Source organism: Bacillus sp. Au-Bac7, assembly GCF_021341655.1.
Classification (GTDB): Bacteria; Bacillota; Bacilli; order Bacillales; family Cytobacillaceae; genus Niallia.
The window spans coordinates 288,358-403,700 of record NZ_JAJTTG010000003.1 but is presented as its reverse complement, the minus strand read 5'-3'; the positions used below and the strand labels follow the sequence as shown (position 1 = coordinate 403,700).

General features: G+C 40.0%; 116 protein-coding genes, 1 pseudogene and 1 riboswitch (2 of these 118 only partly in view). Of the genes and pseudogenes, 83 read left to right on the top strand and 34 right to left on the bottom strand.

Translation table 11 applies throughout. The annotated features are described in order from the left end of the window. The 10 genes from LXM54_RS15080 to LXM54_RS15035 form a co-directional block, all read left to right on the top strand. Positions 1–158, top strand: the final stretch of a protein-coding gene (locus tag LXM54_RS15080; protein WP_233316024.1) for an AroM family protein. It extends 514 nt beyond the left edge of the window; the window shows 158 of its 672 coding nt (coding positions 515–672); the start codon falls outside the window, past its left edge; it ends in the stop codon at positions 156–158. Positions 159–174: 16 nt separating this feature from the next. Then, positions 175–1,125: an aminopeptidase gene (locus tag LXM54_RS15075; RefSeq protein WP_233316023.1), complete on the top strand. Its 951-nt coding sequence runs from the start codon at positions 175–177 to the stop codon at positions 1,123–1,125. 243 nt (positions 1,126–1,368) lie between these two features. Beyond that, positions 1,369–2,736 (top strand): FAD-dependent oxidoreductase, encoded by a 1,368-nt coding sequence (locus LXM54_RS15070; protein ID WP_233316022.1) that lies wholly within the window; start codon positions 1,369–1,371, stop codon positions 2,734–2,736. Between the two features lie 86 nt (positions 2,737–2,822). Next, entirely contained in the window at positions 2,823–3,431 is a 609-nt protein-coding gene (locus LXM54_RS15065; RefSeq protein ID WP_233316157.1) for a DNA-3-methyladenine glycosylase, read from the top strand. Positions 3,432–3,575: 144 nt separating this feature from the next. Further along, positions 3,576–5,489, top strand: coding sequence for a BglG family transcription antiterminator (locus tag LXM54_RS15060; protein WP_233316021.1), 1,914 nt, complete (start codon positions 3,576–3,578; stop codon positions 5,487–5,489). A gap of 205 nt (positions 5,490–5,694) precedes the next feature. Next, on the top strand, positions 5,695–7,026 hold the full coding sequence (locus LXM54_RS15055; protein ID WP_233316020.1) for a PTS sugar transporter subunit IIC: 1,332 nt from the start codon (positions 5,695–5,697) through the stop codon (positions 7,024–7,026). A gap of 2 nt (positions 7,027–7,028) precedes the next feature. Continuing rightward, on the top strand, positions 7,029–8,078 hold the full coding sequence (gene uxuA / locus LXM54_RS15050) for a mannonate dehydratase (protein ID WP_233316019.1): 1,050 nt from the start codon (positions 7,029–7,031) through the stop codon (positions 8,076–8,078). Then, a complete protein-coding gene (locus LXM54_RS15045; RefSeq protein WP_233316018.1) occupies positions 8,078–9,520 on the top strand; it encodes a glycoside hydrolase family 1 protein in 1,443 nt (480 codons plus the stop codon). Before uxuA ends, LXM54_RS15045 begins: the two co-directional genes overlap by 1 nt. 22 nt (positions 9,521–9,542) lie before the next feature. After that, complete coding sequence (locus LXM54_RS15040; protein WP_233316017.1) at positions 9,543–9,863, top strand: PTS sugar transporter subunit IIB; 321 nt, start codon at positions 9,543–9,545, stop codon at positions 9,861–9,863. A gap of 18 nt (positions 9,864–9,881) precedes the next feature. Then, positions 9,882–10,220: a PTS lactose/cellobiose transporter subunit IIA gene (locus LXM54_RS15035; RefSeq protein ID WP_233316016.1), complete on the top strand. Its 339-nt coding sequence runs from the start codon at positions 9,882–9,884 to the stop codon at positions 10,218–10,220. A 37-nt stretch (positions 10,221–10,257) separates the two neighbouring features. On the opposite strand, the gene LXM54_RS15030 is transcribed toward LXM54_RS15035, so the two are convergent. From LXM54_RS15030 to LXM54_RS15020, 3 genes are read right to left on the bottom strand one after another with little or no spacing between them, the layout of a single operon-like run. Then, a complete protein-coding gene (locus LXM54_RS15030) occupies positions 10,258–11,232 on the bottom strand; it encodes a bile acid:sodium symporter family protein (RefSeq protein WP_233316015.1) in 975 nt (324 codons plus the stop codon). 38 nt (positions 11,233–11,270) lie between these two features. Beyond that, entirely contained in the window at positions 11,271–11,426 is a 156-nt protein-coding gene (locus LXM54_RS15025) for a hypothetical protein (protein ID WP_233316014.1), read from the bottom strand. A gap of 8 nt (positions 11,427–11,434) precedes the next feature. Next, positions 11,435–11,926 (bottom strand): NAD-dependent epimerase/dehydratase family protein, encoded by a 492-nt coding sequence (locus tag LXM54_RS15020; protein ID WP_233316013.1) that lies wholly within the window; start codon positions 11,924–11,926, stop codon positions 11,435–11,437. Positions 11,927–12,110: 184 nt separating this feature from the next. Between LXM54_RS15020 and LXM54_RS15015 the strand changes: the two genes are divergently transcribed. From LXM54_RS15015 to LXM54_RS14980, 8 genes are all read left to right on the top strand, one after another. Continuing rightward, positions 12,111–12,869, top strand: a complete 759-nt coding sequence (locus tag LXM54_RS15015; protein ID WP_233316012.1) for an ABC transporter ATP-binding protein — start codon at positions 12,111–12,113, stop codon at positions 12,867–12,869. A 19-nt stretch (positions 12,870–12,888) separates the two neighbouring features. After that, a complete protein-coding gene (locus LXM54_RS15010; RefSeq protein ID WP_233316011.1) occupies positions 12,889–13,707 on the top strand; it encodes an ABC transporter permease in 819 nt (272 codons plus the stop codon). Between the two features lie 157 nt (positions 13,708–13,864). Next, entirely contained in the window at positions 13,865–14,887 is a 1,023-nt protein-coding gene (locus tag LXM54_RS15005) for an ABC transporter substrate-binding protein (RefSeq protein ID WP_233316010.1), read from the top strand. Between the two features lie 147 nt (positions 14,888–15,034). Continuing rightward, positions 15,035–15,739 carry a chitin disaccharide deacetylase gene (gene chbG, locus LXM54_RS15000; RefSeq protein ID WP_233316009.1) on the top strand — a complete coding sequence of 235 codons (705 nt, stop codon included), beginning with the start codon at positions 15,035–15,037 and terminating at the stop codon, positions 15,737–15,739. Positions 15,740–15,913: 174 nt separating this feature from the next. Beyond that, a complete protein-coding gene (locus LXM54_RS14995) occupies positions 15,914–17,152 on the top strand; it encodes a helix-turn-helix domain-containing protein (RefSeq protein WP_233316008.1) in 1,239 nt (412 codons plus the stop codon). Between the two features lie 148 nt (positions 17,153–17,300). Then, positions 17,301–18,437 (top strand): alanine dehydrogenase, encoded by a 1,137-nt coding sequence (ald, locus tag LXM54_RS14990; protein ID WP_233316007.1) that lies wholly within the window; start codon positions 17,301–17,303, stop codon positions 18,435–18,437. 177 nt (positions 18,438–18,614) lie between these two features. After that, positions 18,615–19,556, top strand: a complete 942-nt coding sequence (locus LXM54_RS14985; RefSeq protein WP_233316006.1) for an ABC transporter ATP-binding protein — start codon at positions 18,615–18,617, stop codon at positions 19,554–19,556. Then, positions 19,553–20,536: an ABC transporter permease gene (locus tag LXM54_RS14980; protein ID WP_233316005.1), complete on the top strand. Its 984-nt coding sequence runs from the start codon at positions 19,553–19,555 to the stop codon at positions 20,534–20,536. The genes LXM54_RS14985 and LXM54_RS14980 overlap by 4 nt, the downstream gene beginning before the upstream one ends. A 34-nt stretch (positions 20,537–20,570) precedes the next feature. Here LXM54_RS14980 and LXM54_RS14975 read toward each other — a convergent pair whose 3' ends face one another. The 5 genes from LXM54_RS14975 to LXM54_RS14955 form a co-directional block, all read right to left on the bottom strand. Next, positions 20,571–21,758, bottom strand: a complete 1,188-nt coding sequence (locus tag LXM54_RS14975; protein WP_233316004.1) for a MalY/PatB family protein — start codon at positions 21,756–21,758, stop codon at positions 20,571–20,573. Between the two features lie 8 nt (positions 21,759–21,766). Beyond that, positions 21,767–23,323: a maltose/glucose-specific PTS transporter subunit IIBC gene (gene malX / locus LXM54_RS14970; protein ID WP_233316003.1), complete on the bottom strand. Its 1,557-nt coding sequence runs from the start codon at positions 23,321–23,323 to the stop codon at positions 21,767–21,769. 139 nt (positions 23,324–23,462) lie between these two features. Continuing rightward, positions 23,463–24,254: a MurR/RpiR family transcriptional regulator gene (locus LXM54_RS14965; protein WP_233316002.1), complete on the bottom strand. Its 792-nt coding sequence runs from the start codon at positions 24,252–24,254 to the stop codon at positions 23,463–23,465. Between the two features lie 148 nt (positions 24,255–24,402). Continuing rightward, a complete protein-coding gene (locus LXM54_RS14960) occupies positions 24,403–25,812 on the bottom strand; it encodes a M20 family metallopeptidase (protein ID WP_233316001.1) in 1,410 nt (469 codons plus the stop codon). Positions 25,813–25,998: 186 nt separating this feature from the next. Further along, positions 25,999–26,136 carry a hypothetical protein gene (locus LXM54_RS14955; protein ID WP_233316000.1) on the bottom strand — a complete coding sequence of 46 codons (138 nt, stop codon included), beginning with the start codon at positions 26,134–26,136 and terminating at the stop codon, positions 25,999–26,001. A gap of 229 nt (positions 26,137–26,365) precedes the next feature. Here LXM54_RS14955 and LXM54_RS14950 point away from each other — a divergent pair, with 229 nt between their 5' ends. The 3 genes from LXM54_RS14950 (at position 26,366) to LXM54_RS14940 (ending at position 28,137) form a co-directional block, all read left to right on the top strand. Next, positions 26,366–26,692 carry a MerR family transcriptional regulator gene (locus LXM54_RS14950; protein WP_144455070.1) on the top strand — a complete coding sequence of 109 codons (327 nt, stop codon included), beginning with the start codon at positions 26,366–26,368 and terminating at the stop codon, positions 26,690–26,692. Between the two features lie 209 nt (positions 26,693–26,901). Beyond that, positions 26,902–27,666 carry a threonine/serine exporter family protein gene (locus LXM54_RS14945; protein ID WP_233315999.1) on the top strand — a complete coding sequence of 255 codons (765 nt, stop codon included), beginning with the start codon at positions 26,902–26,904 and terminating at the stop codon, positions 27,664–27,666. A gap of 15 nt (positions 27,667–27,681) precedes the next feature. Then, a complete protein-coding gene (locus tag LXM54_RS14940) occupies positions 27,682–28,137 on the top strand; it encodes a threonine/serine exporter family protein (RefSeq protein WP_233315998.1) in 456 nt (151 codons plus the stop codon). Between the two features lie 152 nt (positions 28,138–28,289). On the opposite strand, the gene LXM54_RS14935 is transcribed toward LXM54_RS14940, so the two are convergent. Further along, entirely contained in the window at positions 28,290–29,045 is a 756-nt protein-coding gene (locus LXM54_RS14935) for a MurR/RpiR family transcriptional regulator (protein WP_233316156.1), read from the bottom strand. Between the two features lie 111 nt (positions 29,046–29,156). Here LXM54_RS14935 and LXM54_RS14930 point away from each other — a divergent pair, with 111 nt between their 5' ends. The 12 genes from LXM54_RS14930 to LXM54_RS14875 all read left to right on the top strand — a co-directional run bounded on the left by LXM54_RS14930 (position 29,157) and on the right by LXM54_RS14875 (position 44,781). Then, positions 29,157–30,494 (top strand): 6-phospho-beta-glucosidase, encoded by a 1,338-nt coding sequence (locus LXM54_RS14930; protein ID WP_233315997.1) that lies wholly within the window; start codon positions 29,157–29,159, stop codon positions 30,492–30,494. Between the two features lie 284 nt (positions 30,495–30,778). After that, positions 30,779–31,072 (top strand): WXG100 family type VII secretion target, encoded by a 294-nt coding sequence (locus tag LXM54_RS14925; RefSeq protein WP_233315996.1) that lies wholly within the window; start codon positions 30,779–30,781, stop codon positions 31,070–31,072. A gap of 168 nt (positions 31,073–31,240) precedes the next feature. Beyond that, the gene (locus LXM54_RS14920) at positions 31,241–31,480 is read left to right on the top strand and encodes an EsaB/YukD family protein (protein ID WP_233315995.1); all 240 of its coding nucleotides are present in this window, start codon (positions 31,241–31,243) and stop codon (positions 31,478–31,480) included. A 14-nt stretch (positions 31,481–31,494) separates the two neighbouring features. Then, entirely contained in the window at positions 31,495–32,658 is a 1,164-nt protein-coding gene (essB, locus tag LXM54_RS14915; protein WP_233315994.1) for a type VII secretion protein EssB, read from the top strand. A 44-nt stretch (positions 32,659–32,702) separates the two neighbouring features. Next, positions 32,703–37,169: a type VII secretion protein EssC gene (gene essC, locus LXM54_RS14910; protein WP_233315993.1), complete on the top strand. Its 4,467-nt coding sequence runs from the start codon at positions 32,703–32,705 to the stop codon at positions 37,167–37,169. Then, entirely contained in the window at positions 37,169–40,276 is a 3,108-nt protein-coding gene (gene esaA / locus LXM54_RS14905; RefSeq protein ID WP_233315992.1) for a type VII secretion protein EsaA, read from the top strand. Before essC ends, esaA begins: the two co-directional genes overlap by 1 nt. Further along, positions 40,263–40,772 (top strand): type VII secretion protein EssA, encoded by a 510-nt coding sequence (gene essA, locus LXM54_RS14900; RefSeq protein WP_233315991.1) that lies wholly within the window; start codon positions 40,263–40,265, stop codon positions 40,770–40,772. Before esaA ends, essA begins: the two co-directional genes overlap by 14 nt. A 2-nt stretch (positions 40,773–40,774) precedes the next feature. Next, positions 40,775–41,200, top strand: coding sequence for a YwqH-like family protein (locus LXM54_RS14895; RefSeq protein WP_233315990.1), 426 nt, complete (start codon positions 40,775–40,777; stop codon positions 41,198–41,200). Between the two features lies 1 nt (position 41,201). Further along, positions 41,202–41,465 carry a YwqI/YxiC family protein gene (locus LXM54_RS14890; protein WP_233315989.1) on the top strand — a complete coding sequence of 88 codons (264 nt, stop codon included), beginning with the start codon at positions 41,202–41,204 and terminating at the stop codon, positions 41,463–41,465. A 12-nt stretch (positions 41,466–41,477) separates the two neighbouring features. Beyond that, positions 41,478–43,508 (top strand): ribonuclease YeeF family protein, encoded by a 2,031-nt coding sequence (locus tag LXM54_RS14885; protein ID WP_233315988.1) that lies wholly within the window; start codon positions 41,478–41,480, stop codon positions 43,506–43,508. Positions 43,509–43,523: 15 nt separating this feature from the next. Beyond that, complete coding sequence (locus LXM54_RS14880; RefSeq protein ID WP_233315987.1) at positions 43,524–43,997, top strand: hypothetical protein; 474 nt, start codon at positions 43,524–43,526, stop codon at positions 43,995–43,997. A 571-nt stretch (positions 43,998–44,568) separates the two neighbouring features. Further along, the gene (locus tag LXM54_RS14875) at positions 44,569–44,781 is read left to right on the top strand and encodes a hypothetical protein (RefSeq protein ID WP_233315986.1); all 213 of its coding nucleotides are present in this window, start codon (positions 44,569–44,571) and stop codon (positions 44,779–44,781) included. A gap of 394 nt (positions 44,782–45,175) precedes the next feature. After that, a riboswitch (cyclic di-GMP riboswitch) is annotated at positions 45,176–45,263 on the bottom strand. A gap of 10 nt (positions 45,264–45,273) precedes the next feature. Here LXM54_RS14875 and LXM54_RS14870 read toward each other — a convergent pair. Then, positions 45,274–45,435 (bottom strand): hypothetical protein, encoded by a 162-nt coding sequence (locus tag LXM54_RS14870; RefSeq protein WP_233315985.1) that lies wholly within the window; start codon positions 45,433–45,435, stop codon positions 45,274–45,276. Positions 45,436–45,620: 185 nt separating this feature from the next. Here LXM54_RS14870 and LXM54_RS14865 point away from each other — a divergent pair, with 185 nt between their 5' ends. Further along, positions 45,621–46,523 (top strand): NAD(P)/FAD-dependent oxidoreductase, encoded by a 903-nt coding sequence (locus LXM54_RS14865; protein ID WP_233315984.1) that lies wholly within the window; start codon positions 45,621–45,623, stop codon positions 46,521–46,523. Between the two features lie 30 nt (positions 46,524–46,553). Here LXM54_RS14865 and LXM54_RS14860 read toward each other — a convergent pair whose 3' ends face one another. Continuing rightward, positions 46,554–47,279 (bottom strand): class I SAM-dependent methyltransferase, encoded by a 726-nt coding sequence (locus LXM54_RS14860; protein ID WP_233315983.1) that lies wholly within the window; start codon positions 47,277–47,279, stop codon positions 46,554–46,556. 162 nt (positions 47,280–47,441) lie between these two features. Here LXM54_RS14860 and ybaK point away from each other — a divergent pair, with 162 nt between their 5' ends. After that, complete coding sequence (ybaK, locus tag LXM54_RS14855; protein ID WP_233315982.1) at positions 47,442–47,918, top strand: Cys-tRNA(Pro) deacylase; 477 nt, start codon at positions 47,442–47,444, stop codon at positions 47,916–47,918. Positions 47,919–47,983: 65 nt separating this feature from the next. Then, positions 47,984–48,883 carry an SDR family oxidoreductase gene (locus tag LXM54_RS14850; protein ID WP_233315981.1) on the top strand — a complete coding sequence of 300 codons (900 nt, stop codon included), beginning with the start codon at positions 47,984–47,986 and terminating at the stop codon, positions 48,881–48,883. A 24-nt stretch (positions 48,884–48,907) separates the two neighbouring features. On the opposite strand, the gene cydC is transcribed toward LXM54_RS14850, so the two are convergent. Genes cydC through LXM54_RS14830 form a run of 4 tightly spaced genes read right to left on the bottom strand, consistent with a single transcriptional unit; the run spans position 48,908 to position 54,779 of the window. Further along, the gene (cydC, locus tag LXM54_RS14845) at positions 48,908–50,653 is read right to left on the bottom strand and encodes a thiol reductant ABC exporter subunit CydC (protein WP_233315980.1); all 1,746 of its coding nucleotides are present in this window, start codon (positions 50,651–50,653) and stop codon (positions 48,908–48,910) included. Positions 50,654–50,666: 13 nt separating this feature from the next. Further along, positions 50,667–52,367 (bottom strand): thiol reductant ABC exporter subunit CydD, encoded by a 1,701-nt coding sequence (gene cydD, locus LXM54_RS14840; RefSeq protein WP_233315979.1) that lies wholly within the window; start codon positions 52,365–52,367, stop codon positions 50,667–50,669. Next, positions 52,367–53,383 carry a cytochrome d ubiquinol oxidase subunit II gene (gene cydB / locus LXM54_RS14835; protein ID WP_233315978.1) on the bottom strand — a complete coding sequence of 339 codons (1,017 nt, stop codon included), beginning with the start codon at positions 53,381–53,383 and terminating at the stop codon, positions 52,367–52,369. The genes cydD and cydB overlap by 1 nt, the downstream gene beginning before the upstream one ends. Next, complete coding sequence (locus LXM54_RS14830) at positions 53,376–54,779, bottom strand: cytochrome ubiquinol oxidase subunit I (RefSeq protein WP_233315977.1); 1,404 nt, start codon at positions 54,777–54,779, stop codon at positions 53,376–53,378. Before LXM54_RS14830 ends, cydB begins: the two co-directional genes overlap by 8 nt. A 481-nt stretch (positions 54,780–55,260) precedes the next feature. Between LXM54_RS14830 and LXM54_RS14825 the strand changes: the two genes are divergently transcribed. Further along, entirely contained in the window at positions 55,261–56,115 is an 855-nt protein-coding gene (locus LXM54_RS14825; protein WP_233315976.1) for a Cof-type HAD-IIB family hydrolase, read from the top strand. A 71-nt stretch (positions 56,116–56,186) separates the two neighbouring features. Here LXM54_RS14825 and LXM54_RS14820 read toward each other — a convergent pair whose 3' ends face one another. The 3 genes from LXM54_RS14820 to LXM54_RS14810 all read right to left on the bottom strand — a co-directional run bounded on the left by LXM54_RS14820 (position 56,187) and on the right by LXM54_RS14810 (position 58,653). Beyond that, on the bottom strand, positions 56,187–56,831 hold the full coding sequence (locus tag LXM54_RS14820) for a TetR/AcrR family transcriptional regulator (protein ID WP_233315975.1): 645 nt from the start codon (positions 56,829–56,831) through the stop codon (positions 56,187–56,189). 87 nt (positions 56,832–56,918) lie between these two features. Then, positions 56,919–57,929 carry an ABC transporter permease gene (locus tag LXM54_RS14815; protein ID WP_233315974.1) on the bottom strand — a complete coding sequence of 337 codons (1,011 nt, stop codon included), beginning with the start codon at positions 57,927–57,929 and terminating at the stop codon, positions 56,919–56,921. Beyond that, entirely contained in the window at positions 57,919–58,653 is a 735-nt protein-coding gene (locus LXM54_RS14810; protein WP_233315973.1) for an ABC transporter ATP-binding protein, read from the bottom strand. The genes LXM54_RS14815 and LXM54_RS14810 overlap by 11 nt, the downstream gene beginning before the upstream one ends. Positions 58,654–58,880: 227 nt before the next feature. Here LXM54_RS14810 and LXM54_RS14805 point away from each other — a divergent pair, with 227 nt between their 5' ends. Then, positions 58,881–59,348, top strand: coding sequence for an SRPBCC family protein (locus tag LXM54_RS14805; RefSeq protein ID WP_233315972.1), 468 nt, complete (start codon positions 58,881–58,883; stop codon positions 59,346–59,348). 26 nt (positions 59,349–59,374) lie between these two features. On the opposite strand, the gene bshB2 is transcribed toward LXM54_RS14805, so the two are convergent. Genes bshB2 through pdxK form a run of 3 tightly spaced genes read right to left on the bottom strand, consistent with a single transcriptional unit; the run spans position 59,375 to position 61,261 of the window. After that, entirely contained in the window at positions 59,375–60,043 is a 669-nt protein-coding gene (bshB2, locus tag LXM54_RS14800; RefSeq protein WP_233315971.1) for a bacillithiol biosynthesis deacetylase BshB2, read from the bottom strand. 30 nt (positions 60,044–60,073) lie between these two features. After that, positions 60,074–60,421: a YojF family protein gene (locus LXM54_RS14795; protein WP_233315970.1), complete on the bottom strand. Its 348-nt coding sequence runs from the start codon at positions 60,419–60,421 to the stop codon at positions 60,074–60,076. An 18-nt stretch (positions 60,422–60,439) separates the two neighbouring features. Then, positions 60,440–61,261, bottom strand: a complete 822-nt coding sequence (gene pdxK, locus LXM54_RS14790; protein WP_233315969.1) for a pyridoxine/pyridoxal/pyridoxamine kinase — start codon at positions 61,259–61,261, stop codon at positions 60,440–60,442. Between the two features lie 268 nt (positions 61,262–61,529). Between pdxK and LXM54_RS14785 the strand changes: the two genes are divergently transcribed. Genes LXM54_RS14785 through LXM54_RS14775 form a run of 3 tightly spaced genes read left to right on the top strand, consistent with a single transcriptional unit; the run spans position 61,530 to position 63,248 of the window. Then, the gene (locus LXM54_RS14785; RefSeq protein ID WP_233315968.1) at positions 61,530–61,994 is read left to right on the top strand and encodes a molybdenum cofactor biosynthesis protein MoaE; all 465 of its coding nucleotides are present in this window, start codon (positions 61,530–61,532) and stop codon (positions 61,992–61,994) included. Further along, positions 61,987–62,220 carry a molybdopterin converting factor subunit 1 gene (gene moaD / locus LXM54_RS14780; RefSeq protein WP_233315967.1) on the top strand — a complete coding sequence of 78 codons (234 nt, stop codon included), beginning with the start codon at positions 61,987–61,989 and terminating at the stop codon, positions 62,218–62,220. Before LXM54_RS14785 ends, moaD begins: the two co-directional genes overlap by 8 nt. 5 nt (positions 62,221–62,225) lie before the next feature. Next, positions 62,226–63,248 (top strand): ThiF family adenylyltransferase, encoded by a 1,023-nt coding sequence (locus tag LXM54_RS14775; RefSeq protein WP_233315966.1) that lies wholly within the window; start codon positions 62,226–62,228, stop codon positions 63,246–63,248. Positions 63,249–63,287: 39 nt separating this feature from the next. On the opposite strand, the gene LXM54_RS14770 is transcribed toward LXM54_RS14775, so the two are convergent. Next, complete coding sequence (locus LXM54_RS14770) at positions 63,288–63,611, bottom strand: general stress protein (RefSeq protein WP_233315965.1); 324 nt, start codon at positions 63,609–63,611, stop codon at positions 63,288–63,290. Between the two features lie 197 nt (positions 63,612–63,808). On the opposite strand from LXM54_RS14770, the gene LXM54_RS14765 reads away from it, so the two are divergent. The 4 genes from LXM54_RS14765 to LXM54_RS14750 all read left to right on the top strand — a co-directional run bounded on the left by LXM54_RS14765 (position 63,809) and on the right by LXM54_RS14750 (position 66,177). Continuing rightward, the gene (locus LXM54_RS14765; protein WP_233315964.1) at positions 63,809–64,525 is read left to right on the top strand and encodes a DUF4230 domain-containing protein; all 717 of its coding nucleotides are present in this window, start codon (positions 63,809–63,811) and stop codon (positions 64,523–64,525) included. Positions 64,526–64,537: 12 nt separating this feature from the next. Further along, a complete protein-coding gene (locus LXM54_RS14760) occupies positions 64,538–65,227 on the top strand; it encodes a uracil-DNA glycosylase (RefSeq protein WP_233316154.1) in 690 nt (229 codons plus the stop codon). Positions 65,228–65,487: 260 nt separating this feature from the next. Continuing rightward, on the top strand, positions 65,488–65,787 hold the full coding sequence (locus LXM54_RS14755; RefSeq protein WP_233315963.1) for a YwdI family protein: 300 nt from the start codon (positions 65,488–65,490) through the stop codon (positions 65,785–65,787). Positions 65,788–65,805: 18 nt separating this feature from the next. After that, a complete protein-coding gene (locus LXM54_RS14750) occupies positions 65,806–66,177 on the top strand; it encodes a DUF423 domain-containing protein (RefSeq protein ID WP_233315962.1) in 372 nt (123 codons plus the stop codon). 43 nt (positions 66,178–66,220) lie between these two features. On the opposite strand, the gene gerQ is transcribed toward LXM54_RS14750, so the two are convergent. After that, entirely contained in the window at positions 66,221–66,733 is a 513-nt protein-coding gene (gene gerQ, locus LXM54_RS14745; RefSeq protein ID WP_233315961.1) for a spore coat protein GerQ, read from the bottom strand. A 190-nt stretch (positions 66,734–66,923) separates the two neighbouring features. Continuing rightward, positions 66,924–67,667, bottom strand: a complete 744-nt coding sequence (hemQ, locus tag LXM54_RS14740; protein ID WP_233315960.1) for a hydrogen peroxide-dependent heme synthase — start codon at positions 67,665–67,667, stop codon at positions 66,924–66,926. A 319-nt stretch (positions 67,668–67,986) separates the two neighbouring features. On the opposite strand from hemQ, the gene pta reads away from it, so the two are divergent. Together pta and LXM54_RS14730 are read left to right on the top strand one after the other, a co-directional pair. Continuing rightward, positions 67,987–68,964, top strand: coding sequence for a phosphate acetyltransferase (gene pta / locus LXM54_RS14735; RefSeq protein WP_233315959.1), 978 nt, complete (start codon positions 67,987–67,989; stop codon positions 68,962–68,964). Positions 68,965–69,113: 149 nt separating this feature from the next. Next, positions 69,114–69,959: a lipoate--protein ligase family protein gene (locus LXM54_RS14730; RefSeq protein WP_233316153.1), complete on the top strand. Its 846-nt coding sequence runs from the start codon at positions 69,114–69,116 to the stop codon at positions 69,957–69,959. A 133-nt stretch (positions 69,960–70,092) separates the two neighbouring features. Here the strand turns inward: LXM54_RS14730 and LXM54_RS14725 are convergent, their stop codons facing one another. Both LXM54_RS14725 and LXM54_RS14720 read right to left on the bottom strand, forming a co-directional pair. Continuing rightward, positions 70,093–70,872: an RsfA family transcriptional regulator gene (locus LXM54_RS14725; protein WP_233315958.1), complete on the bottom strand. Its 780-nt coding sequence runs from the start codon at positions 70,870–70,872 to the stop codon at positions 70,093–70,095. Between the two features lie 125 nt (positions 70,873–70,997). Continuing rightward, positions 70,998–72,338 (bottom strand): MFS transporter, encoded by a 1,341-nt coding sequence (locus tag LXM54_RS14720; RefSeq protein ID WP_233315957.1) that lies wholly within the window; start codon positions 72,336–72,338, stop codon positions 70,998–71,000. Positions 72,339–72,614: 276 nt separating this feature from the next. On the opposite strand from LXM54_RS14720, the gene LXM54_RS14715 reads away from it, so the two are divergent. The 3 genes from LXM54_RS14715 (at position 72,615) to LXM54_RS14705 (ending at position 74,849) form a co-directional block, all read left to right on the top strand. After that, positions 72,615–72,839 (top strand): DUF1450 domain-containing protein, encoded by a 225-nt coding sequence (locus tag LXM54_RS14715; RefSeq protein WP_233316152.1) that lies wholly within the window; start codon positions 72,615–72,617, stop codon positions 72,837–72,839. A 160-nt stretch (positions 72,840–72,999) separates the two neighbouring features. Beyond that, positions 73,000–74,298: an HD domain-containing protein gene (locus LXM54_RS14710; protein ID WP_233315956.1), complete on the top strand. Its 1,299-nt coding sequence runs from the start codon at positions 73,000–73,002 to the stop codon at positions 74,296–74,298. 44 nt (positions 74,299–74,342) lie between these two features. Continuing rightward, entirely contained in the window at positions 74,343–74,849 is a 507-nt protein-coding gene (locus LXM54_RS14705) for a YwgA family protein (RefSeq protein ID WP_233315955.1), read from the top strand. Positions 74,850–74,904: 55 nt separating this feature from the next. On the opposite strand, the gene LXM54_RS14700 is transcribed toward LXM54_RS14705, so the two are convergent. Then, positions 74,905–75,090, bottom strand: a complete 186-nt coding sequence (locus LXM54_RS14700; RefSeq protein ID WP_233315954.1) for a 2-hydroxymuconate tautomerase — start codon at positions 75,088–75,090, stop codon at positions 74,905–74,907. Positions 75,091–75,292: 202 nt separating this feature from the next. Between LXM54_RS14700 and LXM54_RS14695 the strand changes: the two genes are divergently transcribed. Beyond that, the gene (locus tag LXM54_RS14695) at positions 75,293–75,931 is read left to right on the top strand and encodes a site-2 protease family protein (RefSeq protein WP_233315953.1); all 639 of its coding nucleotides are present in this window, start codon (positions 75,293–75,295) and stop codon (positions 75,929–75,931) included. A 27-nt stretch (positions 75,932–75,958) separates the two neighbouring features. After that, entirely contained in the window at positions 75,959–76,468 is a 510-nt protein-coding gene (locus LXM54_RS14690; RefSeq protein ID WP_233315952.1) for a YwhD family protein, read from the top strand. A 37-nt stretch (positions 76,469–76,505) separates the two neighbouring features. Here LXM54_RS14690 and LXM54_RS14685 read toward each other — a convergent pair whose 3' ends face one another. Then, positions 76,506–78,581, bottom strand: coding sequence for a transglycosylase domain-containing protein (locus tag LXM54_RS14685; protein ID WP_233315951.1), 2,076 nt, complete (start codon positions 78,579–78,581; stop codon positions 76,506–76,508). Between the two features lie 380 nt (positions 78,582–78,961). Between LXM54_RS14685 and speE the strand changes: the two genes are divergently transcribed. From speE to argS, 4 genes are all read left to right on the top strand, one after another. Beyond that, positions 78,962–79,789 (top strand): spermidine synthase, encoded by an 828-nt coding sequence (speE, locus tag LXM54_RS14680; RefSeq protein ID WP_233315950.1) that lies wholly within the window; start codon positions 78,962–78,964, stop codon positions 79,787–79,789. 86 nt (positions 79,790–79,875) lie between these two features. Continuing rightward, positions 79,876–80,748 carry an agmatinase gene (gene speB, locus LXM54_RS14675; protein ID WP_233315949.1) on the top strand — a complete coding sequence of 291 codons (873 nt, stop codon included), beginning with the start codon at positions 79,876–79,878 and terminating at the stop codon, positions 80,746–80,748. A gap of 502 nt (positions 80,749–81,250) precedes the next feature. Continuing rightward, on the top strand, positions 81,251–81,700 hold the full coding sequence (locus LXM54_RS14670; RefSeq protein ID WP_233315948.1) for a DUF1934 domain-containing protein: 450 nt from the start codon (positions 81,251–81,253) through the stop codon (positions 81,698–81,700). Continuing rightward, complete coding sequence (gene argS, locus LXM54_RS14665; RefSeq protein WP_233315947.1) at positions 81,697–83,367, top strand: arginine--tRNA ligase; 1,671 nt, start codon at positions 81,697–81,699, stop codon at positions 83,365–83,367. Before LXM54_RS14670 ends, argS begins: the two co-directional genes overlap by 4 nt. A 36-nt stretch (positions 83,368–83,403) precedes the next feature. On the opposite strand, the gene LXM54_RS14660 is transcribed toward argS, so the two are convergent. Continuing rightward, positions 83,404–84,561 (bottom strand): ABC transporter permease, encoded by a 1,158-nt coding sequence (locus tag LXM54_RS14660; RefSeq protein WP_233315946.1) that lies wholly within the window; start codon positions 84,559–84,561, stop codon positions 83,404–83,406. Continuing rightward, positions 84,551–85,303, bottom strand: a complete 753-nt coding sequence (locus tag LXM54_RS14655; protein ID WP_233315945.1) for an ABC transporter ATP-binding protein — start codon at positions 85,301–85,303, stop codon at positions 84,551–84,553. Before LXM54_RS14655 ends, LXM54_RS14660 begins: the two co-directional genes overlap by 11 nt. Positions 85,304–85,531: 228 nt before the next feature. Here LXM54_RS14655 and LXM54_RS14650 point away from each other — a divergent pair, with 228 nt between their 5' ends. The 3 genes from LXM54_RS14650 (at position 85,532) to LXM54_RS14640 (ending at position 87,483) form a co-directional block, all read left to right on the top strand. Next, positions 85,532–86,230 carry a LytR/AlgR family response regulator transcription factor gene (locus LXM54_RS14650; protein WP_233315944.1) on the top strand — a complete coding sequence of 233 codons (699 nt, stop codon included), beginning with the start codon at positions 85,532–85,534 and terminating at the stop codon, positions 86,228–86,230. 13 nt (positions 86,231–86,243) lie between these two features. Continuing rightward, positions 86,244–87,224, top strand: coding sequence for a sensor histidine kinase (locus tag LXM54_RS28295; protein WP_233315943.1), 981 nt, complete (start codon positions 86,244–86,246; stop codon positions 87,222–87,224). 73 nt (positions 87,225–87,297) lie between these two features. Continuing rightward, a complete protein-coding gene (locus LXM54_RS14640) occupies positions 87,298–87,483 on the top strand; it encodes a XapX domain-containing protein (protein ID WP_233315942.1) in 186 nt (61 codons plus the stop codon). Between the two features lie 39 nt (positions 87,484–87,522). Here the strand turns inward: LXM54_RS14640 and uvsE are convergent, their stop codons facing one another. Both uvsE and cls read right to left on the bottom strand, forming a co-directional pair. Then, complete coding sequence (uvsE, locus tag LXM54_RS14635) at positions 87,523–88,479, bottom strand: UV DNA damage repair endonuclease UvsE (protein WP_233315941.1); 957 nt, start codon at positions 88,477–88,479, stop codon at positions 87,523–87,525. 31 nt (positions 88,480–88,510) lie between these two features. Then, complete coding sequence (cls, locus tag LXM54_RS14630; protein WP_233315940.1) at positions 88,511–89,710, bottom strand: cardiolipin synthase; 1,200 nt, start codon at positions 89,708–89,710, stop codon at positions 88,511–88,513. A gap of 323 nt (positions 89,711–90,033) precedes the next feature. Between cls and rpoE the strand changes: the two genes are divergently transcribed. Together rpoE and LXM54_RS14620 are read left to right on the top strand one after the other, a co-directional pair. Then, positions 90,034–90,621, top strand: coding sequence for a DNA-directed RNA polymerase subunit delta (gene rpoE / locus LXM54_RS14625; protein WP_233315939.1), 588 nt, complete (start codon positions 90,034–90,036; stop codon positions 90,619–90,621). A 303-nt stretch (positions 90,622–90,924) separates the two neighbouring features. Continuing rightward, entirely contained in the window at positions 90,925–92,529 is a 1,605-nt protein-coding gene (locus LXM54_RS14620) for a CTP synthase (RefSeq protein WP_233315938.1), read from the top strand. A 41-nt stretch (positions 92,530–92,570) separates the two neighbouring features. Here the strand turns inward: LXM54_RS14620 and LXM54_RS14615 are convergent, their stop codons facing one another. Then, positions 92,571–93,104 carry a DUF2529 domain-containing protein gene (locus LXM54_RS14615; protein ID WP_233315937.1) on the bottom strand — a complete coding sequence of 178 codons (534 nt, stop codon included), beginning with the start codon at positions 93,102–93,104 and terminating at the stop codon, positions 92,571–92,573. 292 nt (positions 93,105–93,396) lie between these two features. Between LXM54_RS14615 and LXM54_RS14610 the strand changes: the two genes are divergently transcribed. The 6 genes from LXM54_RS14610 (at position 93,397) to LXM54_RS14585 (ending at position 99,796) form a co-directional block, all read left to right on the top strand. Beyond that, complete coding sequence (locus LXM54_RS14610; protein ID WP_127738990.1) at positions 93,397–93,759, top strand: response regulator; 363 nt, start codon at positions 93,397–93,399, stop codon at positions 93,757–93,759. 329 nt (positions 93,760–94,088) lie between these two features. Continuing rightward, positions 94,089–94,946: a class II fructose-bisphosphate aldolase gene (locus LXM54_RS14605; protein ID WP_233315936.1), complete on the top strand. Its 858-nt coding sequence runs from the start codon at positions 94,089–94,091 to the stop codon at positions 94,944–94,946. Between the two features lie 603 nt (positions 94,947–95,549). Then, positions 95,550–96,836, top strand: coding sequence for a UDP-N-acetylglucosamine 1-carboxyvinyltransferase (locus tag LXM54_RS14600; RefSeq protein ID WP_233315935.1), 1,287 nt, complete (start codon positions 95,550–95,552; stop codon positions 96,834–96,836). Between the two features lie 448 nt (positions 96,837–97,284). Further along, positions 97,285–98,562: a transcription termination factor Rho gene (rho, locus tag LXM54_RS14595; protein ID WP_233316151.1), complete on the top strand. Its 1,278-nt coding sequence runs from the start codon at positions 97,285–97,287 to the stop codon at positions 98,560–98,562. 184 nt (positions 98,563–98,746) lie between these two features. Then, on the top strand, positions 98,747–98,959 hold the full coding sequence (gene rpmE / locus LXM54_RS14590; RefSeq protein WP_233315934.1) for a 50S ribosomal protein L31: 213 nt from the start codon (positions 98,747–98,749) through the stop codon (positions 98,957–98,959). Between the two features lie 222 nt (positions 98,960–99,181). Then, a complete protein-coding gene (locus tag LXM54_RS14585; protein WP_233315933.1) occupies positions 99,182–99,796 on the top strand; it encodes a thymidine kinase in 615 nt (204 codons plus the stop codon). A gap of 48 nt (positions 99,797–99,844) precedes the next feature. Here LXM54_RS14585 and LXM54_RS14580 read toward each other — a convergent pair whose 3' ends face one another. After that, the gene (locus tag LXM54_RS14580; RefSeq protein WP_233315932.1) at positions 99,845–100,693 is read right to left on the bottom strand and encodes an STAS domain-containing protein; all 849 of its coding nucleotides are present in this window, start codon (positions 100,691–100,693) and stop codon (positions 99,845–99,847) included. Positions 100,694–100,861: 168 nt separating this feature from the next. Between LXM54_RS14580 and prfA the strand changes: the two genes are divergently transcribed. From prfA to atpB, 16 genes and pseudogenes are all read left to right on the top strand, one after another. Further along, positions 100,862–101,935 carry a peptide chain release factor 1 gene (gene prfA, locus LXM54_RS14575; protein WP_233315931.1) on the top strand — a complete coding sequence of 358 codons (1,074 nt, stop codon included), beginning with the start codon at positions 100,862–100,864 and terminating at the stop codon, positions 101,933–101,935. 10 nt (positions 101,936–101,945) lie between these two features. Next, positions 101,946–102,803: a peptide chain release factor N(5)-glutamine methyltransferase gene (gene prmC / locus LXM54_RS14570; RefSeq protein ID WP_233316150.1), complete on the top strand. Its 858-nt coding sequence runs from the start codon at positions 101,946–101,948 to the stop codon at positions 102,801–102,803. A 101-nt stretch (positions 102,804–102,904) separates the two neighbouring features. After that, entirely contained in the window at positions 102,905–103,651 is a 747-nt protein-coding gene (spoIIR, locus tag LXM54_RS14565) for a stage II sporulation protein R (RefSeq protein WP_233315930.1), read from the top strand. 216 nt (positions 103,652–103,867) lie between these two features. Further along, positions 103,868–104,326: a hypothetical protein gene (locus LXM54_RS14560; protein WP_233315929.1), complete on the top strand. Its 459-nt coding sequence runs from the start codon at positions 103,868–103,870 to the stop codon at positions 104,324–104,326. Positions 104,327–104,489: 163 nt separating this feature from the next. Further along, complete coding sequence (locus tag LXM54_RS14555) at positions 104,490–105,530, top strand: L-threonylcarbamoyladenylate synthase (protein WP_233315928.1); 1,041 nt, start codon at positions 104,490–104,492, stop codon at positions 105,528–105,530. Positions 105,531–105,639: 109 nt separating this feature from the next. Continuing rightward, positions 105,640–106,194 (top strand): manganese efflux pump MntP, encoded by a 555-nt coding sequence (locus tag LXM54_RS14550; protein ID WP_233315927.1) that lies wholly within the window; start codon positions 105,640–105,642, stop codon positions 106,192–106,194. 199 nt (positions 106,195–106,393) lie between these two features. Continuing rightward, positions 106,394–106,837 (top strand): low molecular weight protein arginine phosphatase, encoded by a 444-nt coding sequence (locus LXM54_RS14545; protein ID WP_233315926.1) that lies wholly within the window; start codon positions 106,394–106,396, stop codon positions 106,835–106,837. 11 nt (positions 106,838–106,848) lie between these two features. Further along, positions 106,849–107,205, top strand: a pseudogene (locus LXM54_RS28530) (HAMP domain-containing protein); the annotation flags it as partial. Next, positions 107,197–108,144 carry a methyl-accepting chemotaxis protein gene (locus tag LXM54_RS14540; protein WP_442780492.1) on the top strand — a complete coding sequence of 316 codons (948 nt, stop codon included), beginning with the start codon at positions 107,197–107,199 and terminating at the stop codon, positions 108,142–108,144. The pseudogene LXM54_RS28530 and the gene LXM54_RS14540, both read left to right, overlap by 9 nt. Positions 108,145–108,272: 128 nt before the next feature. After that, positions 108,273–108,722, top strand: coding sequence for a ribose 5-phosphate isomerase B (gene rpiB, locus LXM54_RS14535; protein ID WP_233315924.1), 450 nt, complete (start codon positions 108,273–108,275; stop codon positions 108,720–108,722). Positions 108,723–108,754: 32 nt separating this feature from the next. After that, positions 108,755–109,327, top strand: a complete 573-nt coding sequence (locus tag LXM54_RS14530; RefSeq protein WP_233315923.1) for a TIGR01440 family protein — start codon at positions 108,755–108,757, stop codon at positions 109,325–109,327. 310 nt (positions 109,328–109,637) lie between these two features. After that, positions 109,638–110,879: a serine hydroxymethyltransferase gene (gene glyA / locus LXM54_RS14525; protein ID WP_233315922.1), complete on the top strand. Its 1,242-nt coding sequence runs from the start codon at positions 109,638–109,640 to the stop codon at positions 110,877–110,879. A 153-nt stretch (positions 110,880–111,032) separates the two neighbouring features. After that, positions 111,033–111,662 (top strand): uracil phosphoribosyltransferase, encoded by a 630-nt coding sequence (gene upp / locus LXM54_RS14520; protein WP_127739133.1) that lies wholly within the window; start codon positions 111,033–111,035, stop codon positions 111,660–111,662. Positions 111,663–111,800: 138 nt separating this feature from the next. Continuing rightward, positions 111,801–114,029, top strand: a complete 2,229-nt coding sequence (locus LXM54_RS14515; RefSeq protein WP_325169578.1) for a S8 family serine peptidase — start codon at positions 111,801–111,803, stop codon at positions 114,027–114,029. A gap of 403 nt (positions 114,030–114,432) precedes the next feature. After that, positions 114,433–114,822: an ATP synthase subunit I gene (locus LXM54_RS14510; protein ID WP_233315921.1), complete on the top strand. Its 390-nt coding sequence runs from the start codon at positions 114,433–114,435 to the stop codon at positions 114,820–114,822. Between the two features lie 25 nt (positions 114,823–114,847). Beyond that, a protein-coding gene (gene atpB, locus LXM54_RS14505) for a F0F1 ATP synthase subunit A (RefSeq protein WP_396953816.1) crosses the window boundary here: on the top strand, positions 114,848–115,343 show its 5' portion. 209 nt of this gene lie beyond the right edge of the window; the window shows 496 of its 705 coding nt (coding positions 1–496); its start codon is at positions 114,848–114,850; its stop codon lies off the right edge, out of view.

Genomic DNA, 115,343 nt, shown 5'->3' with positions numbered 1-115,343 from the left:
ACAAAGCAGCTGCAATGCTGAAGGAAGAAGCAGATCTTATTTTACTTGACTGCATGGGCTACACAGAAAATTTAAGACGAGAAGCAGAAAAGATTACCGGCAAGCCTGTCATACTGTCTAATGCATTGATCGCCAAGCTTGTTTCCGAAATGATATAAGGAAAGAGGGAGGAAAATGAAAGAAAAAATTATCGAAGTTAGTAAAGGACTGCTCGTTAATTGTTTGGATTTGAAAGAGCAGGAGTCATTTCTTGTTATAGCTGATGATGAGAAGAAGGAGATAGGAGAATGCTTGTATCTTGCAGGTAAAGAGCTTGGCGCAGAAGCGATGCTGATGATAATGGGAGAAAGAAATCATTCTGGTGAAGAGCCGCCTTTAGCTGTAGCAGCAGCAATGCTACAGGCAGATGCAGTCATATGTGCTACAAAGCATTCCTTAACACATACCCAAGCAAGAAAAGCTGCAGCAGCAGCGGGATCAAGAATTGCTACAATGCCTGGCATAACAGAGGACATGTTTTTGGAAGGTGCCATTTCTGCAGACTATAGCAAAATTAAGACAATAACAGAAAAAATAACAAAATTACTGACAGACAAAAGCACTGTGACAATAGTCAAGGCTGGCTGCTCCTTAACTTTTGATATAAAAGGAAGAAGTGGAATACCGAGCACAGGAATGTATGTGAATAAAGGAGAATCAGGCAATTTGCCTTCAGGTGAAGCTTATATTGCACCTGTTGAAGGATCAGCACATGGTAAAATCACAGTAGACGGCTCTATTGCAGGTATTGGTCTTCTGACATCACCACTTATTCTCACTATTCACGAGGGAAGGCTCGTGGAAGCAGAGGGAGATCAGGGACAAGAGCTGCTGGAAATGCTGGGGACCGGCGAGGGAAGATTGCTCGGTGAATTTGGCATTGGCACAAACGAGAAAGCAAGAGTTACTGGTGTCGTGTTAGAAGATGAAAAAGTTTATGGCACTATACATATAGCCTTTGGCAGCAATATGACATTCGGAGGAACTGTCTTTGCAGGAGTACATATAGATTGTGTTGTCATGCAGCCGCAGGTATTTTTGGATGATCTTTTGTTAATGGAAAATGGAGAATTACTAGCTGAATAATGATATAGGCATAAAGCTTGGGAAAAGCACTGCATGTTCCCAAGCTTTTTTGGCAAAAATAACACGTGAAATAATTATTTGTGAAATTAATCACAAAACCCTTGCATGCGAAAAAAATGTATGTATAATAAAGGTATGAACAAATTGTGAATGACATCACATAATTTGTGATTTTTTTCACTAACATTGTGAAATAGTTCACAACTTTTACAAAAAATTCTCTTACAAAGGAGCTTCAAAATTATGAAAGTTATTGTAATTGGATGTACACACGCTGGTACAGCGGCAGTTAAAACGTTAGCTAATGTAAATAAAAATATAGATATTACTGTTTATGAAAAAAATAATAACGTATCATTTTTATCTTGTGGAATCGCCTTATATGTCGGCGGTGTTGCGAAGGACGCAAATCAATTATTCTATTCTTCTCCAGAGGAGCTTAAAGCATTAGGTGCGAATATGCATATGGAGCATGAAGTGCTGGAGATTAATAAAGATAATAAAACAGTACTTGTGAAGGACTTGAACAGTGGCGAAACTCGCACAGATTCTTATGATAAATTAGTAATGACAACAGGTTCTTGGCCAATTATTCCACCTATTGAAGGTATTAAACTTGGAAATATTCTTTTGTCTAAAAACTTCAACCAAGCAAATGAAATTATTGCGAAAACAAAAGATGTTAACCATGTTACTGTAATCGGCGCCGGCTATATCGGAGTAGAGCTTGTAGAAGCTTTTGAACAAAACGGCAAAAAGGTAACGCTTATTGATAGTGAAGACCGTATCCTGAATAAATATTTGGATAAAGAGTATACAGATATTATCGAAGCCGAGCTTCAAGGAAAAGATATTGAGCTTGCATTGCAGCAAACTGTTATTAAATTTGAAGGAAATGAAGCAGGAAATGTAACAAAGGTCATCACAACAAAAGGAGAATATGAAACAGATCTCGTTATTCTGTGCGTAGGCTTCAGACCGAATACAGGCTTGCTGAAAGATAAGGTTGACCTTCTGCCAAATGGCGCAATTAAAATTAATGAGTATATGCAAACAAGCAATCCTGACATCTATGCTGCAGGCGACAGCTGTGCGGTAAATTACAACCCAACAGGTGATAAAGTGTATATCCCGCTAGCAACAAACGCTGTGCGCATGGGAACATTAGCAGGTTATAATATCGCCGGGCAAAAAGTGAAATATTTAGGAACACAAGGAACTTCTGGCTTGCATCTGTTCGGATTGAGCATGGCATCAACAGGTCTTACAGAGCTGACAGCAACAGCAAATAAAATTCCTTATGAGGAAGTAACGGTTATTGAAAATGACCGTCCAGAATTCATGCCGACATTTGAACAAGTACGTTTGAAAGTTCTTTACCATCAAGAGACTAGAGAAATTATCGGCGCACAAATTATCTCTAAAGCAGATATGACACAAATGATGAATACTTTATCTGTCTGCATCCAAACAAAAATGACAATAGATGAATTAGCATTTGTCGACTTCTTCTTCCAGCCGCATTTCAACAAGCCTTGGAATACATTGAACCAGGCAGGCTTGGCAGCAGTTGCAAAACAAGCTGAGAATAGTGTGCCGGCACATGTATAAATAAATGCAGGAAAGCTTAGGTATCCCCTAAGCTTTTTTTGTGTTTTATGAGAAAATAAAAATAAAAAGCGCAGGTGACCTAAATGATTGATTATATAAACACAACTACAGAGGAAATTGCCAGACAGCTGTTAGGTAAGCTGCTCGTTCACCAAACACCAGATGGTATTTATTCAGGCTATATAGTGGAAACGGAAGCTTATATTGGAGTTGAAGATATGGCATGTCATACTTATGACGGCAAGCGGACTCAAAAAGTTGAATCGATGTATCAAACAGGTGGGACAATCTATATTTATACGATGCATACACATGCCATGCTCAATATCGTCACAAAGGAAGAAGGAGACCCGCAGGCAGTCCTTATTCGTGCGTTGGAGCCTGCAGATGGAATGGAGAGAATGGAAAATAACAGAAAGGTTACTGGAGTTTCCATAAGCAACGGACCTGGAAAACTGACGAAGGCAATGGAAATTACTAAGGAGCTAAATGGAAAGATGCTTAATGAATCTGCTCTTTCGATTGATGCTCGCCTAGGAAAGACGCCGGCTAGCATTGCAGTATCAGCAAGGGTTGGCATCCCGAATAAAGGAGAATGGACGTCTAAACCATTGCGGTTTTATGTAAAAGGGCATCCTTATGTGTCAGGTATGAGAAAAAAGGATTATCAAGAATTAGTTGATTGCTGGCTTTAAAATGGGAGGGCTGCTTGCACATAAAATACAAAAGGAAATCAGATAGCGCTTTCACAACAGTCCTTCTTCGGCTATGATGTTATTAAGGAAACATATAGCTGATAAATAATTGGAAATGCAGTTGATGAAGGGGTGTAATTTGAAATGCTTTCATTACGTCAACAGAAACTGTTGCATTTATTGATGCAGGCAGAAGAGGCACTAACGGGTGCGGAGCTTGCTTCAGCATTGCAGGTCACATCACGGACGATAAGAAGTGATGTGAAGATACTTACAGATAAGCTGCAGGCAAATGGTGCGTATATTGCTTTAAAAAGAGGAAAAGGCTATGAGCTCATCATTGATGATTATAAATATTTCCGGTCTTTTTTGCAGCGTGCCGTTGCAGGAAATGAGGATGATACAATCCCGGCAGATCCGTCAGAAAGAATGGAATATATGCTGAGACGCCTGCTTCTTTCAGAGGATTACATTAAGATTGAACATTTTGTAAAAGAGCTGTATATAAGTGAAACGTCTATTAAAAACGGGCTGAAGGAAGTAAAAAAAATTCTTCGCCGTTTCAATTTGGACTTGGAAAAACGTCCGAATTACGGGCTGAAAATAGTCGGATCCGAAGCGAAAATGCGCATATGCATGGCAGAGTTTGTTTTCCATTCAGATCATCAACCATATCAAGTTTTGCCAGCACATGAACTTGAAAAGATAGAGGAGATTCTGCTCAAGCATACGAAAGAAGCTTCGATTTTACTTTCCGATATCGGAAAATCTAATTTAATCACACATATTGCTATCGCCTGCAAACGAATACTCGATGATAATTATGTTTCTATGCCCGAAAAGGAATTGGAAGCTATCATGGCGGAAAAGGAATATAGTGTTGCCAAGTTGATTGTGAAGGATCTGCAGACATCATTAGGTACAGCATTTCCAGAGGCTGAAGTTGCTTATATAGCTGTTCATTTATTAGGAACGAAGATTATTTCTTATCAGCCAGCAGCAGAGATTAATATATTGGACATGATTGAAAAGGATATACTAGAACTTTCCAAAAAACTGCTTAACGAGGCAGAACAGGTTATGCAGCTAGGAATATCCACCGATGAAGAATTGATATACGGGCTGTGTCTTCATTTAAAGCCGGCTATTAACCGCTATAAATTTGGCCTTAGCATCCGCAATCCGATGTTGAAGGAAATCATCAAAAACTATCCAGTTGCCTTTGATGCAGCCATTTCCATGGCAGAGAAGCTTAAGCAGGAAACTGGCATGGAGATAAATCAGGATGAGATTGGCTATATCGCCTTGCATATAGGAGCTGCGATGGAACGGAAAAAAGCAAAGGGGAAGGCGAAGCGTTGCCTGATTGTTTGTGCTACTGGGGTTGCAAGCGCTCAGCTTTTATACCATAAGCTGCAGGCTACCTTTGGCAGCAAGCTGCAAATAGTTGGAACAGCTAATGTTTTCGACATGCATAAGTATGATCTAGGGTCCCTTGATTTTATTATCAGCACCATCCCAATTCAGAAGAGATTAACCGTTCCTATTATTGATGTAAATACTATTTTAAGAGATGAGGATATTGCCAGATTGGAAAACTTAGTAATTGAGAATATCGGCAGTGTCTTGAAATATATAAGACCAGAGCTTACCTTTTTTCAGCAAGATTTAAAATCAAAGGAGGAAGTGCTTCGCTTTCTTTGTACGAATATGGAAAGACTGGAGGATATCCCTGATAACTTTCAGGAACTGGTAGAGGAACGGGAACAAATAGCTCCGACAGGATTTGGAACAATGGTTGCCATTCCCCATCCAATCAGACCTGTCACTAAAAAGACAATTTGGGCTGTGTGTACATTAAAAAGGCCAGTGCAGTGGGGCGACAGCCGTGTTCAGTTCATTTGCTTGCTGAGCGTCCAAAAAGAGTATAAAAAGGATTTACAGAAGATGTACCAGCTTTTAGTGAAAATATCAGGAAATGCAGCTCTCGTAGAAAGGCTTGTAAAGGTTAGTTCTTATGAAGAGTTTGTGAGTATCCTGCTTTCGGTGGAGGAATAAACGGTTATGAAAAAGGACAGCGTTATGCTGTTCTTTTTTGTTATACAATCTTGAGGCACTCTTTTCCTCGTAAAGTTGGAAAAAGAATGCATGTAAATGAAAGCGCTTTTTATATAAACTGATAAACAAGAGCACAAGAAGCATTTCACTCTATGAAATTATTGATGTAATTCCATTTTTTTATAAAAGAAACGGAGGTTTTAAGATGAGCTTTAAAGATAAGGCGGCAGATGTATTAGGCAATGTCGCCTACAAAATCACCAATCAGAAATATATTATGGCAATCAAAAAAGCATTTGTTACGTTAATGCCAGTCATTATCACAGGAGCTTTTGCTGTGCTTGTAGCAAATATGATTCTCGGAACAGAAAGCGGCTTGGCGCATTTTGAAATGTTTGCCTTCCTCGCAGACTATAAGCCGATTATGACAGCCATTCAATATGCTACGCTTAACTTCCTGACAATCGGAGCTGTCTTTTTAATTGGGATTGAGCTTGGACGGATAAATGGTCATAAATCACTGTTTCCAGGGATTCTCGCTCTTATGTCTTATATTTCAGTTGTGCCGACAACGATAGAACTGCTTGTAAATGAACAAAACCAGCTAGTCACAGATGTATTGGCAAGGCAATTCTCCGATCCGAAAAGCTTATTCTTAGGAATGATTATTGCTATTGTTTCTGTTGAGATCTACAGCAAGCTTGCGAATGTAGAGAAATTGAAAATCAAGATGCCAGACAGTGTACCTTACAATGTAGCCACCTCTTTTTCAGCATTGATTCCATCGATCTTGACGGTGACAATTGTCGCAACATTCGGATTCATCTTCTATAAAGTAACTGGCATATATTTATATGAAGCCATCTACAATGTTGTACAGAGACCGCTTGAAAGTGTTATGCAGGGCTTACCGGGAATTTTGATTCTTATGTTTGTCGCGCAGTTCTTCTGGGTGATTGGAATTCATGGTAACCAAATGATTAAGCCGATTCGGGAGCCGCTCTTGCTTGCGTCCATAACAGTCAATATGACTGCCTTCCAAGAAGGAAAGGAAATTCCAAATATTATTACAATGCCATTCTGGGATGTATATATGAGCATTGGTGGTTCAGGAGTAACAATTGGTCTCTTAATAGCAATCTTTATTGTTTCAAAAAGAGAAGAAATGCGAAGTATTGCTAAATTGTCTTTCGGTCCAGGGATTTTTAATATTAACGAACCTGTTATCTTCGGACTTCCGGTCATGCTCAATCCAATTATGGCGATTCCATTCGTTATCACACCATTAGTAACAGGAACAATCGGGTATATCGCAACTGCAACAGGCTTTGCAGGAAAAGCAGTCGTTATGGTTCCTTGGACGACACCGCCGATTATTAATGCTTGGCTGTCTACTGCCGGGAGTATGGGAGCAGTCATCACACAGCTGATATGTATTGCTGCTTCTATATTCATCTACCTGCCGTTCGTCTTAATGGCTAATAAAGTGTCCCAGCAAACTGGAGAAGAAAGTGATGATACAAGGAAGGTGATTTAAAGATGAAGATGTCTTTCAGATGGTATGGAAAACAAGACTCTATTCCCCTTGAATATATTAAGCAAATCCCTAACATGAATGGGATAGTCAGCGCTGTTTATGATGTTCCCCCAGGTGAAGCTTGGCCGGAGGAAAGCATTCAGGAGCTCTATAGAGAGATAAGCGCAGCAGGTCTAGAGTTCAAGGTAGTGGAAAGCGTGCCTGTTCATGAAGATATTAAATTAGGTCTTCTAAACAGAGATACGTATATTGATAATTATATCCTCACAATGGAGAGGCTGGCGAAAATTGGTATTGAAGTGATCTGTTATAACTTTATGCCTGTCTTCGACTGGACGAGAACACAGCTTGATAAGGAGCTGGAGGATGGGTCTACTGCATTAGTTTATTATCAAGAACAGCTAAAGAGGATGGATCCTGTGCACAACGATCTGTCCCTCCCAGGCTGGGATACTTCTTATACGAGAGAAGAACTGCAAGAGTTAATCAGGCAATATCAGGAGTTGGGAGAAGAAGGCTTGTGGAATAATCTGGAGTACTTTTTAGCTAGAGTGATTCCGGCTGCAGAGAAGCATGGAATCAAGATGGCCATCCATCCAGATGATCCGCCGTGGAGTATATTTGGACTGCCCCGCATTATTACAAATGAACATAATCTTGATCGCTTTTTAAACTTATATGAAAGTGAAGCAAATGGGATCACTTTATGCTCAGGCTCGTTAGGTTGTACAAAAGATAATGACATCGTTAAGCTGGCAGCAAAATATACGCAGCTTAACCGAGTTCCTTTTGTTCATTTGCGCAATATTAAGATACTCGCAAACGGTGATTTTGAGGAATCAGCACATTTCTCAACATGCGGAAGTCTCGATATGGCTGCTATTATGAAGGCGCTCCATGACAATGGCTTTACAGGTTATGTAAGACCTGATCACGGCCGGATGATTTGGGGGGAAACCGGAAAACCTGGCTACGGACTTTATGACAGGGCTTTAGGAAGTATGTATCTTTCAGGCATATGGGAAACGCTTGAAAAATCGGGAGGTAAATAATGTCGGATAAATTAATGGTGAAAATACCTGATGATTTTATCATCGGTGCTGCAGCATCTGCCTGGCAGACAGAGGGCTGGTCAGGAAAAAAGGAATCTCAAGACTCGTATTTAGATCTTTGGTACAAAAATAACAAGAACGTCTGGCATAACGGGTACGGACCAGGAGTAGCAACTGATTTTTATAACAGATACAAGGAAGACATCGGGATAATGGCAGAAATCGGGCTAACCCATTATCGCACCTCCATTAATTGGTCCCGCTTCTTACTAGATTATGAGGAAGCAATAGTGGATGAAGAGTATGCAGCCTATATCGATAAGGTGATTGATGAGCTCTTAGAAAAACAAGTGGAGCCGATGATATGCTTGGAGCATTATGAAGTGCCTGCCTACTTGTTTGAGAAATATGGAGGCTGGGACTCCAAGCATGTGGTCGAGCTTTTTGTAAAGTATGCTGATAAAGTGCTGGACCGTTATGGACATAAGGTGAAGCACTGGTTCACCTTCAATGAGCCGATTGTTGTTCAGACAAGGGTTTACTTAGATGCCATTCGTTATCCTTTTGAGCAGAATACAAAAAAATGGATGCAGTGGAACTTTCATAAGGCTTTGGCAACAGCTAAAGTAGTGGAGCTTTTTAAACAGAAAGGGCTCAAGGAAAAGACAGGAGCGAAGATGGGGGTTATTTTAAACCCAGAAGTGACATATGCGCGCTCATCTGCTCCACATGACCAAGAAGCAGCTAACATCTATGATTTGTTCTTTAACCGAATATTTTTGGATCCTTCCATTAAAGGCGAATATCCGCAAGAGCTTTTTGACTTGATGGCCAGACATAGCATCGCCTTTGAGTATACACAGGCAGACTTAGAAACTATCAAGCAGAACACAGTTGATTATGTAGGCATTAATTTGTATTACCCTCATCGTGTTAAGGCAAGAACGACAGCTTGGAATGAAAGCACGCCATTTCATCCTTCTTATTATTATGAGATGTTTGATATGCCTGGCAAGAAGATGAATCCTTTCCGCGGTTGGGAGATCTATCCGAAAATTATGTACGATATGGCTATGAGGATGAAAGAGGAGTATGGCAACATAGAATGGTTTATCGCTGAAAATGGCATGGGTGTTGAGCAGGAGTGGCGCTATAAGAATGACGAAGGCAGTATTCAAGACGACTACAGAATTGAATTTATTGCCGAGCATATGAAATGGCTGTTGAAGGCGGTGGACGAAGGCTCTAATTGCAAAGGGTATATGCTTTGGGCGTTTACTGATAATGTTTCACCGATGAATGCCTTCAAAAACCGCTATGGATTAGTAGAAATTAATCTGGATGATAACAGGAACAGACAGATGAAAAAGTCTGCTAGATGGTATCAATCCATTATAGCCAATCGGACTTTAGAAGCCGCAGATGATGATTTGGTGAAATAAAATAGAAGGGCAGGAATTGAATATGAAGAAAATTATCTTAGCATGTGCAGCAGGCATGTCCACTTCCATTGTTGTCTCTAAAATGAAAGCAGCAATTCAAGCAAGAGGAGAGGACATCGATGTTTATGCCATACCAGAGGGAGCTATTGAGGATGAATTAGCCACTTCAAGTGAGGGGATTATTGCTATTGTCCTTGGACCACAAGTACGCTTTATGAAACAGGCGGCAGTCAATACTGCCAAGCCGTATGGAATACCAGTTGATGTTATTGATGTCAGACTGTATGGAACAGCAGACGGGGAAAAGATTCTCGATCATGCATTGCAATTAAACCAAAAATAAAGCTGTCGGAGGGAAAAAATGAAGTTACTAGAGGAAATGCAGGCGGCGGCTTTTCAAATTATAACGTATTCAGGTGAGGCACGGAGCAGCTATGTGGAGGCAATCCGCACTGCGAGGGAGGGGAAAATAGACGAAGCGAAAGAGATTATTAAGGCAGGGGAACGCTCCTACAACAAGATACATAAAGTTCACGCCTCCTTTGTTCAAAGAGAAGCAAGTGGGGAGGAGCTGCCTTTTTCGTTAATCTTGATGCATGCGGAGGATCAAATGCTGACAACAGAAACCTTGAAGATTATGGCCTGTGAAATGGTGGAAATGTGTGCTGTTTTTTTGAAAGACAGCAGGCAAAATACGTGACCTAACAAAAAACACGAGATATGCTCGTGTTTTTTTGTTAGGAGATTTTCTTGCCAGCAACTTTTATCAATGAAGGCTTCTGATAAACCGTTCGAATCGCTTGGCCATAAGTGGCAGCGAGTATTTGCTGGAAAAGCATGCCGATGACAACAGGCACAGCTGTTTGGGGCGGGAAAAAGCTGACCGCAATAACAGCACCAGCGCTGATGTTCCTCATTCCTCCTGTATAAATCATCGCAATCGTCTCATCCTTATGACGCTTTGTGAGAACACCAAGCATCCATGAAAAAAAGTATCCAGATAACGCCACAAAAAACATCGTTAGAGCAATGTAGATGAATTTCATGTCAATATTGCGGAGATAAGGAGCAACAACGGAGCTGTTTATTGCTACAACAGCTGCCAAACCAAGCTTTGAAAAAGGAGCAAGTGTCTTATTCCAAGTTAACGCTTTTTCCTTGGAATAAAACTGGTTAACAGCCATCCCTGCGATGGATGGAAGTACAATCATTCCAAGAAGTCCCCTCATCATGCCCCAAATATCTAACTGAACCGATTCTCCGACAAAAATGCTCATGCTCAATGGCACTAAGAATGGAGACAGCAAGGTGTCTGCCAAAATAATTGCCAACGTGAGGGGGACATTTCCTTTATAGATGGAAACCCATATAACGCTCGTAATACCTGTTGGAATTACTGTGGCAAGTATAAGGCCGGTAATGGTGTACGGGTCATTATGAAAGAATAGGTGACCAATTGCAAACGCCCAAATGGGGGTGATAATATGCAGGGCGCCCAATGTCAGTAATAAGGATAATGGATGAGTGACAGTATGCTTCATTGATTTAAAGTTGGAGTTAAGGCTCCCTGTGAATGTCATGGCAGCAAAAATCCATGGAACGAGAAAGGATAAATGATGCAAAAAAGAGGCTAAAAGCACCCCTATTACCACACTAACTGGTGTAAGCAAAGGCATCCATTTACTAAGAAAAGCATTCATGCTTTGAAGCATATAACAGGACTCCAATCAAAGTTAATATATAAGTAGCATTAAGCGCGTCTTTCAATTTCATCTGATTCAAGTATATGCACACCGCTTTTGTTTTCTGCAGCAAGCTTGCTCATTGCAGCTGCAACAGTTTGCGCTTTAATGCCCCGATACTTCCTCAAACGGCCAACGAACATAAAGTGCAGAGGCGGCAGCAAGTAAGAGCTCAGCTTTTCTCCAAGACGAAAAACTCACCTCTTGCACCAAGGAGAAGGGAAGGTCTTACAATTGTCAGAGATGGAAAACCGATTTCTTGAAGATGCTCTTCGAATTCTCCCTTGAGTCTGCTATAGAATATTTTAGAGCTTGAATCAGCTCCAATTGCACTGATTGCAAGCAGCTGTTTTGCTCCCATCCCAAATGCGAGCTTAGCAATTTCCACAGGATATTCCAAATCAATTTTTGTCATTTCTGCCTGGCTACCTGCCTTTTTTATTGTTGTTCCTATACAGCAAAAAATATCATCAACTGCAAACTCTTGTTTGTATGCGGACAGCTTGCTGAAATCTGCGACTACTTCCTTTATTAAAGGATGATCAAAGCTTTTCCTTCTTGTCAGTACGGTTATTGTGCTGTACTTGTTCTCTCTTGCAAGCAGCTGTACAAGCTCCCTTCCGACAAGCCCTGTTGCGCCGACCACTAAAGCATTTTTTTCCATTTCGACGTTCCTCTCTAATAAATATTTACATATAGTATAGCAAATAAATGCAGTCAGCTTGTTGTCAGTCTTGTGATAAATAAAATGCCCATTGATTTTTGCGCACATAATGATATCGCCTAGAATAATTATACATTAAGGCCAGGAGTTGGATGAAAAGTGTTTTAAGACAGGAGGTTTAAAAGTGTATAAGTTAGAGGTTAAAAACAGCAGCAAGATTTTCAGGAAGGACAGTAAAGACTTCTATGCTTTAAAAGATGCAAGCTTGCAAGTTCCAGAAGGAAGATTTGTCAGCATCATAGGTCCAAGCGGCTGTGGAAAATCAACTCTATTTAATATCATTGCTGGGTTAATCAAACCTTCCACAGGGGAGGTGCTGCTTGACGGTAAAGATATTGTCGGCAAGAACGGCTATGTAGGCTATATGCTGCAGAAGGATTTGCTGCTGCCTTGGAGGTCGATCATGCATAATGTCATTTTAGGATTGGAGATAAAAGGTGTTTCTAAAAAAGAAGCAATCAGCCAGGCGGCTCCCCTATTAGAAAAGTACGGATTAGGCGGTTTCGAAAATCACTTTCCCGATGAACTCTCCGGGGGAATGAGGCAAAGAGCGGCTTTGCTCAGGACACTGCTGTATGACCAGGACATCATTTTATTAGATGAACCGTTTGGTGCTCTTGATGCGCAAACAAGACTATTAATGCAGGAATGGCTTTTGCAAATATGGACGGATTTTAAAAAGACCATTCTTTTCATTACACATGACATTGATGAAGCGATTTTCCTGTCTGATGATATTTATATCATGTCTTCTAGGCCAGGAACAATTAAGGAGAAGGTCACTGTCCCTCTAGCAAGACCGAGAAGTGCCCAAACCTTATTAAGCACTGAATTTATTGATTTAAAAGAGCATGTACTGCAAACGCTGAAAACAGAAAAATAAAGGAAAGGAGGAGTCTTCGTTGGCGCAGCAGAATCAAAATCCCCTTCCGTATATAGAAGATGAAGAGAAAGCAGCAAAAAGAAGATCACGCATTACCTTATACGGACAATGGGCTTTAGGAGTTTTACTGATTGTGTTTTGGGAACTGTTTGCTAGATGGCAGATTATTGACTCTTATTATTGGAGCAGTCCGTCAACTATATGGAGTACGGCATATACAGCATTTACAGAAGGAACATTGCTCGATGATTTAATTTATACAAGCGGATCGACTGTACTCGGCTTTATTCTTGGAACCTTTATTGGTGCACTGCTTGGTTTATCCTTTTGGTGGTCCTACTATTACTCGCGCATTTCAGAGCCATATTTAATTGCATTTAACGCGGTTCCAAAGCTTGCTCTTGCACCAGTGCTAGTTATTCTCTTTGGGATTGGCTTCAGCTCTAAAGTGGTGCTTGCCTTCATGATGACGGTTATCGTCACAGCACTAGCTGCATACAGCGGTGTGAAAGCAGTTGATAAGGATTTAGAGAAGCTCATGTATTCGCTTGGCGCAAAGCGGTGGCACGTATTCACAAAGGTTGTTATTCCAACAAGCATGCCATGGATTGTGAGCTCATTAAAAATAAATATTGCCCTTGCCTTGGCAGGAACAATTGTCGGAGAATTTATCAGCTCCAGACAAGGAATTGGCAGAATGATTCTTTATGCAGGACAAATTATGAATATCAATCTCGTCTGGGTAGGAGTTGTTGTCTTGTCCTTACTGTCGATTCTAATGTATTTCGCGACGGTCTGGGTGGAGAAAATACTGTTAAAGGGCAGGAATGCTCCGTAATAATTGGAGCCAGGAGGTAAGATTCATGAATATAGACAATGCTGCCTCCCATATATTTTACCGATGACCATCCTTTATTAGAACAATTATCAGCAACTTTAATAAGATGTGTTTTCCCGGGAGATGGCTAATCGCAACTTAGAAAAAAGGGGGATTTATGGTGCGGAAAGGCAAACTGCTGCTGATTGCTTTATTAGGCCTTATGATGCTGCTTGCAGGCTGTGCTTCAAAAGATTCTGGTGGCGGGACAGAGGAAGGCTTGAAGAAGATTGTCATAGCCGAACCTGTTCATTTAATTGGTTATCTGCCTCTTTATTTAGCCATACAGGAGGGGTATTTTGAGGAAGAGGGACTGGAAGTGGAAGTCATTACTGCTACAGGAGGAGCCCACGTCACATCCCTTGTGAGTGGAGATGCTTGGGGCAATATTGCCGGACCTGATTCAAACCAAATGGCGAATCCAGGCAGCTCTGATCCGATTCAAGGAGTCGTGAATGTCGTCAATCGAGCTAATGTGTATTTAATGGGCAGCTCTGATGAACCAATAGACAGTACAAATGAAGCGGAACTGGCAAGTTATTTGGAAGGAAAAACAATTGCCGCCGGCCGGTATGGCGGCAGCCCAAATCTTTTGACAAGATGGCTGCTGCTCGAGCTTGGTTTAGACCCGGATAAAGATGTGAAGCTTGAGGAGCCTGCTGATGCAAGCGCAGTTGTCTCCCTTGTTGAATCTGGGCAGGCCGATATTGCCAATGGCGGAGAACCGCAAATAACAGAAGGCATTAATAAAGGAGTCTGGAATGAACCGTTCTATAGCTTTCCTAGTTTAGGAGACTATCCTTATTCTGTAATCAGTGTCAAAAAATCAACGATTGAGAATGAGCCGGAAGTGGTCGAAAGCTTTGTCAAAGCAATGCTTAAAGGACTGAAGACGGTTGATGAAGACCATGATTTGGCTATGGAAGCTTTGAAAAAAGAATTTCCGACTACATCTGACGAAAGCTTAAAGGCTTCTCTTGACCGGGCCTATGCAGATCAGCTATGGAGCAAGGATGGCTTCATTTCTGAAGAAGCATTGGCAAAGCCGATGGATGTTGTGGAGAAAACCGGTGTATATAAAGAAGGCTATAAATACGAAGAGCTAATTGATATGCAATTTGTGGAGAAGTTGTCAAAGTAGTATTAATAAGCAAAGCCAGGTCTGTAATGGGCCTGGCTTATTATGTGAGTAAGTTACCAAATAAAAGCGCTTTCATTCTAGTGGGTTTTATGCCAAAATATATAAAGTAGATGATTAAAAAATAAATGAGAGCAAAGGGGAACTAGCATGATTAAATTGCTTGTAAATGCGGATGATTTCGGTTTTTCCAGAGGTGTTAACTACGGGATTCTTGATACTCACTTAAACGGGATTGTCAATTCCGCAACAATGATGATGAATGCAGCAGGAACGGAGCATGCCCTTGAAATTGCTAAAGCTACACCTTCTTTAAAGGTGGGAGTCCATCTTGTCCTCACATTGGGAAAGCCGCTGACTAGTGCTTCAAGCCTTATTGGTGATGATGGTTTTTTTAAGAAGCAAAAGGAGGTATATGAGCATCCAGAGGAAATTTCACATGAGGACTTGGAGCGGGAATGGACGGCGCAAATAGAAAGGTTTTTGGCTGCAGACCTGAAACCGTCGCATTTTGACAGCCATCATCATGTCCATGGTATCAAAGAGTTTTATCCTGTTATTAAAAGGCTGTCAGAAAAATATGATGTTCCAGTCCGGATTGCTGGTCCCCATTTTACAGATATAAAAACAGTTACAGATATTTTAATTGCTGATTTTTACGGTGAGGGAGTTACAGAGGATTATTTTGAAAAGCTCCAAGATAGAGTGGCAGATGGCAAAACAGTGGAAGTGATGACACATCCTGCCTATTTAGACTCTAGACTGAAAAACGGCAGCTCCTATTATGAGGAAAGACAGGAGGAGACGAGAATTCTGTCTGAAGTAAAATTGCCAGAAAATATGGAGTTGCTTTGAGATAGTATACAGAAAATGAGCCAGGATCTCGGCTCATTTTTTCATGCAGCAGGCTCCAGTTGGTACGCTCGATTTGAAGCTAACTATAATTATAGTGTTGTTGTACATAACCTAATCCATATAGAATAGTAGAAAAGCTAAATAACCATTCCAAAGGAAGAAGGGAGCAAATCAATGCCTAATCAGCCAATAAATCCTTTCCGGCGGGAGATGTACGATTCTCTTGAAAGTTTTGTAGACCATGTCAGTGAATTGCTCGGATGCTCGATAACGCTTGAAGATACACATCATCGTGTGCTTGTATACAGCAGTCATGGGGAGGAAACCGATCCTGTCAGAATTTCTACCATTATAAGCAGACGGGTTCCTGAGAAAGTAATAAACCGCTTATGGAAAGACGGAGTTATCCCAAGTCTCCTCCAAAGCAAAAAGCCAATCAGAATCGAAGGAAAAAAAGAGATTGGTCTTGGAAGCAGAGTGGCTGTTTCTATATGGCGAGGGGATGAAGTCATTGGGTATATTTGGGCTATTGAATGGGATCAGCCTCTTACAGACAGTCAAATGGAAATATTACAGAACGCTGCTGCCGTCGCGAAGCATCTGTTATCGCGGTTTGGGAAAAGCAAAAGACCGTCAACCCATGATGATCAGGAATTCTTTTGGAAGCTTCTTACTGGTCATGTGAGCGACCATGAGGCTAATCAAAAGCTGTTAGAGCTAAATTACACAAGCAATAAATTTACGATTATGGTTTTTAACTTTAAAGAAATTATCAGCAAGGATATGGAAAAGCAAATCATATATTTGCTTAAAGTAATGGATGATATCAAAATCATTCTCTATACGATGGATGATCATGAGCTGATTTTGCTAGCAAGCACAGTAGACAGACAAATCAGCCCTGCTGCAGTATTTAAGCAGTTCATTGAAAATTTCCCCAAAAGCTTAGCGGAAAAATTTCATATAGAAGGCGTGTACGGCGGATATGGCAGCATATATTCTGAATGGAACCATGTAAAGAAATGCTTTAAGGAAGCGAAAAAAGTCGTGGAGGTTAAGGAGAAGTTCCCAGAAGAGGCAGAGTCTTTTTCTGCTTATCAGGAATTAGGAATTTATCAATTTATGGACGTCCTGTTGGAAAAACGAGTTCAGGATGGGTTCGACAATATAGCGATTAAAAGATTAAGAGAATATGATAAGAGTCATAATACAGAGCTTTTAGTTACCTTGGAAGCCTTTTTGGATGAGAGTGAAAGCATGCAAAAAACAGCAGCACGGCTTCATATACATACTAATACATTAACCTATCGATTAAAGCGGATTACTGAAATAATGGAAGTTGACCTGTCCGTCCCTTCTCAAAAATTCATGCTGTATCTCGATTTGAAGCTGCTGCGCTGGCGACAGAATTAAACCCTTGTTTTTAAGTTTTGTGAATTTTCACAAAGGCTCATCTTTACTTTTATCCTTTTTACCAATGATTAATTTCACAATCCGTCCTATTATAATTATAAGATAACTAACAATTAAAGTAAGGAAAACTGACAAGGGGTGGATTGGATTGATTATTGGTATTCCGAAAGAGATAAAAAACAACGAAAACAGGGTTGCAATTACTCCATCTGGAGTTGCTTACTTAAAAAATAGCAATCATGAAATCTTAGTCGAGACAAATGCTGGTGCAGGCAGCGGTTTTACAGATGCTGAGTATGCAGCGGCTGGGGCGAAGGTTGCTGAAAATGCAAAAGAGGTATGGAATTCTGCAGAGATGATCATGAAAGTAAAGGAACCGCTGCAATCAGAGTATGGCTACTTCCGCAAAGGGCTCATCTTGTTTACGTACCTGCACTTAGCTGCAGAAAAGGAATTGGCTGCAGCCTTGACAGAAAAGGGAGTAACAGGCATTGCTTATGAAACAATTGAAGTGAATGGCAAACTGCCGCTGCTTACACCGATGAGTGAGGTTGCAGGCAGAATGGCTGTTCAGATTGGTGCCCAGTTTCTTGAGCAGCCCCATGGCGGCAAAGGGATCCTGCTTGCAGGGGTGCCTGGTGTGAAGCGCGGTAATGTGACAATCATCGGAGGTGGTATTGTCGGCGCGAACGCTGCGAAAGTTGCAGTTGGTCTTGGGGCAAATGTAACGTTGTTGGACTTGAATCCGGAAAGATTAAGAGAATTGGATAATCAATTTGGGTCAAGCCTAAACACAGTTATGTCTAACCCGGCAAATATTGAAGCAGCTGTAGCAGAGTCCGATTTAGTAATCGGGGCTGTTCTTATCCCTGGTGCTAAAGCGCCGAAGCTTGTGACGGAAGAAATGGTTAAGAAGATGGCTCCAGGCTCTGTGATTGTCGATGTGGCAATCGATCAAGGCGGAATCTTTGAGACAGTAGACCATATTACCACACATGATAATCCGACATATGTAAAGCATGGTGTCGTTCACTATGCTGTTGCTAATATGCCAGGTGCGGTGCCGAGAACATCAACAATTGCTCTAACTAACGTCACGGTCCCATATGCGCTGCAAATTGCCAATCAAGGAGCTGTCAATGCAATCCAGAACAACTACGCAATCAAGCAAGGTGTTAATACCTTTAATGGACATATAACATATGCTCCTGTAGCGAAGGATCTTGGGCTGGAGTATGTGCCTGTTCAAGAAGTCATCAATTCCATTCCCACTACTGCAGTTTAACAATAGATTAACAGCCAGGTTTCCGTTTTACTGGAACCTGGTTTTTTTATGGAGTTTGCTTACAAGTATATAAATTTTTTCCAAATAAATGAAACTTATTAAAAGGCAAACTCGTAATAGTATATGACAGATAAGGTGGGGTACACATAGGATCTTAAAAAAAGAGAGGAGTTTAACATGTCTCAATATGCATTAGAGGTAAAAAATCTCACAAAGAAAATCAGAAGCAAAACGATTGTAGATAAGGTCAGTTTTGCGGTGGAAAAGGGAGAGATTTTCGGACTGCTTGGCCCGAATGGTGCGGGAAAAACAACTATTATTAGAATGATAGTCAGCTTGATTAACAGAACAGAAGGCGAGGTTGTCATTAACGGACATAATCTAGACGCTTCCTTCGCTGAGGCGATGAGCAGCTTAGGGGCCATTGTTGAAAACCCTGAATTCTATAAATATATGAGCGGCTATAAGAATTTGCGCCATTATGCCAGAATGGCAAAAGAAGAAATTTCGGAAAGCAGAATTACAGAAGTCGTTAAGCTTGTAGGACTGGATAATGCTATCCACCAAAAGGTAAAAACATATTCCTTAGGAATGAGACAGCGTCTTGGCGTTGCACAAGCCCTTCTGCATAATCCTGCGATCCTAATTCTGGATGAACCAACAAACGGTCTTGATCCACAAGGAATAAGAGAGTTCCGTGACTATCTTCATGAACTGGCAGCAACAGGGATATCTGTGCTCGTATCATCACATTTGCTTTCGGAAATGCAGCTCATGTGTCATCGCTTTGCAATCATTGAAAAAGGTAAGCTTATCCACATCTCCTCTATGGATGAAACAGTCGCTGAGGGAGTAGATGAGCTAAGAGAAGTGACCTTTGAAATAGATGAGGCTAATAATGCACTAGAACTGCTGAAAAGCAGCGCAGTAGCTTTTGAGGAGGTTTCGCTTAAAAAGGAACTGTTAACAGTAAAACTGTCGAGGTCTTCCATTCCGGCTGTGAACAAACTATTTGTGGAAAAGGGAATTTCTGTGTACGGAATAAATGCGGCGAAAGCGACATTAGAAGACAGATTCCTAGAAATCACGAATAAAAAAGGAGAGGAAGCAGTACGATGATTGGGTTAGTCCAGAATGAACTGATAAAGATATTTGAAAAGAAGATGAGCTGGATTTTTGCCATTATACTTATTATTGCATTAGTTGGAACTGCTGTACTTGAGTTGAAAACTAGCACACAGCAAACAGAAGATGATTGGAAGGTGCAGGTTCAAACGGAAATAGACCAGCTGGAGAAGGAAATGGAAAAAGCTCCAAGCTATGAGGATATTCCAGAAGATGATTATACGACAAAGGCAAAGGAGGATATCCAAGCCGAAATCGACAGTTTTAATGGCAATTTAAATGACAATGTGAATCCCTATACGACAAGCTGGTCATATTTGGATTATTATGGAATTGCATTGAAGTCTCTTATTACTCTTTTTGTAGTAATTGTTTGTGCAGGGAATATATCGTCTGAGTTTTCCGATGGCACAATTAAGCAGCTGCTGATTCGGCCTCATAGAAGATGGGCAATCCTGCTGTCAAAATATATTGCGCTTCTTATTTATTCTGCGTTTTTGATTGCGGTACTAATTGGAATAGGCTATTTAGTGAGCATTGCCTTCTTTGGTATTGATGACTTTAGTGGAAAATTGTCGGTGCAAAATCCTACTACTTTTGAAATGGAAGCTGTAGCTGGTGGAGCATATTTCTTCCAAAGCCTTCTATACTATTTGCCAGGGCTTATCATGGTCCTTACGCTGGCATTTATGCTGTCTACATTGTTTAAGAACCAAGCAATTGCAGTTGGAATTGGTGTATTTGTACTATTCTTTTCTTCGACTGCAGGAGCATTAATTGTTGGTTTTTCAGAAAAGTACACATGGACAAAAGCGTTAATTTTCCCGCACTTAGATCAGACTGTATTCGTAGTGCAGGATAAAATCTTAGAAAATATCACGATGCCGATGTCATTAGGAATTCTTGGAATTTACTACCTTATCTTTATGTTTATCACATTTTTCTTTTTCCAAAAAAGAGATATCAGCATTTAATGAAAAAACCGGAGAGGGCTGCTCTCCGGTTTTTTTAGCTTTTCTTTAAAAAGTTAATAGCTTGTGTGAAACGTGCTAAGCCATCTGCAAGCTTTGATTGCGGACAGCCAGCATTCAGCCTCAAGAAGCTCCTTCCTTCAGCTCCGTAGGTATCTCCGGCCATGATAGCCACTTTACCTTCATGGATAAGGGCGTGCTGAACTTGTTTTGGGGTATATGGCATGTTTTCGATATTAATCCATGCTAAGTAAGTTGCTTCTGGAATTTGCAGCGTCGCTCCTAATTGCTGCTTTTCTAAATATGCCTGTATAAACAGCATGTTATTTTTAATATAGTCATTCAGTTGATCCACCCAACTGCCGCAAGACTGATAGGCCTCTATCGTTGCAGTCAATCCTAATATGCTTGTGGAGGAAAGGCCATCACGATTTTTTAATGTTAGCAAAAATTCATCTCTTATATGCTCACTTGGGATAATGGCATACGAACCAATAAGTCCTGGAATATTGAATGTTTTGCTGGCAGAGGTACATATGCATACATTTTCAAGCGCTGTTGCTTTGCTGATGATGGGAGTATGCTTATTAGGCTGCAGTACAATATCCATATGAATTTCATCGCTGATAATAAAAACATGATATTTCCTGCAAAGATTAATGATTTGTTCAAGCTCATTTTCTGTCCAAACTCTGCCTGTCGGGTTATGTGGGCTGCACAGCAAAAGCACTTTCGCTTTATTGTGGGCAAGCCTGTTTTCTAAGTCAGCAAAATCAATGTGATATTTCCCGTCTTTTACAACTAGTGGATTTGCAGAAATCCGCCTGTTATTATCTGTAATCATCTTAAAAAAAGCATCATATGCTGGAGTCTGTATAACAACATGATCTTCATCATCTGTTAAAACATGAATTAGTTTCGCGATTGTATAAATAACACTTGGGCTGTAAACAATCCAATCTTGTTGCGGCTCTGCAGAAAAGCGTTCTCGATACCATTTTTGAACAGCTTCTTTAAATTCCTGGTGATTCCATCTTGTGTAGCCGAAAATGCCGTGCTCCAGCCGTCTGCTTAAAGCTTTGCTTACTTCTTGCGGTGTTTGGAAGTCTGTATCAGAGATGGAGAAGGGCAACAGGTCTGCTTCTCCGAATCTGTCTTCAATATAATCCCACTGTGTACAGTACGTACCAGTTCTTTTTGTTATCCGATCAAAGGAATATGTCATAAACGGTACTACTCCATTTCTATTTCTAATGCATTTTTTAAAGATGCTACTTGTGTGCCGATAATAACCTGTAAATTATGATTATCGAGCTTTACCACGCCGAGTGCTCCGCAGTCCTTTAATTCTTTCTCATCAATTTTGCTCATATCATTGATTACAAGGCGCAGTCTAGTAATACAATTGTCGAGTGACTGAAGATTTTCTTTTCCGCCTAATGCTGACAGTATTCTTTTCGCATCATACTTGCCTTTTTTCTGATAAGTTAACTCCTCATTCCCAGTCGTCACTGCTTCATCCTCACGGCCAGGTGTTTTTAAATTGAACTTAATAATGGCATATCGGAAGATGAAGTAGTAAACAGCAAACCAAACAGCGCCAACTATTAGAACGAGATACCATTTCGTATACGTTCCTTGCAGAACTCCAAAAATAATGAAGTCAAGGATACCGCCGTCTGTATTCCCGATTACGACACCAAGCAAATGCATCGTCATAAACCCTAACCCTGTTAATAGAACATGAATGCCGTAAAGGGCAGGTGCAAGAAATAGAAACAGGAACTCAATCGGTTCTGTTATACCAGTTACAAATGTAGCAATGACACCAGATATCAGTAAACCTTTAATCTTGCTTCGTCTATCAGGAAGGGCTGTATGATAAATTGCCAGTGCGACTGCCGGTAATCCAAACATGAAGGTTGGCATTTTTCCTTGAGACAAAAAAGCAGTAGCGGAAGGACTGATTGGAGAGCCGCTTTGCAGCTGAGCATAGAATATGTTTAATGCTCCAGCTACTGTTTGCCCATCAACAACTTGGATGCCCCCTGCTTCTGTAAATCGAATCATGGCGACAAGAATATGATGCAGTCCGAATGGGAGCAATAAACGTTCTCCTGCTCCGAATATGAACGGACCAAATGCTCCAGATTTTTGAATTAGCTGGCCAATTCCAGTGATAGCAATGGCGAATATTGGCCAAATGATTGGAATAAGTATGCCGACAACAGCTAACGTAAGAGAGGTGATGATGGGCACAAATCTTGCTCCCCCGAAGAAGGCAAAAGCATCTGGAAGCTGAATATTATAGAAACGGCTATGCAGTAAATGGACAATTACACCGACAATAATTCCGCCGAGAACGCCCATCTCAATTGTTTGAATACCCATTACCATGCCTTGACCTGCTTCGCGAAGTTTTTCCGCTGCTGCAAGCTGGCTTGTTTCTGTTAAATAAAAATTGATAGATAAATGCATAATGACAAAGCCTACAAATCCTGAAAAAGCAGCAACTCCTTTTTCATAACGTGCCAATCCGAGTGGGATTGCAATTGCAAAGAGAACAGGCAGATAGGTGAAAGCGAAGCCTCCGATGGTAGACATAAACCTAAATATCGTTTGCAGGAAGCGGTTGTCTAAAAAAGGCAGAGCTTCAATTGTAGACGGGCTTGTGAAGGAGCTGCCGATTCCTAGCATAAGACCCATAAAGGCAAGCAGAGCTACTGGAAGCATGAATGTCTTTCCGAGCCCTTGGAAAAACTCCCAAAAGCGTGATTTTGCATTATTCATAATCACTTACTCCTTTCTAAAACATGGATGTTTGTGTCTAGAGTAACTGTCTATGACAAGAAGAACAATTGGTTTTGGGATAAATGTAAGGGTATACAATTTTTGTACAGCGGGTTTTCCATAAAAAAAGCCGCTAGGTTCACGCCCTAGAAGCCTTCTGTCCTGTTTTACCTGATTCTAATGCAGTCAGGATGATAAAATCTAATAAAATACTTAATGGAAATCTTGAACTCATATCAAGATCTCCGAGATAACAGTTTTGAATTCGGGCTTGAAAAGTAATATCTGCTAAATCCTTCAGCCGGCTGCTTTTCCTTCCGACAATAGCAATTGTTTTTACTGCTCTTTCCTTTAGAATTGTAGCATAATCAAGAATATGAGCGGTTTCTCCGCTGTATGAAACCAATATAGCTAAATCCTTATTGGACAACCCGTTAGCGACACATCTTAACTCATCCCAGTCTTCTCTTGCGTTGCAGATTATCCCTGCAAAGGTTAGTTTTCTGGCCGCATCAATGCAAGTTGGCAAGGATGCTCCGACTCCAAAGAACTCAATAAAATTACTTTCATGAATGAAGCTTGCTGCCTTATGAATATCAAGCTCATTAATATGTTCCAAAGTCCATTCCATTTCCTGTTTGACTCTGTCCATATGTGCTGTCAAAAAGCTCGGCGGATGTACAGCTTCTTTATATAATTCTTGTTCGCTATCTTTGTTTAAGCTGTATTTTAAGTCTTGAAATCCGCTGAATCCTAAGCGTTTACATGTTCTGCTTATTGTAGCAGTTGATATGAATAAAGCTTTTGATAAATGGTCCAAGCTCGATTCAGCTACAAGCGCTGGGTTTGCAATTATATAGTCCAATACTTGTTTTTCTAATTCGCTGAGTTCGCCTTTAGATTGGGCAAGGCGCTTTAAGAGGATATTCAAATTTTTTCAGCTCCAGACTTTGTTAAGAAAGGTACTAGCTAGTCCTCTTTATTATAAGTCGACTGCCGGCGAAAAAGTACTGTTGCAGCTGCAGTTTTAAAAAGATATTGCCTAAAACCTACGAAAGAGGCTCAGGCAATATTTGTAACTATCTCGCAGCAGCTGGCTGTACCTCATCAGGGATAGGGCAGACATAGCCTTTTTCTCCAACTGTTTGCTGCAGCTCCTTTTTCGCTTCTATAAGTAGTTCCGGATCTTTAAGCAGTTTAGCTGCAGTAAGGAAAAGGATTTTTGCAACCTGTAAGGTTCCTTTATGAGCGCTGCTTGATTTTCCTTGTGCTGTTAACTGCCAAGTATGAAAGGGAGTTCCGATTGCGCAAGTTGTAACATTGCATTGAGCTGTTGGTGTAACCCAGCTGACATCGGAAACATCAGTAGAGCCTGGCATGAGTGACATTGATTGTTCGTAAGCAAGGACATCCTCGAACAAGGGACTATCCCCTCTGTTCATACTTAAAGGTTTATATGCTTCTGTTAGCATCTCATCAGTAAGGGTGGCTTGAATCTCTGTCGCAAACTGCTTTTCGGCAGCAGTGAATTTTGTCGGCCCGACTTCAAGCATTGCTTCTTGCATCACTAAATTAAGCGTGTTGTTCGGGATATAGTTGGAGCAGGCCTTATCTATAACAACCTCCATTTCTGTGCCAGTCATTAAGGCAGCTCCCTTTGCGACATCTTTCACTCGTTCAAATAAATCTATCACCGTATCTGTTTTAGGAGCGCGGATTAAATAAAGGACCTCTGCAAAGCCTTGTACAACATTTGGGGACAAACCGCCTGAGTTAGTGATGGCATAATGAATACGAGCCTGGTCAATTATATGTTCTCTCATATAATTAGATCCAATATTCATCAGCTCTACTGCGTCAAGCGCACTTCTTCCTAAGTGAGGAGAGCCAGCAGCATGTGCGCTTTTGCCTTTGAAACGGAAGTAAACTTGAATATTCGCTAAGGAGCTGGTGTTCATTACAAAGGTAATGTCATTTGGATGCCATGTTAATGCACAATCAACATCATCAAATGCTCCCGCTCTGACCATGAATGTTTTGCCTGAACCGCCTTCTTCTCCAGGGCAGCCATAATAACGAATGGTGCAAGGAATATTGTTTTCGGCCACATAATTTTTCAATCCAACAGCAGCAGCCATGGCTCCTGTGCCTAGAAGGTTATGACCGCAGCCGTGGCCATTGCCGTTTGGAATAAGAGGACATTCCCTCGCGGTTCCATCTGCCTGACTTAAGCCTGATAAAGCATCAAATTCACCAAGGAAAGCGAAAACTGGCGTGCCTGAACCAAATTCGGCCATAAAGGCGGTCTCCATGCCGCCGATCTTTTCGTGAATTGTAAATCCTTCCCCTTGAATAGCTGTCTTCAAATAAGAAGCGGAGGCGAACTCCTCAAACCTTGTTTCAGGATGATCCCAGATATAATCGCTTATTGTGCTCCACTTGGCCTTTGTTTCCTCTAAGTATTCTGTAATCCAAAATAAGTTGCTCATCTATAATCCTCCTCTTAAAAATAAAAAAATTAAAAAAATTTTGACATTTACTTGCAGTTGTTGCTTCCATCCATTAAAATAACGTTAGATTTCCTAACATTAAAAGGGTAGGTTAATGGCGAAAATGCAAAAATCCACCACAAGCTAAAAGTATAAGGAAGCTGCTTGCGATGGATTGTATCTATTTTAACTATTTTGGATAATACGAAGAATATCATGGGCGTTATCGCCAGCAACTGCTGCGAAGTCTTCCCATACCTCATCACGAAGAAGGTCAATCTCGACAATTTTTTTTGCTAATTCGATTGCTTCTTTGCTGATCATTGCAAATAGCTCCTTTCAGTAAAAAATTTTACGTTCTCTCCTGATGACCAACTATACATAAATATTTTAAAAGAATTTTATGCAAAAAACAGCTATATTGTCAGGTATTCTTACCTATTTTTTGAATTTTGCGTTAGATTTTATAACAGGATACGATAAAAATCTGAATACTCGTATTATAATTACAGTTAATGAGAGAAATTATTACTTCATGAGGTGAGATGATAATATGGATCATGAGCCATCCTACAAAAAAAGGAAAGTTATCACGATTGGTGTTGTTAGTGAGCTGACTGGGTTAACAGAAAGGCAAATTCGCTATTATGAACAACGAAAGCTTATTTTCCCGGAAAGACCTGAACGGGGGAACCGGAAGTATTCATTTTCAGATGTAGAGCGCTTAATTGAAATTGCCAACAAGCGGGAAGAAGGAGTAAGAACCCATGAAATACGTCAGGAAATAATTAAAAAAACCCGTGAAGAAGAAGAGCGCAAAATAAAAAAACAAATGTTACGCGGCCAAATCAATGCGCGGTTTGGCATTCAAAAAGACTGAAAACAAAATGAGAAAATTCATCCACTTCGAAAATTGTCCCCTTCATAATATTTACATTCCCAAGTGAAAGTCCTTTTTTAAAGGACTTTTTGTTATGTTTGCAAACAGGAGTTGTACTTCTTCTATTGATTATAGGTGAACATGTCCTTTAAACTGATAATGGTAATTTCTTTTAACAGCTAAGAATGTTTATATATTGGAGAGTTGGCATGGACTATATATCCAAAGAAAAAACGTATGAAATAATTGAGGTTTGCTTGCTTGCTGGAAGAATTATGCTCAAAAATGGAGCAGAAACATATCGGGTGGAAGACACGATGACCCGCATAGCCAAAGCGTATGGAGTGGAGGATTCAGACAGCTTTGTTACACCTACTGGTATTATCTTTTCTTTAGAAGGGCGTGAGCCGACAAAGACAAAGCTGATTCGGATTATTGACAGAACAACAAATCTGGAAAAGGTTCTGAAGGTAAATGATATATCGCGAAAAATCAGCTCCGGCTATATCTCTTTGCAAGAGGCATATCATCTATTGAAAGAGATTGATAAAGAAGGTCCAACCTATACAGTTTGGGTGCAGTTTGTTGCTGCGGCAATAGCAAGCGGCTGTTTCTTAATAATGTTCCAAGGAATCTGGAAGGATTTCTTAGCGGCTGTGATTGCAGGCGGAGCAGGGTTTTTATGTTCTGTTTATTTCCATCGAGTGGTGCAAATTAAGTTTTTTGCAGAATTCCTGGCATCGGTGCTCGTTGGATTGATTGCTTTTGGAGCTGTTTATATAGGGTTTGGTGCAGAAACAGACAAAATCATTATCGGTTCGGTTATGCCCCTTGTTCCAGGGTTGCTGATAACTAATGCAGTCAGAGATTTAATGGCAGGTCATTTAGTTTCAGGCATCTCTAAAGGAGCTGAGGCCTTTTTGACAGCTTTTGCGATTGGATCTGGAATTGCTGTTGTGTTTGTAGTATTTTAAGGAGAAATTTATATTATGTGGGAATTATTAGAACAAGCAGTTACAAGCTTTATTGCATCATTTGCCTTTGCGATGATTTTTCACACACCACAACATTTGCTTGTGAGATGCGGGTTTGTCGGCATGTGTGGCTGGGTCGCATATTGGGGCGCGGTCTATGTAAATATAGATGAAGTTCCTGCGACAATCATTGGTGCATTTCTTGTTGCAGTGATGAGTCAAGTATTTGCAAGATGGTATAAAACACCGGTTATTATTTTTACAGTAGCTGGGATCATTCCCCTTGTACCTGGTGGAATGGCTTATAATGCCATGCGACACTTTGTGGAGAATGACTATTATAACGCAGTCAGCCTTGCTGCCAAAGCGTTTCTCTTATCAGGGTCGATTGCAATCGGATTGATGTTCTCAGAAGTGATAAATCAGTTGTTATATAAAAGAAAAACAAGAAAAAGCAATGGAAGCATATAAATGAGTGCTTATCATTGCTTTTTTTATGTAACAGGTTGTTCCTATAAAGTAACAAGTTCCATTCGGTGTGACTAAGTACTAAATCTGGAAGATGTATTTACTATCATGAGCGTGCATTGTAACTTATAGATGTAAAGCAAAAGGGAGCAATGCTATTTCCCTTCATCCCTGTTGATTAAGGAGGATTGCATATAGTCGAAAGTCTCTTTTCCTAACCGTTCAATTAAAAACATGACTGGTATTTGAGTCGTTAAATTGACATTTCCCAAATATTCTGTCGTTATATAATACGCCAGGTTGTAATCAGACATTTTGGCCAGTGAGCTGTCAGAATGATTTGTCAAACTTACAATGATGCTGCCGTCCTGCTTAAGGCGGTCCAGCTTTTCCATTGTTGACTTAGATTCGCCTGACACAGACAGCACGATTGTGACACTGTCAGTTATGTAGTGACTGTAAATTGGGAAATACGGATCTTTAATATGAAGAGAAAATTTCTTGAGACCGGAGAAGAACCTTGCACCATATTCTGCAATGACGCCAGAGGTTCCTGCACCGATAAAAATAACGATTTTTGCTTTAGCGATAACTTCGGCTATTTCTTTAATTTTAGATTCATAGTTTGCTGAAAGCGTTCTTTCTACGAAATCGGAAACAGTTGTATATGTATTGTTAAGCCGATATGTTTCTTCCTCTGCAAGATGATTTTTCAGCTGCACCTTGAATTCAGTAAAGCCGTCAAAACCAAGCTTTTTGCAAAAACGAAGTATGGTGGTTGTGGAGACATGCGTTTCATTTGCGAGTTCTCGTATTCTCATATAGGTTACTTCCCGAGAATTCTTCATAATGTAATTGTAAAGCTCATATTCAAGATCGGAAAAAGATTGAATCTGCTCATTTGTAAACATGTTAAACACATCCATTAAATAGATTTACTCCAACTTAGATAATCTTATTATAACATCAACTAAAATTGAAAAGGGTTACACACCTAAAAATAAGAAAAGGGGCGTTTCTATATGAGCAACGGAATTAAAATTGTAACGATTGGCGGAGGTTCCAGCTACACACCTGAGCTTGTTGAAGGATTCATTAAAAGATATGATTCACTGCCGGTTCGTGAGCTATGGCTTGTTGATATTCCTGAAGGACAAGAAAAATTAGAAATCGTAGGTAATTTAGCGAAGCGTATGGTGAAAAAGGCTGGTTTACCAATAGAGGTTCATTTGACTCTTGACCGCAGAGAAGCCTTAAAAGATGCCGATTTCGTTACAACTCAATTTCGTGTCGGCTTGCTTGCAGCAAGAGCGAAGGACGAAAGAATTCCTTTGAAATACAATGTAATTGGACAAGAGACAAACGGTCCTGGCGGCCTTTTCAAAGGCTTACGCACAATCCCTGTCATCCTTGACATTGTTAAAGATATGGAAGAGCTTTGTCCAAATGCTTGGCTGATCAACTTCACGAACCCTGCAGGAATGGTAACAGAAGCAGTGCTTCGTCACAGCAATTGGAGAAAAATCGTCGGTCTTTGTAACGTGCCGATTTCTATCCAAATGAGTGTAGCCAAGCTGTTGGAAGTAGAACCTGAGCGAGTTCGCGTTGATTTTGCAGGACTTAACCACATGGTATACGGCCTGCATGTGTATCTTGACGGAAAAGAAGTTACAAAAGAAGTGCTGGAAGAAATGACTTCAGGCAAGCATGCAAGTGCGACAATGCGTAATATTGCAGCAATTGACTGGGATCCAGACTTCATTAAAGCGTTGGGAGCAATCCCATGCGGCTACCACCGTTACTACTACAAGCAAGCACAAATGCTTGAGCATGAGCATGAGGAAGCAGCAGAGCAAGGAACAAGAGCAGAAGTTGTACAAAAGCTGGAAAAAGAGCTGTTTGAATTATACAAAGATGAAAATCTTTCTATTAAACCGCCACAGCTTGAAAAACGCGGAGGTGCATACTACAGCGATGCAGCCTGCAGCTTGATCGACTCCATGTACAACGATAAGCGCGATATCCAGCCTGTTAATACAATTAATAACGGTGCAATTGCCAGCATTCCTGATGAATCAGCTGTAGAAATCAGCAGTGTTATCACAAAAGACGGCCCTAAACCAATTTCTATTGGTGACCTTCCTGTACCTGTCAGAGGCTTAGTACAGCAAATTAAGTCCTTTGAAAGAGTGGCAGCAGAAGCAGCGGTAACAGGCGACTACAATACAGCATTGCTTGCGATGACAATCAACCCGTTATTGCCTTCTGATAAAGTGGCGAAAGAAATTCTGAATGAAATGCTTGAAGCACATAAAGAGCATTTGCCGCAATTCTTTAAAGAAGATAAAGTTTTATCATAATCAGGAACAACGAATGTTAGAGGAGTGTCATTGTTGACACTCCTCTTTTTGTAGAAAAACAAAAAAGAACTATATTACTAGATTTTAGTGTTGAAAAAAGGGAGAATATGTCCTATTTACTATAATATTCATAGGAAAATAAATGCATTTATGGTCAAAAGTTCGTTTTATCCTTTATTTGGATATTAAAATGTGGTAATTAATATATAGATGTTTGTTTTCCATTAGCTACATAGTTATAAAGAATGATAGCTAAAATTTTTTTGAAAAAGGAGAGAGGAAACATGGCAGGAATCATTCGAGTAACCCCTGAAGAGCTTATTAGCATGTCAAACCGTTATGCAAACGAGGGAAGTCAAGTTGGTGAACAAGTCACTCGTTTGGATCAAATGATCCAAGAATTGGAAAGCATTTGGGAAGGTCAATCAAGCCAAGCGTTCAGTGAGCAATACCAATCACTTCGCCCTTCATTCCTTAAAATGCAGCAATTGCTAGAGGATATCTCCTCACAATTGAACAGCACAGCTAAAGCGCTTGAGGATGCTGATGCTCAAATCGCTAACCAAATTCGCGGCTAAGTGTCTGAACTTAATATCGTTAGAGCTTCTTCATGATTTGCATCATGATGGGTGACGAAATAGCGGATGTGGCTTTTTAAAAGCCGTGTGTATTTTAATAAATGAACTAAACCCTAGGAGGAGCGCTTTTTTTATGGAGCGCTCCTTTATGTTTTGAGGTGGAAAATAATGTATATAGAAGTAACGGTCGATTTGCAGAAATACAATCGAAACAAAATCGACTTACGCTTATCTGACTATTACACAATAAAAAAGCTAATTGATTTATCATGGCAGGTTTCTGATATAGAAACTCTTCCACGATCAGGTTATTGGGTGCGTGTGAAAAATAAACAAAAGGTATTCCCGGGAAATCAACGGCTAACAGATGCAGGAATTACTACGGGAGATATTATTGAAATTTTATGAGGGTGGTATAGAAGATGCCTCAAGCTGAACGTACATACTTAGAAAAAAAGTTGGATGCGATAATCAAAAAAGACAAAAATCGTATTACGTTTATCTTTCAAATTGAAAAGATAAAGATGGATGATAAGAGTGAAGTGTTAATTCTTAAGGATATAGAAAGTCAGCTTCCTAAAGAAATTAATGTAGAGGAGGATGCTCTTCAAATACAGATTGATATTCCCAGCTCCTATCAATATGGTACCTCTATTCAAGGGCTTTCGCACAAGGACAGATTAAAAATAATCTATCAATTGATTCATAAAGTAAAAGATCATCGCATCTCAAGGCTGCATCTTTTCATCAGTCCCGAGAACATTGTGGTGGATCAAGGCTTGACCCCTTATTTCCTGCATTATGGAGTGAAAGAAAGTCTGCCTCCTTACGAAAGAGATGAGGTTGAGCTGTGGCAAGAGCTGAAGGCGCTGGCTGCTTCTTGGGTCGATGTCTCCCGTTCATTTGAGCAATACCTGCAATATGAGAAGACTTTGGAGCTGAGTGAAGACAGCAAAAGGGTGCTTGAGGCCGAGTCTGTTGAAGAGCTGTTAACAGTAATCGACGAGTTTATAAGGAAGGATAGGGAGTCTGCATCTCTGTATATAGAAGTGACAAAAAAGAAATGGAAATGGTTCCGTAATAGTTTGATTGCTGTGAGTGTTCTGCTTGTACCAGCCATTATATATTCCTTTTATTCTATCTTTTTTCTGCAGCCGAAGCAGTCCAAGATTATACTTGCACAAGAACAATTTCTAACCAGTTCCTACAGTGACGTAATTAATACACTTCAGCCTTATAAAATCGATGACTTGCCTAAGGTTGCTAAATATGAATTGGCAACAGCTTATATTTCAAATGAAAACCTGACAGATGAGCAAAAACAATTTGTCCGCAATACCGTCACCCTGCAATCTGATACTAAGTATTTAGATTATTGGATCCAGATTGGCAGAGGAGAAGGGGAAGAAGCACTGAAAACGGCAAGATTTCTAGAGGAGACAGATCTTATTGTCTTTGCCCTTATTAATTACCGGGAAAATATTTCTGCAGATGAATCGATGGACAGCGAGGAACGTCAGCAAAAAATCGATGAAATTGATCGGGAGATTAAGGAATACCAGCAAGAAGAAGACAGTGAAACTTAATCGTTTATCGTCATTACGTCAGCGATTAAAGAGGAGATAACAAGATGTACACATTATTTGTATTTCATGATGATACATACGAAAAGGCTCATCTGAAAAAGGATGACGAGCTAACCATCGGAACAGCAGTTGATGATGATATTACTTTAACCGCAGCAAACATAATAAGCCAGTTAACAGTAACAGTCGACAAAAATGGGAATGCCTTCTGTCAGGTTGGCAAGGAAACAGTCCAGTTAGAGGAACAAATGCAGCATTCTGTAAATACAGGGACTTTATTTATTAAGTTGTTTCTAACAAGGAATCTACCTGAAACCACCTATTATATTGGTAATCGTAAGGAAATCCGTTTTGCAGCGAATGGAGATGAAGGAAAGAGCGCGTCGGAATACTGGCTGCTAGAGAAACAGGACGAGTTGTCAGCAGGCTTTATGCTCGATTTATATGACAAACCGTCTGTAAAGAAAGGGGAAGCCAACTTATATCTTAATGGCCATTTGCTGGCTGCAGACAGTGAATTGGAATTAGGCGATATCCTCTTCTGGAATGGTATGGAAATTACATATTTGGAGGAAGACCTACTTGCTGTTACGAGTGCAAAGGAATTTGGCACAGAGTTGGAGGCAATTAAACCTCATCAGTCTGAAATGAAAAAACGTTATCCTTTATACAGACGAACACCGAGGATGGTATATGAGCTTCCAAAGGAGAAAGTTCAACTCACATTTCCAGGACAAGAGGCACAGCATACGAAGCGCCCACTATGGCTGATTATCCTGCCGCCATTAATGATGCTTATCGTAATGGGAATTGTAGCGCTGTTCATTCCTAGAGGAATATTTATCGTCGTTTCTCTTGTGATGTTTGCAACTACTTTATTTACATCTACCTTCCAGTATTTTAAAGATAAAGCAAACCGCAAGGAATGGGAGCTAAGAAGACGGCGTATTTATTCTAATTATTTGGAAGAGAAACGGGAAGAGCTTCATCTGCTGTCTGAAAAGCAGCGTGAAGTGCTTCACTATCATTTTCCATCCTTTGAACGAATGAAATATATGGTCTCAGAAGTATCAGACAGAATATGGGAGCGAACATTAACAAGTCAGGATTTCCTGCAGTTCCGCATTGGAACAGGTAAAGTGCCGGCCAGCTACAAAATCGATGTAAGCTCACAGGATATGTCCAACAGGGAAATGGATGAGCTCATGGAAGCGTCAAAGCGTCTTGAGAAAACCTATCAGGAGCTTGAGCCGCTACCAATCACTGTCGATCTGTCAAAGGGTGCAATTGGATTAATCGGAAAGGAAGCAGTACTTAAAAGGGAGCTTCACCAACTGATTGGTCAACTGGCATTCTTCCACAGCTATCATGATGTCCGCTTCATCTTTATTTTTGATGAAAAGGAATACAGCACATGGGAGTGGATGAAATGGCTGCCTCATTTTCAGCTGCCTAATTCCCATGCAAAGGGCATGATTTATAACGAAAGCACGAGAGACCAGCTTCTGAGCTCGATATATGAAATGATTCGGGAAAGAGACTTAGAGGAGGATAAAGAAAAGCTGTTATTCTCCCCGCACTATATTTTTATCATTGCTAACCAGCAGCTTATATCAGAGCATGTCATCCTAGAATATTTAGAGGGTGAGCACAAGCAGCTTGGCATCTCTGTCATCTTTGCTTCAGAAGCAAAGGAAAGCTTTTCTGATAATATCCATACGCTTGTCCGCTATATTAACACCTCTCAAGGAGATATCCTGATGCAGGATAAAAAGGCAGTCGAAATTCCGTTCAGCCTTGATACCCATCAGTATGAAAATAATGAGTATTTTGCGAGGATGCTAAGGACGCTGAACCATCAGGTCGGTGTGACAAACTCTATTCCAGAGAGTGTATCCTTCTTAGAAATGCTGCAATTTAAAGATGTTAAAGATATACCAATCGAGGAGTACTGGCATAATAACCAATCAGCAAAATCGCTAGCAGTACCAATCGGTCTTAAAGGGAAAACAGATCTTGTCAGATTGAACCTTCATGAAAAAGCACACGGTCCGCATGGATTATTAGCAGGAACTACTGGGTCTGGTAAAAGTGAATTCTTGCAGACATACATCTTGTCATTAGCTGTGCACTTCCATCCCCATGAGGTTGCCTTCCTGCTGATTGACTATAAAGGTGGGGGAATGGCTCAGCCATTTAAGAATATGCCCCATCTGCTTGGCACTATCACCAATATTGAAGGAAGCAAAAACTTCAGCCAGCGCGCACTTGCTTCTATCAAGAGTGAGCTCAAGCGGCGCCAGCGTCTGTTTGACCAATATGAGGTGAATCATATTAATGATTATACTCGTCTGCATAAACAAAATAAGATTGCTGAACCGCTGCCGCATCTCTTCCTTATTTCTGACGAGTTTGCAGAATTAAAGAGCGAACAGCCTGAATTCATTCAAGAACTGGTCAGTGCTGCCAGAATTGGACGAAGCCTTGGTGTCCATCTTATTCTCGCAACACAAAAGCCAGGCGGCATTATTGACGCGCAAATCTGGAGTAATGCCCGCTTCCGCATTGCCTTAAAAGTGCAAAATGCTGAGGACAGCAGAGAAATCTTGAAAAACGGAGATGCTGCCGGTATTACAGTGACAGGAAGAGGCTATTTGCAGGTTGGCAATAACGAGGTATACGAGCTGTTCCAATCTGCATGGAGCGGAGCAGCCTATAACGATGAAGCCTCACTTAATGAGGATGAGGTTGCTCTTGTTACAGATTTAGGACTAGTGCCTTTATCGGAGCTTTCCTCACAGGATACAACAGGAAAAGATTCGGTAACAGAGATGGAAGCAATTGTTGAAGAGATTGAAGCAGTTCATCAAAAATTAGGTCTTATCAAAATCGCTAGTCCATGGCTGCCGCCTTTATCACCGCGCATCTACAGACCAGATATCGCCCAAGAGAAAGAAGCGAAGAAGGTCTTGTTGGCAATGGTTGATGAGCCTGAGAAACAAAGTCAGTCTTCATATACATATGAATGGATGGAGGATGGCAATGTCGGAGTCTTCGGATCTTCAGGCTATGGAAAAACACAGACAATGATTACCTTGCTGATGGGAATTGCTGCCGATGCAAGCCCGGAAGAAGCCCATTTCTATTTGCTTGATTTCGGTAACGGCGGTTTGCTGCCATTAAGGCAGCTCCCGCATTCGGCAGATTATTTCTTGATGGATGAGCAGCGCAAAACGAATAAATTCGTTGCCATTATTAAAAGTGAGATGGCGAAGCGAAAGAGACTGTTCCAACAAATGGAGGTAAGCTCCATTAAGATGTACAACACTCTTTCGGCAGATCCGCTGCCATTATGGTTTATTGTCATTGATAACTATGATGTTGTGAAAGATGAAATGCATGACTTTGAGACCCAGATGAATCAATTTGCAAGGGATGGACAATCGCTGGGCATCTATATGATTTTCAGTGCAACGAGAGTTAATTCTATTCGTCAGACATTAATGAACAATCTTAGAACGAAAATTGTCCATTATTTGATGGACAACACGGAAGCTTATTCCATATTAGGCAGGGTGCCGTTTGAGCCTGAACCGATTCCAGGCCGGGCAATTATTAAAAAGGATTCTGCCTTTTTCTCTCAAGTTGTTCTGCCAAACATCGGAATGGATGAATATGAGCAGCTGCGATTGCTGAAAGAAGACATTGATGCTTTAAAACAGAAATATATGGAATGTGATAAGCCGAAAGCAGTGCCAATGCTGCCTTCTGAACTGAATAATAAACAGTTCTACTTGTATGTAAAGGAGCAGCAGCAAGGCTTAATTCCAATTGGATTGGAAGAGGAGCTTGTCGAGCCTGTCAGCATAAACTTTGCCAAGACCAATCATTGCTTAATTTTAGGTCAAGCGCAAAAAGGCAAAACAAATGCCATGCAGCTTATTTTAAATGAGGCGCTTAATCAGACGACCGAAAAGCCTGCCATCTTTGATTCTATTGACAGAAGCCTGTCACATGTTGGAGATAAGGATGAGGTCAGCTTTATCGATAACAAGGAAATGATTGCTGCTTGGATAGACAATGTTGAGAACATTTTAAAGCAGAGGGAATCAGATTATGCAGAGGCTGTGCAAAGCGGCAGGATGCCAGAGAAGCACCCGCATATCTATATGTTTATTGATGGATACGGAAGGTTTTTACAGCAAGTCGATAACCGCATTCAAGAAAATATTGTTCGACTTATGAAGAATTACAGCCATCTTGGTTTCCATATCGTTGTATCTGGAACAAACAATGAGCTGACCAAAGGCTATGACCCACTGACATTAGAGTTGAAGCAAGTCCGCCAGGCACTTGTCTTAATGAAGAAGTCAGAGCAGACCTTATTTACCCTCGCTTATGACAGACAAGAGCAGGAAGTGCAGCCAGGGTTCGGCTATTATGTGGAAAATGGTAAAGAAAAGAGAATCCAGATTCCGTTGATGTTAGTGGAAAGGAAGGTGAGCCTATAGTGAAGGGCTTTCCTATATGGAAGATAATTATCGCATTAGTTGTCATTATTGGTTCCCCATTGCTGTTTTTTAAGGCAATTGGGGAAAATCCCCTTAAAGAGAAGGAGAACGCAACAAAATCAATTGCTATTGTAAACGAAGATGTTGGCGTACAAGGGGAGCAAGAAATTCGTTTAGGCGAAAGTGCTGCAAGTATTTTGGCAAAAGACTCTGCATATAACTGGAGTGTTGTTGGCAGAAGCGCCGGCGAAAGCGGGCTGCGCAACAATAAATATGATGCTGTCATTTATATTCCATCAGACTTTTCGAAGAAAGTAATGGATTATGAGAGTGAGAACCCAGCCAAGGTGACATTTGATTATAAGTTGCAAGCACAATTAAATGCTGTCAATACAGAGAAGGTAAAGCTGGAAATTGAAAAAGCAACAAAGCGGACAAATCAGCGCGTATCTTCTTTATATTGGAGCTATGTCGCGACAGACATGAATTCTGTTAAGAAGGAATTCGACCAAATCCTGCAAAAGGAGCTTGATTTCCAAACTACGATGCTTGCCTTTTATAAGCCGAGCTCAAAGGATTTAACAGATCAGATAAAAGAACAGCAAACGATGCTAAACAATATTAAGAACTCCTTCGGGCAAGTTGCTGATCAAGGGACAGATCAGGCAGCTTCAGCTGATTCCTTTTCAGAGGACTTAACAGGTTTTGTTGATAATGTGAAAGCATATGAACAATATCAACAGGAGCAACAAAAGCTTCTTGCAAGCATTCAAGAGGATGCGGTTGCCAATATTAGCACAGCGACAGAAAACCAAAAGTCGCCGTATTTGCAGACACAAAACTTGTTAAATGAGAATGAACAAACAGTTTTGCAGCAAATGGCCGACTTGAACACTTCTCTGCAGACAAATGAAAGCCTGCTTCTAGAAACAAAGCAAGAGCGAGTTGATACAGTCGGAAGCCAGCTGCTTTCCTATAATCAATATCAAAGCAATCTTTTAGACTATTATCAGCAGTTAGTTGATACGAAAACACTTAACTCCTTGCAGACTAAAATAGTAGCTGCAAAACAAGGTTTATCAGATGGAGAAGAAGTGCTGCTGCCAGAGGCTCCGCCGGAAAACCCGGAAGTGCCAGAGGAAATGACGGACGATGATGTTACAGAAGATCCAGGAACAGAGCCTGATGAAGGCACAGAAGAAGAGGGAGCAGATAGTGATAAGCCAGCTGATGACAGCGGTGAAAACTCATCTGCCACAATTGAGCAAGACGGAACGAACGGAAACGAGCAAACAGGTGAAGAACAGGAGCAACAGCCTGGAGGTTCGAATGAAGCAGGTAGTGAACAAAAGGAATTAGAAGATATCCATGCTGCTTTGCAAAGCCTTGAGGAACAATTGGCAAGCATGGCAGGCAGCACCTCTAGCGAAGAAGTGGCAAAGGCTGTTGAACAGCTGAAGGCTATTAATGAGCGTGTGCTGAAAGTGAGCGAAAGTCTAAAGACAAGCGGTGATAACCAGCAAGGTTATGTTAAAGGACTGCTTTCACAAATTGCCGAACTAACAAATCAGCTCACCAATAACGCAACAAGCTTAACAGAGCTGGAAACGAAGAATGAAGACTTAAATAAACAACTCGAAGAGCTGACGAAGCAAAAAGAAAGATTAATAGAGTACGCAGAGGATTTAACAGAGGTAAATGACGAGCTGAGAGACCAGCTTTCCCAATACGCTGATAATATGACCGCAATATTGGATGTGATTGAAGAAAAGGAACAGTCTATATTATCATCTGAAGCTCTTTCCGGAGAGCGTAAACAGGAGCTTGAGAGCTGGTTTGATAAAGATATGGAGACAGGCAAAGTGGTAGATCTCCTTTATTACTATGCGTTCTTAAACGAGTATGAAGGCACATTGTCAAGCATGCTCGGTCAGAATCCAGCAAAAGAAGAAGTTATGGCAAATGAAGATTTCCTTAAACAAATTCAAGCTATCTTCCAAGTAACAGATGAAGAAGCCAGCTATTGGAATCAGCTGGAGCAGGAAACACCAACAATGCGTGACGGTTTAACTGCATTAAACGATAGATTTACTTTGTTTATGGCAGATTACAAGAAAACAATGGATGAAAATCAAAGCATTCTTTTAGACAGCTTTACTTCCATGCAAGAGGATGCGAGCAAACTAATGGAGCAAATTCAGCAGCCGGTTCAAAACGAGGCTGGCAATTTAAGTGCCGAAGCAAAGGGAACTGGAGTTGCAACGAGCTACAAGCTTATTCAAGAGCAAATGAGCTCCTTCCACAATGGGCTCAAGGAAGCAAGCGAAAGTCAGGATACCATTATTGATTACACCAATGATTTACATCAAGAGGTTTCTGCTGTTCAGACAGATGCAGATGTGCTGAACAATAAATGGTCAACAAATGTTAAGTCAACACAGCTAATAAGAGATGACGTCTTCTCCGTGCTTGGCAATGCTTTTGTTGACGATCAATCGAATGGTGTTGTTTATGACTTCCTTTCAAGTCCGCTGCAGCTGACTGCAGGAACTTCTGAAAAGGTTGAAACAAACACAGTGCCGCCGGTAGTTGTGCTGTTTATCGTTTTATTAAGCAGTCTGTTAATCGGTTATACAACCTACTATTTCAACAGCCTGCCATATTGGGTAAGAGCAGCACTATTCCTGCTCGTCAACACCCTTGTCGGCTTTATCATCAGCCTTTACGGTCTGAAAATATATCAGCTGGCAGAGCAGGCCACAATGGAATGGACGGTGTTCACTATCTTATTGCTAATGGTAAGCTCAGGCATAATTACTGTAGCATTTTCACTGCACCGCCTTGCCGGTCTGTTTGTAACAGCAGGTATGGTTGCTTTGTATGTCACACCATTGCTGGCATTGAGCACACCTAACTTTAAATTTACTGATCCGATGAGCAATGTATATATTTCCATTCAGTACAGCACTGAATCATTATTTGCTCCGGCTGCTATCATCCTGGTGTTTGCACTGCTTCTTCTTATCGTTCTGCAGGTGCTGATTGAACGATTTAAAGGTTCCTCCAGCAGCTTAGAGCATGAGGTGGGAGCTAATGAAACGATGTAAATGGATTATATATCTGGTTATTTGTTTTATGGGAATAAATGTTTATTTTTACAATGAAGCTGTGAAAAAAGCATATGCAGAGACAAATACAAATATTGATGAATTGGCACCAAATGATTATGAAGGTAAATCAACTGACAAAAATACAGACTTACTTGATGAGGATGCTTCCTCATCAAGTAAGTCTGAAATTCCAGAAGAACAAAAGCAGCTCATATTTGACGGCAAAAAGACCTTTTCTGCTGATGATGTCAAAGAGAAGCTATTCCAAAAAGCAGCCACAAATAAGATTGAACAGAATGCAGAACAGCTTGGATTGTTTGCAGGTGATGATGAAATAAGGCAAGCGGGAGTATCAGAAGAAACATTGCCTGATACCACCTCCTCTTTATCCTTATTTTTAGGCATTTTGATTGCTGTCTGCATCACTTTGCTTGGCATCGTTTTAACTGTTTTCTATCGGACAGCAAAACAAGGGGAAAGAAAGGGGCAATAATTATGAGTCTTTCTAGTATACTCGCAAACCTAGGCGGCGATGTAAGCGGCAAAATAGATAATATTGAACGAAAAATTAAAAGGTTAAGATCAGCTAAAAATAAAGTGGCGAATGAGCAGGATGCAATGCTCGAAGAAATCAGACAGCTGAAAAAGCCTGATTTAGACAAAAACTGGGTTGGCAAAAGAGCAGATGAGTTTGACGGAAAGCGGGAAGATGTGTATCAGACGATGAGTGATATTGGGAACAGGGAATATGAATATTACCAAAGCTCAATCGAAAATAAAATCAACTTCCTGGAAATAGAAAAAGCCAGTCTCCATGGTATCGGGGTCCTTGTTTCTGAAGCGAACAAACTATTGGACCGCGGAGAAGAAATGGTTGAGGATGTCAAAGGCAAAATATCTGAAATTAGAAGGATGTTGTGATATGGCTACGATTAAACTAAACCATGCAAATGCAATCAGCAAACTAAGCAATGCAGAACAGGCGGTGCACAATCTTGATATGAGCAGTGCACCGACAAGCAAGCTGAAGGATAACAAGCTTGATTTCACTTCAGAATGGAAAGAAAGAGAAGAACGAATCGAGAACTTGATAGAGGAATACAAAAAGATTGTTCTAAAGAATGTGGCCGATACGAAGGATAATATTGATGCATTGAAGGAACAAGATGAAGCGATAACCAGGTAAAGGGTGATGTCAGTGAAGGTATTAGATGGAAATAGCTTACGTGAAACAATGGAAGCAAGAGCTAAACACTATTCATCCATACGGGAACAGTTTGCACAGCTGCGCAAAGCCTTTCAAGACATTGTTGAACTAAATGAATTTGAGGGGCGAGGCGCAGAGGCAATTAAAGGATTTTACAGAGGTCAAATAGAAGTAACAGAAGCATGGCAGCGCCTGATAGACAGGCAAATTGCCTTTTTTGAAGGTGTGCAAGGCAAGCTGGAGGATAAGAACTTAGGCAGCAATACTAGAGTGGAAACTGGCTTTCTTGAAGAAGCGCTGCTTTATAAAGAACGACAGGCAGATGAAATGGTCAGTGAGCAGCGCAAAGCTCTCCAAAATATTTTCGCAGAGATCGAGGATCTGATATCCCTCGATCCTTTTTCTAGAGAGCGGTTCGACAACGAAATGGTAGAAGCTAGAAAGAAAAGGACCGATACACTAGATGCCGTCGGGCAAACCGACCAGGAGTTATTAGAAGAATACCTCTCCTCAGAAGGAGAAGAATTCTACGTGGCAGCCCTTTTCCGCGCCCTCCTTGAAGCTACAAAACAGGGCAGCGATATATCACCAATTCATTTTAACGCAGACGCTTACCTAACAAGCGAAGTGTATCAGCTCAAATCTGAAGCAGAAGCACAAACAGATGCATATCTCAGCTTCAAAAAAGAGGAAAAAGAAGCGAGAGAAATAGCAAACCGGCCATGGTACGAAGATCTATGGGAAGGGACCAAAACATTTGCAGGAGAATTCTCCGGCTATTATGATTATCTTAGGGCAAAAGACGGCGTCGACCCCGTAACAGGAGAAAAGCTTTCAGCCGGTCAGCGCGTCACAGCAGGAGCCATGGCCGCAGCAGGATTTATACCAATAGTCGGCTGGGCAGGACGGGCCATCAAAGGCGGCAAAGGCATTTACTCCGCAACGAAAGCCATCACAGCAGCCGATCATGCTCTCGATGCATACAGAAGTGCCAGCACCTTCTCCGCCTTAGAGAAAACAGAAATGGGCCTTTACGGTCTAATCGCAGCAAACGGCCTGTCCGAATACATGACAGGCAATGACATGTTCGGCAACGAACTAACAGACGAGCAAAGGCATGCAAGCCTTGCCCAAGGCATTTTTGCAGGGCTGCCCTTTGTGCCAACTATGGCGCGGGAAGCGACAAGTATGGGGAAAGGCTGGATTGATGACGTCACACAGCGTATCAGCAGCTCACCTAAACTTGTGACAGAAACCGGAATTGTCCACATCGATGATACTGTAAAAGCAGAAAGTAAGGCAGTGGAGTCTGTTAGCGGGGAAAAGGATAAGGCTTTGAGTTTGTTGTCTGGGCAACAAAGACCACAACTTAAAAATGGGCCAATAAAAACTAAAACTAGTGAATCTATACAAATTATTTTAGAGAAGTATGGTTATTCAGTTGATGAATTTTTGGTTTTATTACATCCAGATAAATTATTAAGTGAAGAAGATTTTCAGAAAGTTAATTTAATTAGAGATGAAATAGGCTTACCGCCAAAAAATACTCCAATGGCAAAAGTAATTCCACAAAGTGATCTATACAATTATCTTTATAATGAAGAATATAGTGGAGTAAGAGGGTTTACTGCTGTGAAGGAGCATACAGAAAAGTTGATAACTTTAGAAGAGAAATTTGAGGGGGCTCGTCTGGATTATAATAATACAGCATTTAAAATAACAAACGGTATTGACGGTATATCAGAGTCTGTTGGAAGTCCAGATAATTTTTTTGGAACAATAGAATATAAGATACTAGAACCTGAACAGTTATCTATCCCAAGATGGGAGCCTAAACCTGATTCCTATCCGTACACAGGTAGAGGTTTTACAGGAAGCAGAGAAGTTGTTCTTCCAGAATACTACCAACAAGCAAGAAAGTTTGTTGATGGAGATTTGTTGATTATTAGAGATAGCAAAACAGGGGAACCTGTTTTCAAATTTATTTTTGATGAAGAAGTTGGATGGGTTAAAGATAATTAGGGTGGTGTTACATATATGGCGAGATACGCTAGATATAAAAGTGCAAATTATCCTCTAAATATACGTAATAATACGTATAGATTAAAGAGTAATAAAAAGGAAAGTGGATTTAAGGTATTAGTGGATTTAGGTGGCAATGTTCATGATAATATATTTATTAAAGAAGTAGACATTGATGAGATTGAGTTAATATTTGAACGAAAATATAAGGTGATATATAAAGGAAAAGAATATGATACTTTTGCAATAGGGGAATTAGTGATAAATGATGGAAAAATTAAATTAGTGAGCAGTGATTCCGAGGATTATCATAATAAAGGGTTCGAGAAACAGGAGCAATTTGTGTTTACGAAAAACGTTAGAATAGAAGACATTGATGCATTAGTAGAAATTATAGAGCCAATTATGGAATTCAACAATTTACCTGTAGAAAGAAAGATAATTCCTAGTACTCAAATAAAGGAGTTTATAGATAACGAACTATTTTAAGGAATTAGGAGAATTATGAGATTTACTATCATATTACAAATGGTAAAAAGATATCGATAGTTAAAAATCGCCAGCTTTTGTTGTCATGTACAATTATAGTTTCTATTTAAAGCAAGTTAATAAAAATAGCCTTCCTTTAGCTCGAAAGGAAGGTACTACTGCTGCTAAAGATATAGAAAATCTTAAGAGAATTTACTTTAAAAAGTAACAATGCTAAAGCATTATTTTAAAAGGTGTTTCCTTTAAAATAATGCTTTTTATTTATATGTTGCCTTTTAGAACTTGAGGAATAACAAACGAGGTGAGCGATATTAATGATTATTAGTCAGGTATAGGAAAATAACAGAGGTTAAGGGAAACTATATAAAGGAAATTGTTCCTCCATATAAGAATTACTATGTGTTAGAAAAGAAAAGGGAAATATGGGAGTTTGATTTAGTTATTGTAGAGAGGCAGAATGAGCCTTATCTAAAACAGAAAAAACAATTCAAATCAGAAAAAGATGCGGCAAAAATACTTCTTACTTAATAGATTGTTGGACTACTATTTTGCGAGGTATATCAGTCCGTTTATGAAAGAGCATCCACAATTTAATATCGGCAGGCCAACTGTTAATGAAAATAAATTATGGATTGCGATGTCTTTGGCTGGAATACCTAGCGATATGCTTATACGTGAAAATAATGCTGTTAAGCTAAAACAGCTAGACGAAGCGCAATCGTCTATAACATATGTTGGCAGTAAAGGAAACACAGTGAGTTCCAGTATACCAATTGATTATTAAAGAGCACTATTTATTACCTTTAAAAAGTTTTTTTGCTATATCTATTGAACAAAATATAAGCAGAATACTGCAGTTAGAAGGAGTAAGTGCTGGAAACTCTGAAGAAGATCTCAATATTTTTCTGGCTTAATTTTAATTGAAGTCTGCTTTGGTACAGGAGATGCAAAGTTTGTATTTGCAAACGCTCTTGAAAGAACGGATACATTCTACTATCAAAAGAGGGTGACCCTGGATGAGATATATTGTTATCTCAACAGAGAATCGCAAAGATATAATATTAGAGTAAATGGATATGAGTAATGAAGGACTAAAGTTTATAAGAGATACTTTTAAGCATAATTTCATTAGAAGTTATGCTTTTTTCTATTGGGGTATTAATGGAACTATAAAGGATCCTGGCAGCCCGGCGGCCATAATAGGTTGTCTATCTTAGGTCCGTGGCTTTGCGTCTTTTACTTTCGTAAAATTTGCCTTTGCAAGATATTCATATATTCAGGTTTCTTTCTGGTGGAAGCTGTTCTGCTGTTCTTCGAAGATGGAAATAGCTTCCTTTAATAATTGTATGTCTATTTCGATTTCCCTTTTTATAAGAAAATCAGGGCATCTGCTGTGATCGTCTAATAAGCGCGCAAGCTCCCTTTTTACCAGCTGCAAACAAAACCACTTCCTTAATTTGGGGTTGCTGAATCTATTATGACTTATTATAGCCAACTTGAAAAGTTTTCATGTCTATTTTGGGAAAAACAGTAAAAAAGATGTTCACCATTTCGCCTTGTATAAACATCATTCGATTCAGGAAATCTAATAAAACCGATAAACTTTAATAAGAGGAGTTCATAATGAAGAAAACATTGGATTGTGCAATTATTGGCGGAGGTATCGCTGGCTTGCAGGCGGCTATTCAGCTTGGCAGGTATAAACATAATGTATTGGTGATTGATTCAGAAAAGGGCAGGTCTACTCTTTGCAGGAGTTATCATAATATCCTTGGCTATCCGGACGGTATCAGCGGTGTCGAGCTGCGTCAGAAGGGAAAGCAGCATGCAGAAAGCCTTGGTGTCGAGTTTCTTGCTGCTGCCGCTACTAAAGTAGAGAAGCAAAGTGACTCTTTTCATATTTATACAGAAGCAGGGGAGTTTGAGGCGAAAAGACTATTGCTCGCAACTGGTATCATTGATAATATTCCGCCATTTCCTGAGCTATATCCTTGTTTAGGTATCAGTGTTTATCTTTGTCCAGATTGTGACGGATATGAGGTTAAGAACAAGAAGACGATTGTTATCGGCAATGGCAAAGTCGGTGCTAATATGGCATTAACATTGACTTATTGGACGCAGGAGCTAGTTTACATTAATCACGGCGGTGAAGCAATTGATGAGGAAGTGCAGAAGAAGCTGGACGAGCATCATATTCCTGTCATAAATAAGCAGATTAAAAAGGTAGAAGCAGAAGGATCCAACTTGAAAGGTTATACATTAGAAGATGGAGAATTTCTTGAAGGAGAACACAGCTTTATTGCATTTGGCGGCAATATTGTTAAGTCAGAACTGGCCAGACAGCTTGGCGTTCAAGTCATGGATAACAACCATATAACGGTTGATGGCAGAACAAAGATGACAAATGTCGAGAATGTTTGGGCTGCTGGAGATGTTGTTGCTCATTCCGAACAAGTGACGATTGCGATGGGGGATGGCTCTCAGGCTGCTATTTGGATACACAAATCTTTATTAAATGAAAAATAACCTCCTGATTTTTCAGGAGGTTTCCTTCGTTTACAAAGAGGCCCTGTAAACACGATAACCAATGAAATTTCCATATGTGTATAAGATTTGCGCATGCTCTGATAGCTTATTTTCCATTTCCATATTTCTTGAAACAGTAAAATCCATTTCCTCTTCTTCGGCTTCCATATTGGCATACATATGGGAGAAAACAGTATGAGACAGCTTTATGTCTACATTTGTAAATCCTGCGTTCACTAAGCTGCGCACCCATTCTCCTTCTGTATATACCCTGTCAATACCATACACAGCCCGCATATTGCCTTGTTCTGCTGGTGTCAAATCCCTTTCAGATGTCATTTCCAATGCAAGGACGACACCATTTGGCTTCAGCACTCGCTTTAGCTCACTCAAAGATCTGTGGATATCTGTAAAGATAAGGACAGATTCTACAAGAATAATATCGAAGCTTCCATCAGGAAAAGGAAGCTTTTCAACGCTGCCTTCAAGCAGTCTGATAGGTAAGTTCTCCCTTTGGAAACGGATTGCTGCTCTTTTTATCATTGTTGGATGAAGATCGATGCTTGTGACAGAGCATGGATAATCTTTTTTTATAAAGGCGGAGGTTTGTCCTGTGCCGCAGCCTGCGTCTAAAAGTTGTGTTGTTGATGTTATTCTTTCTTGCTGCAGCAAGTATTTGGTCAAGGAAAGTCCGCCAGGATGGGCACCGTTTACCCCGTAGTAAGCTAGTGCATCTTGATAGGATGGTTTCATCATTATTCCTCCAATAGTCCGAAAGCATTTTGCTTCCTGCTGAAATAAGGAAGCTTTCCAATACTATATGGCACATCTTAAAAATAGGTTCTGGTAATGGGCGGGATTTAGAGAAAGGGATGAGCTATAATGAAAAAAAGAGAGTAGAGAGTGGGAAGTGATTAAATGGCCAAAGGAAAAACAAATGCAATGCGAATTCTGGATGGATTAAACGTCAGTTATAAAATTCACTCGTATGAAAATAAAGATGGAAAAATTGACGGTGTTTCTGTAGCGGACAAGATTGGTGTTGATAATAAGATTGTGTATAAAACACTTGTTGTCCAAGATGGGGGGAAGGAGGTTTATGTTTTTGTTATTCCAGTTGCCGAGGAGCTAGATTTAAAAAAAGCAGCAAAAGCAGTTCATGCTAAAAAGGTTGAAATGGCAGCAGTAAAAGATATTCAAAAGCTTACAGGTTATATTAGAGGCGGTTGCTCACCTGTGGGCATGAAGAAAAAATATACAACAGTGCTTGATAAAGGTGCAGATGGGCTGCCGTCCATTGTTGTCAGCGGAGGAAAAATAGGTCTGCAGATTGAACTGGAAGTTAAGGATTTAATGTCTGCGACAGACGCAGTGCTCGCTGATATTCTGTCATAATGCACCACTTCTTCTTACTGGGCATACCATATGTAAAGACAAAGGCCCAAAGGAGTGCGAATATAATGTATCCCGAATATCCATATTATGATCAAAAGCAAGAAGTGAAAACGATCCCCATTGCCTTTCCCCCGCAGCATCAGAACAGAATGCCAGGCTTTGAATATGAGATGAACCCACTGCCTATTTCAGAAAATCCCAACTATCAAGGCAGCGGCAAGCTCAAGGGGAAAGTGGCAATTATTACAGGCGGCGACAGCGGTATTGGCAGGGCAGCAGCATATGCCTTTGTAAAGGAAGGGGCAAAGGTCGTTATCGTTTACTTAAATGAACACAGAGATGCCCAAGAGACAGAGCAGCGAATTAAACAGCTGGGCGGAGAAAGTTTATTTATTGCAGCAGACCTCAGAGTCGAAGAAAACGCAGCGGTTGTTGCACAAAGGGCAATCCAGCGTTTTGGAAAAATTGATATATTAGTCAATAACCATGCCGTACAATTTGTACAAAAGAGCATTCTTAACATTACAAAGGAACAATTGCTGAATACCTTTGAGACGAATATATTTTCATTCTTTTACTTAATAAAGGCTGTGCTTCCTCATTTAAAGGCGGGAAGTTCCATCATTAATACAACTTCTGTCACTGCATATGAGGGAAATAAGGATTTAATTGATTACTCAGCTACAAAGGGTGCAATTCTTACATTGACAAGGTCGTTATCTAAGTCGTTGGCTAAAAAGAAAATCAGGGTGAATGCTGTTGCGCCTGGTCCAATTTGGACACCATTGATTCCGGCAAGCTTTTCTGAAAAGAATGTTATGACTTTCGGAACTGATACACCAATGAAACGGGCCGGCCAGCCGTTTGAGCTTGCGCCTGCTTATGTATACCTGGCGTCTGATGATTCAAGCTACACGACAGGGGAAGTTATTCATATAAACGGCGGGCAAGTCGTAACGACATAAATAATAAACAAAAAGATGAGGCAGTTAATCATGCCTCATCTTTTTCAAGAGAAAATCTGGATGATCCAGTTCATATAGCTGTCTGTAGCGTTTCTCTTTCAGAAGTTCCGTATGGGTGCCCCTCATTACTATCTGGCCTGCTTCCATAAAGAGAATCTCATCCATATGCTCTACGCCGACTAAATGATGAGTAATCCAGATGACTGATTTTCCCTCTAGAGCGGTAAAGATGGTCTGCAGAAGCTCCTTTTCTGTACGAGGATCTAGGCTTGCATTTGGCTCATCTAAAATGACTACTGGTGTGTCTTTTAAGAGAATTCTTGCTAATGCGACACGCTGTCTTTCGCCTCCAGAAAAGCGCTGCCCTGTTTCCTGCATAAATGTATCCAGTCCTTCTGGCAGTTTTTGGACTAAATCACTGAGCTTGGCAAGGTTAATTGCCTCATTTAATTCCTTGTCACCAGCATTTTCTGATCCTAACAGCACATTGTTTCTTAGCGTTGTATCAAAAAGATGAGGATTTTGATTTAGTACAGAAATGATTGCTGAAGAGTCCATCTGAACGCAAGCAGTCTTTCCATTATAGGATACTCTTCCAACTTGAGCAGGAATCGCTCCTTGGATTAGCTTTAATAATGTTGATTTTCCAGCACCGCTTCTGCCGATAACTGCAATTCTTTTTCCTTGTGGGATATCCACAGAAACATTTTGAACGGAAGGAATATCAGCTTTTGTGTAGGAATAGGAAACTTGCTCGAGCTTAATGTGAACAGAATCTTCTTTTGCAGCAGTTTCCTGTGCGCTAATTTTTTGTTCAGCACCGTTTTCTATTTTTTTTAGTCTGTTCAAGGAATCCTGATAGCCTGGAATTCTTTCGAATGCCTCGGAAACGACGAGAAGTGCGTCCAGTATAGGTAATGCTACTAAAACTATTGCGGCAATCAATGTAGCTGGTATATGCCCTTGTGCATACTGTTCAGCAGACCAAACAAGCAAAGAAGTGATAACTAATGCAGAAACTGCCTGCTGTGCAAAATTACGCCATCTTGAAAAGCTTGTTAGCCTGCTGTTTACCTGAGCAGCAGAGACTTCATCTTCTTCATAAGAGGAAATAAAGCTGCCAGAGCGCCCGCTGATAACCCAATCTGTGATGCCTAAAACACTGTCAGTCAATCTTTGATATAGCCCGTTCCTCCGCTGTTTATAGTCTGTTTGTTTTTTTCTCATTAAAAAGAGAGAGCAAATCGGAAACACAATAAGCAGCAATGCTAAATATATGGCCATTAAGATCGCAAACGGAATATCAAGAATTCCGATAGAGCAGATGACGATGATATAAAGTACAAAGGCGGCAATTGTAGGGAAAATCGTCCTCAAGTAAATATATTGCAGCTGTTCAATATCTTCAGCCAGCACACCGAGCATATCGCCCATCTTGAAGCGGCTTTTAATGAAAAGTGCCTGTGGCTCTAAAATACGGTAAAGCTTAATGCGCATTTTCGATAATATACGCAGCACCGCATCATGACCTGCCAGTCTTTCCAGGTAGCTGAACACAGCTCGGCTGATTCCGAATGCCCTCACACCGACGATGGGAATATAAACCATCAGGATGTTTTCAATCGGCATAGCAGATCTGCTGATCAAGAAGCCGGACGTAAAGGTGAGCATTGCTCCTGTACCGAGTGCCAAGATGGCCAATAAGAGAATGATTAGGATTCGTCCAGCGTTTTCTCTCATAAACGGAAATATCCATTTGTCTTCTTTCATGATTAGCAGCTCCTTACTGTGTCAGCAGCTTGTAATAGCTTCCTTTTGCTGTTACAAGCTCTTCATGTGTGCCGTTTTCAACTATTTTACCGTCTTCCATTACGAAAATCTGATCCATGTCCTTCATCCAATGAAGGCGGTGTGTTGCTAAAAAGACAAGCTTATCTTCAAATAATGGAAGCATTGTCTCCTTTAATTCGTACTCTGTTTCAATATCTAAGTGGGACGTAGGTTCGTCTAGCAGCATGACTTTCCGATCGGTTAGGAAGGCCCTAGCTAATGCAATCCGCTGTTCTTGTCCGCCGCTGAGTGTCCTGCCGCCATCACCAAGCATTTCATCGAGTCCATTTGGAAGGGAGCGGTACAATGCTTCCAATCCAGTTGCTCGTAAGGCATTTTCCACGTCCTCATCTTTCGCTTCTGGACAGTAAAACTTAATATTATCTCGCAATGTCATGCTGAAAATATACGGCGACTGTGGGATATAAACCGTTTGTTGTCGCCATTTTTCTTGCATGAGGCTAGGGATAGCTTTATTGTTTAGCAAAATGGTTCCCTCTGTATTTGCAGAGAAACCGCTGAGCAAGTCGATAAGTGTTGATTTCCCTGCGCCACTTTCACCGACAATTCCAACCTTTCTACTGCCATTAATATGGAAGGAAATATCTTTAAGTGTAAACTGTTCACTTTGAGCATGCTGGTAGCCAACATGCTCAAATGAAATGGAAGAAATGCCCTGTATATCTGCATCTTGCCTACTCGAAATATCATCACTTTTCTCATCGAGAATTCCCAAGATGGATGCACCTGCTTCTTTGCCATTTAATGTAGCATGATAGTCAGCTCCAACCATTCTGACTGGCAGAAAGTATTCAGGTGCTAAAATTAAAATCATCAGTGCCGGCAGCAGCATCAAGTTCTCATTGATAAGGCGGACACCTAAATTAACGGCAACAGAAGCAACAGATAACGAAGTGAAAAAGTCCAGTGCAAAAGAAGATAGGAAAGCGACACGCAGTGTTTTCATCGTGGCAGTCCGATATTGTTCGCTGACTTTAACAATATTGTCACTGTGTTTTTTGCTTTTTCCCAGAAACTTAAGTGTTTCCAATCCTCTCAAAGAATCGAGAAAGTGATTGGAAAGAATTCGATATGTTGCGAGCTGTCTGTTCATTTGCCCCTTTGCCGCTAGCCCAACAAGGATAAGAAAACCTATTAAAATTGGCATGGTAATGGTCAGAATGATGCCTGCAATCCAATCCTTCCAATAAACAAAGAGTAATATCATTGGCGGAATCACGGCAGTGCTGATCATCCTTGGCAAAATCAGCTCTACATAACCTTTGTATTGGGATATTCCCTCAAGTACAAGTGTTGATATATTTCCGCTCCCTTGTTTTTTCGTATATTTCGGTCCAAGCTGAAACAATTTATTGATAAGACGGGAGCGCAGTTCCCTGCTCGTTTTTTCAGCAAAGCGAGAGGAGATGCTCTGCTGGAAGAGCTGGAGAAGATGGCGAACCAGAAATGCCAACAAGAACAATATGATCGTCTCATATTGTTCTTGAATTTTTTCCCCATTAAATAAAGAGGTGATCGCCTCTGCAAGCCACTTGGCTTGCAGAATAATGGCGGCACCTTGAAAGATTGTTGAAACAGCTAGCAATGCAAGAATCGGCTTGATTCCTTTTGACTTCATTAAGTTTTTATCCATCAGTACTCCAGATGGGACTTTTCTGTAACGCGTTTACGGAATACAATATAGCTCCAAATTTGATACCCTAATACAAAAGGCAGCAAGGTAAGTGCGACAATGGTCATTACCTTTAAGGAATAATGGCCGGAGGCTGCATTGGAAACCGTTAAGCTAAATGTGCTGTTGATCGAGCTGATCATCAGTCTTGGGAATAAGCCGATAAAAATGGATATAAAGGAGAGGGCAATGACAGCACCTGTCATTCCAAATGCCCAGCCGTCCTTTTTCCTAGAAATGAAATATCCGCTCAGAACAAATGCAATAACACCGATTCCGAACAGGAAGGAAAGGATGGTGCCTTGTCTTTCGAAGATATCCGTTTTGATATATGTCATTACAGTAAATGCTGTTAATAAAATACCTAATGGCGGCAGTAGTTTTTGGCCAAGGCTGCGGGCGCGGTCCTGCAAATCGCCGACAGTCCGGATTGTTGTAAACATAAGCCCGTGAACTAGACAAAGCATAAGGACAGTAATGCCGCCTGTTAGTGTGTAAACATTAACAATATCGAAAAAGCCGGCATTAAGCTCCATATTTTTGTCAATTGGAAGTCCTTGTATAAAGCAGGCAAACACAACCCCAAACAAGAGTGGGGGAAGGAGACTGCCTAAAAATATGCAGATGTCCCATGTCTTTTTCCACAATGGGTGATTTCCTTTTGCTCGGAACTCAAAACCTGTTGCACGAATAATTAAAGCAAGCAGCACGACGACAAGCGGTGTATAAAATCCGCTGAACAATGTTGCATACCAATGAGGGAAGGCAGCGAATAGCGCTCCTCCTGCTGTTATCAGCCAAACCTCATTTGCGTCCCAGAATGGGCCGATTGTGTTAATGAGAATTCGTCTTTCCATATCATTTCTGGCAATTAACTGTGTGGACATGCCGACACCGAAATCAAATCCTTCTAGAAAGAAGAACCCGATGAATAAGACAGCAACTAAGATAAACCAAAGTACACCTAGATCAAACATGGAAACCCTCCTTTGCAAATGGGTCATTGTTGATTTTTTGCTCTTTTGCGTCCATTTTGTACGGGCCTTTTTTGATTACCTTCACATAAAGGAAAATCATGATTACAGCCAGTATTGCATAGACGGTGCAGAACGTGATGATGGAAAATAAGACTTGGCCTGCACTGACACTTGGACTTATACTGTCTGCTGTTTGCATAAGACCGAAAACTGTCCATGGCTGCCTTCCTATTTCTGTCATAATCCATCCTGAAGTATTGGCTATAAATGGCAAGGATATACCTGCCACCATAAAACGGTAGAACCACTTATTTGGTTTAGAAACAAGTTTCTTTTTCCAGGCCAAGTAAACACCGTAAATGCCTAACACAAACATGGCAACTCCAGCAGCAACCATGATGCGGAAGCTCCAAAACGTTGTTTTAACAGGAGGAATATAATCTCCTTCCCCGTATTTTTGCGTATACTCTTCTTGAAGCTCATTCATCCCTTTTACGCTGCCGTCCAAAGTATTGTAGGAAAGAATGCTGAGCAGATAAGGTATTTTAATTTCACCTGTGTTTTCCTTTTTGTCGACATTAATAAAAGCAGAAACAGTCCATGATGCCGGATCATCGCTATGTTCCCAAAGACCTTCACTCGCTGCCATTTTCATTGGCTGTGTTTTCACCAAATATTGAGCTTGTGCGTGACCTGCGACCATTGTCAAAAATGTCGAAATTAACGCAACTGCAATCCCAATTTGGAACGATTTTTTGAAGAAAGAAACATCTTGTTTTTTTAATAGTTTAATTGCGCTTATCCCTGTAACAAGGAAAGCTCCTGTTGCCAAAGCCCCGAGAACAGTATGGGGAATTTCAACAAGTGCCTGCCCGTTTGTAAGAAGTGCCAAAAAGTCATTCATTTCTGCTCTGCCATTGTTGATTTCATAACCGACAGGATGCTGCATAAAGCTGTTTGCCACAAGAATAAAGAAGGCAGACATAATCGTACCGAAAGATGTCAGCCAAATGCAGGCAAGGTGAACCTTCTTGGATAACCGATCCCAGCCGAAAATCCAGAGCCCGATGAAGGTGGATTCTAAAAAGAAGGCAAGCAATGCCTCAATCGCAAGGGGAGCACCGAAAACATCTCCTACAAAGCGGGAGTAGTTCGACCAGTTCATACCAAACTGGAATTCTTGAAGTATCCCTGTAACGATTCCGATGACAAAATTAATAAGAAATAACTTTCCCCAAAATTTTGCCATTCTTTTATACTCTTCATTTCCGCTTTTAACGTACATCGTTTCCATAATAGCAATCATGAATACTAAGCCGATGGAAATTGGCACGAAGAAGAAATGAAAGATGGTGGTGGAAGCAAATTGCAAACGTGATAAAAACACCATATCCATGTGTTTTTCCTCCTTGTTCTTAAAAATGTGAATTTGTGAACATGATAATTAAAATTGCGATAAATATCGTTGACTAACCAGTGAAAAAGAAAAAAACATTTGGAATCAGTAGCATGTTAGAGCAGCAACCTGAATGTGTTTTTTAGTCTCTTTACTCTTTAAAAAAGCTGCTGTACAGTTGTTTGTGCCTCTATCGTCTCCTTTTCCAAATGATAGCTATATCATAATGAAAAAGGATAATTCTGCGTTATAAATCACAAAGTGTTTGAAAAATGTTCACAATATTAGTTCACAAATATGACAAAAATACCCTGTTGAAGAAGAGTGGAAGCACTACAAAGCGGGGTGTTATTAAAATTGGTGGATACATGGTATCATAAAGATATTGGCTACAAGATTAAATTTTTTTTAGGAAGGTTGGAAGCGCTAAACTTTACTAGTGTTACTCCTTCCGCAAATAAATAAAAAGGGTGTTCAAAGAATGGTAAAATGTATTGCGATAGACATGGATGGCACGCTGCTGACATCAACTCAGCAAATAACAACGGAAAACCGTGAGGCGATTAAACTCGCACAGGAGAGCGGAGTGGAGGTCGTGATTGCAACAGGTCGTGCTTATGAAGAAGCAGGCGATTTGCTGAAGGATGCAGGTATTATCACACCGATGATTTGTGCAAATGGAGCGGAAATCCGCACAAGCGCACATGAAATTATCCATACAAATCCACTAAGCAAGGAACTTGCAAAGGAAGTTGCGGAAATTCTGCATAGCAATCAAGTTTATTATGAAGTTTACACAAATAGAGGAACATACACTTTGGATAAGACAATGGCCAGATCGTTGATTATGGACATTTTTACTGTAAATGGGCATATAAAAGACATGGAAGAAATTAAGCAGGCTGCAGAGGAGCGTTTGCAGGAGGTTAATCAGCTGGACAGTTATGCTGTACTGTTTGAGGATGAAGACCAGATTATTTACAAGCTGCTGGCATTCCACTTTGAACCAGTCACATTAAATAAGGTAAGAGAAGAATTAAAGCAAATTTCAAAGCTTGCAGTCAGTGCATCAGGCAAGGAAAATATGGAAATAACAGCAGTGGAAGCTCAAAAGGGCATTGCTTTAGAGGAGTTTGTACAGTCAAGAGGAATTTCGCTACAGGACACAATGGCAATCGGCGACAACTATAATGATTTGTCCATGATGCTGAAGGTTGGACGAGCAGTGGCAATGGGAAATGCTGATGATGAAATTAAAAGACAGTGCCACTTTGTGACAGCAACAAACGAAGAAAGCGGTGTTGGCAAAGCGATTAAGCTTGCTCTAGAGGCATGATGAAAACTTACATATATGAAAATCCCCTGTTGGCCAAGTGGCTACAGGGGATTTTTTTGTGAATGTACCTTTTAAGGGGCAAGGCCGGCTAATATGAATTCAAGCGTTCTTTCGATTTCAGCTTCATCATCCCAATTAAAATCAGGGATGATGAGGTGCCGGGCAATGAAATATCCAATGATAGAAGTGACTGTTAGACGTACAGCAGAAAGGCTGGGCATTTCTTTTACTTCGCCCTTCTTCTGATAGAAATCCATGATTTCCTGCAACCGCTTGAACACCTTTGAGGCAATTTGTTCAATGAAAATTTCTCTTAAATCTTGATGAAAGGGAATTTCTTGTATGAGAATTTTAAAAAGTGCTTCATTCTTTTGCAGAAATTCCATCCGGTTTTTGACGACCGCTCGAAGAAAATCCTCAAAGCTGTGATGTTCTGCATCCAATACTTTATTAAAATCCTTTAGCACAACTGGTGCAATCAGCTTTGAAAGCATAGGAGAAAGAAGCTTTAGCAGTAAGTCTTTTTTTGTTTTGTAATGACGGAAGATTGTTCCTTCGGCGACGCCAGCTTTTTTGGCAATTTCGCTCGTGGAAGTTGCTGCAAACCCTTTTTCGGAAAAGGCTTCAATTGCTGCTGCGATTATTTGTTTTTGCTTTTCTGTCACATTATCTTCATCTTTAAGAATGAAGTCTAATATGGATTCTTGATTACTCATGAGACGCTCCTTTAATTGCAGGATCTTTCTCCTATTGTACAATGAAAAATGCAGAAAACCTATTTAGAAATAACTTTGCCTAGTATGTTATATACTTCGATGCCGCTTTAATGCTGCTATATTGATTAGTACAAAAAGGGTGGAAAAGGCGAGCAAAACGAGAATCGGGCCACCGATTTCTGTTAAATCCTTTCCTCTAATCATAACATCCTTCATGGCATTGCCAGCATAGTACAATGGCGTAACAACAGAAATCCAGCTGATGGTTCGAGAGATAGTCTCTAAAGGAAACAATCCTGAAAAAAACACTTGTGGTACCACAATAATTGGAATAAACTGAATCATTTGCAGCTCATTTTTAGCAAAGGTAGACAATAAAATGCCAAGTGTCAGTGCTGTTAAGGACAGGATAAGTGTAATCAGCAAAACAAGAAATACAGAGCCTTCATTTATCATCCCTAGAATATATACTGCAAATAAAACAATAATCGCAGATTGAAGCATGGTGAATAATCCAAAGCCAATTACGTAAGAGAGAACTAGTTCCCATCTTCTAATTGGGCTAGAGAAAAGTCTTTCTAATGTACCGGATGTCCTTTCTCTCAAAAAGGAAACGCCTGCGACAAGAAAGACAAAAAAGAAGGCAAAAAAACCAAGTAGAATGGGACCAAAGGAGTCAAATTGGCTCATTTCTTCTTCACCATACAAAGTATCTATCCTCATATTAGGAACATCTGTCCCAGCAGGAAGGGCTGACTGAACCGCTTCAAGTACAGATTTACTTATACTTGGATCACTGCCTTCGACCATAATGCTAAGGTCCTTGCCAATAAGAAGATAACCGTCTATCTTGCCTGCAGCCAGGTCAGTGAGCGCAGATTTTTCTGTTTTATAAAGGGTTGTGGAATCATTGGTAAAGGCATTTTCTATGTTGCTCGGAGGATTAATGAGCCCAATTGTAGGTTCATAGCCATCACCGTTAAAAACAAGATGAACCATTGTTAAAATAAAAATTGGTGCAACTATCATCATAGCGACTGTTCTTTTATCCCGATAAAATTGCTGTAAGATACGGATGACTAATGCTCTAATTCTCATCGTTAACCCCTCCAAAATATAAGAAAGCTTCCTCCATTGTTCGGGCATTACAGCGGGCCATCAGTTCATCTGGAGATCCTAATGCGATGATTCTGCCGTTGCGAATCATACCCAGTCTGTCACATTTTTCGGCTTCATCCATCACATGTGTTGTCACAATGATAGAAGTGCCTGAGGCTTTAAGACTGCGGAATGTTTCCCAAATGCTTTTACGGAGAACAGGATCTATGCCAACGGTTGGTTCGTCTAAAATAAGAAGTTGTGGTTTATTTAACAGAGCGATGCAAATAGACAATCTCCGTTTCATACCGCCTGAATACTGAGAAACTGTTTTATGGAGATGTTCTGTTAAGTTAACAAGATGAGCAGCCTCTTCAATCCGCTCCTTTCTTTGAGCCTTTTTCAACCCATAAAGCCTCGCAAAAAACTGGAGATTCTCAAGTGCTGTTAAATCATGATATAGGGCATCAGCTTGCGTCATATAGCCAATTTTCTCCATGATTTTGAGGTTAGGCATGGCTGTCTCAAGTGCTGTTACACTTCCACTGCTTGGTGTTTCAAGGCCAATCATTGCTTTTACAAGTGTTGTTTTCCCAGCACCTGAAGGTCCAAGCAGACCTAATATTTCTCCTTGCTGCACCTCTAGATTAATATTTTCTAATACAGGACGCTTGCCAAAAGCTTTGGAGAGTTTATGAATAGCTACAACTGGTTTTTCTGCCAAAATGACTCCTCCTGTCTTTTAATGAGTGATTACTCACTTTAATAATAAAATCTATAAAAGATAATGTAAAGTGAGTAATCACTCATTTTTATAATTTGTGACTATTGCTGCTTTTTTAAATAAGCTTGGCAATAAAATAGAGTCTTTTATGAAAATCGGTTATACTTATAAAAAGTATTTCAAATAATAGCTAGATTAATAGATAGAATATAATATGAGGTGGAAATATGGCAGACTTTCGTGCAAGTGTCATCATAACAGAACCAGTAGATGTTGTTTTTGCCTACTTTGCCAATATGAGCTACGCACCGGAGTACATGAGTAATGTTGAGGAAACGGAGAAGCTGACAGATGGCCCTATCGGGGTTGGAACTAAATTTAGAGAACTAAGAAAAGTGCGTGGAAAAAACGCAACAGCTGAAATAGAGTATCTTTCTTATGAAAAAAATGTTGGATTTAAACGGAGAAGCAATTCAAATGGATTGCTGGTAGATTATGATTACAGATTCGCAGAAATCCAAGAAGGCACACAAGTAGAATTTGAAGGAAAGGTCCATGTGAAGGGCTTGATGATGAGGCTGACGAAAAGAGTGCTGGTTAATATTATCAAGACAGAAGACGGCGATCATGTCCAACGGGCAAAGGAATTACTTGAACGAGAAGAAACAAGCTTGGAGCTTAATAGAGAATATTAAAAAAAGGATGCGGTCGCATCCTTTTTTTATTTGAATTTATATGTCCATAATTTTTCTGTGTACAGTCTTTCCAGCACAGCAGGATCTTGGTTATTCAATCCCTCTTGCAAGGACAAGGCATACATCTGTGTTTGGGAACGATGTGCTGCGATCGTTGCTATTTTCTTCTCTGCAAAATTTTGAACGTCAACGTGAACATCTGGTTCACCTAAGTCTTCTATGCAGTTGCGGGAAAAAGCAAGACATTGGAGCTTAGGCCTTTTTGATGGCTCTATTTTCTCTAATGTTCTTACAACTCCTTCTGCCGTGGCATCATGGTCCGGATGAACCGAATATCCAGGGTAGAACGAGATGATTAACGATGGATTAAGCTCTTCAATCAATGCTGTGAATTCATTGACAAGAACAGAGTCATCCAAAAATTCTATCGTTTTGTCTCTGTAGCCTAACATTCTTAAATCTTCAAGGCCAAGTACTCTTGCTGCTTCTTGAAGTTCTTCTCTCCTGACATCCGGAAGTGTTTCTCTTGTTGCAAATGGAGGACTTCCAAGATTCCTGCCCATTTGTCCCAGAGTTAAGCATGCATAAGTGACAGGCGTGCCGTCATGAATATACTTTGCTATTGTTCCAGAAACACTAAAAGCTTCATCATCTGGATGGGGAAAGATGACTAAAACATGTCTTTCTTTTTCCAATGTTATTTCCTCCTGCCTAATTCAACTAAATTAATCAAATGGTGTTTCACTAATTTCCAATGCTACAGCAAGCTTGCCTGTAAAATCGAGTCCTGCCAAAAGGAGACGTCCTTTATCATCTACTTCATAATGAGTGATTCCCTCTGCATAAACCCAGCCAATTTCTGTCTTAAGACCAATTCGGTATGGTCCATTGCCTGTGATTTTACCATATTCATAAGCAAGCTTTGCGTTGCGAATATAGGCGCCGGAATTAAAGAAGGATTCGTCATTATGGTTTGCGTAGGCGCCGTTTGTTGTTTCTAAATGAATATAAACTTCCTTTTTAGCCTTCTCATTAATTTGCTCTTGTACCTTGTCAGCTTGAATGAAATCCATGCTATCCCTCCTTCGGCTTTACTTTACAGCTGCGCCGTTTCTTTGGTTGCGGTATGCACCATGCATTGTTGGGCCGACATATTCATTCAGCTTGAAGCCGTTGCTGATTGCAGCAGTGATGAAATCCTTAGCTACCTGTACAGCTTCTTCAACTGATTTGCCCTTTGCAAGTTCTGCTGTGATAGCAGCAGAGTTTGTGCATCCTGCTCCATGAGTATAAGTTGTGTCCACAAGATCACTTTCTAGTACAGTGAAGTCTTTTCCGTCATAAAGAACATCTATTGCTTTGTCATGATTCAATTTGCTGCCGCCTTTAATCAGCACATATTTTGGTCCTAATGCGTGGATTTTTACAGCAGCTTCCTTCATGTCATCAACTGTTTTAATCGGTTTATCGGTTTTTGCCAGCTGCCAAGCTTCGAACAGATTAGGTGTTACAACAGTAGCTCTTGGAACAAGCAATTCTCTAAGAGCCTCCGCTGTTTCTGGATGAAGCACTTCATCTTCCCCTTTGCAGACCATAACAGGATCGATAACAACATGCTTGATTTTATTTTCATCAATTACCCTTGCAGCTTCTTCAATAATTTCAACAGAACCAAGCATTCCTGTTTTCATAGCGTCAATTCCGACAGAGAGAATTGTTTCTAATTGAGATTTAACGGTGTCAATATCTTGCGGAAAAACATTATGATGCCAGTGGTTTTTTGGATCCATTGTAACAATTGTTGTCAGTGCAGTCATTCCGTAGACACCAAGTTCCTGAAATGTTTTTAAATCGGCTTGAATGCCTGCGCCTCCACTTGAGTCAGATCCAGCTAAAGTTAATACTTTTTTCATTGTATAAGCCTCCCTATGTAATCATCGAAGATGTTTCTAATCCAAATAGATAGATGGAATTATTGTAGTTCATTTTAAGCTAATGATACTACTAATTGTTTTTTTTTTCATTAAGTTAGCATTAATAAGTCTATCTTTTAAGATGCCACTGAAATTATAAGTGTATGCGAATTCCTAAAAAAGGCTTTTTCGATTCGTTTAATAATTGAAATAATCAGGAAAGTTCGGTTTAATTAAAACTAAAAGAATCAGTATAAGGGAGAAGGCTATGAACTATCGTATTGTACATGAACCTATTGTTGTTCAGGAAGCAATTGATCTTGTAATAAGCAGAAATGCAGGAGCTGTTACAACCTTTATTGGAACGGTCAGAGAAATGACAGGAAACAAAAAGACGATGAGGCTTTGCTATGAAGCATATGAACCAATGGCCAGAAAAAAGCTGGAACAGATAGGACTTGAGATAAAAGCAAAATGGCAGAATGCAGAGGTTGCGATATTTCACCGAATCGGTGAGCTTGACATAACAGATATTGCAGTAGTAATAGCAGTATCGACGCCTCACAGAAATGATGCTTATGAGGCAAACCGCTATGCAATTGAGAGAATTAAAGAAATAGTGCCTATCTGGAAAAAGGAGTATTGGGAAGACGGGGAAGAATGGATAGGCAACCAGAAGCAGACAAAAGCCTATCCAAGCGGCAAGCCGGAAGGAGTGGATACATATGAATAAGCTGCTGTTTTTTGCAGGATTAAAGGATATTGTAAACGCTGACCAACTAGAGCTCGATATGGTAGGTAAAACGGTGAAGGAAGTAAAGGCAGAGCTAGCGCAGCAGTATAGTGATCTTCCGTTGGAATCAGTGATGACGGCGATTAACGAAGAGTTTGCCTTCGATGATGACATCATCGAAGAGAATGATGTGATTGCCTTTATTCCACCTGTGAGCGGGGGATGAAGCAAATGAAGGACAATCGTTATTCGAGGCAGGTGCTGTTTCCCCAGATAGGAGCTGCCGGTCAGGAGAAGCTTCAAAAAAAGCAGGTGCTTATTGTAGGAGCTGGCGCACTTGGTTCCAGTTCTGCGGAAATGCTTGTGAGAGCTGGTGTCGGCAAGGTGACAATCATCGACCGGGATTATGTGGAATTCTCAAACCTCCAGCGTCAGCAGCTGTATACAGAAGAGGATGCTACTAGCCGTGTGCCGAAAGCAATTGCAGCTGAAAAAAGACTGAAAGAGATCAATTCCTCTGCTGCTGTCACTGGTGTTGTTGCAGAGGCAACGAAAGAATTACTAGAACAATATTTGATAGATGCTGATGTCCTAATCGATGCCACAGATAATTTTGAAACAAGAATGCTTTTAAATGATTTAGCCGTTTATCATCATATTCCATGGATATACGGTGCATGTGTAGGGAGTTCAGGAATGAGTTTTACTATAATTCCTGAGGAAACTCCATGTCTTAATTGCTTGCTTCAGAAGCTGCCTGTACAAGGCATGACTTGTGATACAGTCGGAATCATTGCACCTGCTGTCCAGATGGTCGTGACGCACCAAGTTACGGAGGCGCTGAAAATCCTTATTGAAGACAGACAGGCTTTAAGGGGAAGCTTTTTACACTTTGATTTATGGTCGAATGCATACTCCAGCATGAAGGTAAGCCGTGCCAAAAACCCAGCCTGCCAAACATGCGGAACGGAGCGGTCTTATCCATATTTAAAAGGGGAAAACAAGACAAAAACAGCTGTGCTGTGCGGAAGAGAAACGGTCCAAATAAGGCCTTCCCATGCAAAGAAGCTCTCATTAATAAAGCTGGGTGACAGTTTAAAGAAGAACGGCTATAAAGTAATGGTCCATCCATTTTTGCTTTCTGTTGAACTGGAACAAAACAGGCTGGTCCTCTTTGAAGATGGGAGAGCCCTTGTGCATGACACAAAGGATGTTACGTATGCTAAATCTCTATATGACAAGCTGCTTGGATAAAAAAAGTCAGCCCGTTAAACATTGGGCTGACTTTATTAATTATTGCTGGTGTCCGACGATTACTAATTTTCCTGTGTCCAGCACTTCTTCGTATTTCTCCGCTTCCATTTCTGTTAATCCTACGGATTGCATTTTAGAACGAAGCTCGTCTCCTCTTTTTCTGAAGACATTTCCAATTGTGTCCATTAAGCCTTGTTCCTTCATGCTGACATCACCAGTTTCAGTGGCCGCAGTCAAATCTTCTGAGCGATCTTTGTCGTGGGCGAAAATATAGATATTTTCCTTTGTATACCCTTGATTTTCTAATTGTGTAATCACATTAGTTGCTTGTACACCATTTTCCACTACTTCTACTTTATACATATCTAATTCCTCCTTAGAATTTGTATAGAGCTTCTGTCGCTCTCTCTATCTACTATTTATCCGATTTTACTAATAGTGAAACATAAAATTTTGTTTCTACTAAACTGGAAAAATGATACAAACGTGAAATGCACCACTTTCGACAAATTTCCCTATATAATAAAAAGTACATAAGCTATTAATAAAGGGGAGAAGGAATGAAGAGAAAAGACTGGAAGCAGAGCCGAAGAGAGCAAGCGGCAGCAGTAATGGAAGCAGAGCAGCGTTCTTACCTGCCAAAACTAGGGATTTTCAATCGAACAAAACGGGGAATAAAAAGAGCTTTTTTTATGGTTGTCCTCTTACTTGTTTTGGTAGCAATTATTATAGCATGTTGGAAAATGGCAATGGCAGATGAACCTGCCATAAAGGAAGGCAGTTTTGTTGAGCAGATGAAGGATTTATCCTCATTAGCTACCTCGCAAGCATTTGTGAAGGTTATTCTGGAAAAAGAGGATAATGAAATCTTTGGAAAAGAAATCAGTACAGATATTCCTGGAACAAAACGAAAAATTCTTCTTGTTGTCCCTGGGTCTGTTACTGCTGGTGTAAATCTGGAGGAAATAGAATCGGACCGGATAGCAGTTGACGAAGAGAAAAAAGAGATTAGCCTCAAGCTTCCTCATGCAGAAATTTTGCAAGAGCCGTCGATAGACTTTGATCAAGTAGAGACATATTCTATTTCTGGTTTATTTAGAGGAGATGTAGATTGGGAAGAAGGTTATCAGCTTGCCAATGAGGCTAAAGAGGAAATCAAGAAGGAAGCAGAGTCACAAGGTTTATTGGAAAAGGCAGAAGCAAATGCCGAAAAGACTATAAAAGAGTTTTATTCACAGCTTGGATACAGTGTAAAGATAGAATATACAGAAGGTTAAAGGATGATTATTATGTTGGATATAATTAATAATGACTGGCAGCAGCTCTTAGAGCGTGAACGGCAGAAAGAGTATTTTACTAGCTTGGAAGAATTCCTGAAAGAGGAATACAGTCAGTATACGGTTTATCCTGCAAAGGAAGATATATTCAATAGTTTAAAATACACACCACTAAAGGAAGTGAAGGTAGTCTTCTTAGGGCAGGACCCTTATCACGGACCGGGGCAGGCGCATGGGTTAAGCTTTTCTGTTAAGCCTGGTGTAAAGCTTCCGCCTTCCTTAAAGAATATTTTTAAAGAGCTGAAAGAGGATGTCGGCTGTGAAATTCCTGATAATGGTTATTTAAAAGGCTGGGCAACACAAGGTGTGCTTATGTTGAATACAGTTTTGACAGTCAGACAAGGTCAGGCTAATTCCCATAAAGGAAAAGGATGGGAATTGTTTACGAATGAAGTAATTTTAGAGCTGAACAGAAGGCAGGAGCCAGTTATTTTTGTGTTGTGGGGTAAGCCTGCACAGGAAAAGATGAAGCTCATTGATACAGACAAGCACCGAATTATTACATCAAGTCATCCTAGCCCTTTATCAGCATATAGAGGTTTTTTCGGAAGCAAACCTTTTTCCAAAATAAATGCCATTTTAGAAGAGTTAGGCACAAATCCAATAAATTGGTGTGCAGATGATTGTTTTGGCAAGGAGTAATATAATAAAATAAGAAGTGGACTATTGCTAGTCCGCTTTTTTGACGAGGAGAAAAAGATGACAGAGCAAAAAAGGATAGATTGTTTTAAGTGCAAGCATTTTTATATTACTTGGGACTCTAGATTCCCAAAGGGGTGTAAAGCCTTTGAATTTAAAGGCAGAGCACTTCCGTCTATTGAAGTGAAGAGGGCATCCGGACAAGATTGTCTCCGCTTCACTCACAAATAAACGCGGCAGCAAAAGAAGGAAGGATTAAAACTATGAACATTTCTGTCCAAAAATTATTGGCAAAGATAGAAGATCAGCTGAAGGAAGCAAAAGCAAGCGGCAGCGAGGCGACTATTCGCGAAAGGGTTTATGCGATAAAATCATTATGTGAGCTGTGTTTGGAACAAGAAAGCACGTATCGTTCAAGTGAAACATACAGCCAGCCTGTATACCAGCCAAGCATTGCTCAGCCTGCCCCTGTTCCGGTTCAGCAGCTGCAGCCAGTGCAGCCAGTGCAAACACCTAAATTGGATACTGATGAAGGAAATGGCGACTCTTTATTTGATTTCTAAGGAAACGAGGAGAATAATATGAAAATGTTTATTATCATTGGAGCAATCAGCGCCATGCTATCTGTGGCTATTGGTGCTTTCGGATCACATGGTCTTGAAGGGAGGATCCCTGAAAAATACTTGGAAATTTGGAAAACAGGTGTGCAATATCAAATGTTCCATAGTACAGGCCTTCTTATTATTGGTATTCTTATGAGTAAATTTCCAGAAAACACTCTTTTGACTTGGGCTGGATGGCTGATGGTTGCAGGAATTATTTTCTTTGCAGGCAGCCTTTACGTATTAGCACTTACTCAAGTAGGAATATTGGGAGCTATTACTCCAATTGGTGGAGTGGCGTTTATTGCTGCTTGGCTACTCATTGTAATTGCAGCAGTTAAACATCTGTAAAGCTCTAAAAGCCGCCCACTGGGCGGCTTTTCGTTTTGATTATTTATCTTGGCGGGTACGAAGTTAAGTTTGGAGCACCTGTGACATACGGATATTCATACTCAATTTCTTCGTCAAATGTTACATAATCAAGGTAAATCATTGGAATCAGATAGCGCTGTCCTGTTTGTGGATCACTCAAAATAAGGTGATCACGTCCAGCTGCTTCAATAAGACCTTTAAAAATCTTTGCATTCCATTCACGGTTATTTTCAAATGTAGTGTAAACAGTGGCAAGCTTACCTTTGTTTAACCGTAAAATATTCTCTATATAAGAAGCTTCTAAAGGAAGCTGGCCTGGCAGGGAAGGTGCTGTCTGCTGAGCATTGCTTTGCGGCTGTATGTACGGCGCCTGTGTGCCATATCCAGGTTGTGGTGCTGTACCAAAAAGCTGTCCGGGTGCTGCTCCTTGACTGCCAGGCAATGCTTGACCTTGCTGCCCTGTTCCATAGCCTTGTGGGAAACCATAACCTTGGTTTCGCCCGTCTTGATAAGGGTAATAATTAGACTGACTCATTTTCATCCCTCCATCTTTTAAACAAAACATTTTTATTGCAAACATTCATTCATTGCATTTTTAAAAAGCTGGGCTGCTTGCTCACTATTCCATCCTATGAGGGGAAGAAAGAAGTTATTCCTAGGGGACTGAAAAATTAATAAGTGAAAAAACCCCACCATTAAAATAGTGGGGTTCTAAAAACGTATTATTAAACTTCCAGGAATGCAGGTATATCTGACAAGATATTGCCGACAAAGAAAGAACCGAATTCGCCGTAGCGGGCACTTACTTCATCAAAGCGCATTTCATATACTAATTTTTTGAATTGGAGAACATCATCTGAGAATAATGTAACGCCCCATTCATAGTCATCAAAGCCGACAGATCCTGTGATGATTTGTTTCACTTTGCCGGCATATTGACGCCCGATCATTCCGTGGCTTCTCATTAAGCTTTTGCGGTCGTCCATCGGCAGCATGTACCAGTTATCATTGCCTTGGCGGCGCTTGTCCATTGGATAGAAGCAGACATATTTTGATTCAGGTAGAATCGGATATAGTCTAGCTTTTACATGCGGGTTTTCATAAGGATCTTCATCAGAATTAGATGGAAGATAGTTGCTCAATTCTACTACAGAAACATAGGAATGAGCAGGTACAGTAAATTCTGCTAGCTTCGTTTTGTTGAATTCTGTTTCGATTTGCTGTAATTCTTCCATTGTTGGGCGCAAAATCATCATCATGAAATCTGCTTTTTGGCCTACAATATTATAAACAGCATGGCTACCTTGTTTATTTGTTTGAACAGCATTCCATTTTTCTAGCAATCCTAGGAATTCATTAATGGCTGCTTGTCTCTCTTCACTTGGAACCATCTTCCAAGTAGTCCAATCCATTGTCCGGAAATCATGAAGGCAATACCAGCCATCAAGTGTTTTTGCTGCTTCGCTCATTGCTACCACTCCTTGATAATAATTCTCATATAGGTTTACTATAACATAGTTTCTCCATAAAAGTTGTGAATAAAACTTGAACAAAATAAAGCATAAAACGAACCTAGTAAAAATCATGTGCATGTTAGAACATGATTAGGGAAAAATATAACGGGTAGTTATGCTATAACAGGATATAGCTTATCTGGCGCCGTTTAGAACAGATTTTAGGTGTTACAACAGGAATTGGCGCTTAATTTTAAAATATCGGTATAATTCCTTGAATTTTTAGCAAGGAAGAGTATCCTATAATATGTATACATAAAGGAGGAATTCGTTAATGAGTGACCTATTTACAGGCTTGAAAGAAAAAGTAAAAGGCCAAAACCTTAAAATTGTTTTTCCAGAAGGACTGGATGAAAGAATATTAAAAGCTGCTGGCCGTCTGGCAGAAGAGAATATATTAACACCAATCTTAATCGGAGATTTGGAAGAAGTTCAAACGAAAGCAGAGAACTTAGGTGTTTCTTTACAAAATGCTGAAATCTATGATCCGAAAAGCTATGCACAATTCGATGCATTAGTAGCTTCTTTTGTGGAAAGAAGAAAAGGGAAAGCAACAGAAGAGGATGCTCGCAAAGCGCTTCTTGATGAAAACTACTTCGGCACAATGCTTGTTTATGCTAACCAAGCAGATGGCTTAGTAAGCGGTGCGATTCACTCAACTGCTGATACTGTACGCCCTGCATTGCAAATCATTAAAACAAAAGAAGGCGTAAAGAAAACTTCTGGCGTTTTCATCATGGTTCGTGAAGATGAGAAATATGTATTTGCAGACTGTGCAATCAATATCAATCCAGATAGTTCCGACCTTGCTGAAATTGCAGTAGAAAGTGCAAAAACAGCAAGAATGTTCGATGTTGACCCACGTGTTGCTATGTTGAGCTTCTCTACTAAAGGTTCTGCAAAATCGCCAGAAACAGAAAAAGTGGAAGGTGCACTTGCTGAAGCGAAACTTAAGGATCCTCTATTAGTAATCGATGGGGAGTTCCAATTTGATGCTGCATTCGTTCCATCTGTTGCGAAGCAAAAAGCTCCTGATTCACCAATTCAAGGTGATGCAAATGTATTTGTATTCCCAAGCTTAGAAGCAGGAAATATCGGTTATAAAATTGCGCAAAGACTTGGTAATTTTGAGGCAGTAGGTCCAATCCTTCAAGGATTAAACCGTCCTGTTAATGACCTTTCTCGCGGATGTAATGAAGAAGATGTGTACAAGCTTGCATTAATTACTGCAGCTCAAAGCATCAGCCATTAATCCTCCTAAAAACTATTCATCTTTTAGTTAAGTTCTGCTGAAGATGAATAGTTTTTTCTTTTATTTATTTGCTATATAATAATATGGCGCTATTGATTCAGGAAAACCTGTAACACTAGCATGACTTTTCCTTATGAAGGAGCTTGGCAATAATGGAAAACAACAGTTTGTTAAAGCAAAAGAAATGGAGAATCATTGACCAGTCGAGCACCGGTTTACATGTTTCCCCATTGCATTCCTTTGGAATGGATGATACGCTATGCGCTTCTGTCGGCGGAGGTTTGGCGCCAGCAACAGCGCGCACTTGGGTGCATGGCAAGTCAGTCATATTAGGAATTCAAGATACGAAGCTGCCTTATTTAAAGGATGCGCTTGCCTATTTAGAAAAAGAGGGATTCCAATATATCGTCAGAAATTCAGGCGGATTGGCAGTTGTTCTGGATGAAGGGGTATTAAACATTTCCCTTATCTTGCCTGAGCAGGAAAAGGGGATAGATATTAACAGCGGCTATGATACGATGTGGGAGCTTATTAAATATATGTTCTCTGATTTTCATAAAAACATTGAAGCAAAGGAAATCGTAGGATCCTATTGCCCTGGCAGCTATGATTTAAGCATAGACGGTAAAAAATTCGCAGGAATTTCCCAAAGAAGAATGAGAAGCGGAGTTGCTGTTCAAATCTATCTTTGTGTTTCTGGAAGCGGTCAAAAACGAGCAGAAGCTATAGAAGAGTTTTATGCTATTGGAAAAAACGGCGAAGAAACAAAGTTTGCTTATCCAGACATAGTGCCTGAAGTGATGGCCTCATTATCCGAATTGCTCGGAGTCGAGCTCACAGTTGATCAAGTGCTGACAAAGCTGCTTTATTCCTTAAAGGATCATGCAGAGTTTTTGTTTGCTGACCAGCTGCAAGGAGAAGAGATACCTTTATTTGATTCTTACTATGAGCGTGTAATCGAGCGCAACGAAAAGTTCCTGAGTCCGTTCAGATAAGAAAAGAGGATTATAGATGGATAGTAGGCGCTATTTAACGCTTTTATCGATCTATAATCCTCTTTTATGGTTAACGAGAATGGTTGCCAAACCAGCACTTAAGTCCTGTGACTAGAAGGGTGTGCACGAATAGCTATTCAGCAAGCTTTTCTAAATTTCCGTTTCGATCCATCTTAAACTTTGTTGCCGGACGCTCATCTTCTTCTAAAACGACTAGCTTCCTAGCTCTGTTCATTATTTTAAGCAATGTTTCATAATCTTCCTGAATAGTTTCTGAGTTGCTTTCCAGCTTGTCCAATTTTCCTTCTAATTCTTGATTGCGGCTCTTCAGCATGGCCATTTCCCTTTTTAATCTTTCATTCTCACTTTTTAGCACTTCTACTTGAAGCTGAGAATTACGGAAATTTTGTAAATAGGCAATGACTGTGTCAAAATCCAAAGAATTAGTGTTGGCACTAGGGCTCTTATAGATGCTTGTTGTTTCCTGTGGAGCAGCAAGCAGCATTTGTTCTGGAACACTTTCCTGATAAACTGGAGCAGCCTCTTCTTCCTCTTCTATATTTTGAATCTCAAATGAGGAAAATTCCATGCTTGTGGAGACTGTTAAAGCTTCCAAATCGTCTGCAGAAGGCACTGGTGGAGAATACAAAAGCTTCTTTTTTCCACCTTGGTCTTTGCCGAGGATTCTTTGCCGCTGTTTACGCTGCTTTTTTGCTAATTGCAGTGCCTTCTCGTATTGGTGGCGAACAACTGCGTTCCAGCGGAAGCCGCATGCTGCTGATGTGCGATTGAGCTTATCCCCAACTTCTTCAAAAGCATTTAATTGTGTGCTTCCTTCTCTGACATGGCGCAAAACTGTTTCTGCCAGCAATAAATCATTTTCTTCTGACCAAGCATCTTGGCGTATCTTCATATCACTCAACTCCCGATTTGTTTCGATAAATAAGTATTTCTAGTTACATCATTGCCACCATGGCACTTATTTATACAAACGAAATACAAGGATAGTAGATTTTTTTATAGAGCGAAAGAATACCGTTATCTTGTGGAACCAGCTTTTTCTACTGAACTTTCATTCTGGATAAAAAATGCTGTTACCAGTGCTGCGATGCTTGTAATGAACCCATAAAGGAAAAGATGATGAATTCCTGTCATAAACACAGCCTGACTTGTAAGAAGTGCGCCCATGATAGTAACACCAATGGATGTACCCATATTTCGGCAGAACATAAAGAAAGAGGTGGAAATCCCTTTTTCATGCGGGCCTACTAATGCTTGAGAGCCGATTACCCCGACGGTTGAAAGCAAACCAAATGCTAAACCTTGTATGAGCATGATGATGAATGTATACACAAATCCATAGGTCTCATTGAGGAGCACAAGCATTATACCTGATAAAACGAGAAGTCCGTTGCCGATGATTAGTAGAATGCGATAGCCGTATTTTAGTATCCATTTACCGGCAGGCACTGATACAAGCATCCAGCCAACTGCTACACCTAATAACGCAATTCCGCTCAGAAAAGGAGAAAGTCCGGCGACATCCTGAAGAAAGAGGGGAATATAGCTTGACGTGCCGAACAATGCCAATGTCCCAATAAATCCATTAATATAAATCCAGAAAATTGTCTTTTTCTTAAAGATGGACAGCGGAACAATCGGAGATGTTTGTCTTTTTTCATATAGATAAAAACAAATCAACAGAATGATGCCGGCTAATCCATACAAAACTTGGCCTTTTTCCACTAATGTGATTAACAGCAAGAAAGTGATTGCTGCACCAAACAAAATGGCACCAATATAATCGACACTTGCCTTTTTCGGCTGATAGTCTTCCTTATATGGCAATAAGGTTAAAAATGCAACGATACAAACAGGCAAGTTGATAAAGAATATCCATCTCCATGTTAAAAACTCTACAAATAATGAGCCGAGTAGGGGAGCAAGGATGGCAGATAAGCCCCACATTGCTGTGAACAACGCTTGGATTTTTCCTCTCTTTTCAATGGGAAACAAGTCACCAGCAATAATAGCGGGAAATGGCATCATAAAGCCTGCACCCATCCCTTGAAGAGCTCTGAAAAGGATAAGCTGGACCATATCGCCTGCAATGCCGCACAATAAAGAGCCAGCCAAAAATAACAGTATCCCGAAACCAAAGACCTTTTTTCTTCCAAATATATCTGAAAGTCTCCCTGCAATAGGAGAAAGGATAGTGCTTGTGATCATATAGGATGCAAAGGACCATGCATATAAATCAAATCGCCCTAGTTCTTTTGCAATGATAGGCATTGTCGTATTCATAATCGTTGTATCAATAGAAGCAACGAGCATGGCTAGGACGATACTTACCATGACTAATGTTCTGCTTTTTGTCATATTTACTCCTCCTTAAATTCAGATGAATTATACAATAATTTCCCTGGGAAACATAGATGTATGCTCAGAAGCTTTAAACTAGGAATAGAGCGGTTTCGAGACAAGCCTATTCTGTATTTTTGTTGCCTAAAAGGAGCCTTTTTTCGAGCTGTTTTGACAATAGTTTGCATCTTGCATTGATTTGGAAGAAGGGGTAAAATACCATATAGCAATATAACGAACTTATGAATATCTTTACTAGATTAAAGAATGTTTGAGATAGAAAGGGTTGTCATGATGGCAAACGAATTTAGAGTTTGCGACGATTGTCAGGCAGTTAACTTAAAAACACTGATACCGCGTCTGAAGCAAATAGATCCTGAGGCAAAGATAGAGATTGGCTGTCAATCCTATTGCGGACCAGGTCGCAAGAAAACCTTTGCATTTGTTAATAATCGTCCGCTTGCAGCATTAACAGAAGAGGAATTAATGGATAAAGTAAATAATAAGCTAAAGAAATAATCTTATAACAGCTTAACTGAAAAGAGGAGTTTCTAAAAAGTGTAACATCAGCTTGAGAGGCAAAGCCTGCATGCAGATAACCTTTTTAAACAGAAATCCCTCTTTTTATATTCTTCTTGCAGAGAAACCGACAATAAAAGAAAAGAGGGAAGACGAAAGCATGGCATATTCTACAGAGAAGTTAAATGAAGAAAAGGTGTTTAAGGATCCTGTGCATCGATATATCCATGTCAGAGACCGGGCTATTTGGGATCTGATCGGAACGAAAGAATTCCAGCGCCTGCGGAGAATTAAACAGCTTGGAACCACTTATTTAACCTTCCATGGTGCAGAGCACAGCAGGTTTAACCATTCTCTTGGCGTGTACGAGATTGTCAGAAGAATTATCGATGACGTGTTTAAGGACAGGAAGGAATGGAATAACAGCCAAAGGCTTTTGTCATTATGTGCCGCGCTGCTCCATGATTTAGGGCACGGTCCTTTTTCTCACTCTTTTGAAAAGGTGTTTGATCTTGATCATGAGCAATTCACACAGGACATCATTCTTGGTGATACAGAGGTCAATCAAGTGCTGTCAAGAGTAGCAGCCGACTTCCCGAAAAGAGTAGCAGAAGTCATTGGCAAGACATCAAAAGAAAAGCTAGTTGTAAGTCTTATTTCTAGTCAAATTGATGCTGATCGCATGGATTATCTGTTGCGAGATGCGTACTTTACCGGTGTAAGCTACGGGAACTTTGATATGGAAAGAATATTGCGTGTTATGCGCCCTCGTGAGGATCAGGCCGTTATTAAGCAGAGCGGAATGCATGCAGTAGAAGACTATATAATGAGCCGCTATCAGATGTATTGGCAAGTTTATTTTCACCCTGTGTCTAGAAGTGCGGAAGTCATCTTGACGAAAATTCTACATAGAGCGAAACACTTGCATGAGCAATTTTACTCCTTTATTCATCATCCAACCCATTTCTACTCTATCTTTGAAGAAGAAACAACGTTAGAAGACTACTTGAAGCTGGATGAGTCTATCATTCTTTATTATTTCCAAATGTGGCAAGAAGAAGAGGATGAGATTTTAAGGGATTTATGCCGACGCTTCATGAACCGGAACCTGTTCAAATATGTTGAGTTTGATCCGGCAAAAGAATACAAGAAGCTCGCTGAATTATCTAAGCTCTTTACAGAGATTGGTCTAGATCCAGAGTATTACCTGGTAGTAGATTCATCCTCCGATCTTCCGTATGACTTTTACCGTCCAGGTGAAGAGGAGGAGCGGCTTCCGATTCATCTTTTGATGAAGAACAATGAAATTAGAGAGCTATCAAGAGAATCTGAGATTGTGGACAGTATTTCGGGCAAAAGAAGGACAGATCATAAACTTTATTTCCCTAAAGACATCTTGAAAGACGATCGTGAACACGAAGAAACAAAGATGCAGATAAGGCAGTTATTAGATATTTAATAAGGTGTATTTACAGGATTATTCGGAGTAGGAGATGACCAATTTTGTTAAAAGATCATGCGAAAATTATGAACGCGATTGCTGCTTCAGGTGAGATTATCGGAAGAAAAAAATTGCAAAAGATGATTTACATCGCAAAGAAGCTGGATTTCCCTTTCCATGAAAAATATCAATTTCATTTTTTTGGACCGTATTCAGAAGAGCTGACATTGAGGATAGAAGAACTTTGCAATATGGGGTTTCTCAATGAAATAAAAGAAAAAAAGGGCGGCTATTATCAGTATCGGTATACGCTGACAGACAACGGCCAAGAATTTTTAGAACAGAATGATGTGGAAATGCCGGCATTGCCTGGCTGTCTGAATGATATGAACAGACAAAACTCCCGTTTCCTTGAACTTGTATCCACTGTCCTCTTTTTTGACAATTTGGAAAAGGAAGAAGTGCAAGAAAAGGTATTTACGTTAAAAAGCAAGCAGAAGTATACAGTGGAAGAAGTCGAAGCTGCTTACCAATATATTGATTCTTTAAAAGGGCTGGCAAAACAATAAGAAAAAAGGATAGTGTTCTTTTAAGGCAAAGCCAAAGGAACACTATCCTTTTTTTCTATTCGTCGCTTTTGCGCACACCTGCAATTCCGTAATGGTTTGGGGACATTTCATCAATGAAAATAACAACTTTCTCCTTTGGTACGCCAGTCGTTTCAACAACGGCCTCTGTCACCTTCGCAACAAGATTCTTCTTTTGCTCCTCTGTTCGGCCTTCCAGCATTTTAACTGTAATATACGGCATATATATCCCTCCAAATGCATTTTTTTTAGTTTTTCATATTTTCAAAAAAATAGCAAGTAAGCTAAACAAAGCCAGTTGCTGTTTGAAAGATTTCTTTTCTAATTTATATCATGTATAATTTTATCAAGTACGTCTATCTAAATAGAGAAAATAGAAAGAAGATATAGAAAACAATACGTAATTTGAGGGGAGAAAAAGCATTTTGTTATTTTCACAATCTTTGGCGAGTTTGCCATACATTATCATCTCCATCATTATTGCTTTTACGGTCCATGAATTTGCCCATGCATATGTGGCATATAAGTTTGGGGATCCGACCGCACAAAAACAGGGGAGGCTCACATTTAATCCGATTGCCCATATTGATCCAATCGGGGCCATCTTCATTTTGATTGCCGGCTTTGGCTGGGCGCGGCCAGTTCCGGTCAACCGTCATTATTTTAAGCGGCCAAAACTTGCTGGTGTTTTAGTTTCATTTGCAGGACCTTTTAGTAATCTGATCTTAGCGTTTATTGGCTATGCAGGTGTGTCTATTTTGTACCGATTAGGGGTTCCTGCTGGGACTGCCTTTGATCTCTATCCGTTCCTGTCCATTTTTGTGTCTATAAACTTAATGCTTTTTGCATTTAACCTGCTGCCGCTGCCTCCATTGGACGGCTATCGTATTATTGAAGACTTAGTTAATTCAAGAGTTAGATCTATCTTGTCCAAGTATGAAGTGTATGGCTCGATTCTTTTTATTGTGCTGCTTGTAACTGGATTGTCTGATCAAACAATTTCACCATGGATAAATAGTATCTCTGGATTTTTTGCCAGTCTATTTACTTCCATCTTGTTTTAACAAAATACTATTAAAGGAGTGTACACATTGGAAGAGAAAAAGAAAAAGCCAGTCGGCTTCAATATTATTAAAAACGATCCGACAGACGGTCATAAAGGCTTCGGCATCGGCTCTTTGAGCTTGGAGAATGTCTCTCCAGTAATTATAGATGTAGAAGCTGGTGAGGCAGTTGTCGATGTCGGCGCCATGCATGCTAGAAGTGCTGTTGAAAAAGGAATAAAGTTTTTGAAAGAAAAAGAAGAAGTCCCGAACGGTAAGCCATACTGGCTTGTGTGGGTAACAATCGACCGTAAGCTTGAAGGTCCATACTATGCTGGTGTGACAGCTTGTGAAATGACAGTTGACCGCTCTATTCGCAGAGGATATAAATCCCTTCCAGAACATGTCAATAAAATGGATAAATCAATGAAACGCCATATTATGGTAGATCATATGGATGATAAATCAAAAAAAGTGCTTGCTGATTTTCTTATTAATCATGACGAGTCACTTTGGAATAATTCAACAGATCAGCTGAAAAAGGATTTGCTTGGATAAATAAAAAACAGCCTTCTCTATGGAAGGCTGTTTTCTATTACCAATGAAAAATCCGCTTATACCAAGGCTGTTTTTCCACTTGTTCTTTCCCGTCATTTTTCTTCCCGCTTTGTTCTGTTGAATCATATTTAGGAAGATCATCGCAATATTGGGTTGGTACTTTCTCTTTTGTAAAGTACATAAGCCTCTTTGTTGAACAAGCCTCTGTTGCCAGCTTTCCGCTTTTTGGGTCTATATAAGCAGCTGCAGTGCCTTTTGTCGGTTTAAAGCCTAGAATAGGTTCATCTTTCAAGGCATTTTCCATAAAGTTCACCCAAACCTTTTTAGCATATGTTTTATCTGCAGACAGAGTAATAGACTCTCCTTGGTCATAACCTGTCCAGACTGCAGATACAAGCTGTGGGGTGTATCCGATCATCCAGCTGTCTGATTCAGTCGATCCTGACTTGCCTGCATAAATCCTTGTTATGTCATTTACGATTGTGCTCCCTGTCACGCTTGCATAGCCATTTAGATTTTTATCAAACATGCCTGTCATCATGGAATTCATGATAAACGCTAAATCAGTGTCTAACACTTGTTCATTTTCTTGTTTTTGCTTATAAAGCACTTGGCCGTCAGCAGTTTCAATTTTTGTGATAAATACGGGAGCTACCTTATTCCCGCCATTTGCTAGCATACTGTATGCATTAGCCATGTCCAGCACCTTTACATTCGAGGTTCCGAGCGCAAGTGAAGGAACCTTTTGCATTGGAGTGGTCAGTCCAAATCTTTCAGCAGTGTCCGCCAAGACATCCATGCCTAGAAACAAATGTGTTTTAACAGCATAAACATTATCGGATAAGGCAAGTGCCTGTGCCATTGAGATGTTTCCTTCAGCATATTGATTGTTAAAGTTATGAGGAGTATAGGAATCGCGCCCGTCATCAAATCGGAAGGTCGTTTTCTCACCGCTCATCATCGTCACAGGTGTAAAGCCATGCTCCAATGCAGCATAATAAAGGAGCGGCTTCATTGTAGAGCCAGGCTGACGTGTTGCTTGGGTAACCCTGTTAAATGGGCTTTCGCTGTAATCGCGCCCCCCGACCATTGCTTTAACATAGCCGCTGCTAGGATCCATTGCTACAAACCCAACTTGAATCTTGCTTGTATCACTTATCTGTTTTTTTATCGTATCTTCAGCGATTTTTTGCTGCTTTGTATCTAATGTTGTATATACCCGTAAGCCGCCTAACTGGATGGTGCGATCATCCATCTTCAGTTCTGACTTCAAGATGCTTTTAACAGCATCCTGGAAGTAAGGCGCAGTTTCTGTGCTGGAAATCGGAAACTCTCCTGTGAATTTGAGCTTTTCTTCAAACGCTGTCTTCTTTTGCTGCTCGTTAATATAGCCATTCTCCAGCAAGGAATTTAAGATGATTTCCTGTCTTTTTTTTGCATTATCAGGTGAAACAAGAGGAGAGTAAATACTCGGTCCTTTCGGTATACCCGCAAGCATTGCGGCCTCACCTAAAGTTAAGTCAGAAGCAGGCTTGCCGAAATAATATTGACTTGCCGCTTCAGCACCGTACGCGCCGTGACCATAATAGATGGTGTTAATATAACCTTCCAGAATTTCTTGTTTTGTATAAAACATTTCAAGTCTGATTGTATAAAATGCCTCTGAGAGCTTTCTTTTCCATGTTTTTTCATGCTCAAGAAACAGATTTCTGGCATACTGCTGTGTTATCGTGCTTGCACCTTGCACCTTCGCCATTGCCTTTATATCTGCAAGTACAGCGGCACCAATTCGCTTATAATCAAAGCCATGGTGATCATAGAAGCCCTTATCTTCTATCGATACGGTCGCATTGACTAAATCTGGACTTATTTCCTCAATCGGCACCCAATACCTTTTTTGTCCGCTGTTGCTTTCGCCAATGATTGTACCATCATCAGAATAGTAAATGGTCGATTGGGACACAGTTAGTGGCGGTGCTCCTAATGCTTTCGCATATATGAGGACACCTGCAAAAATAACGCTGAAAATAAACCCGGCGAGGATGGCCAGAATAATGAGCAGCCGGATATATTTGGCTGAATTTTTAAGGCGATCCTTTGCGATGAGTTCCATTTACGCCGCACCTCCGAGTGGATTTGTGATTTTTATAAATCTTGTCATATTGTGAACTCCTATAGCGAGGAATGCTCAAGTTTTTTAGATAGCACTAGTATGTGGATAAGAATGGCATTTTAAACCTTTTATAACTGTGCTAGTAAATTTTTCTTGCATTTTAGCGAATTTACTCTATACTTTTTTTCGTGTTTGTTATTTATTTGTTTGGGAAGTATATAGGAAGGAATAGTCAACTTGGCCCCTTTTCATGCTTTTTAAATGTAACAGCCTGTCTCTGTTGATTTGAGCCTTTCATAGTGAGGCAAGAGGAAATCAATGGCGAGAGCACCTTTTTCAAACCCTTATTTTGAGGTAATAAAGAATGGAGGAAGCAAAAGATGGGATTATGGTTTACAGAAAAACAAACAGATAATTTCGGAATTACGATGAAGATAAAGCAAACATTACATACAGAGCAAACAGAATTTCAAAAGCTTGATATGGTTGAAACAGAAGAATGGGGCAATATGCTCTTATTGGACGATATGGTCATGACCTCCGTCAAGGATGAGTTCGTATATCATGAAATGGTGGCACATATACCGTTATTCACACACCCGAATCCAGAGAATGTGCTAGTAGTCGGCGGTGGCGACGGCGGTGTTATTAGAGAAGTTCTAAAGCATCCTACTGTTAAAAAAGCAACCTTAGTAGATATTGACGGGAAGGTAATTGAATATAGTAAAAAGTTTTTGCCGGAAATTGCAGGTAAGCTGGAGGATCCACGAGTTGATGTTAAGGTTGGAGACGGATTTATGCATATTGCTGAAAGTGAAAATGACTATGATGTAATTATGGTCGATTCAACAGAGCCAGTTGGCCCTGCTGTTAACTTGTTCACTAAAGGCTTCTATGCAGGAATTTCAAAGGCATTAAAGGCAGATGGCTTGTTTGTAGCGCAGTCAGACAACCCATGGTTCAAGGCTGACCTCATTCGAACGGTGCAAAAGGATGTTAAAGAGATATTCCCGATTACGAGACTGTATGTTGCTAATATTCCAACATATCCAAGTGGTATGTGGGCATTCACTATTGGTTCAAAAAAGTATGACCCGCTTGAAGTGAAGGAAGACCGTTTTCATGAATTGGAAACAAAATACTATACGAAGGAGTTGCACAAAGCTGCTTTTGTGCTCCCGAAGTTCGTAAAAGACTTAACAGAATAGACGGCTCTTTTAAGGATAAAGAATCTTTGCAGAGCCTGATATAAAAAGAAGCTTAGGGAATAACCCTAAAAAGGAGTGGACAGGTTTTGCGTTTTGATGAAGCATATGCAGGTAATGTTTTTATAAAAAGTCACCCAAGTTTTGAGGAAAGCAAGGCAGTTCTTTATGGAATGCCTATGGATTGGACAGTTTCTTTCCGTCCCGGATCTCGCTTCGGTCCATCAAGAATTCGTGAGGTGTCAGTTGGGCTAGAGGAATACAGCCCTTATTTAGATCGTGACTTGGCGGATGTTAATTATTTTGATGCTGGAGATATTCCGCTGCCATTCGGTAATCCACAAAAAAGCTTAGATATGATTGAAGAATTTGTGGGAAAAGTACTGGCAGAAGACAAGTTTCCATTAGGAATGGGTGGAGAGCATCTAGTATCATGGGGTGTTTTCCAAGCGATGTACAGAAAATATCCGGATTTGGCAATTATCCATATGGATGCACATACAGATCTTCGCGATGAATACGAGGGAGAGCCTCTTTCTCACTCAACACCGATTAAAAAGGTTGCAAACCTGATTGGTCCAAAAAACGTTTATTCCTTTGGAATCCGTTCTGGAATGAAGGAAGAATTTGAATGGGCAAAAGAAGTGGGCATGCATATTTCTAAATTTGAAGTGCTAGAGCCACTTAAAGAAATTCTGCCAACATTGGCTGGCAGACCAGTATATGTAACGATTGATATTGATGTACTAGATCCTGCCCATGCACCAGGTACAGGAACAGTTGATGCAGGCGGAATTACTTCGAAAGAATTGCTTGCATCCATCCACGAAATCGCTCGTTCTGAAGTAAATGTCGTAGGAGCAGACCTAGTAGAAGTAGCTCCAATCTACGATCCATCAGAACAAACAGCAAATACTGCAAGTAAGCTTATCAGAGAAATGATCCTTGGTTGGGTGAAATAAGTAAGAGTATGAAGTAGCTATCCTGCTTCATAAAAGGAGATTGATTGGAGCGGATAGGTGAGACTTCTTGCTTTTATTAGCGAGGTTCGGCGCTCGACCCGTGGAAATCTTTTCTAGAGGATAATAAGTCTTCCATTTGCAAGAGGCTGTGACATAAGTATTTAATCCTAAGTTGGAACCGAACTATTTTAACCTTTTATTGGTTAAATAGTTCGGTTCTTTTATTATTGATTTAAAATGTTAGGGAAAAGGTGCAGAGGTCACCTCTAGTGAAGCGAGTGGCCGAGCGCAATGGAACGAACCCATTTTCCTGTCAACTCAAGGACCGTATGTTTCAAAGTATTTATTATTCGTCTTTATGGATCAGATAGGATGGATTGCCCCCCCGCTTTTTTATACAAACCAAGATACTTTCATCTATATCCATACATCATCTTGCACTTCCCTTTTAAAAAATTTATACTTATTAAGTTATAGTTTAGAGGAAAAGGAAGTGTTGCCGTTGTCTAATACGTTAGGGCAACAAACACCTGTTAAAATACATGTGACCACCAATATCTACAATGGAAGCAACAAGGAAAGTATTGAGTGGGTTGGATTTGGACAATACTTAGAAAAAGATGGAAGCAGTTATGTGAAGTATGAAGAAGTGATCGAAGAAGGGACCATCAAGACAATCGTCAAGATTGCAGAACACGAAGGTTTAATACTTCGCAGCGGAGCCGTTAAAATGCGCCTTTCCTTTCTGTTGAATAAAAAGCGAAACGGAAGCTATGAAACCCCCTATGGAACCTTTCTGATGGTAACAGATACGAAGCGGTTGAGCTTTGAAAAGGAAGCAGAAAGTTTATCTGGGCTTATTGATATATTGTATGATTTAAATGTGAATGGCAATAACAATGGAACCTATCATATGACCATCCAACTGAAGGAGGAAAAAGAACAAGCATGAATATAGTAGACCAAATAAAAGATAAACTGAAGGATGAAATTAAAGCAAGTGTTATGAAGGCAGGTCTTGCTGAAGAGGCACAGATTCCAGAAGTAATCCTTGAATTGCCAAAAGACAAAGCGCACGGAGATTACTCTACGAATATGGCGATGCAGCTGGCGAGAGTGGCAAAAAAAGCTCCTAGAGCAATTGCAGAAGCAATTATCGAAAACTTTGATCAATCGAAAGCTTCCATTGAGAAGGTTGAGATTGCTGGTCCTGGATTTATTAATTTCTATATGAATAACAGCTATTTGGCTGATTTAATTCCGACAATCCTTGAAGCAGGCGATGCTTACGGAGAAACTAGCTTTGGAAATAAAGAAAAGGTACAAGTTGAGTTCGTATCAGCAAACCCTACTGGAGATCTTCATTTAGGACATGCCAGAGGTGCAGCTGTTGGTGACTCTTTGTGCAATATCCTTGATAAAGCAGGCTATGATGTTTCTAGAGAATATTACATCAATGACGCTGGTAACCAAATCAATAACTTAGCGCTTTCTGTTGAAGCACGTTATTTCCAAGCTTTAGGCTTAGAAAAGGAAATGCCTGCAGACGGTTATCATGGAGAAGATATCGTTGAAATTGGAAAGAAGCTTGCCGCTGAGTTTGGCGATAAATATGTAAATGCTGATGAAAAGGAACGTTTTGAATTCTTCCGTTCATACGGACTTAAGTACGAAATGGGCAAACTGAAACAGGATCTGGAAGATTTCCGTGTTCCGTTTGATGTTTGGTATTCGGAAACTTCCCTATATGAGAACGGAAAAATCGATGTAGCATTAAACTCTCTAAGAGAAAATGGCTATATCTTTGAAGAGGATGGAGCAACTTGGCTTCGTTCTATGGATTTCGGTGATGATAAAAACCGCGTGCTTATTAAAAACGACGGTTCCTACACATACTTGACTCCAGATATTGCTTACCATAAAGATAAGCTAGAAAGAGGCTTTACTAAGCTTATCAATGTTTGGGGTGCTGATCACCACGGCTATATTCCACGTATGAAAGCAGCTATCCAAGCATTAGGCTATGATAAGGATGCTTTGGAAGTGGAAATCATTCAGCTGGTTCATCTTTACAAAAACGGCGAAAAGATGAAAATGAGCAAGCGTACAGGAAAAGCTGTTACAATGAGAGACTTAGTGGAAGAGGTAGGTTTGGACGCAACACGTTACTTCTTTGCGATGAGAAGTGCTGATACACATCTTGACTTTGACCTTGATTTGGCTGTTTCTCAATCTAACGACAACCCTGTTTACTATGCTCAATATGCGCACGCACGTATTGCCAGCATCTTAAGACAAGGGAAAGAACAGGGTATTGAACTGGACAATAATCTTGATGTTTCCTACATTTCGGCAGAAAAAGAATTTGACCTATTAAAGAAACTAGGAGAATTCCCGCAAGCAGTGACAGAAGCTGCTGCAAAAAGAATGCCGCACCGCATCACAAATTATATCTTTGATTTAGCATCAACATTCCATAGCTTCTATAATGCTGAAAAAGTATTAGATGCAGATAATATGGAAAGAACAAAAGCGAGATTGGCATTAATTCAATCTACAAAAATCACACTTAAAAACGCACTGCGCCTTATCGGTGTCTCTGCGCCAGAGAAAATGTAATAAAAAAAGGATGGAATTGCTTCCATCCTTTTTTCTTTAATTCATCACCCATTTATCCTTCAAAAACATTATTCTTCCGATAAAGAAAACAACTACTAATACAATAAGATTGCTGGCAATTGTGATAAAGAAATGCTCATAGTTAGTAATGCCGAAAATCAGCTCTTTTAACAGGGCATAAATATTCATAACCGGTATGGCGAAATGCTTGAACTCTAATTCATTGATGCCGATATTTGACATTAACATTAATGGCAAAATGGTAACCATCATAATTGGCGCACTATAGCTTTGTGATTCCTTAATAGATTTGCCGACGATGCTAGTCAGCATAAGCAGGGAAGCGACAAACATCGAATAAACAATGGTGAGCACGAGTGACAAAGTAACAACTAATAGAAAGTTGTCTTTGAATTCAATTGCATTTTTTAAGTTTTCTGTCAGGAAGGCTATTTCCAAAACAACCACAAGCAATGTAACGATTCCCGTGATTGTACCGATTGTAGAGATTGTCAGCCATTTAGCAAATACAAGTGTCGAACGACTAACAGGGGTCATCAGCAATGCCTCCATTGTTTTCTTCTCCTTTTCTCCTGAGAAGAGGTCGGCAGCAGCCGGTCCGGCACCAACACCGATTGCAACAGCTAGAATAAGCGGAATGAGCATGGCAACAAGATTAATAGTCGGATCCTCGCTGTTTAATTCCTCCTGATTAATAGAAAATGGCTTTATGGTATCAGTTTCTATGCCAAGATCACCCAATCTTTGGGAGACTATCATGCTCTCATATTGGGATAACGCAGCTTGTGTAAGGGACATGAGTGTAGAAGAGCTTTGACTGAAAGAATCTCCGATTATTGTTATTTCTGCGTTTTGTCCTTCTGATACAAGGTTAGCGAGATTATCATCTGCTACTAAGGCCGCTTGTGCATCTCCGTTTTGCAATGTTTCTTTAGGGTCTTGTGATTCTACTAGTTCAATGCTGCTGTTAGCAAGCAAGCTCGTTTTTACTTCATCTGACAGAGAAGAGGCAACCGCTAGTATATAGGATTCTCCTTCGTCTTCAGATACCAACTTTTCATAAAAAAGGGTAAGCATAGTCATAATGATAATTGGTAATAATACGGTCAATAATAAGGTTCGTTTATCCCTGAAAGAGTCTTTTAATTCTTTTAAATATATATTAAGAAACATGGGTATTTCCTCCTCTGACAAGTCTGCTCATAAAGATATAGTTCAAATCACTGCTTCCTTCGGCAGTATATAAGTCTTCTAGACTTCCATGATGAACAAGCTCTCCTTTGTGCATCATTGCAACACTATCGCACAGCAGAGAGACCTCCTCCATAATATGGCTTGAGAAGATAATTGTTTTTCCATCCTGCTTCAGCTGATGGACAAGCTGGCGAAATACATTGGATGAAGTAATATCAAGGCCTGTCGTCGGTTCATCAAAGAGAATAATCTCCGGATTATGAATAAGTGTCCTCGCAATGGCCACCTTTTGACGCATCCCTTTAGAGAAGTTGCCGACTTTTCGGTCCAGATAATCTCTCATTCCGAACATCCTTGCCAATTCATCAATTCTTACCTTTGTTTCATGTTTGCTGAGACCATAAAGCCTGGCAAAGTATTCTAAGTTTTCCCTTGCGGTTAAGCGATCGTACAAACCCGTTTCACCACCAAATAAAACACCAATCTTTTGCTTTATTTCATTTGGGTTTGCCTTCGTATCAAATCCAGAGACAGTGATAGAGCCTTCTGTTGGCTGAAGCAATGTGGCGATCGACCTAAGTAAGGTTGTTTTTCCTGCGCCGTTTTCCCCCAGCAAGCCGACAGTTTCTCCTTTTTTTATTTGAAAGGAAACATGCTTTAAAGCTGTTACATATATCTTTTTATCCTTAAATGTTTTCGTTACTTTATTTACTGTTATCATCTAGTCACTTCCTTCTCGTTTTCTATGTCTTTATCATACAGATAAAGGAAATGAGCGTCTGTATAGATGTCGTGAAAAGTCCGTTTCCTGTCGTGAAAATGCCAGAAGATGTAAGGGAAGGATATTTACTCTTACCTCCTAATATTTCCAAGGTGGCAAACATGGTGAGTTAAAAACATGGTAAAATAAAACAATGTGGAAAATACTCAAAAAGGGGATACAATGAGGATGAAAATTGGATTGGTAGACGATAGAGCAATTGATTTGGATAAGTTAGCGGGCATTGTCTCTTCTATTCCAGAAGCAGAGATCGTGTTTGCCACTACTTCTGCAGAGGAAGCATATGAACAAATCAAAAAAGAATCCATTACACTTCTGATTGCAGATATAGAGATGCCTAATCTGTCAGGGTATGAGCTTGCAGATATTATCCACTCTCATGCTCTTAATATCGCTGTTATTTTTGTAACAGCAAGCAGCGGTTATGCTGTTCACGCTTTTGAGTTGAATGTCCATGATTATATTATGAAGCCCTATTCAAAAGATAGACTTGTCCAATCTGTTAAAAGGCTGATGGAGAAAACCAGTTCAGCTGAAATAGCTGGGAGATTATATATTAAACAAAAGAATGACATACATATTATCCTGAAGAAAGAAATTATTTTCATTGAAAGATCCGGCAGGTCGACGACCATTCATACGAAGTCAGAAGCAATCAAAACATACCAGACACTTAATGAATTAGAGGGTGAATTGAGAGAGAGGGACTTTGTCAGATCACATCGTTCCTTTATTATTAACATTCACTGCATAAAAAGCTTCTCTTTGTATGCCAAGAACTCCTATACTGTTACATTTGAAGGAACGGAGGCAAAAGCCATGATTACAAAGGAAAAGGTAGAATTCATTCAAAACAATTATTTTTAAGGAGTAAAAAATAGTGAAGGCAGACCACTTATCTTGGAGTTTAATCAGCTTATTTTCCGCCATTCATCTTGGAGCATTCCTTTACGCTTTTGGATGGCATAGTGCCATTTATATATTGGTGCTCATGCTTTTAGCAGGAGGCTTCCTTCTAGTGAGGCTAGGAAATAGGCAAGGCGCATCATTCGACTGGAGACTTGAGGTCTTATTTTGGCTCGTTCAGGCTATGATTGCAGCTGCTGCAGTTATGCAGGAATCAGAATATATTCGGCTTCTGTTTTTCCTGCTGTTCTTGCTTGTTGAAGTTATCAGGGCTATTCAAGTTAGAAAACTGTCTAAATTCAGCAAAGAAATTAACAGGCTAGATGAAGAAATATTTCGCATGAATGAGACATTCAGGACTGTCAGAAGCGAGCGCCATGATTTTCTAAAACATATAGCAGCCATTCATTTTATGCTTGAAAAAGAAGAATTTAAAGAAGCAGGGGCTTACTTAGATGTGCTTGTTGACGGGTACAACGAAACAAATCTCTCCATTAAGGGGGAAAGCGGAGCAGTTGCGGCAACTTTGCACCAGTATTACCTAAAGGCTCAAAAGGAAGGAATGGAAATCATTTATGATATAGAAGTTCCTATCTCCTCTATGCCGGTTCCGGATAAAGAGCTTGTAGGACTTGTCGGCAATTTGCTTGAAAACTGCGTTGAAGCATGTTTGAATTGGAAGAAGGTTAATCAGCAGCATGCCTTTATTACACTGCAATTAGTAAAAAGAAGCGGATTATATATATTAACAGTCAAAAATAAGTCATTGCCAATCCCTGCAAAAATTTTAGACAGGCTTTATCATCAGTATGGTCTGTCGACAAAAGCAGGGAATGAAAGAGGCTATGGGACAAAAATAATTGCCGATATTGTCAAAAAACATCAAGGTGTTTTGGATTTTGTTTATAAGGAAGAAGAATTTACAGTAAAAATCAAGCTGCCGTCCATTCGCTGATTTAATTATGTTATGAGGTTTAAATGCGCCTTCTTTTCAAATAATAAGAGTAATAAGGAAAAGGAAGGTGTCTATGAAATTACTTCTATTAGCATTAATAACTGGATTTTTGACAGGATTTATCTTTGCCTTGCTCAAGCTGCCGATACCAGCACCAGGCGCATTGCCAGGGATTATTGGGATTGTTGGCATTTATGCAGGATTTAAAGTGTATGTAAGTTTGGAACCGTGGATTTCTAACCTTTTTTCAAAAAACTAAGCAGAAGAGGCGGCAGAAAACGACTGCCGCCTTTAATTTTTAATTCCATTCTAGTGTTGCTCCGCCAATTCTTTTAACTCCTCTTATCTTACTGAGATCCTCTACGAGCTGCAGACAGGCCTGATCTTTAAGCTTTGCTTCAATCATAAAATCAACATCCATCTGGAGCGGGCGCAAAAGCTGTAAGAGCGGTTTAACAAACTCTGCATCTACAAAATCTGCATGAGAACGGAAAGCCTTCTCTGTTTTTGGAGAAGACAGATGGATTTTCGGTGTAATCCCTCGATGCTTCCATGTTTCAAAAACTGGTAACAGCAATTCTTCCAGCGGTTTTTCACATAAGTTCGCCATATGGTGATGATAGTCAAAAACGAGTGGGATTGTTTCGTTTTGACATACTGTCAAAGTTTCCTCTGTGTTATATGTCTTGTCATCATTTTCTAATGTCATTATTTTTTTTATGTGTAACGGCAATGACTGTATATTTTCATAAAAGCGGGCCAGTGTTTTTTCTTTATCACCATATGATCCGCCAATATGAATGTTAATAACACTTCTGTCCTCTACTCCCATTGCTTCAAGCATTTTATAATGATATTCCATATCAATTACAGCGTTTTTAGTCACTTCCGGTCTTGGGGAAGTAAACAGGGTGTACTGGTTCGGATGGAAGCTGACCCTGAGTCCATGATCTTTCACAAGCTGCCCCACTTGGGCAAACTCCTTTTCAAAGGGAGTTACAAAATCCCACATCACCTCAGGATGGGTTGCTAACGGAACGATAGAGCTCGACATACGGTATAACATGATTTCATGTCCGATATTATAGTGAAGTGCTCTCATTGTATTCGTAAGGTTTGTCCTCGTAATTTCAAGCAGCTTCCTTTGCCGTTCTTCGTCAGGTAGTTCACTGTAGCGTGCATAAGTCATTGTTTTGGAGGGAGAGGCGTCCCAAAGATTAGTCGCAGTAGATACATAGCCGAATCTGAATTTCATCTGTTTCTCCTTTCCCTTATTTACCAGTGAATCACAGCAAGGGTGCAAATAATCGGGCAAGATACTCCAATAACACAGTTTTAAATTTAGGTTTCAGCAAGAATTTAAGTGTGTACTCTTCCGAAAAAGAAAGGTCCTGCCTTACAATGTTGTTCATCCTTGCTATGAAGCTGGAATCAAAAACACAGCAAATTATTTCATGGTTTAAAAAGATACTTCTCTTATCAAAGTTGGCAGTACCAATAAAGCAAATTTCGTCATCTGCTGTAATAATTTTACCATGAAAAAAACCATGTTTATAATGATAAGCCTTTGCTCCACGTTTCAATAAGGTGCGTAAATAACGGAAAGATGCCTCTTTTACTAAAGGATGATCTGGTTTTGTCGGTAAAAGTAACGTTATCGCCACATTACGGTCTTGTGCCAGGCTAAGCTCTTCCATAATCCTTTTGCTTGGAATAAAGTAAGGTGTTCCGATAAACAGTGTTTTTCTAGCATTTCGAATAAGACCGCATAAGACGTCCTCTAAATACACACCTTGTGTTGGAATGAACTGATGGCGGGAGTGTCCCTTCGGCTGTTCAGGAAAATATATAGGGTTTTGTAGGAGATTTGTTTTTGTCGCAGCAGACCAATCGAGCAAAAATTCCCGCTGCAGGTCATCGACACCTTCTCCTGTCATTTTAAAGTGATAGTCTCTCCATGGACTCAATTTTAAGTTGCCGTGAATATAATCTTTTCCGACATTGAAGCCGCCTACATAGCCGATTTTACCATCGATAATGGTGATTTTTCGGTGATTTCTGACTTGCAGGGTATAGAATAACGGCATTTTTAGTGTATTGCAGTAGGAGAACTGCACACCAGCTTCTTTTAATTTATTCCGGATTTTTTTGCGTACTTGAAAGCTGCCGAGCCAATCGAGCAGCAGTCTTACTTCAACGCCCTCTTGCGCTTTTCGCTCGAGAATGGATAAGAACTGGTTGCTGATTGTGTCAGCCTTAACAGTGTAAAATAATATATGTATATGATTTTCTGCCTCTTCAAGCTCGTGAAAAAGGTCTGGGAAAAGATCCTTCCCATCATTGAAAATATGAAAATCACTGTGCCTGAACGGATAATTTCTTCTCGTTACCTTCCGTTTAGTCAGTGCCTTGCCTACGATTAAATCTATATAAAGCAAGATGATTAGCAGCAGCAAAATGCAGATGATAGTCCAAAAAATTTGCATGGAAGTTCCCCCTTGGCTATGTATTGTGCCCCAATTTGCTATATTCTATAAGAGGGAAGAAAGACGTGATAAACTTCTCTTAAATTTTTAGTGAATGAAAAAGAAAAGTAAAAGCTAAATAAACCTTAGCTAGAACTAGCATATTCACTAGAAAATTGTTTATAATGGAGAATATGTATTTTTCTCTTTACTATGAAATGGAAACTGTATACAATGAAACTCCATGAGGTAATTAAGCTGGTTTACAGCTTTCAATAAAGAAATGGTATAACACCATACAATCCAATTCGGATAAAGAGCAGATAGCGAAAGGAAGTGCCAAAATGAGTGTTGATAACTATACAAAAGAACAACTAAATGAAATGTCTTTAATTGAAATCGCATACGAACTATTAAATGGCGCAAAAACGCCGTATTCTTTCCATGAAATTGTGAAGGAAGTAAGCAGACTGTTGAACTTGTCTGAAGATCAAGTCAATGATAGAATTGCCCAATTCTATACAGATATAAATATTGATGGACGCTTTTTATCATTAGGCGACAATCGTTGGGGACTGCGCACATGGTATCCAGTTGATAAGTCAGAGGAAGATGTCGTTACTGTGACGAAGCCGAAGAAGAAGAAAGCGAAAAAAGCTGCCGAAGACGATTTCGATGACTATGATGACAGCGTTGAAGAAGATTATGATGAATTCGATGATGATGATCTTCTTGATGACGATGAAGACGAAGATGTTATCGAAGAAGAGGACGATTTGCTGGATGACGATCTTGCAGAGGAAGATGAAGACGAAAGCTTTGAAGACGAAGATACATATGAAATCGACGAAGATGAGCTGGACGAGGATCTGGAAGATGAGGAAGAAGACGAGGATGAAGATGAGTTTGAGGACGAGGAAGAAGATAAATAAGACCCTTGACTTTTATATGCCTTGCTTGTAAAATCATTTTTGGGCTCCTTAAAAAAGGAACGAACTGATATTTGCTTAAATAGCGCTCCCTTACTTGAAGAAGTAAGTGGAGCTTTTTTGTTTTTATAAAATGATTTTCTAGGCCCAGAACCTGCTTAAAATGCTAAGCATAGGGTGCTGAAAGGCTTTTTTATAAAAGTAGCTTTACGGCAATTTGTTTCACTCCCCTCGAAAAAAATATTCGATTATTTTTCTTTAAATAAAGACAAATATGCACAAACTTTAACTAAGGGGGATTTTAAAATGACAAAATATATTTTTGTTACAGGTGGGGTAGTTTCATCACTTGGAAAAGGAATTACTGCAGCATCATTGGGAAGGCTGCTTAAAAATCGCGGAGTGAGCGTGACGATTCAAAAATTTGATCCATATATTAACGTGGACCCAGGAACAATGAGTCCTTACCAACATGGAGAGGTTTTTGTAACAGATGACGGCGCGGAAACGGATCTTGACTTAGGACACTATGAGCGTTTCATTGACATTAATTTGACGAAATTCAACAATGTTACAACGGGAAAAATCTATTCAACTGTCCTAAGAAAAGAACGCAGAGGCGACTACTTGGGAGGAACTGTTCAAGTTATCCCGCATATTACAAATGAAATTAAAGAAAGAGTTTACCGAGCAGGCCGTGAAACGAATGCAGATGTTGTTATTACGGAAATCGGGGGAACTGTTGGTGATATCGAATCACTTCCATTCCTGGAGGCAATTCGTCAAATCAAAAATGATATTGGCAGAGAAAACGTGATGTATATTCATTGTACATTGGTGCCGTACATCAAGGCTGCCGGCGAAATGAAAACAAAGCCAACACAGCACAGTGTTAAAGAGCTTCGCAGCTTAGGTATTCAGCCAAATGTGATTGTTGTAAGAACGGAAAAGCCAATTTCTCAAGATATGAAAGATAAGATTGCTCTTTTCTGTGATATTGACACGAATTCAGTAATTGAGTGCCGTGATGCAGATACATTATATACAATTCCATTAGCTCTTCAAGAACAACACTTGGATCAAATCGTTTGCGACCATCTTCACCTTAAGTGTGAAGAAGCAGATATGACAGAATGGATTGAGCTTGTTGATGTAGTCCGCAATCTGTCTAAAACAGTTAAAATCGCTCTTGTTGGTAAGTATGTTGAGCTTCAGGATGCCTATATTTCTGTAGTTGAAGCATTAAAACATGCAGGTTATGCCTTTGATGCAGACATCGAAATTGATTGGATTAATGCAGAGCATGTAACTTCTGAAAATGTAAAAGAGCTGTTGCAGCATGCAGACGGAATCCTTGTTCCAGGAGGATTTGGTGATCGTGGAGTAGAAGGGAAAATTATCACAACACAATATGCTCGTGAAAATAAAGTACCTTTCTTTGGAATCTGCCTTGGTATGCAAGTAGCATCTATCGAGTTTGCGCGTAATGTATTAGGCTGGAATGGAGCAAACTCATCTGAGTTGGATGAAAATACGGCATATCCTGTTATCGACTTGTTGCCAGAGCAAAAGGATATCGAGGACCTTGGCGGAACGCTGCGCTTAGGCTTGTATCCATGTAAGTTGAAAGAAAATACAAAAGCATACGAAGCATATCAGGATGAGGTTATTTATGAAAGACACCGTCATCGTTATGAGTTCAATAACCAATACCGCCAAGAGATGGAAGAAGCAGGTTTCGTCTTCTCTGGAACAAGTCCAGATGGCCGTTTGGTAGAAATTATCGAGCTGAAGGATCACCCTTGGTTTGTAGCATCACAATTCCATCCGGAGTTTATCTCAAGACCAACTAGACCACAGCCTTTATTCCGTGAGTTTGTAGGTTCATCCCTGCGTTTCTCTGAAAAATAAGCAAAAAAAAGCTAACCTTTATAGGTTAGCTTTTTTTTTGCTTAGAGTTCATATTCTTTAATAAACTCATCCAGCGTAAATTTAATACCGTAATAAACAAAAATAGCCGCGATAGAAGCAGGATAACCAAAGCGGTTTCCCTCATCATCAGGGAGCAGACCCTTTGTCAATTTAAGGTCTATATGTACATCTGCTTTTGTGTGAATACCGTGTGAGTCTGATGACATTATAGTGCTCACTGATACAAATGGGATGTACTCCTTTGTGAGTTTTTCAGCAAAGGGCAGCAGTTCCTCATCATCTGAAGTTCTAGAGAAGAATAGAAACCGGTCATTAGGACTGATATTTTCTAACGAGTGGGAGCTCGTCCATTCTTCTGCTCCTTGCAGCGGTTCGGCGCTGTATAATGCTTCTGCAACTACTGCTTTCATTTCGTTTGTTGCACAAATGAAGATTTTTCCTTCCCCGCTTAATGCTTGGGCAAGTATTCTTGCACTATCCTCAATTGCTTCTTCTTCTTTTTCATGCAGTCTTTTAAATAACCCACTTAACTGTGTGGAGAACATTTTTAACAATGTGAGAAACCTCCTGTGTTTATATTTCAAGGTTATGCAATGGAATTAGATTCAATAGTATTATAAGTAATGTACAAGAAAAGGCAAAATTTATGCTTGTCAGCAGGAATTTGTCAATAAAAAGTAGAAAGTTATTTAAAGAAAAAAACTTTGTTATATAATGGATGTAATTGGGTCTATTGTCTAAAATAGTCTTTTTGCTGTGTCGATTTATCAGCAGTATGTGTGAGTGGGAAATAACGGGGAATATCTTTTCAAAAAAATAGAGAACACATAGAAGGGAAGGTCTACAATGAAAGGGAAAATATTAATCGTGGATGACCAGTTCGGCATCAGAATTTTATTGAATGAAGTATTCCAAAAAGAGGGCTATAAAACTTTTCAGGCAGCAAATGGTGTACAAGCGCTTGAGATAGTGACACAGGAGGTGCCTGATTTAGTGCTCCTCGACATGAAGATTCCTGGAATGGACGGCATCGAGATCTTAAAGCGAATGAAAAAATTGTACAAGGATATCCGTGTTATTATTATGACTGCTTACGGAGAGCTTGATATGATTCAGGAAGCAAAGGATCTTGGCGCTTTGACACATTTTGCAAAACCATTTGACATTGACGATTTGCGTGCGGCTGTTAAAGAGTATATTGTCAGCTGATAAACATATGTCTAATCTTGGCTAAAACTGCTGTATCCTGGCATTATAAGTTTAAAAATTACTATAAATACATAATAAAAAATATTAATAGAGCTGTTGCCAGCTCTATTAATATTGTGAATAAAAGCAATTTTTTTTATGACATTTAATAAAAAGTGGTTGGATTGATAGCAATTCTCTGCTTATTTTGGTATGATTACCTATGGAATTTAAAAGCAAAGTGATTCGTTTAGATTACTTTGGGTAATATATACATATTCAAATTCTCTTTGGGAAATTTAATAAAGGTTACCTAGTAATTGAACGATCATAAGAAGGAGGAAGAATATATGCCTTTAGTTTCAATGAAAGACATGTTAAACAAAGCAAAAGCAGAAGGCTATGCTGTTGGTCAATTTAACTTAAATAACCTTGAGTTCACTCAAGCTATTCTTCAAGCTGCAGAAGAAGAAAAATCTCCAGTTATCCTTGGGGTATCTGAAGGTGCTGCTCGTTACATGGGTGGTTTCACAACTGTAGTAAAAATGGTAGAAGGTTTACTTGTAGACTATAAAATCACTGTTCCAGTTGCTATCCACTTGGATCATGGTTCTAGCTTTGAAAAATGTAAAGAAGCTATCGACGCTGGATTCACTTCCGTTATGATCGATGCTTCTCACCACCCATTTGAAGAGAACGTTGAAACAACTAAAAAAGTTGTTGACTACGCTCATGCAAAAGGTGTTTCTGTAGAAGCTGAGCTTGGAACTGTTGGCGGACAAGAAGACGATGTTGTAGCAGAAGGCGTAATCTACGCTGATGCACAAGAGTGTGTGGAACTTGTTAAACGCACTGGCATCGATACTTTAGCTCCAGCACTAGGTTCTGTACACGGACCATACAAAGGTGAACCAAACCTTGGTTTCAAAGAAATGGAAGAAATCGGTAACCTAACTGGTCTTCCACTAGTATTGCATGGAGGAACTGGAATCCCAACAAAAGATATCCAAAAATCCGTGTCACTAGGAACAGCTAAAATCAACGTTAACACAGAAAACCAAATCGCTTCTGCTAAAGCAGTTCGCGAAACTCTAGCTGCTAAACCTGAAGAGTATGATCCACGTAAATACTTAGGACCAGCTCGTGACGCTATTAAAGCAACTGTTATCGGCAAAATCAAAGAATTCGGTTCTTCTAACAAAGCGTAATATAAATGGAACGATTGAAACCGTCCTTATCAGGGCGGTTTCCGTTCATTTATTGTATTTTAGCAAGTCAGTCGAATAAACAGACAAATTGTCGGTTATGATGTATAAAGAGTGATATATCCCCATTTTGAAGACTGGCTGTCTGCTGCTTAAAGGAATAAATCAAGCAGTCCCCATCTGGACTAGACTAAAGCACCTTTTTGTTCAACACATCCAGTATTCTAGTTATCAAGCTTCTATTGAAAAAACACCCAGACTTAAATTTTGACTTATATTAAATTTCTTCATTCGCAAATTAGACCTGGCAATATTAATTTTGACACATTACTACTAGAGATTTATTAGCCAAATTAGGAACAGGCCTATTTGTCCATGTTAACCTACTTAGGTCATGCACCTGTCCTATTATTAGTGCATGTGCTTGCACTTTTCCTATCTTCCTCAACTTTGGTATAATAATTGAATTAGTAGTAATTCTTAATTAATTACATCCAAGTGTTGATTCAATTTTTATATTCCTGTAAACAGGGAAGTTAATGGCGAAGTTAGTACGTGTCCTAGACAAGCAGTACATGCTTTGCTTGGCTTAGAAGGGAGTTAGAAATGGAAAAACTTATGATTGCAGGTGGATCTCCATTAAAAGGGACCGTTCGCATTAGCGGAGCAAAAAATAGCGCAGTTGCATTAATACCAGCCACTATTTTAGCAGAATCTCCAGTAACCATTGAAGGGTTGCCTGACATTTCTGATGTTCACATATTAAAAGGGATTATGGAGGAGTTAGGAGGAAGCGTTTCATTTTCTGATTCCGATATGACGATTGATCCGACATCAATGATATCTATGCCGATGCCAAATGGAAAGGTCAAGAAGCTTCGTGCCTCCTATTATTTGATGGGAGCGATGCTCGGCAGATTCAAAAAAGCTGTTATTGGCCTGCCGGGAGGCTGTCACTTAGGTCCAAGGCCAATTGATCAGCATATAAAGGGCTTTGAGGCTTTAGGAGCTCAAATAACGAATGAGCAGGGAGCCATTTATCTTCGTGCTGATGAGTTAAGGGGAGCAAGAATATACTTAGATGTTGTAAGCGTTGGCGCAACTATCAATATTATGCTTGCGGCTGTTAGAGCTAAAGGCAGAACCATCATTGAAAATGCTGCGAAGGAACCTGAAATCATCGATGTTGCTACATTGCTGACAAATATGGGAGCAAAAATCAAAGGTGCAGGAACGGATGTAATCCGAATTGATGGGGTGGATCATTTGCATGGCTGCCGCCATACCATTATTCCTGACAGAATTGAAGCTGGAACTTATATTATTATCGGTGCAGCAGTTGGCGATGGAATCCTTATTGATAATGTTATCCCGCAGCACTTGGAATCTTTGATTGCAAAGCTAAGGGAAATGGGAGTGCAAATCGAGTCAAGCGGCGACCAAGTCTTTGTCAGTTCCAATCCTGATTTAAAGCCTGTTGATATTAAAACATTAGTATATCCAGGATTTCCGACCGATTTGCAGCAGCCGTTTACCTCGCTGCTGACGAAAACAAACGGTACAAGCATGGTAACTGATACAATCTACAGTGCCCGCTTTAAACATATCGATGAGTTAAGAAGAATGAATGCTACCATTAAGGTGGAAGGAAGATCAGCAATCATTAATGGACCAGTTCATCTTCAAGGAGCTCGTGTGAAGGCTAGTGATTTAAGAGCTGGAGCCGCGTTGGTAATAGCAGGACTCATGGCGGACGGTATTACCGAAGTCACTGGTGTTGAGCATATTGACAGAGGCTACGGTCAGCTTGTAGAGAAGTTGAAAGGCTTAGGGGCGTCCATATGGCGTGAAGGCATGTCCCAGGAAGAGTACGAACAGATTAAGAATGTGTGATGATAACAAGGCGGGATCAGGTTAAGATATTCTTTTGAGCATTTCTTAGATAAGACTTGCCTGATTCTGCCGTTTTACCAACATGCTTTTTGGTTTACTAAACAGAAAGCATAAAAGATAACGATTGCAGTAGCTGTTCTAAAGGGAGAATGGCTCGTTTGTCTGCCTTCTCAAAAAGTTAAGGTGAAGATGCAGTCTATTAAAATATTGTTGCATATAAACGTTTATATTAGGTAAAATAGAGATTGCTTTTTAGTGACTGAAAAAACGCATTGCCTTTTAACTGGAAGGAATGCGATAATCAATACTATACTTCATTAACTATACTCAATTTATAGTTTTTTCTCTTCAAACATATAACGCCTCAAAAAAACGAAAACATTCCTTTCCAAATACAAATTTCGCTAAATGGTAGGAATAACTGAAAATGAAAAAGAGTGGTGGCAAAATGGGATTGAACATATCTAGTTTGGAAAACATGAAATTAAAAGAGCTGTATGAATTGGCTCGTGAATATAAAGTTGCTTATTACAGCAAGCTGACAAAAAAAGAATTAATATTCTCTATTTTGAAAGCGAGAGCGGAACAGGAAGGATATTTCTTCATGGAAGGCGTTCTGGAGATTATCCAATCAGAAGGTTTTGGTTTCTTAAGACCAATCAACTATTCACCTAGTTCGCAGGATATATACATATCTGCTTCCCAAATCAGAAAGTTTGATTTGAGAAATGGGGATAAAGTATCTGGAAAGGTGCGACCTCCAAAGGAAAATGAACGTTATTTTGGATTGCTGCAGGTGGAAGCTGTAAACGGCGATGACCCGGCAACGGCAAAGGAAAGAGTCCATTTTCCGGCATTGACGCCATTATATCCAGACAGACAAATGAAGCTGGAAACAACACAAAAGTATACATCTACTCGTATAATGGATGTTCTGGCTCCTGTTGGTTTTGGACAGCGTGGATTGATTGTTGCGCCTCCTAAAGCAGGTAAAACAATGCTTATTAAGGAAATTGCCAACAGCATTACGACAAATCATCCGGATGCAGAGCTTATTGTCCTCTTAATTGATGAAAGACCGGAGGAAGTGACTGATATTGAACGTTCAGTCAGCGGCGATGTAGTCAGCTCCACTTTTGATGAAGTTCCAGAAAACCACATTAAAGTGGCAGAGCTCGTGTTAGAAAGAGCGATGCGCCTTGTAGAGCATAAGCGTGATGTTATCATTTTAATGGACAGCATTACAAGACTTGCAAGAGCATACAATCTTGTCATTCCTCCGAGTGGAAGAACTTTATCAGGGGGGATAGATCCTGCTGCCTTCCATCGTCCGAAACGCTTCTTCGGGGCAGCTCGTAATATTGAAGAAGGCGGTTCTTTAACCATCCTGGCTACAGCGTTGGTAGATACAGGTTCCCGTATGGATGACGTTATATATGAAGAGTTTAAGGGTACAGGTAATATGGAGCTTCATTTGGATCGCTCTCTTGCGGAAAGAAGGATTTTCCCAGCGATCGATATTCGCCGTTCTGGTACTCGCAAAGAAGAACTGTTAATACCGAAGGAACATTTGGACAAATTATGGGCCATTCGCAAGTCTATGTCAGATTCTCCCGATTTTGCGGAGCGTTTCTTAAGAAAGCTTAGACAAACGAAATCCAATGAAGAGTTTTTTGCTGTGCTGTCTGATCAAATGAAGGCAGGAACAGCTGGGAAGCGTTCTTAAATCTAGTATTAGCTGGAAAAAAATTCATAGCAGTGGATGAGGAAATGAAGTTGCAAAATGCCTATGTCCTTGCTATAATGATGACAGTGTGTTTTTAAAATAATAATGTATGGGAATAAATAATTCTATACGTTATTCTATAACTCTGCTTCGAAAGTTGCAGGGCGGAAGGAGATGAAAAGGAATGAAATCAGGAATTCATCCAACTTATAATGAAATCACGGTAAAATGCGCTTGCGGTAATGAGTTCACAACTGGATCTGTTGCAAAAGAGATGAAAGTTGAAACTTGCTCTGAGTGCCATCCGTTCTATACTGGACGTCAAAAATTCGCTGAAGCTGGCGGACGTGTTGACCGTTTCAACAAAAAATACGGTCTTAAACAGCAACAGCAATAATCAATCCGAAGAACAGGCAAGAATGCTTCATACCTTGCCTGTTCTTTCTTTATGAGATATTGTCTTCTATTTATGAAAGAGGAAGTTTAAGAATGCAAGGATCTTCACCGTTTTTTGTATTCTTAAGCGTCTTCTAGAGAAAGTTGAACGCTGCAGTCGCTTTGCTAAGAGAAGTTAGTTTATGTAAAGGACATGTTTTTGGAGGAAGGAAGGAGAGGTTTCATGTACGTGATGAAACATCATGGATGGGTAGAAGTGATTTGCGGAAGCATGTTTTCCGGTAAATCAGAGGAGCTTATCCGTCGAGTAAGAAGAGCCCAATTTGCTAAACAAAACATCGTTGTGTTTAAGCCGAAAATAGATAACCGCTACAGTGAGGAAGCTGTCGTTTCTCATAATGGTTCTACTACAATTGCTGTTCCAATCAGTGAATCCTCGGAGATTTTTGAATATGTGACACCAGATGTCGAGTTGGTTGCGATTGACGAAATCCAGTTCTTTGACCCGGAAATAGTGGCTGTTGTCCAGCATTTAGCCAACAGCGGCTATAGAGTCATCTGTGCAGGATTGGATCAGGACTTCCGTGGTGAACCATTTGGAAAGATGCCTGAACTTATGGCAATAGCTGAGCTTGTGACAAAGCTGCAGGCAGTCTGTGCGGTATGCGGTTCACCGGCCAGCAGGACTCAGCGGCTGATTGATGGTTCACCAGCATCATATGATGATCCCATCATACTAGTAGGTGCTTCTGAATCTTATGAGCCAAGATGCCGTCATCATCACGAAGTTCCGAAATCCCCTTCGCTGAAAAAGGCAGACAGCAGCACATCCATTTAGCTAAAATCTCCCATTAGAGAAAACTCTAATGGGAGATTTTTTTATGATTTATGAAGAAACAGCTAAACCGAGTTTAGAAAGCGCCTGTTTTAGTGTGCTGAACGTGGGAATGTCATCTAAACTGATTCCTAATGCATGTATCACTTGCGCCATGTCTGGTCTGAGTCCAGAGATAGTGGACTTCATACCGGTATATTGGAGGACCTTCACTAATTTCATCAGCTCTTGCAGCACCATTGTATCAATGGTAGACACTCCGGAAACATCAATAAATAGATGTCTGATTTGCTTCTCCTGACATCTAGCAGGCACATTCTCAAGAATTGCTTTCCCTCTTGCTGTATCAATGGCCCCGATGATTGGAAGCACACCAATATGATTGATAATTGGAATAATCGGGTTGCTCAGTTCGTTGATTGTCGCTTGTTGGGATAATAGCTTTCTTTGATTGTATTCATGATACATCTCGGTGAATTCGTTGTTTAACTTATCAAATGTAAGATGGAATATCGAACTCCACTCTAGTATAGTTGCTTGTGGAACATTCCTGAGCTCTTCTATGAATCTCGTAATCATATCCCAGATGGTTTGCCTTGTCAGACTTAACGCGTGCAGGACTTCATGAACAGGCACCCCTAGTTCCACTCTGCTTTGCGCAATTTTAATTGCCCATTTTGATAAGTTAGCAGAGAAAATGGTATCATCGTCCAAAAAAGAGCTGATAACTGTTTCAATTGTAAAGGCATGCTGAGCACGGAGAAGATTATTGACGTTATCATCAGATTGTTTGCTGTAAATAGAGCCTTCCTCACCATCTTTTATGGCGAACCATTTTTCTGTTATTACCGAAGCATTTTCCATTATATAATGGTAGACAGAACTGTTGGATAGGGACATATAGGAGCCCTCTCTTTCTATGAATATCTTCATTATAAAGCAATTTCGGTTTAATATAAGTGCATAAACGCGATGAAGCGGTTTTTTTCCTTGTTAATTTGGTTTTGACGGGGATAATAGCCTATAATATAATTAAAATGTTATGGAAAAAAATTGAGGTGAATATACGTGTTTGATCGTCTGCAAGCGGTAGAGGATCGTTATGACAGGCTTAATGAGTTATTAAGCGATCCTGAAATTGTCAATGATACAAAAAAATTGCGTGATTATTCTAAAGAGCAATCAGATATACAAGAAACGGTGGAAGTTTACCGGGAATATAAAGAAGTAAAAGCACAAAACCAAGACGCCCGTTCTATGTTAGAGGAAAAGCTTGATCCGGAAATGCGGGAAATGGTAAAAGAAGAGCTTGATGAAACAGCAGAGAAAATCGAAGAGCTAGAAGCGCGCTTAAGAATACTGCTAATACCGAAAGATCCTAATGATGATAAGAACGTTATCATGGAGGTTCGCGGAGCAGCGGGCGGAGATGAAGCAGCCTTATTTGCAGGAGACTTGTTCCGTATGTACAGCCGTTATGCAGAATCACAGGGCTGGAAGATGGAAGTAATTGATGCAAGTTCAACAGGTGTAGGCGGATATAAGGAAATCATTTTCATGATTAACGGAAAAGGCGCTTACTCAAAGCTTAAGTTTGAAAATGGAGCACACAGAGTACAGCGTGTGCCTGAAACAGAATCTGGCGGAAGAATTCATACCTCCACTGCAACTGTTGCTTGTCTGCCTGAAGCAGAAGAGGTTGAAATTGAAATCCATGAGAAGGATATACGTGTAGATACATTTGCTTCGAGTGGACCAGGCGGACAAAGTGTTAATACCACGATGTCAGCAGTAAGATTGACGCATTTGCCGACAGGAACAGTCGTATCCTGTCAGGATGAAAAGTCGCAAATCAAAAATAAAGAAAAAGCGATGAAGGTTTTACGTGCTCGTGTTTATGATAAGTTCCAGCAAGAGGCGCAAGCAGAGTATGACCAGCAGCGCAAATCAGCAGTTGGTACAGGGGACCGTTCTGAGCGCATAAGAACGTATAACTTCCCGCAAAACCGTGTAACAGACCATCGAATTGGACTAACTATTCAAAAGCTTGATCAAATTCTCCAAGGAAAAATGGAAGATATCATTGATGCCCTAATCTTTGAAGAACAATCAAGCCGTTTGGAAAGTGCATCTGATGTGTAATACAAGACAAATGAAAGTTTTTGAAGCCCTTAAATGGGCTTCTTCTTATTTGCAGGAGCACGGACGGGAGGAGCATGCCGGCGAGCTTTTACTGCGGCATGCATTAGGTGTGACTCGTTCCGAAATGTTAATGAAATTTCGGGATGATATGAGTGAAGAGTCCTTTAAGCTGTTTGAGCAAAATATCACTCTTCATGGTAAAGGGATACCAATTCAATATTTAATTGGCTATGAAGAATTTTATGGCCGTATTTTTGAAGTGAATGAAGAAGTTCTAATCCCGAGGCCTGAAACAGAAGAACTTGTATATCATATGTTGGAGCGAATCAAGGTTTTATATGGAAGTCGGGAAGTCAGTATAGTTGATATAGGCACAGGAAGCGGAGCAATAGCTGTTACGATGAAGCTGGAAAACCCTAGACTGCAAGTGACTGCAAGCGATTTGTTTGAGGAATCATTACAGGTTGCAAAAAAGAACGCAGAGAGAAATGGTGCTGAATCAATTGATTTTGTCCATGGTGATTTGTTTGAACCGTTTATAAAAACAGGCAGGAGGTTCGATGTAGTCCTTTCTAATCCTCCATACATTCCAGATGAAGATATTGCTGAAATGTCAGAAGTAGTTGTAGAGCATGAGCCTCATCGGGCACTGTTTGCTGGAATAGATGGTTTGGATATTTATAAGAGAATTTGTGCACAGCTGCCTTCCGTTTTAAAGGATAAAGGCATAGTCGGCTTTGAGGTCGGCATGGGTCAAAGCGAGGCAGTTTCACAACTGCTGTTAGATGCCTTTCCTGCAGCTAAGGTGGATGTTGTGTATGATATTAATAAAAAGGATCGAATGGTCTTTGCAGAAGTTGGATTTTAACCGCGGTTCTTCCGCGGTTTTTTATTTTGAAAAAAATAAAAGTTGCTAGTTTAAGAATCTATTAATCTGTCCACACTGTTTGTACAAGGGGGCGAATTAATATGAAAAGAAAATCAATGGCAACAAGTTATATATTTGTACTTATCATATCAACTATTTTTAGTTTATATATACCGAAAAACGAAGTAACAGCAAACGAGCAAGTGGTGATTCCAAATGATGCTATCAGACTAAGAATCTTAGCGAACAGTGACAGTGAAGAAGATCAAGCTTTAAAACGAAAAGTTAGGGATGCAGTGAATGCAGAAATTACAAAGTGGGTAGCAGATTTAACTTCAAAGCAAGCAGCTGAACAGCTATTAAAAGCAAAGCAGCCGGAAATTCAAAAAATAGCAGAAAACGTAGTTATGGAAGAAAATTCTGATCAGGCAGTGAAAGTGAAATTCGGAAAAGTAGATTTTCCTACAAAGCTTTATGGAGAGTTCTTATATCCTGCAGGCGAGTATGAAGCAATCTTAATTACATTAGGAGCAGGTGAAGGTGCAAATTGGTGGTGTGTATTATTTCCGCCATTATGTTTCCTTGATTTCTCCAACAGTGTTGCTGTAAGTGACGGATTTGAAGAGGAGAAGAAGGAAGAGGGCAGCAAGCAGAAAGAAAAAGCAGATAAGGAAGAAGCAGATAGTAAAACAGCAAGTGCGGAGTCAGTGAAAAAAGAAGCAAAACAGGAAAATAAAAAAGAAGAAAAAGAAAACAAGGAAGACCCTGTCTATGTTGATGAATCAACAGAGAGTGATGTAGAAGTGAAATTTTTCTTAGTAGAGCTTTGGGATAAAATTTTTGGATGAAAAGAAGCCATCTGCGCAAGTAGTATACTGCAGATGGCTTTACAATTTTAGAAATCAACGATATTTTCTGCTAAGTGTTATATAATAATGGTCGGAATTGCTGATGGTAGATAGATACATATATATTAGAAAATATTCTATCATTTTTTTCGGTCCCTTTTCATATTAATAGAATTAAGAGCAGATTCATTTTATGATAAAAAGGAGACGGAGATAATGGAGCATATCGTACGTAAAGCAAATCGTGAGGATTTAGAGAGCTTGAAGGATTTTATGGGAACAACAGAAGTGAAGTTACATGATCTCGAAAGCTGGATTGACTTCTGTCTTCTAGCGAGTGATGCAGAGTCAGGCATGCTGAAGGGAACGATCGGTATTCAGCCTTTTGCAGATTCTGGATTATTAAGAGCGCTAGTGCTTAAGGAAGGATCTGCAGAGGAAATTCTATTTTTACTCCAGCAGGCGATAAAGTTGGCTAAAGAAAAAAATTTAGGTATGCTATATTGCGTAGTAAATAATAAAAATGCGAGTAATCTCTTTTATTTGCTGGGCTTTAAGGAGATTAATGTCGAAGATTTGCCTGTTGATGTCAGAGAGTCATCAACAGTTAATGCGATGAAAGTTGTGAATAACTCGAAAATTATGTATTATTCCATTAATAATGTGGATAATTAAGGAGAGTTATCCACAAAAATCATCATTTTATTCACAATTTGTGGACAAGTCAGATAAAAGATAAAAATTTTGGCGTGAATCAGTTAAAAAATTCTTGTCGAAAATTGAAGAATCACAAGCAATTTCATGTATTTAAACAAGTTTTGGCTAAAGGTGGATAAGTATGAAGACAAATATATGGTCAGTGGATAAGTATGTGGATATAGATAGTGGTTATCCACAAATACAACAGGCTGCAGACCTTTTAAACAAGAATGAAGTAGTTGCATTTCCAACAGAAACGGTTTACGGACTTGGAGGTAATGCCAAAAGCGATGAGGCGATAGCTAAAATCTTTGCTGCTAAAGGGAGGCCGTCAGATAATCCTCTCATTATTCATATCGCTAATAAAGAGCAGCTGACAGAACTAGTTTCAGAAGTGCCCGAGAAGGCTGAACAGCTCATGGAGGCTTTCTGGCCAGGAGCGCTGACAATTATTTTCCGATTGAAGGAAGGAGCCTTGTCTAAGCTTGCTACTGCAGGACTAGTTACTGTTGGAGTAAGAATGCCTGATCATCCTGTTGCACTAAGGCTGCTCGAAGAGGCTAATTTGCCAATCGCTGCACCGAGTGCTAATACTTCTGGCAAGCCGAGTCCAACTACAGCTCTTCATGTGAAGGAAGATTTAGATTCTATCATAGCAGGCATTGTCGATGGTGGTCCAACTGGTGTCGGAGTGGAGTCAACAGTAATTGACTGCACGGATGCTGTACCGACGATTTTGCGTCCAGGTGGAGTGTCACAGGAGGAAATGGAAAAAGTCATTGGAGAAGTGAAGCTTGATAAGGCGCTTGTAAATAAAGAGTCTGCCCCGAAGGCACCAGGGATGAAGTACACGCATTATGCCCCAAACGCACCGTTGTTTTTAGTCAAGGCTCCAAGAGAAAGAATTCAGGAGTTAGTAGCGGAAGAACGTCGGAATGGCAAAAAAGCAGGAGTGCTTACAACAGAAGAAAATCAAGATTTCTACCAAGCAGATTATATTTTTGTATGTGGAAAAAGAGCTGAATTATCCACAGTCGCTGCGAATTTATATGATGGGCTGAGAAGCTTTAACCATAGTAATGTTGATATTATTTTTTCTGAGATGTTTCCATATGAAGGTCTAGGATACGCAATCATGAACAGATTAATGAAAGCAGCCTCTCACCAAGTGATTGAATAACCCTGAGGAAAAAATGCCAAAAGAAATTTCTGAATAGACCATAGACAAAATGCTTCTAAAAAAACTTGGACGTGCATATTCTTAACTAGCAAGTCCAAGGGGGAAGGTAATGTCTACACTAATCGGAGAAATATTTACACTTATGCTGATGGCATTTGCTTTAGGAATGGACGCATTTTCTGTTGGGCTGGGAATGGGAATGTACAGACTCCGGCTAAGGCAAATAATGAAGATAGGATTTATTATCGGAATATTTCATGTCATTATGCCGCTTGCAGGCATCCTAGCTGGAAGATTCTTATCTGATAATTTTGGAGAAATTGCCGGTATTATTGGAGGAGTGCTTCTTGTCATTTTAGGTGTGCAAATGATATGGACTGGCTTTAAAGAAGATGATGAACATAAAATCACACCAGTCGGATTCGGCCTGATTGTGTTTGCGGTCAGTGTGAGCCTGGACAGCTTTTCAGTCGGCTTAAGCTTAGGTATTTATAAAGCGAAAACATGGCTAGTTCTGCTTGCTTTTGGCTTGAGCGCAACATTACTCACATGGTTCGGCTTGATTATTGGGAGAAAAGCACAAGGACTTTTAGGTAATTACGGTGAGGTGTTAGGCGGAGGGATATTGCTTGCTTTTGGCGTAAAGCTGCTATTACATCTTTAACTACATCGAAGTGATAAACATGCAGGCAGCTTCATTGACAGGCTGCCTTTTTGTTTTGCAAAAACAGCTAAATCTTTGGAATGAAGTGTAAAAATAATAATTCCTGTCGATAGATATAGTAGTGATTCCAAATGGTGACATAAAATTAGGCTGACAAAAAAGTCTATACTATACTTTTACTTAAAAGGAGGTAGAAAATATGGTACGTGTACTGTTTGTTTGTACAGGGAACACTTGTCGCAGCCCAATGGCAGAAGCAATCCTTAAGAATAGCAGCGTAAATATCGAAGTTAAATCTGCCGGTGTTTATGCAATAGACGGCGCGGAGGCTTCTTATCAATTGAAGGAAGTGCTTGCGGAAAAGGGAATGGAACATAATCATCGCTCCTCCATGCTGACTAGCGACTTGTTAGACTGGGCAACACATGTGTTTACGATGACGGTCGGCCATAAGAATGCAATTGTCAATCAGTTTCCCCATGCAATTGAAAAAACATTTACGTTAAAGGAATTTGTAAATGATGATAAGTATGGAGATATTGTCGATCCATTTGGAGGTTCGGTCGAGCTTTATAGAATGACATATCAGGAATTACATAGCTTGATACAGTCACTGATAAAAAAATTAGAAATGGAAAACTAGGGGAGAACAAAATGGATAAGACTGCTTCATATAGGTTCAGCTTAAGAAAGAAACTGGCATTGTTTATTACAGTATTGGCATTGATTACTTACTCAACAAGTGCGTTTTTCATCTATGTTCTGTTTCCTTTGCTTCCAGATGATTTAGGAATTAGTGCCTTTGTATTTAATCTTCTTACATTGACATTAGGAGTCTTATGGTCTGGATTTCTGGCATTTTTGGCAGCGGGTTTTATCATTAAGCCGCTTAAGCGTCTGGAGCAGAGTGCAATTAAAGCAGCACATGGAGATATAAGAGAAGAAGTGGAAATTTCAAGTTCGGATGATGAAATTCAATCACTAGGCATTGCTTATAATGATATGCTGGCTAACTTGCGGGAAATGGTTAAAAGTATTGAAGATAACTTTAACAGCACTAATGCAACAGTTAAAACAATTACAGGTAAATCACAGGAAGCTCATGAACAGACAGTGTCTATTTCAAAGGCAGTGGAAGAAATTGCAGGCGGATCTGAGGTAGCAGCCAATTCTGTTCAAGCAACAGCTGAAGCAGTGGAGCAGTCGATGAAAATTGCCCAAACAGTCCAGGAAAATGCAGATCATACACAGCAAATCTCTAATGAAATGCTTGCAAACTTAGATGAAACGAATAAAGTGGTTCATTCTCTTGTAGCTGGCCTTAAGCAGTTGGCCGAAGAAAACAGCCGTTCCTTATCATCTGTAAAAAGATTAGAAGATAATGCCGCTAAAATCGGTGATATTCTAAAGTTTGTTGGAACAATTGCCTCACAAACAAACTTACTTGCTTTAAATGCCTCCATTGAAGCGGCAAGAGCTGGGGAACACGGTAAAGGATTTGCGGTTGTAGCAGAAGAGGTAAGGGTTCTAGCGGATGAGAGCGCCAAAGCTGTTGAAGGTGTTGGTGAACTAATTGCCAATATGCAGTCAGAAGTCAAAAATGTCGTTGGCCAGATTAAACAGCAGGTTCAAAGCGCCAATGCAGAAGCACAACAAGGTGAAAAAACGAATGCTACCCTTCAAGAAATGACAGCTATTGTGAAACAAATGGCAGATTCCACTAAACATATTACAGCCCAAGTTCATCAGCAAATGGAGCAGATTGAGCATACCTCCAGACAGTCTCAAGAAGTAGCGGCAATTGCGGAGGAGACATCTGCAGGAACGCAGCAGGTAATGATTATTGCAGAAAGCCAGACGAAGATCATTAATGAAGTTGATATTCTTGCAATGGAGCTTCAGCAGCAGGCTGAGCAGCTGAAAGAAACTATCACCAGATTTAAGATTTAATCGTATTATAAGTGCTTTTTCCTGCTTACTTTTTACTTAGTTTTCTGTTTCTAAAAAGAATGTAAACAGCCTTTCTATTTGCTCTTTTTTATGTGAAAATAATAGAGGAATAAGAGGAGGTTAACAGGATGAAAGTTGCTATAGCTTCAGATCATGGCGGATTGAATATTAGAGAAGAAATCAAAAGCTTGCTTAATGAATTGCAGATAGAATATGTAGATTTTGGGTGTGATTGCACTACTTCAGTAGATTACCCGGATTATGCACTGCCAGTTGCAGAAAAGGTTGCGAGCGGAGAGTTCGATCGCGGGATTCTGATTTGCGGAACTGGTATTGGCATGAGCATCGCAGCTAATAAAGTAAAAGGTATCAGATGCGCACTTGTGCATGATGTTTACAGCGCCAGATTGACTAGGGAGCATAATGACAGCAATGTGATTGCAATGGGAGAAAGAGTAATTGGTCCGGGACTTGCCCGGGAAATAGCGAAGACTTGGCTGCTTTCTGATTTTAGCGGCAGCAGACATCAAACAAGAATCGATAAAATCGCAAACTATGAATTAGAAACATCTTCCTAAGCATAATGCTATAACGAAAGGCAGTGTTGTTTATGGGTATAGATAAGTCATTGTTAGTGGAACAGCTGCACAGCATCTTAAATGATTATCAAGAACAGGCAAATTTGACGAGCCGCCATCTGTTTGTTGTTGGCTGCAGCACAAGTGAAGTCATCGGTGAAAGAATCGGGACTGCAGGTGCTGAGGATGTCGCAAGTATTATCTTTCAAGAGTTTAAGCAATACGAGGAACAAACAGGTGTTGCATTGGCTTTTCAATGTTGTGAACATCTAAACAGAGCTTTAGTAGTTGAGCGTAAGCTGCAAGAGGAAAAAGGTTGGCCGGAAGTTACTGTTATTCCTGTACGCCAGGCAGGTGGAGCTATGGCGGCATATGCTTATCAGCATATGGCAGATCCTGTTGTCGTTGAACATATTACAGCAGACGGCGGCATTGATATCGGAGATACTTTAATAGGAATGCATATAAAGCATGTTGCAGTGCCGATAAGAGTAGCGCAAAAGCAGCTCGGTGCAGCACATGTCACTCTTGCCAAAGCAAGACCAAAGCTGATTGGCGGACAAAGAGCTGTATATGAAAAAAATAAAGAGAATGAATCTTGCTAGAAAAAAGATATCCTGAAAGAAGTCAGGATATCTTTTTTTATTAAACAAATAAACTGCTAATCTAAAAACGGCAGTGTTTTTTATATATGATAACTGCTAAATCTTATAAAAAAAACGAATTTATATTATTTTAAGAAAATAATCAGATGGAATTGGATGTTTTCTTAGCAAAACACGAACAATAAATAAAGGTATAAAAATAATAATTCGTATTTTTTAGCTTCTTTTTAAATTTGTTACGTGTTAGAATATAAGAAGATTTTCCGTAGAATCAAAGAAATATAATATAAGTGTTACAGGGAGGATTCAAATGAAGCATTTAGCACAAAACGACCAACAAGTATACAAAGCTATTCAGCAAGAATTGGGCCGCCAACGATCAAAAATCGAGTTGATTGCATCAGAGAATTTCGTAAGTGAGGCAGTAATGGAAGCACAAGGTTCTGTCCTTACAAATAAATATGCAGAAGGCTATCCGGCAAAACGTTATTATGGCGGTTGTGAATATGTTGATATTGTTGAAGATATCGCTCGCGATCGTGCGAAAGAAATTTTTGGTGCAGAGCATGTCAATGTTCAACCCCATTCTGGAGCACAAGCAAATATGGCTGTATATTTCACTATACTTGAGCAAGGGGACACAGTGCTCGGTATGAATCTTTCCCACGGCGGACATTTAACACATGGAAGCCCAGTAAACTTTAGTGGTGTTCAATATAACTTTGTTGAATATGGTGTTGACAAGGAAACAGAACAAATCAATTATGAGGACGTGCTTGAAAAAGCTCGCGAACATAAGCCGAAGCTTATCGTAGCTGGTGCTAGTGCATACCCTCGCGCGATTGATTTCAAGAAATTCCGTGAGATTGCAGATGAAGTTGGCGCATACTTAATGGTCGACATGGCTCATATCGCCGGACTTGTTGCTGCAGGATTGCATGAAAATCCAGTTCCGTATGCAGATTTTGTTACAACAACAACACATAAAACATTAAGAGGCCCTCGCGGCGGAATGATCCTTTGTAAAGAGGAGTTCGGCAAAAAAATCGATAAGTCAATCTTCCCAGGAATCCAGGGTGGACCACTTATGCATGTCATTTCTGCTAAAGCTGTTGCTTTTGGAGAAGTATTGCAAGATGACTTTAAAGTATATGCTGAAAACATTATCGCAAATGCAAAGAGATTAGCAGAAGGATTACAAAAAGAAGGTTTGAGACTTGTATCTAATGGAACAGACAATCACCTGTTGCTAGTAGATTTACAGACTCTTGGACTGACTGGTAAAGTTGCCGAGCATGTTTTGGATGAAGTCGGCATTACGGTAAACAAAAATACAATTCCATTTGATCCTGCAAGTCCATTCGTGACAAGCGGAGTTCGTATCGGTACAGCTGCTGTGACATCCCGCGGTTTCGGTTTGGAAGATATGGACGAAATTGCTTCTATTATCGGCTTCACATTGAAAAATCATGAAGATCAAGAAAAATTAGCAGAAGCAGCTAAAAGAGTGGAAGCATTGACTAGCAAATTTGTATTGTATAAAGAACTATAAGAAACAGCAGCCAGCCTATCATAAGCATAGGCTGGCTCTTTTTTGGGTAAAAATAATGTAAGTAAAGTTAAACTTTCAGTTGATTTGAAAGCCTTTTTTCTGTAGAATTACAAGAAGTGTGTTTACGATAAAGAAGGAAACGGAGTGAAAGATGTGGCAAAAGTATACGTATTTGATCACCCACTTATTCAACATAAACTTACATACATTCGTGAGAAACAAACAGGTACAAAAGAATTCAGAGAGTTAGTAGATGAAGTGGCAACATTGATGGCTTTTGAAATCACTCGTGATATGCCTTTAGAAGAAATTGAAATTGATACTCCAGTAAGCAGAACAAAATCAAACGTACTTTCCGGTAAGAAGATAGGGATTATTCCAATCCTGCGCGCAGGTATCGGAATGGTTGACGGTATCCTGAAGCTTATCCCAGCTGCAAAAGTTGGACATATTGGGCTTTACCGTGATCCAAAGACACTTAAGCCTGTAGAATATTATGTGAAGCTTCCGTCTGATGTAGAAGAAAGAGATTTCATTGTAGTAGATCCAATGCTTGCAACAGGCGGTTCAGCGATTGAAGCAATCAACTCCTTGAAAACAAGAGGCGGAAAGAACATCAAGTTCATGTGCTTAATTGCAGCACCTGAAGGTGTAGAACTTCTAAAAGAAGCTCACCCAGATGTAGATATTTATATCGCTGCACTTGATGAGAAGCTAAACGAAAAAGGTTACATTGTTCCAGGTCTTGGAGACGCTGGTGACCGATTGTTCGGAACTAAATAAATAGCTAAAAGACTGGCCTGTATAGGTCAGTCTTTTTTTTGTGCTTCGAGAACATGTAACCAAAAATGCCCACACATATTTTAATCACTTCTGCAAATTATAAAACCAACTACAGCCCCTTTGCTAAGGAGAATACATATGAAGAAACTAATCCTGCTGCTATCGCTTATAATCCTCCCTTGTTCTAATCATATTATTGCAGCTGCGCTCGAGCTCCCTGATCTACCAATAGAAAGCAAACAGGAAAAAAAGGTAGCCATTGTAAAGCTAAAAGGCGGATGTTCTCAGGCGAAAGTGAACGAGCTAATGACGAAACTGAAAAGTGGCGAAAAGAGAACCGTATTTTGTGAAATTTTTTCAGGATTTTCCGTGCGCGCTACGGTAGATGATTTGCATAAGCTTGCTGACAATCATGATGTGGAGCTTGTATCACAAGTTAAAACATATACTGCAGAAAGTGAACGGCCTGCTGAGATAATTGGTGTTGATTGGATAAGAGGGGCATTAAAGGAGAGCTCTGCCTTGACTGGAAAGGGAATAAAGGTAGGAGTGATTGATACAGGCATTGATTATAATCATCCTGACTTAAAGAAAAGCTTTAAAAGAGGCTGGGATTTTGTTGATCGTGATAAGGACCCGATGGAAACAGTCGGAAACGGGTTAAGAGATACTTTGCATGGTACACATGTCGCTGGAATTATTGCCGCAAAGGGCAAGCATCAAGGAGTTGCTCCAAATGCAGAAATTTATGCGTACCGTGCGCTTGGTCCTGGAGGAGCAGGAACAACAGAGCAAATATTAAGTGCGATTGAAAAAGCGGTAAAGGATAAGGTCGATGTGCTTAACCTCTCACTTGGCAGTGAAGTGAACGGGCCGGATTTGCCGATAAGTATTGCCTTAAATAAGGCAGTTGAGAAAGGGATTGTGGCTGTTGCAGCAGCAGGGAATGCAGGGCCATCCGATTGGACAGTAGGTTCTCCGGGCACAGCTGCTAAGGCTATATCAGTTGGAGCAACAACACCTAATATGAAAATTCCTTATATAGAGGTAGACGGAGCAAGGATTATCTTAAATAAGATGGATAAAAGTAAGCAATGGAGCTTTACAAATAGTTTAGAAATAGCACAAGGGGGGCTTGGCCGCAAGAAGGAGTTAAATAACGTAAAAGGAAAGGTAGTGCTCCTGAAGCGGGGGGAGCTAACGTTTGGGGAAAAAGCTGAAAATGCATATAAGGCAGGAGCGAAGGCTGTTCTTATTATGAATGATATGGATGGTCCTCTGCTTGGAAGCTTGGAAAAAGATATACCAATTCCAGTTGCAGGCGTAACGAAACAGGAAGGCAGTATTCTCCTTGAGAAGCTTGGCAAAAATAAGTTATATGCAAAAATCAACAGTTATTGGGAAAAAGATATTCTGGCAGAGTTCAGCTCAAGAGGACCTGTCACAAGCACATGGGATATAAAGCCAGATGTTGTTGCTCCTGGGGTAGTGATTAACAGCACAGTGCCTGGAGGCTATCTGGCGCTTCAAGGCACGAGCATGGCAGCTCCTCATGTAGCCGGTGCTGCTGCTCTTCTGCTAGAAGCTCATCCTGATTGGAGTCCGGAAGATGTGAAGGCAGCTTTAATGAATACAGCACTGCCGCTCCGCAACAGAAACGGGGAACTTTACAAGGTGTATGAGCAAGGTGCTGGCAGAATCCAGGTGGATAAAGCTGTACGAGCAGAGGTGCTTGTTTTGCCGGGCAGCATGAGATTCGGGAAATTTAAGCTTGCAGACCATCTACATGAACATACTTCCTATTTAACAATAGTCAACAAAGGAAGTGAACCTCAATGGGTAACATTTAAACAGCCTGCTAAGCAAAGAGGCATGACATGGCAGTTGCCGTTGTCCTTTACATTAGCTCCCGGCAGTACCAAAAAAGTGCCGATCCGAATGATGATAGACAATAAATTATTTAAAAACAAGCTGCAGAATGGAGCGCTTGAAGTAAATGCAGGTAGGAATTCCATAACGATACCATATTTGTATGTACTTGAAGAACCGGAATATCCTCGTTTAATGGGCTTTAATATGGTAGAGGAGAATAATGGGAGCTTCAGTTATGAAGCCTATTTACCGACAGGTGCCGAAGAGTTTGGCATAGCTGCATTCGATAAGGAGTCCTTAAAGTTTGTGAAATTTCTTGATTGGAAAAAAGAGGTGAAACGAGGTCAGTTAAAGGGGAATATTAAGAAAGATTCTCTGCCAGACAGTGGTATATATGAAATTATTGCGTTTGCCAAAAAAGCAGGCAAAGAAGATGCTGTCAACGGACAATTAACGGTTGTAGGTAACAAAGTTAATTATAGTGAAAAACGTTAAGCGAAAATAGTTTGGCTATTGTAAACATCTCCCTAATATAAAAGTAATAGGAAATTAATTGAAAGATATGTGAATAATCTCCTTTTTCGATATAAAATTTTTCGATTCATGATAGAATAAAAAAGAAAATTTTTACCGGGAAAGGAGAGAAAAAATAAAACGCTTCATATATGATAATTTAGGGGTTAAACGATAATATTTAAAGGTGAGATTTTAATCTTTTTATGTTGTTAATACTAATTGACATTTGACATAACCTTATTGTATGCTTACAAAGTAGATGATAGGGTTTTCAGGGCCTTTTCAAAAAATATTGCTTTTTTTGTGACGCAAAAAAGGCTGTTTTTGTTCCCTGTTAAAGCTGTCTGAAAGAAAGTCTGTTGTCAGGAGATTTGGCTAAATTATGTTTGAAATAAAGCAGATGCTTACAAAACAACTTAAGTACATATCTATACTGCTTTCACTTTACCTTATCGGGTGGGTTGCAACCCCTTATAAGCCTGTTTTTATGGGTCTGTTAATTGGGACAGCCTTAAGCCTTTATAATATTTGGCTTTTAGTGAGAAGGATGGCAAGATTCAGCAGAAACATAGATGAAGGAAAAAAAACGCAATCATTAGGAATGCTGCAAAGAATGGCGGCTGCGGTCCTTGGGGTTGCATTAGCCATGGAATTTCCTGAGCAGATACACCTTATCAGCGTTGTTATTGGATTAATGACGGCTTACATAGTCATTATGATAGATTACTTATTTAGTACTATTTTTAAAAATAGTATTAGAAAAGAGAGGTGAGAATTGCTTGGATCACAAAGAGAAAGTGTTTTACCTTTTCGGTTCGGAATACTTGAGAGTAGATTTATCCAGTGTCTTGATGATAGCCATAACAAGTTTGATCGTATTTATTATCGCTGTTGCTGCAACGCGCCGACTGGCCCTCAAGCCTACAGGGATGCAGAACATGATCGAATGGGTAATGGACTTCGTGAAAAACATCATCAAAAGCAACATGGATTGGAAAGATGGAGGGAAGTTCCACATGTTAGGGATGACAATCATCTTTTACGTGTTAATTTCCAACCTGCTTGGTTTGCCGTTTTCTATAGTGGTTGACGGTGTTCTTTGGTGGAAATCACCAACAGCCGATCCGATTATCACATTGACATTAGCTTCTATGATCATTGCATTGACACATTATTATGGTGTTAAGCAAAAAGGAGTTAAAGGGTATTTCAAAGGCTATGTTCAGCCGATGAAGTTCTTGCTTCCTTTAAAGATAATCGAAGAGTTTTCCAATACTTTGACGCTTGGTTTGC

Coding starts and splice junctions, on each gene's coding strand:
- LXM54_RS15075 (WP_233316023.1), top strand. CDS start 175: ATGAAAGAAAAAATTATCGAAGTTAGTAAAGGACTGCTCGTTAATTGT.
- LXM54_RS15070 (WP_233316022.1), top strand. CDS start 1,369: ATGAAAGTTATTGTAATTGGATGTACACACGCTGGTACAGCGGCAGTT.
- LXM54_RS15060 (WP_233316021.1), top strand. CDS start 3,576: ATGCTTTCATTACGTCAACAGAAACTGTTGCATTTATTGATGCAGGCA.
- LXM54_RS15055 (WP_233316020.1), top strand. CDS start 5,695: ATGAGCTTTAAAGATAAGGCGGCAGATGTATTAGGCAATGTCGCCTAC.
- uxuA (WP_233316019.1), top strand. CDS start 7,029: ATGAAGATGTCTTTCAGATGGTATGGAAAACAAGACTCTATTCCCCTT.
- LXM54_RS15045 (WP_233316018.1), top strand. CDS start 8,078: ATGTCGGATAAATTAATGGTGAAAATACCTGATGATTTTATCATCGGT.
- LXM54_RS15040 (WP_233316017.1), top strand. CDS start 9,543: ATGAAGAAAATTATCTTAGCATGTGCAGCAGGCATGTCCACTTCCATT.
- LXM54_RS15035 (WP_233316016.1), top strand. CDS start 9,882: ATGAAGTTACTAGAGGAAATGCAGGCGGCGGCTTTTCAAATTATAACG.
- LXM54_RS15030 (WP_233316015.1), bottom strand. CDS start 11,232: ATGCTTCAAAGCATGAATGCTTTTCTTAGTAAATGGATGCCTTTGCTT.
- LXM54_RS15020 (WP_233316013.1), bottom strand. CDS start 11,926: ATGGAAAAAAATGCTTTAGTGGTCGGCGCAACAGGGCTTGTCGGAAGG.
- LXM54_RS15005 (WP_233316010.1), top strand. CDS start 13,865: ATGGTGCGGAAAGGCAAACTGCTGCTGATTGCTTTATTAGGCCTTATG.
- chbG (WP_233316009.1), top strand. CDS start 15,035: ATGATTAAATTGCTTGTAAATGCGGATGATTTCGGTTTTTCCAGAGGT.
- LXM54_RS14995 (WP_233316008.1), top strand. CDS start 15,914: ATGCCTAATCAGCCAATAAATCCTTTCCGGCGGGAGATGTACGATTCT.
- LXM54_RS14985 (WP_233316006.1), top strand. CDS start 18,615: ATGTCTCAATATGCATTAGAGGTAAAAAATCTCACAAAGAAAATCAGA.
- LXM54_RS14980 (WP_233316005.1), top strand. CDS start 19,553: ATGATTGGGTTAGTCCAGAATGAACTGATAAAGATATTTGAAAAGAAG.
- LXM54_RS14975 (WP_233316004.1), bottom strand. CDS start 21,758: ATGACATATTCCTTTGATCGGATAACAAAAAGAACTGGTACGTACTGT.
- malX (WP_233316003.1), bottom strand. CDS start 23,323: ATGAATAATGCAAAATCACGCTTTTGGGAGTTTTTCCAAGGGCTCGGA.
- LXM54_RS14960 (WP_233316001.1), bottom strand. CDS start 25,812: ATGAGCAACTTATTTTGGATTACAGAATACTTAGAGGAAACAAAGGCC.
- LXM54_RS14955 (WP_233316000.1), bottom strand. CDS start 26,136: ATGATCAGCAAAGAAGCAATCGAATTAGCAAAAAAAATTGTCGAGATT.
- LXM54_RS14950 (WP_144455070.1), top strand. CDS start 26,366: ATGGATCATGAGCCATCCTACAAAAAAAGGAAAGTTATCACGATTGGT.
- LXM54_RS14945 (WP_233315999.1), top strand. CDS start 26,902: ATGGACTATATATCCAAAGAAAAAACGTATGAAATAATTGAGGTTTGC.
- LXM54_RS14940 (WP_233315998.1), top strand. CDS start 27,682: ATGTGGGAATTATTAGAACAAGCAGTTACAAGCTTTATTGCATCATTT.
- LXM54_RS14935 (WP_233316156.1), bottom strand. CDS start 29,045: ATGTTTACAAATGAGCAGATTCAATCTTTTTCCGATCTTGAATATGAG.
- LXM54_RS14930 (WP_233315997.1), top strand. CDS start 29,157: ATGAGCAACGGAATTAAAATTGTAACGATTGGCGGAGGTTCCAGCTAC.
- LXM54_RS14925 (WP_233315996.1), top strand. CDS start 30,779: ATGGCAGGAATCATTCGAGTAACCCCTGAAGAGCTTATTAGCATGTCA.
- LXM54_RS14920 (WP_233315995.1), top strand. CDS start 31,241: ATGTATATAGAAGTAACGGTCGATTTGCAGAAATACAATCGAAACAAA.
- essB (WP_233315994.1), top strand. CDS start 31,495: ATGCCTCAAGCTGAACGTACATACTTAGAAAAAAAGTTGGATGCGATA.
- essC (WP_233315993.1), top strand. CDS start 32,703: ATGTACACATTATTTGTATTTCATGATGATACATACGAAAAGGCTCAT.
- essA (WP_233315991.1), top strand. CDS start 40,263: ATGAAACGATGTAAATGGATTATATATCTGGTTATTTGTTTTATGGGA.
- LXM54_RS14895 (WP_233315990.1), top strand. CDS start 40,775: ATGAGTCTTTCTAGTATACTCGCAAACCTAGGCGGCGATGTAAGCGGC.
- LXM54_RS14890 (WP_233315989.1), top strand. CDS start 41,202: ATGGCTACGATTAAACTAAACCATGCAAATGCAATCAGCAAACTAAGC.
- LXM54_RS14880 (WP_233315987.1), top strand. CDS start 43,524: ATGGCGAGATACGCTAGATATAAAAGTGCAAATTATCCTCTAAATATA.
- LXM54_RS14875 (WP_233315986.1), top strand. CDS start 44,569: ATGAAAGAGCATCCACAATTTAATATCGGCAGGCCAACTGTTAATGAA.
- LXM54_RS14865 (WP_233315984.1), top strand. CDS start 45,621: ATGAAGAAAACATTGGATTGTGCAATTATTGGCGGAGGTATCGCTGGC.
- LXM54_RS14860 (WP_233315983.1), bottom strand. CDS start 47,279: ATGATGAAACCATCCTATCAAGATGCACTAGCTTACTACGGGGTAAAC.
- ybaK (WP_233315982.1), top strand. CDS start 47,442: ATGGCCAAAGGAAAAACAAATGCAATGCGAATTCTGGATGGATTAAAC.
- LXM54_RS14850 (WP_233315981.1), top strand. CDS start 47,984: ATGTATCCCGAATATCCATATTATGATCAAAAGCAAGAAGTGAAAACG.
- cydC (WP_233315980.1), bottom strand. CDS start 50,653: ATGAAAGAAGACAAATGGATATTTCCGTTTATGAGAGAAAACGCTGGA.
- cydD (WP_233315979.1), bottom strand. CDS start 52,367: ATGGATAAAAACTTAATGAAGTCAAAAGGAATCAAGCCGATTCTTGCA.
- cydB (WP_233315978.1), bottom strand. CDS start 53,383: ATGTTTGATCTAGGTGTACTTTGGTTTATCTTAGTTGCTGTCTTATTC.
- LXM54_RS14830 (WP_233315977.1), bottom strand. CDS start 54,779: ATGGATATGGTGTTTTTATCACGTTTGCAATTTGCTTCCACCACCATC.
- LXM54_RS14825 (WP_233315976.1), top strand. CDS start 55,261: ATGGTAAAATGTATTGCGATAGACATGGATGGCACGCTGCTGACATCA.
- LXM54_RS14820 (WP_233315975.1), bottom strand. CDS start 56,831: ATGAGTAATCAAGAATCCATATTAGACTTCATTCTTAAAGATGAAGAT.
- LXM54_RS14815 (WP_233315974.1), bottom strand. CDS start 57,929: ATGAGAATTAGAGCATTAGTCATCCGTATCTTACAGCAATTTTATCGG.
- LXM54_RS14805 (WP_233315972.1), top strand. CDS start 58,881: ATGGCAGACTTTCGTGCAAGTGTCATCATAACAGAACCAGTAGATGTT.
- LXM54_RS14795 (WP_233315970.1), bottom strand. CDS start 60,421: ATGGATTTCATTCAAGCTGACAAGGTACAAGAGCAAATTAATGAGAAG.
- pdxK (WP_233315969.1), bottom strand. CDS start 61,261: ATGAAAAAAGTATTAACTTTAGCTGGATCTGACTCAAGTGGAGGCGCA.
- LXM54_RS14785 (WP_233315968.1), top strand. CDS start 61,530: ATGAACTATCGTATTGTACATGAACCTATTGTTGTTCAGGAAGCAATT.
- moaD (WP_233315967.1), top strand. CDS start 61,987: ATGAATAAGCTGCTGTTTTTTGCAGGATTAAAGGATATTGTAAACGCT.
- LXM54_RS14775 (WP_233315966.1), top strand. CDS start 62,226: ATGAAGGACAATCGTTATTCGAGGCAGGTGCTGTTTCCCCAGATAGGA.
- LXM54_RS14770 (WP_233315965.1), bottom strand. CDS start 63,611: ATGTATAAAGTAGAAGTAGTGGAAAATGGTGTACAAGCAACTAATGTG.
- LXM54_RS14765 (WP_233315964.1), top strand. CDS start 63,809: ATGAAGAGAAAAGACTGGAAGCAGAGCCGAAGAGAGCAAGCGGCAGCA.
- LXM54_RS14760 (WP_233316154.1), top strand. CDS start 64,538: ATGTTGGATATAATTAATAATGACTGGCAGCAGCTCTTAGAGCGTGAA.
- LXM54_RS14755 (WP_233315963.1), top strand. CDS start 65,488: ATGAACATTTCTGTCCAAAAATTATTGGCAAAGATAGAAGATCAGCTG.
- LXM54_RS14750 (WP_233315962.1), top strand. CDS start 65,806: ATGAAAATGTTTATTATCATTGGAGCAATCAGCGCCATGCTATCTGTG.
- gerQ (WP_233315961.1), bottom strand. CDS start 66,733: ATGAGTCAGTCTAATTATTACCCTTATCAAGACGGGCGAAACCAAGGT.
- hemQ (WP_233315960.1), bottom strand. CDS start 67,667: ATGAGCGAAGCAGCAAAAACACTTGATGGCTGGTATTGCCTTCATGAT.
- pta (WP_233315959.1), top strand. CDS start 67,987: ATGAGTGACCTATTTACAGGCTTGAAAGAAAAAGTAAAAGGCCAAAAC.
- LXM54_RS14725 (WP_233315958.1), bottom strand. CDS start 70,872: ATGAAGATACGCCAAGATGCTTGGTCAGAAGAAAATGATTTATTGCTG.
- LXM54_RS14720 (WP_233315957.1), bottom strand. CDS start 72,338: ATGACAAAAAGCAGAACATTAGTCATGGTAAGTATCGTCCTAGCCATG.
- LXM54_RS14715 (WP_233316152.1), top strand. CDS start 72,615: ATGGCAAACGAATTTAGAGTTTGCGACGATTGTCAGGCAGTTAACTTA.
- LXM54_RS14710 (WP_233315956.1), top strand. CDS start 73,000: ATGGCATATTCTACAGAGAAGTTAAATGAAGAAAAGGTGTTTAAGGAT.
- LXM54_RS14700 (WP_233315954.1), bottom strand. CDS start 75,090: ATGCCGTATATTACAGTTAAAATGCTGGAAGGCCGAACAGAGGAGCAA.
- LXM54_RS14685 (WP_233315951.1), bottom strand. CDS start 78,581: ATGGAACTCATCGCAAAGGATCGCCTTAAAAATTCAGCCAAATATATC.
- speE (WP_233315950.1), top strand. CDS start 78,962: ATGGGATTATGGTTTACAGAAAAACAAACAGATAATTTCGGAATTACG.
- argS (WP_233315947.1), top strand. CDS start 81,697: ATGAATATAGTAGACCAAATAAAAGATAAACTGAAGGATGAAATTAAA.
- LXM54_RS14660 (WP_233315946.1), bottom strand. CDS start 84,561: ATGTTTCTTAATATATATTTAAAAGAATTAAAAGACTCTTTCAGGGAT.
- LXM54_RS14655 (WP_233315945.1), bottom strand. CDS start 85,303: ATGATAACAGTAAATAAAGTAACGAAAACATTTAAGGATAAAAAGATA.
- LXM54_RS14650 (WP_233315944.1), top strand. CDS start 85,532: ATGAAAATTGGATTGGTAGACGATAGAGCAATTGATTTGGATAAGTTA.
- LXM54_RS14640 (WP_233315942.1), top strand. CDS start 87,298: ATGAAATTACTTCTATTAGCATTAATAACTGGATTTTTGACAGGATTT.
- uvsE (WP_233315941.1), bottom strand. CDS start 88,479: ATGAAATTCAGATTCGGCTATGTATCTACTGCGACTAATCTTTGGGAC.
- cls (WP_233315940.1), bottom strand. CDS start 89,710: ATGCAAATTTTTTGGACTATCATCTGCATTTTGCTGCTGCTAATCATC.
- rpoE (WP_233315939.1), top strand. CDS start 90,034: ATGAGTGTTGATAACTATACAAAAGAACAACTAAATGAAATGTCTTTA.
- LXM54_RS14620 (WP_233315938.1), top strand. CDS start 90,925: ATGACAAAATATATTTTTGTTACAGGTGGGGTAGTTTCATCACTTGGA.
- LXM54_RS14610 (WP_127738990.1), top strand. CDS start 93,397: ATGAAAGGGAAAATATTAATCGTGGATGACCAGTTCGGCATCAGAATT.
- LXM54_RS14605 (WP_233315936.1), top strand. CDS start 94,089: ATGCCTTTAGTTTCAATGAAAGACATGTTAAACAAAGCAAAAGCAGAA.
- LXM54_RS14600 (WP_233315935.1), top strand. CDS start 95,550: ATGGAAAAACTTATGATTGCAGGTGGATCTCCATTAAAAGGGACCGTT.
- rho (WP_233316151.1), top strand. CDS start 97,285: ATGGGATTGAACATATCTAGTTTGGAAAACATGAAATTAAAAGAGCTG.
- rpmE (WP_233315934.1), top strand. CDS start 98,747: ATGAAATCAGGAATTCATCCAACTTATAATGAAATCACGGTAAAATGC.
- LXM54_RS14585 (WP_233315933.1), top strand. CDS start 99,182: ATGTACGTGATGAAACATCATGGATGGGTAGAAGTGATTTGCGGAAGC.
- LXM54_RS14580 (WP_233315932.1), bottom strand. CDS start 100,693: ATGTCCCTATCCAACAGTTCTGTCTACCATTATATAATGGAAAATGCT.
- prmC (WP_233316150.1), top strand. CDS start 101,946: ATGAAAGTTTTTGAAGCCCTTAAATGGGCTTCTTCTTATTTGCAGGAG.
- spoIIR (WP_233315930.1), top strand. CDS start 102,905: ATGAAAAGAAAATCAATGGCAACAAGTTATATATTTGTACTTATCATA.
- LXM54_RS14560 (WP_233315929.1), top strand. CDS start 103,868: ATGGAGCATATCGTACGTAAAGCAAATCGTGAGGATTTAGAGAGCTTG.
- LXM54_RS14555 (WP_233315928.1), top strand. CDS start 104,490: ATGAAGACAAATATATGGTCAGTGGATAAGTATGTGGATATAGATAGT.
- LXM54_RS14550 (WP_233315927.1), top strand. CDS start 105,640: ATGTCTACACTAATCGGAGAAATATTTACACTTATGCTGATGGCATTT.
- LXM54_RS14545 (WP_233315926.1), top strand. CDS start 106,394: ATGGTACGTGTACTGTTTGTTTGTACAGGGAACACTTGTCGCAGCCCA.
- LXM54_RS14540 (WP_442780492.1), top strand. CDS start 107,197: ATGCTGGCTAACTTGCGGGAAATGGTTAAAAGTATTGAAGATAACTTT.
- rpiB (WP_233315924.1), top strand. CDS start 108,273: ATGAAAGTTGCTATAGCTTCAGATCATGGCGGATTGAATATTAGAGAA.
- LXM54_RS14530 (WP_233315923.1), top strand. CDS start 108,755: ATGGGTATAGATAAGTCATTGTTAGTGGAACAGCTGCACAGCATCTTA.
- glyA (WP_233315922.1), top strand. CDS start 109,638: ATGAAGCATTTAGCACAAAACGACCAACAAGTATACAAAGCTATTCAG.
- LXM54_RS14515 (WP_325169578.1), top strand. CDS start 111,801: ATGAAGAAACTAATCCTGCTGCTATCGCTTATAATCCTCCCTTGTTCT.
- LXM54_RS14510 (WP_233315921.1), top strand. CDS start 114,433: ATGTTTGAAATAAAGCAGATGCTTACAAAACAACTTAAGTACATATCT.